The organism is Hymenobacter perfusus (genome assembly GCF_003944765.1).
GTDB lineage: Bacteria > Bacteroidota > Bacteroidia > Cytophagales > Hymenobacteraceae > Hymenobacter > Hymenobacter perfusus.
On record NZ_RWIU01000008.1, the window covers coordinates 57,672 to 171,097 of the forward strand.

At 59.5% G+C, this 113,426-nt stretch carries 104 protein-coding genes (1 of these 104 only partly in view); 39 read left to right on the top strand and 65 right to left on the bottom strand.

The window, feature by feature from the left end:
• A protein-coding gene (locus EI293_RS19055; RefSeq protein WP_125440147.1) for a hypothetical protein crosses the window boundary here: on the bottom strand, positions 1–309 show its beginning. It extends 909 nt beyond the left edge of the window; the window shows 309 of its 1,218 coding nt (coding positions 1–309); it begins with the start codon at positions 307–309; its stop codon lies off the left edge, out of view.
• 34 nt (positions 310–343) lie between these two features.
• Between EI293_RS19055 and EI293_RS19060 the strand changes: the two genes are divergently transcribed.
• From EI293_RS19060 to recO, 4 genes are all read left to right on the top strand, one after another.
• A complete protein-coding gene (locus EI293_RS19060; RefSeq protein ID WP_125440148.1) occupies positions 344–667 on the top strand; it encodes a 2Fe-2S iron-sulfur cluster-binding protein in 324 nt (107 codons plus the stop codon).
• Between the two features lie 149 nt (positions 668–816).
• Positions 817–1,443, top strand: a complete 627-nt coding sequence (locus EI293_RS19065; RefSeq protein WP_125440149.1) for a thymidine kinase — start codon at positions 817–819, stop codon at positions 1,441–1,443.
• A gap of 191 nt (positions 1,444–1,634) precedes the next feature.
• Positions 1,635–3,986, top strand: coding sequence for a type IX secretion system anionic LPS delivery protein PorZ (gene porZ / locus EI293_RS19070; RefSeq protein WP_125440150.1), 2,352 nt, complete (start codon positions 1,635–1,637; stop codon positions 3,984–3,986).
• 122 nt (positions 3,987–4,108) lie between these two features.
• On the top strand, positions 4,109–4,831 hold the full coding sequence (gene recO, locus EI293_RS19075; protein WP_125440151.1) for a DNA repair protein RecO: 723 nt from the start codon (positions 4,109–4,111) through the stop codon (positions 4,829–4,831).
• A gap of 67 nt (positions 4,832–4,898) precedes the next feature.
• On the opposite strand, the gene EI293_RS19080 is transcribed toward recO, so the two are convergent.
• From EI293_RS19080 to EI293_RS19110, 7 genes are all read right to left on the bottom strand, one after another.
• On the bottom strand, positions 4,899–5,867 hold the full coding sequence (locus EI293_RS19080; protein ID WP_125440152.1) for an FKBP-type peptidyl-prolyl cis-trans isomerase: 969 nt from the start codon (positions 5,865–5,867) through the stop codon (positions 4,899–4,901).
• A gap of 94 nt (positions 5,868–5,961) precedes the next feature.
• Positions 5,962–6,399, bottom strand: coding sequence for an FKBP-type peptidyl-prolyl cis-trans isomerase (locus tag EI293_RS19085; RefSeq protein WP_125440153.1), 438 nt, complete (start codon positions 6,397–6,399; stop codon positions 5,962–5,964).
• A gap of 58 nt (positions 6,400–6,457) precedes the next feature.
• Positions 6,458–7,000: an FKBP-type peptidyl-prolyl cis-trans isomerase gene (locus EI293_RS19090; protein ID WP_125440154.1), complete on the bottom strand. Its 543-nt coding sequence runs from the start codon at positions 6,998–7,000 to the stop codon at positions 6,458–6,460.
• Positions 7,001–7,037: 37 nt separating this feature from the next.
• Complete coding sequence (locus tag EI293_RS19095; RefSeq protein ID WP_125440155.1) at positions 7,038–7,526, bottom strand: FKBP-type peptidyl-prolyl cis-trans isomerase; 489 nt, start codon at positions 7,524–7,526, stop codon at positions 7,038–7,040.
• Positions 7,527–7,556: 30 nt separating this feature from the next.
• Entirely contained in the window at positions 7,557–8,078 is a 522-nt protein-coding gene (locus EI293_RS19100) for an FKBP-type peptidyl-prolyl cis-trans isomerase (RefSeq protein ID WP_125440156.1), read from the bottom strand.
• A gap of 109 nt (positions 8,079–8,187) precedes the next feature.
• Positions 8,188–9,249: an FKBP-type peptidyl-prolyl cis-trans isomerase gene (locus tag EI293_RS19105; protein WP_125440157.1), complete on the bottom strand. Its 1,062-nt coding sequence runs from the start codon at positions 9,247–9,249 to the stop codon at positions 8,188–8,190.
• Positions 9,250–9,299: 50 nt separating this feature from the next.
• Positions 9,300–10,343 (bottom strand): DHH family phosphoesterase, encoded by a 1,044-nt coding sequence (locus EI293_RS19110; RefSeq protein WP_125440158.1) that lies wholly within the window; start codon positions 10,341–10,343, stop codon positions 9,300–9,302.
• 492 nt (positions 10,344–10,835) lie between these two features.
• Between EI293_RS19110 and EI293_RS19115 the strand changes: the two genes are divergently transcribed.
• A complete protein-coding gene (locus EI293_RS19115) occupies positions 10,836–11,255 on the top strand; it encodes a nucleoside-diphosphate kinase (RefSeq protein ID WP_125440159.1) in 420 nt (139 codons plus the stop codon).
• A gap of 198 nt (positions 11,256–11,453) precedes the next feature.
• On the opposite strand, the gene EI293_RS19120 is transcribed toward EI293_RS19115, so the two are convergent.
• The 5 genes from EI293_RS19120 to EI293_RS19140 all read right to left on the bottom strand — a co-directional run bounded on the left by EI293_RS19120 (position 11,454) and on the right by EI293_RS19140 (position 15,399).
• Positions 11,454–12,746: a nucleoside permease gene (locus EI293_RS19120; RefSeq protein WP_125440160.1), complete on the bottom strand. Its 1,293-nt coding sequence runs from the start codon at positions 12,744–12,746 to the stop codon at positions 11,454–11,456.
• A 207-nt stretch (positions 12,747–12,953) separates the two neighbouring features.
• Positions 12,954–13,562 (bottom strand): superoxide dismutase, encoded by a 609-nt coding sequence (locus tag EI293_RS19125; RefSeq protein WP_125440161.1) that lies wholly within the window; start codon positions 13,560–13,562, stop codon positions 12,954–12,956.
• A gap of 116 nt (positions 13,563–13,678) precedes the next feature.
• Positions 13,679–14,125, bottom strand: coding sequence for a nucleoside deaminase (locus tag EI293_RS19130; protein WP_211339619.1), 447 nt, complete (start codon positions 14,123–14,125; stop codon positions 13,679–13,681).
• Positions 14,126–14,206: 81 nt separating this feature from the next.
• Positions 14,207–14,773: a hypothetical protein gene (locus tag EI293_RS19135; RefSeq protein WP_125440162.1), complete on the bottom strand. Its 567-nt coding sequence runs from the start codon at positions 14,771–14,773 to the stop codon at positions 14,207–14,209.
• A gap of 173 nt (positions 14,774–14,946) precedes the next feature.
• Entirely contained in the window at positions 14,947–15,399 is a 453-nt protein-coding gene (locus EI293_RS19140; RefSeq protein ID WP_125440163.1) for a hypothetical protein, read from the bottom strand.
• Positions 15,400–15,719: 320 nt separating this feature from the next.
• Between EI293_RS19140 and aspS the strand changes: the two genes are divergently transcribed.
• Both aspS and EI293_RS19150 read left to right on the top strand, forming a co-directional pair.
• Positions 15,720–17,486, top strand: coding sequence for an aspartate--tRNA ligase (gene aspS / locus EI293_RS19145; protein ID WP_125440164.1), 1,767 nt, complete (start codon positions 15,720–15,722; stop codon positions 17,484–17,486).
• A gap of 90 nt (positions 17,487–17,576) precedes the next feature.
• Positions 17,577–17,945 (top strand): hypothetical protein, encoded by a 369-nt coding sequence (locus tag EI293_RS19150; protein WP_170170444.1) that lies wholly within the window; start codon positions 17,577–17,579, stop codon positions 17,943–17,945.
• An 80-nt stretch (positions 17,946–18,025) separates the two neighbouring features.
• On the opposite strand, the gene EI293_RS19155 is transcribed toward EI293_RS19150, so the two are convergent.
• On the bottom strand, positions 18,026–18,952 hold the full coding sequence (locus tag EI293_RS19155; RefSeq protein WP_170170445.1) for a phytanoyl-CoA dioxygenase family protein: 927 nt from the start codon (positions 18,950–18,952) through the stop codon (positions 18,026–18,028).
• Positions 18,953–19,416: 464 nt separating this feature from the next.
• On the opposite strand from EI293_RS19155, the gene EI293_RS19160 reads away from it, so the two are divergent.
• The 4 genes from EI293_RS19160 to EI293_RS19175 all read left to right on the top strand — a co-directional run bounded on the left by EI293_RS19160 (position 19,417) and on the right by EI293_RS19175 (position 25,943).
• Positions 19,417–22,476 (top strand): sensor histidine kinase, encoded by a 3,060-nt coding sequence (locus EI293_RS19160; protein ID WP_125440167.1) that lies wholly within the window; start codon positions 19,417–19,419, stop codon positions 22,474–22,476.
• Positions 22,477–22,566: 90 nt separating this feature from the next.
• A complete protein-coding gene (locus EI293_RS19165) occupies positions 22,567–23,217 on the top strand; it encodes a response regulator (RefSeq protein WP_125440168.1) in 651 nt (216 codons plus the stop codon).
• 462 nt (positions 23,218–23,679) lie between these two features.
• Positions 23,680–24,468 (top strand): 3'-5' exonuclease, encoded by a 789-nt coding sequence (locus EI293_RS19170; protein ID WP_125440169.1) that lies wholly within the window; start codon positions 23,680–23,682, stop codon positions 24,466–24,468.
• Between the two features lie 164 nt (positions 24,469–24,632).
• Positions 24,633–25,943 carry an OmpA family protein gene (locus tag EI293_RS19175; protein WP_170170446.1) on the top strand — a complete coding sequence of 437 codons (1,311 nt, stop codon included), beginning with the start codon at positions 24,633–24,635 and terminating at the stop codon, positions 25,941–25,943.
• 9 nt (positions 25,944–25,952) lie between these two features.
• Here the strand turns inward: EI293_RS19175 and EI293_RS19180 are convergent, their stop codons facing one another.
• The 5 genes from EI293_RS19180 to nuoK form a co-directional block, all read right to left on the bottom strand.
• Positions 25,953–27,068: a S41 family peptidase gene (locus tag EI293_RS19180; RefSeq protein ID WP_125440171.1), complete on the bottom strand. Its 1,116-nt coding sequence runs from the start codon at positions 27,066–27,068 to the stop codon at positions 25,953–25,955.
• Between the two features lie 289 nt (positions 27,069–27,357).
• On the bottom strand, positions 27,358–28,770 hold the full coding sequence (locus EI293_RS19185) for an NADH-quinone oxidoreductase subunit N (RefSeq protein WP_125440172.1): 1,413 nt from the start codon (positions 28,768–28,770) through the stop codon (positions 27,358–27,360).
• Positions 28,771–28,900: 130 nt separating this feature from the next.
• Positions 28,901–30,370 (bottom strand): complex I subunit 4 family protein, encoded by a 1,470-nt coding sequence (locus EI293_RS19190; protein WP_125440173.1) that lies wholly within the window; start codon positions 30,368–30,370, stop codon positions 28,901–28,903.
• Positions 30,371–30,784: 414 nt separating this feature from the next.
• A complete protein-coding gene (nuoL, locus tag EI293_RS19195; protein WP_125440174.1) occupies positions 30,785–32,740 on the bottom strand; it encodes an NADH-quinone oxidoreductase subunit L in 1,956 nt (651 codons plus the stop codon).
• A gap of 159 nt (positions 32,741–32,899) precedes the next feature.
• The gene (gene nuoK, locus EI293_RS19200) at positions 32,900–33,232 is read right to left on the bottom strand and encodes an NADH-quinone oxidoreductase subunit NuoK (RefSeq protein WP_125440261.1); all 333 of its coding nucleotides are present in this window, start codon (positions 33,230–33,232) and stop codon (positions 32,900–32,902) included.
• A 246-nt stretch (positions 33,233–33,478) separates the two neighbouring features.
• Between nuoK and EI293_RS19205 the strand changes: the two genes are divergently transcribed.
• The 3 genes from EI293_RS19205 to EI293_RS19215 all read left to right on the top strand — a co-directional run bounded on the left by EI293_RS19205 (position 33,479) and on the right by EI293_RS19215 (position 35,279).
• Positions 33,479–33,940 carry a MaoC family dehydratase gene (locus EI293_RS19205; protein ID WP_044000921.1) on the top strand — a complete coding sequence of 154 codons (462 nt, stop codon included), beginning with the start codon at positions 33,479–33,481 and terminating at the stop codon, positions 33,938–33,940.
• 212 nt (positions 33,941–34,152) lie between these two features.
• Positions 34,153–34,758, top strand: coding sequence for an RNA polymerase sigma factor (locus tag EI293_RS19210; protein WP_246010738.1), 606 nt, complete (start codon positions 34,153–34,155; stop codon positions 34,756–34,758).
• Between the two features lie 155 nt (positions 34,759–34,913).
• On the top strand, positions 34,914–35,279 hold the full coding sequence (locus tag EI293_RS19215) for a hypothetical protein (RefSeq protein ID WP_125440175.1): 366 nt from the start codon (positions 34,914–34,916) through the stop codon (positions 35,277–35,279).
• Positions 35,280–35,336: 57 nt separating this feature from the next.
• On the opposite strand, the gene EI293_RS19220 is transcribed toward EI293_RS19215, so the two are convergent.
• From EI293_RS19220 to EI293_RS19270, 11 genes are all read right to left on the bottom strand, one after another.
• Complete coding sequence (locus EI293_RS19220) at positions 35,337–35,912, bottom strand: hypothetical protein (RefSeq protein ID WP_170170447.1); 576 nt, start codon at positions 35,910–35,912, stop codon at positions 35,337–35,339.
• 125 nt (positions 35,913–36,037) lie between these two features.
• Positions 36,038–36,550, bottom strand: coding sequence for an NADH-quinone oxidoreductase subunit J family protein (locus EI293_RS19225; RefSeq protein WP_125440177.1), 513 nt, complete (start codon positions 36,548–36,550; stop codon positions 36,038–36,040).
• A 101-nt stretch (positions 36,551–36,651) separates the two neighbouring features.
• Complete coding sequence (locus tag EI293_RS19230) at positions 36,652–37,215, bottom strand: NuoI/complex I 23 kDa subunit family protein (RefSeq protein WP_125440178.1); 564 nt, start codon at positions 37,213–37,215, stop codon at positions 36,652–36,654.
• Positions 37,216–37,355: 140 nt separating this feature from the next.
• The gene (nuoH, locus tag EI293_RS19235; RefSeq protein WP_125440179.1) at positions 37,356–38,435 is read right to left on the bottom strand and encodes an NADH-quinone oxidoreductase subunit NuoH; all 1,080 of its coding nucleotides are present in this window, start codon (positions 38,433–38,435) and stop codon (positions 37,356–37,358) included.
• A gap of 89 nt (positions 38,436–38,524) precedes the next feature.
• Positions 38,525–39,529, bottom strand: a complete 1,005-nt coding sequence (locus EI293_RS19240) for a 2Fe-2S iron-sulfur cluster-binding protein (RefSeq protein WP_125440180.1) — start codon at positions 39,527–39,529, stop codon at positions 38,525–38,527.
• Positions 39,530–39,672: 143 nt separating this feature from the next.
• Positions 39,673–41,013: an NADH-quinone oxidoreductase subunit NuoF gene (nuoF, locus tag EI293_RS19245; protein ID WP_125440181.1), complete on the bottom strand. Its 1,341-nt coding sequence runs from the start codon at positions 41,011–41,013 to the stop codon at positions 39,673–39,675.
• 20 nt (positions 41,014–41,033) lie between these two features.
• Positions 41,034–41,603 (bottom strand): NADH-quinone oxidoreductase subunit NuoE family protein, encoded by a 570-nt coding sequence (locus tag EI293_RS19250; protein ID WP_125440182.1) that lies wholly within the window; start codon positions 41,601–41,603, stop codon positions 41,034–41,036.
• Positions 41,604–41,625: 22 nt separating this feature from the next.
• Positions 41,626–42,894 (bottom strand): NADH dehydrogenase (quinone) subunit D, encoded by a 1,269-nt coding sequence (gene nuoD / locus EI293_RS19255; protein ID WP_125440183.1) that lies wholly within the window; start codon positions 42,892–42,894, stop codon positions 41,626–41,628.
• Between the two features lie 105 nt (positions 42,895–42,999).
• Complete coding sequence (locus EI293_RS19260) at positions 43,000–43,563, bottom strand: NADH-quinone oxidoreductase subunit C (protein WP_125440184.1); 564 nt, start codon at positions 43,561–43,563, stop codon at positions 43,000–43,002.
• An 89-nt stretch (positions 43,564–43,652) separates the two neighbouring features.
• Positions 43,653–44,207 (bottom strand): NADH-quinone oxidoreductase subunit B, encoded by a 555-nt coding sequence (locus EI293_RS19265; protein WP_044000931.1) that lies wholly within the window; start codon positions 44,205–44,207, stop codon positions 43,653–43,655.
• An 82-nt stretch (positions 44,208–44,289) separates the two neighbouring features.
• Complete coding sequence (locus EI293_RS19270; RefSeq protein ID WP_044014256.1) at positions 44,290–44,682, bottom strand: NADH-quinone oxidoreductase subunit A; 393 nt, start codon at positions 44,680–44,682, stop codon at positions 44,290–44,292.
• A gap of 131 nt (positions 44,683–44,813) precedes the next feature.
• Between EI293_RS19270 and EI293_RS19275 the strand changes: the two genes are divergently transcribed.
• Positions 44,814–45,437: a Uma2 family endonuclease gene (locus EI293_RS19275; RefSeq protein WP_125440185.1), complete on the top strand. Its 624-nt coding sequence runs from the start codon at positions 44,814–44,816 to the stop codon at positions 45,435–45,437.
• A 7-nt stretch (positions 45,438–45,444) separates the two neighbouring features.
• Entirely contained in the window at positions 45,445–45,987 is a 543-nt protein-coding gene (locus EI293_RS19280) for a hypothetical protein (RefSeq protein ID WP_125440186.1), read from the top strand.
• Positions 45,988–46,049: 62 nt separating this feature from the next.
• On the opposite strand, the gene pruA is transcribed toward EI293_RS19280, so the two are convergent.
• The 6 genes from pruA to EI293_RS19310 form a co-directional block, all read right to left on the bottom strand.
• Complete coding sequence (pruA, locus tag EI293_RS19285; RefSeq protein ID WP_125440187.1) at positions 46,050–47,714, bottom strand: L-glutamate gamma-semialdehyde dehydrogenase; 1,665 nt, start codon at positions 47,712–47,714, stop codon at positions 46,050–46,052.
• Positions 47,715–48,254: 540 nt separating this feature from the next.
• A complete protein-coding gene (locus EI293_RS19290; RefSeq protein WP_125440188.1) occupies positions 48,255–48,803 on the bottom strand; it encodes a nucleoside/nucleotide kinase family protein in 549 nt (182 codons plus the stop codon).
• A 102-nt stretch (positions 48,804–48,905) separates the two neighbouring features.
• Positions 48,906–49,601, bottom strand: coding sequence for a YjjG family noncanonical pyrimidine nucleotidase (locus EI293_RS19295; protein WP_125440189.1), 696 nt, complete (start codon positions 49,599–49,601; stop codon positions 48,906–48,908).
• Between the two features lie 10 nt (positions 49,602–49,611).
• Complete coding sequence (locus tag EI293_RS19300) at positions 49,612–50,307, bottom strand: hypothetical protein (protein ID WP_125440190.1); 696 nt, start codon at positions 50,305–50,307, stop codon at positions 49,612–49,614.
• Positions 50,300–50,626, bottom strand: coding sequence for a (2Fe-2S) ferredoxin domain-containing protein (locus tag EI293_RS19305; protein ID WP_125440191.1), 327 nt, complete (start codon positions 50,624–50,626; stop codon positions 50,300–50,302). Before EI293_RS19305 ends, EI293_RS19300 begins: the two co-directional genes overlap by 8 nt.
• Before the next feature lie 81 nt (positions 50,627–50,707).
• Positions 50,708–51,097, bottom strand: a complete 390-nt coding sequence (locus tag EI293_RS19310) for an ArsR/SmtB family transcription factor (RefSeq protein ID WP_125440192.1) — start codon at positions 51,095–51,097, stop codon at positions 50,708–50,710.
• A gap of 158 nt (positions 51,098–51,255) precedes the next feature.
• On the opposite strand from EI293_RS19310, the gene EI293_RS19315 reads away from it, so the two are divergent.
• From EI293_RS19315 to ureG, 8 genes are all read left to right on the top strand, one after another.
• On the top strand, positions 51,256–51,906 hold the full coding sequence (locus EI293_RS19315) for a carboxypeptidase-like regulatory domain-containing protein (RefSeq protein WP_125440193.1): 651 nt from the start codon (positions 51,256–51,258) through the stop codon (positions 51,904–51,906).
• A 289-nt stretch (positions 51,907–52,195) separates the two neighbouring features.
• A complete protein-coding gene (locus tag EI293_RS19320) occupies positions 52,196–53,578 on the top strand; it encodes an NAD(P)/FAD-dependent oxidoreductase (protein ID WP_125440194.1) in 1,383 nt (460 codons plus the stop codon).
• 143 nt (positions 53,579–53,721) lie between these two features.
• Entirely contained in the window at positions 53,722–54,321 is a 600-nt protein-coding gene (locus EI293_RS19325; RefSeq protein WP_125440195.1) for a sulfite exporter TauE/SafE family protein, read from the top strand.
• Positions 54,322–54,494: 173 nt separating this feature from the next.
• Entirely contained in the window at positions 54,495–55,193 is a 699-nt protein-coding gene (locus tag EI293_RS19330; protein ID WP_125440196.1) for an urease subunit beta, read from the top strand.
• 60 nt (positions 55,194–55,253) lie between these two features.
• Positions 55,254–55,661, top strand: coding sequence for a hypothetical protein (locus EI293_RS19335; protein WP_125440197.1), 408 nt, complete (start codon positions 55,254–55,256; stop codon positions 55,659–55,661).
• Between the two features lie 9 nt (positions 55,662–55,670).
• A complete protein-coding gene (ureC, locus tag EI293_RS19340; RefSeq protein WP_125440198.1) occupies positions 55,671–57,386 on the top strand; it encodes an urease subunit alpha in 1,716 nt (571 codons plus the stop codon).
• Between the two features lie 180 nt (positions 57,387–57,566).
• A complete protein-coding gene (locus EI293_RS19345; RefSeq protein WP_170170448.1) occupies positions 57,567–58,250 on the top strand; it encodes an urease accessory protein UreF in 684 nt (227 codons plus the stop codon).
• A 178-nt stretch (positions 58,251–58,428) separates the two neighbouring features.
• Complete coding sequence (ureG, locus tag EI293_RS19350; protein WP_125440200.1) at positions 58,429–59,181, top strand: urease accessory protein UreG; 753 nt, start codon at positions 58,429–58,431, stop codon at positions 59,179–59,181.
• A 160-nt stretch (positions 59,182–59,341) separates the two neighbouring features.
• On the opposite strand, the gene EI293_RS19355 is transcribed toward ureG, so the two are convergent.
• From EI293_RS19355 to EI293_RS19375, 5 genes are all read right to left on the bottom strand, one after another.
• Positions 59,342–60,202 (bottom strand): urease accessory protein UreD, encoded by an 861-nt coding sequence (locus EI293_RS19355; RefSeq protein ID WP_125440201.1) that lies wholly within the window; start codon positions 60,200–60,202, stop codon positions 59,342–59,344.
• Positions 60,203–60,347: 145 nt separating this feature from the next.
• Positions 60,348–60,998, bottom strand: coding sequence for a beta/alpha barrel domain-containing protein (locus tag EI293_RS19360; protein WP_125440202.1), 651 nt, complete (start codon positions 60,996–60,998; stop codon positions 60,348–60,350).
• A 96-nt stretch (positions 60,999–61,094) separates the two neighbouring features.
• Positions 61,095–61,469: a PH domain-containing protein gene (locus EI293_RS19365; protein ID WP_125440203.1), complete on the bottom strand. Its 375-nt coding sequence runs from the start codon at positions 61,467–61,469 to the stop codon at positions 61,095–61,097.
• 36 nt (positions 61,470–61,505) lie between these two features.
• Positions 61,506–62,015, bottom strand: coding sequence for a HEAT repeat domain-containing protein (locus tag EI293_RS19370; RefSeq protein ID WP_125440204.1), 510 nt, complete (start codon positions 62,013–62,015; stop codon positions 61,506–61,508).
• A 65-nt stretch (positions 62,016–62,080) separates the two neighbouring features.
• Complete coding sequence (locus EI293_RS19375) at positions 62,081–64,435, bottom strand: M1 family metallopeptidase (RefSeq protein ID WP_125440205.1); 2,355 nt, start codon at positions 64,433–64,435, stop codon at positions 62,081–62,083.
• A 493-nt stretch (positions 64,436–64,928) separates the two neighbouring features.
• Between EI293_RS19375 and EI293_RS19380 the strand changes: the two genes are divergently transcribed.
• A complete protein-coding gene (locus EI293_RS19380) occupies positions 64,929–66,029 on the top strand; it encodes a hypothetical protein (RefSeq protein ID WP_125440206.1) in 1,101 nt (366 codons plus the stop codon).
• Between the two features lie 102 nt (positions 66,030–66,131).
• Here EI293_RS19380 and EI293_RS19385 read toward each other — a convergent pair whose 3' ends face one another.
• The 3 genes from EI293_RS19385 to EI293_RS19395 all read right to left on the bottom strand — a co-directional run bounded on the left by EI293_RS19385 (position 66,132) and on the right by EI293_RS19395 (position 73,440).
• Positions 66,132–66,731, bottom strand: a complete 600-nt coding sequence (locus tag EI293_RS19385; RefSeq protein ID WP_125440207.1) for a HupE/UreJ family protein — start codon at positions 66,729–66,731, stop codon at positions 66,132–66,134.
• Positions 66,732–66,902: 171 nt separating this feature from the next.
• On the bottom strand, positions 66,903–71,546 hold the full coding sequence (locus tag EI293_RS19390; RefSeq protein WP_125440208.1) for a T9SS type A sorting domain-containing protein: 4,644 nt from the start codon (positions 71,544–71,546) through the stop codon (positions 66,903–66,905).
• A 922-nt stretch (positions 71,547–72,468) separates the two neighbouring features.
• On the bottom strand, positions 72,469–73,440 hold the full coding sequence (locus EI293_RS19395; protein WP_125440209.1) for a hypothetical protein: 972 nt from the start codon (positions 73,438–73,440) through the stop codon (positions 72,469–72,471).
• Between the two features lie 154 nt (positions 73,441–73,594).
• On the opposite strand from EI293_RS19395, the gene EI293_RS19400 reads away from it, so the two are divergent.
• Complete coding sequence (locus EI293_RS19400; protein ID WP_125440210.1) at positions 73,595–74,017, top strand: hypothetical protein; 423 nt, start codon at positions 73,595–73,597, stop codon at positions 74,015–74,017.
• Between the two features lie 59 nt (positions 74,018–74,076).
• Here the strand turns inward: EI293_RS19400 and clpB are convergent, their stop codons facing one another.
• Positions 74,077–76,695, bottom strand: a complete 2,619-nt coding sequence (gene clpB / locus EI293_RS19405; protein WP_125440211.1) for an ATP-dependent chaperone ClpB — start codon at positions 76,693–76,695, stop codon at positions 74,077–74,079.
• 231 nt (positions 76,696–76,926) lie between these two features.
• Here clpB and EI293_RS19410 point away from each other — a divergent pair, with 231 nt between their 5' ends.
• Positions 76,927–77,337, top strand: coding sequence for a DUF3010 family protein (locus EI293_RS19410; protein ID WP_125440212.1), 411 nt, complete (start codon positions 76,927–76,929; stop codon positions 77,335–77,337).
• A 23-nt stretch (positions 77,338–77,360) separates the two neighbouring features.
• A complete protein-coding gene (locus EI293_RS19415) occupies positions 77,361–78,434 on the top strand; it encodes a protein kinase domain-containing protein (protein WP_170170449.1) in 1,074 nt (357 codons plus the stop codon).
• Positions 78,435–78,699: 265 nt separating this feature from the next.
• Here the strand turns inward: EI293_RS19415 and EI293_RS19420 are convergent, their stop codons facing one another.
• The 4 genes from EI293_RS19420 to EI293_RS19435 form a co-directional block, all read right to left on the bottom strand.
• Positions 78,700–79,164 (bottom strand): hypothetical protein, encoded by a 465-nt coding sequence (locus EI293_RS19420; RefSeq protein WP_125440214.1) that lies wholly within the window; start codon positions 79,162–79,164, stop codon positions 78,700–78,702.
• A 44-nt stretch (positions 79,165–79,208) separates the two neighbouring features.
• Positions 79,209–79,784 carry a hypothetical protein gene (locus tag EI293_RS19425; protein WP_125440215.1) on the bottom strand — a complete coding sequence of 192 codons (576 nt, stop codon included), beginning with the start codon at positions 79,782–79,784 and terminating at the stop codon, positions 79,209–79,211.
• Positions 79,785–80,052: 268 nt separating this feature from the next.
• Complete coding sequence (locus EI293_RS19430) at positions 80,053–81,657, bottom strand: ATP-binding cassette domain-containing protein (protein ID WP_125440216.1); 1,605 nt, start codon at positions 81,655–81,657, stop codon at positions 80,053–80,055.
• A gap of 163 nt (positions 81,658–81,820) precedes the next feature.
• Positions 81,821–82,222, bottom strand: coding sequence for an NUDIX hydrolase (locus tag EI293_RS19435; protein ID WP_125440217.1), 402 nt, complete (start codon positions 82,220–82,222; stop codon positions 81,821–81,823).
• A gap of 478 nt (positions 82,223–82,700) precedes the next feature.
• Here EI293_RS19435 and EI293_RS19440 point away from each other — a divergent pair, with 478 nt between their 5' ends.
• Positions 82,701–84,320 (top strand): tetratricopeptide repeat protein, encoded by a 1,620-nt coding sequence (locus EI293_RS19440; RefSeq protein WP_246010740.1) that lies wholly within the window; start codon positions 82,701–82,703, stop codon positions 84,318–84,320.
• A 17-nt stretch (positions 84,321–84,337) separates the two neighbouring features.
• Here the strand turns inward: EI293_RS19440 and EI293_RS19445 are convergent, their stop codons facing one another.
• Positions 84,338–85,285: a 1-phosphofructokinase family hexose kinase gene (locus EI293_RS19445; protein WP_125440219.1), complete on the bottom strand. Its 948-nt coding sequence runs from the start codon at positions 85,283–85,285 to the stop codon at positions 84,338–84,340.
• Between the two features lie 177 nt (positions 85,286–85,462).
• On the opposite strand from EI293_RS19445, the gene EI293_RS19450 reads away from it, so the two are divergent.
• The 3 genes from EI293_RS19450 (at position 85,463) to EI293_RS19460 (ending at position 87,893) form a co-directional block, all read left to right on the top strand.
• Complete coding sequence (locus EI293_RS19450) at positions 85,463–86,626, top strand: extracellular catalytic domain type 1 short-chain-length polyhydroxyalkanoate depolymerase (RefSeq protein ID WP_125440220.1); 1,164 nt, start codon at positions 85,463–85,465, stop codon at positions 86,624–86,626.
• A gap of 111 nt (positions 86,627–86,737) precedes the next feature.
• Entirely contained in the window at positions 86,738–87,529 is a 792-nt protein-coding gene (locus EI293_RS19455) for a HipA family kinase (protein WP_125440221.1), read from the top strand.
• The gene (locus EI293_RS19460) at positions 87,507–87,893 is read left to right on the top strand and encodes a DUF3037 domain-containing protein (RefSeq protein ID WP_170170454.1); all 387 of its coding nucleotides are present in this window, start codon (positions 87,507–87,509) and stop codon (positions 87,891–87,893) included. Before EI293_RS19455 ends, EI293_RS19460 begins: the two co-directional genes overlap by 23 nt.
• Before the next feature lie 322 nt (positions 87,894–88,215).
• On the opposite strand, the gene EI293_RS19465 is transcribed toward EI293_RS19460, so the two are convergent.
• The 10 genes from EI293_RS19465 to EI293_RS19510 form a co-directional block, all read right to left on the bottom strand.
• Positions 88,216–88,887 (bottom strand): hypothetical protein, encoded by a 672-nt coding sequence (locus EI293_RS19465; protein WP_125440223.1) that lies wholly within the window; start codon positions 88,885–88,887, stop codon positions 88,216–88,218.
• A complete protein-coding gene (locus EI293_RS19470; protein ID WP_125440224.1) occupies positions 88,887–89,654 on the bottom strand; it encodes an LVIVD repeat-containing protein in 768 nt (255 codons plus the stop codon). The genes EI293_RS19465 and EI293_RS19470 overlap by 1 nt, the downstream gene beginning before the upstream one ends.
• A gap of 13 nt (positions 89,655–89,667) precedes the next feature.
• The gene (locus EI293_RS19475; protein WP_125440225.1) at positions 89,668–90,186 is read right to left on the bottom strand and encodes an LVIVD repeat-containing protein; all 519 of its coding nucleotides are present in this window, start codon (positions 90,184–90,186) and stop codon (positions 89,668–89,670) included.
• Positions 90,187–90,373: 187 nt separating this feature from the next.
• The gene (locus EI293_RS19480; RefSeq protein ID WP_125440226.1) at positions 90,374–91,306 is read right to left on the bottom strand and encodes an NAD(P)-dependent oxidoreductase; all 933 of its coding nucleotides are present in this window, start codon (positions 91,304–91,306) and stop codon (positions 90,374–90,376) included.
• Between the two features lie 408 nt (positions 91,307–91,714).
• Complete coding sequence (locus EI293_RS19485; RefSeq protein ID WP_211339620.1) at positions 91,715–92,008, bottom strand: YMGG-like glycine zipper-containing protein; 294 nt, start codon at positions 92,006–92,008, stop codon at positions 91,715–91,717.
• 205 nt (positions 92,009–92,213) lie between these two features.
• Entirely contained in the window at positions 92,214–94,658 is a 2,445-nt protein-coding gene (locus EI293_RS19490) for an alpha/beta hydrolase family protein (protein WP_125440227.1), read from the bottom strand.
• 197 nt (positions 94,659–94,855) lie between these two features.
• Positions 94,856–95,566, bottom strand: coding sequence for a pirin family protein (locus tag EI293_RS19495; protein ID WP_125440228.1), 711 nt, complete (start codon positions 95,564–95,566; stop codon positions 94,856–94,858).
• Positions 95,567–95,569: 3 nt separating this feature from the next.
• Positions 95,570–96,148, bottom strand: a complete 579-nt coding sequence (locus EI293_RS19500; protein ID WP_125440229.1) for a nitroreductase family protein — start codon at positions 96,146–96,148, stop codon at positions 95,570–95,572.
• Positions 96,149–96,342: 194 nt separating this feature from the next.
• Positions 96,343–97,056, bottom strand: a complete 714-nt coding sequence (locus tag EI293_RS19505; protein ID WP_125440230.1) for a pirin family protein — start codon at positions 97,054–97,056, stop codon at positions 96,343–96,345.
• 197 nt (positions 97,057–97,253) lie between these two features.
• Positions 97,254–98,582, bottom strand: coding sequence for a serine hydrolase (locus tag EI293_RS19510; RefSeq protein WP_125440231.1), 1,329 nt, complete (start codon positions 98,580–98,582; stop codon positions 97,254–97,256).
• 138 nt (positions 98,583–98,720) lie between these two features.
• Between EI293_RS19510 and EI293_RS19515 the strand changes: the two genes are divergently transcribed.
• From EI293_RS19515 to EI293_RS19525, 3 genes are all read left to right on the top strand, one after another.
• Positions 98,721–99,638, top strand: a complete 918-nt coding sequence (locus EI293_RS19515) for a glutamate--tRNA ligase family protein (RefSeq protein WP_125440232.1) — start codon at positions 98,721–98,723, stop codon at positions 99,636–99,638.
• Positions 99,639–99,984: 346 nt separating this feature from the next.
• On the top strand, positions 99,985–103,086 hold the full coding sequence (locus EI293_RS19520) for a SusC/RagA family TonB-linked outer membrane protein (protein WP_262706537.1): 3,102 nt from the start codon (positions 99,985–99,987) through the stop codon (positions 103,084–103,086).
• A gap of 12 nt (positions 103,087–103,098) precedes the next feature.
• The gene (locus EI293_RS19525; RefSeq protein WP_246010742.1) at positions 103,099–104,733 is read left to right on the top strand and encodes a RagB/SusD family nutrient uptake outer membrane protein; all 1,635 of its coding nucleotides are present in this window, start codon (positions 103,099–103,101) and stop codon (positions 104,731–104,733) included.
• Positions 104,734–104,949: 216 nt separating this feature from the next.
• Here the strand turns inward: EI293_RS19525 and nfi are convergent, their stop codons facing one another.
• Positions 104,950–105,636, bottom strand: coding sequence for a deoxyribonuclease V (nfi, locus tag EI293_RS19530; protein ID WP_125440234.1), 687 nt, complete (start codon positions 105,634–105,636; stop codon positions 104,950–104,952).
• A gap of 112 nt (positions 105,637–105,748) precedes the next feature.
• On the opposite strand from nfi, the gene EI293_RS19535 reads away from it, so the two are divergent.
• Positions 105,749–106,318 carry a DUF1990 family protein gene (locus EI293_RS19535; RefSeq protein ID WP_125440235.1) on the top strand — a complete coding sequence of 190 codons (570 nt, stop codon included), beginning with the start codon at positions 105,749–105,751 and terminating at the stop codon, positions 106,316–106,318.
• Complete coding sequence (locus tag EI293_RS19540; protein ID WP_125440236.1) at positions 106,311–107,036, top strand: DUF1990 domain-containing protein; 726 nt, start codon at positions 106,311–106,313, stop codon at positions 107,034–107,036. The genes EI293_RS19535 and EI293_RS19540 overlap by 8 nt, the downstream gene beginning before the upstream one ends.
• An 84-nt stretch (positions 107,037–107,120) precedes the next feature.
• On the opposite strand, the gene EI293_RS19545 is transcribed toward EI293_RS19540, so the two are convergent.
• The gene (locus EI293_RS19545; RefSeq protein ID WP_170170450.1) at positions 107,121–107,780 is read right to left on the bottom strand and encodes a cytochrome b/b6 domain-containing protein; all 660 of its coding nucleotides are present in this window, start codon (positions 107,778–107,780) and stop codon (positions 107,121–107,123) included.
• Positions 107,781–107,940: 160 nt separating this feature from the next.
• Between EI293_RS19545 and EI293_RS19550 the strand changes: the two genes are divergently transcribed.
• Entirely contained in the window at positions 107,941–108,981 is a 1,041-nt protein-coding gene (locus tag EI293_RS19550) for an NAD(P)-dependent alcohol dehydrogenase (protein ID WP_125440238.1), read from the top strand.
• Positions 108,982–109,054: 73 nt separating this feature from the next.
• Here the strand turns inward: EI293_RS19550 and EI293_RS19555 are convergent, their stop codons facing one another.
• The 3 genes from EI293_RS19555 to EI293_RS19565 form a co-directional block, all read right to left on the bottom strand.
• Positions 109,055–110,593 carry a serine hydrolase gene (locus EI293_RS19555; protein ID WP_125440239.1) on the bottom strand — a complete coding sequence of 513 codons (1,539 nt, stop codon included), beginning with the start codon at positions 110,591–110,593 and terminating at the stop codon, positions 109,055–109,057.
• Between the two features lie 206 nt (positions 110,594–110,799).
• Positions 110,800–111,288 (bottom strand): hypothetical protein, encoded by a 489-nt coding sequence (locus EI293_RS19560; protein WP_125440240.1) that lies wholly within the window; start codon positions 111,286–111,288, stop codon positions 110,800–110,802.
• Between the two features lie 196 nt (positions 111,289–111,484).
• Entirely contained in the window at positions 111,485–112,684 is a 1,200-nt protein-coding gene (locus EI293_RS19565) for a pyridoxal phosphate-dependent aminotransferase (protein WP_125440241.1), read from the bottom strand.
• A gap of 107 nt (positions 112,685–112,791) precedes the next feature.
• Between EI293_RS19565 and EI293_RS19570 the strand changes: the two genes are divergently transcribed.
• Complete coding sequence (locus EI293_RS19570) at positions 112,792–113,313, top strand: DinB family protein (protein WP_125440242.1); 522 nt, start codon at positions 112,792–112,794, stop codon at positions 113,311–113,313.
• Positions 113,314–113,426: the final 113 nt, after the last annotated feature.

Below are 113,426 nucleotides of genomic sequence, written 5' to 3' on the forward strand. Positions count from 1 at the left end.
CGGCTCGAAAGCCGGCCGGCTCAGCTTGATGCGCCGCGACAATACGTTCATGAACTGGGTGAGAGCCTGGCGCACGTCGGCATCCTCAAAATCGAAGTAGGGGCTGCGCAGCTGGGCCATTTCGGCGGTCCACTTGCCCAGCAGCTGTTGCAGCACGAATAAGTTGACCTGTCGAATAGGCGTGAAGCGCAGCACTGCCGGCCCATCGAGGGTAGCCGTGGGGCGGGCCCCGAAGTACTGGTCGCAGAGCAGCGCCGCCAGCAGGCGGCCGTATTGTTCACGCTTGGCGTGGCTATATTTGGTTTTCATCGAAAGCCTGATTCAAGCGGGCAAGTTAGGGAAAATGCCCACGCTGCTAATTGAAAATCTGCCCTCCGACGCCATTTTCGTGCCTTCGGGGAGCACCCTGCTGGCTGCCCTGCAAACAGCCGGCCACGACTGGCTGCACGCCTGCGGGGCCCGGGGCCGTTGCACTACCTGCCGGGTGCAGGTGCTGTGCGGGCTCGACCTCCTAACGCCCCTTACCCCCGCCGAGTTGCGCTACCGGGAAGCGGGCCGCCTCTTGCCCGACGAGCGCCTGACCTGCCAGGCCCGTTTGCCCGAGGGCACCATAACCGCCCATGTGCCCCGCGCTACGCAGCTGCCGCATGTGCAGTACACGCAGTGAATAGTTTATGCTTCTGATTGCCTGAGCTGTGCGCCCGAAGTGTGCTGGCAGATGCGGCCGGCCGGGGGTAAAGTTGTAACTTCGAGTACCGGTTGTGCCCGACTAAGTTGGTACCCGCTTCCAGTCTCTAATTCCCTAATTCACCGATTGTGTTCATTGAACCCCGCGTTAGTACGGGCTCGGGCATTGCTCGCCGGGGCTGGATTGAAGTCGTGTGCGGCTCCATGTTTTCGGGCAAAACCGAGGAGTTGATCCGGCGGCTGAACCGGGCTAAAATTGCCCGCCAGCGGGTCGAAATTTTCAAACCCGCCCTCGATACCCGCTACCACGCCGAGGATGTAGTGTCGCACAACCAGAACAGCATCCGCTCCACGCCCGTGCCGGTGGCCCAGGAAATGCTGCTGCTGGCCGCCGGCTGCGACGTAATCGGGGTGGATGAGGCTCAGTTCTTCGATGAGTCGCTGGTGGAGGTGTGCGTGCAGCTGGCCAACCGGGGTACCCGCGTAATTGTAGCGGGCCTCGATATGGACTTTCAGGGCCAGCCTTTCGGCCCCATGCCGGCCCTCATGGCCGTGGCTGAATTTGTAACCAAGGTGCACGCCATTTGTGTCTGCTGCGGCGAGCTGGCCTCGTACTCCTTCCGCGTCACGGCCTCCGAAGACAAGATTCTGCTGGGCGAAACCGACGCCTACGAGGCGCGTTGCCGCTCCTGCTTTCAGGAAGGTATGAAGGAGAAGCACCCGGAGTCGGTGGTCGAGAAAGTTGCCCGCAATTAGCAGCCGCGTAGTCCGTCGGTAGCATCCTGCATAACATACTGCTCCGGCCTGTAATTCGGATATTCCGCAAGTGACGAGCCGATTGCCAAGCCGTGGAATCCGACAAATCGGGCTAAATCCGTGATTCGCACTAAACCCCGCCCGGCGGCGTTATCTTGCCACTTCACCGCGTCTGCCGCCACTTCTTGCCGATGATTCCAGTGTTACGCTTGTTCCGGGGGGCCTGCCTCGCGGCTTTTCTGCTGACTGCCACCGGGGCTACGGCCCAGTCTACCGCCGGTTACGGCGACTGGCAGCTGCACCTGCCCACCACCCAGGCCAAAGCGCTGGCCGACGTCGGTGACCGGGTGTACGTGGCGGCTGAGGATGCCTTTTTCTACTTCGATAAGGAGCTGAACACTACGCAGCTATTATCGCGTCGAGACGGGCTCAACGACGTGGGCGTCAGCGCGCTGGCCTACGATTCGGTAACCCAGCAAGTGGTGGTGGCTTACCGCAGTGCCAACCTCGACCTGTTGCAGGCCGGCACGGGCAAAATCGTCAACCTCAACGATATTTCCCGCAAGGAAATCAACGGTGCCAAGACTATCAACAACATCCACATCAACAGCCGCCGGGCCTATCTGGCGTGCAGTTTCGGGGTTGTTGTGGTGGATCTGGCCCGGCTGGAAATCCGGGATTCGTACACCAACATCGGGCCGGGTGGTACGGTGGTGCAGGTATTTGCCACAGCCGTGGCAAACGGGGTGCTGTTCGCGGCAACCTCTAACGGCCTGATGCGGGCAAACCTCAGCGGCAACCCACTGGACTACCGTAACTGGACCACCGACCTGCCGGCCCGGGCCGGCAACCCCTACCGCACGCTGGCTGTGCAGGACGGCCGGGTGGTGGCCGGTATCAACGGCGAGCGAATGGTGGCCTACACGGCCGGTACGGGCTGGCAAACGGTAAGCGGAGCTCCCACGAATGTGCAGTTTCGCCAACTCACCCCTTCCCGGGCCGGTTTGCTCATTACCACCAACAACAACGTAGCTGTCCTGAACCTGACCACCGGCACCACCAGCCTGGTACTGCGGCCCGCCCTGCTAATCAATCCGCAGGCGGCTTTGCGGGCCAGAGGCGGCACGTATTTCCTGGCCGATTACGCCAACGGGCTGTTGAAAACCACCGACGGGGTGCAGGCTGAACAGTTTCTGACCAACGCGCCGGCCACGGCCCAGGCCTTCAGCGTGCTGGCTGATGGCCGCTCCGGCAAGGTGAACATTTTCACGGGCGGTTACGGCGAAAACTACCTGCAGCAGGATTTCTATCGGGGGTTCTTCGAGTATGTCGATGGCCGCTGGACCAACTTTACGCCCGCCACCCAGCCCAGTCCGGCGCAGTACCCTAATCCGAAAGACGTGGTGCGCGGCACCCGTACGCCAGATGGGACGCTGTATGTGGCCAGCTACGGCAACGGGCTGCTGGAGTGGAAAGGAGTAGGCGACTTCCGGTTATTCAATCCGACTACGAACCTGCCCAACCCGCTACGTAGTGCTATTGCCAACCCCACTTTTACCCGCGTAACCGACCTGACCACCGATGCAGCGGGAAAAGTATGGGTGATTAACCGCCACCAGATTGTCGGGCAGCCGGGCGTATTCATCTTCGACCCGGGGGCCAATAGCTGGCAGATCATCGACTACTTCAGTGGCAGTGAGAATCTGGAGCGCCTGGTGCTGGATAACGCGGGCAACATGTGGGCCGCCGGCAGCCGCCGAAGCGGAGTAAATATTGTGGCCTACAACCCGGAAACCAAAGCCACCCGCTATTACTCGCAGGCCTTTGGTCCCGATAATTCCTCCCTGAGCTTTGCGGATATCGTCAACGACGTGGTGAAAGACCGCACGGGGGATATCTGGGTGGCGACTAATAGGGGGCCGGTTGTATTCAACGACCCGCTCAGTGCGTTTGAAAGTACCCTGGACCTGACTTTTCGGGTGCCGTATGTGCGGCGCGGGGCCGGGGCCGGCTTCCCTACGCTGGTCAACGAGCGAATCCGGGCTATTGCCGTGGATGGCGGCAACCGCAAATGGTTTGGCACCGACCGAGGGTTGTGGCTTTTCAGTGCCGACGCTGACGAAGCTCTCCAGCACTTTACCACCGACAACAGCCCGTTGCCTTCCAACCAGATTGTGGACGTGGAAGTGAACGATAAAACCGGCGAAGTATTCGTAGTGACGGATGCCGGCGTGGTGGCGTACCGTGGCGACGCCACGATAACGGAAGGTAAGCCCAGCTGCGCCAAAGTATTCCCGAACCCCGTCCGGACTGACTTTACGGGCCAAGTGGGCATTGCCGGGCTGACCAACAATGCGCCCGTCAAAATAACGGACGTAACCGGCAAGCTCGTGTACCAGACCACTGCCAATGGCGGTACCGTTACCTGGAACCTGACCGACTACAACGGCCGCCGGGTGCAGTCGGGGGTATATTTGGTGATGTCTTCGGATGCTGACGGTAAGAATGGCTGTGTGAGCAAAGTTGCCGTAGTAGAACGGTAGAAGGAAAGCGAATTAAACGGCTGGATAGGCTGTTAAATAGCGGATTTCTTCCCGTAGCAGTACTGGGCTGCCGGTTGTATTAGCCGGGTTACTGCTTTCATTTCTGATTCAACTTACTTTCTATGCTGATCAAAACTCGGGGTATCGTGCTCAACTACATGCGCTACCGCGAAACCAGCATCATCGCCCGAATTTATACGGAGCGCCTGGGGCTGCAGAGTTACGTGGTGAATGGGGTGCGCAAAGCCAAGCCGCCCGGGCGCATTGCCCTGTTTCAGCCCTTTACGCTGCTGGATCTGGTGGCCTATACTTCCCGAAGCGGCGGACTGACCCGGCTCTCGGAATTCCGGTGCGCGGAGCCGTTCCGGACGTTGCCGTATGATGTGCGTAAGAGCAGCATTGCACTGTTTCTGTCGGAAGTAGTGGGGCGGGTGCTGCTGGAAGAGGAAGAAAACGAGCCCCTGTTTACCTTTCTGCACGATTCGGTACTGGCTTTTGACAGGCAGGAAGAAGGCTTCGAGAACTTCGCGTTGGAGTTTCTGCTGCGCCTGAGCCACTATCTCGGCTTCGGCCCCGAAACCGGTGAGCAGATAACCTCGCAAGTGGCTTTTGCTTCGGAAGCGCCCAACACGGCCGCCGGTCATAGTCCCACGGCCCTGCGGTTTCAGGAGTTTGAGCAGCATTTCGATGACCTGCTACATCGCCCCGCCGCCGCCGCCGTGCCCAACGGCCGGGTGCGGCGGGAACTACTGGGCGTACTAATCCGCTACTACCAGCTCCACGTTGAGCACCTCGGTGACATTCGCTCCCTGGCGGTGCTATCAGAAGTGTTGGCGGAGCTATAGGGTGAATAAGGAGGGATGAGTTGGCAGAACTCAGCTCATGCTGCCAACACTTCATCCCTCCGCATTGCTACTTCACGCCCACCAGCTCCACATTGAAGCGCAGGATGCTGTTGGCCGGAATGTCGGCCCCGGCTCCGCGAGGGCCGTAGGCCAGGGCGGAAGGAATCAGCAGAATGGCTTTTGAACCCTTGGGAAGCAGGGCAATGCCCTGGTCCCAGCCCGGAATTACCTGGCCCTGGCCCAGCGGAAACTCAATAGGCTTATTGCCGTTGCGCGACGAGGCATCAAACACTTTCCCGTTGAGCAGCATTCCCGTGTACAGTACCGATACCACCTGCCCGGTCTTAGGCTTGGCACCGGTACCCGCTTTCGTGATGACGTAGTGGACCCCGCCGGGGGCCTTTAAGCCTTTTAGGTTGTTCTGCTTGAGATAAGCCAGAATGCGGGCATCTTCTTTCAGCGCCAGGCCAGCTGCTTGCTTCTTGGCTTCGGCCTGAGCCTTCAGCTGGGCCTGTTGAACCTCCTGCATGGCTTCTTCCTGCGTCTGGATTTTATCGGCCTTGGCTAGCACGGTGAGCGTGGAGCCGGCCTTGCGGATGAAGGGAGGAACCGGTTGGCGAAACGACTTGAGAAAGACGGTATCCACGTTCAGGCGGAATACGCCGGAGTCGCCGGGCTGGAGCAGAGCCAGTGCTTCTTCCACCGTACCATGCTGCTGACGCCGGACGGTATCCAGCGGCACGCGTACGGGTTGGTTGCGGTTCTGGCGGCGGGAGTGCATCAGCACGGAATCCTGGGCCGTGCGGAACTGCATGTGCAGGCTCATGATTTTGCCGATCCGGGCGGCGTACGTAGCGTCGCCGCTGGCGGGCAGAGCGGGCCGCAGCACGTAGCGGCCGTTTTCCAGGTGATAAATCCGGTATTCCAGCCCGGAGTTGAGGCGGTTGAATGGCGTTGGGTCGCCCTGAAACGACATCAGGCCGGCAGCAGCCAGCAGGGCAGGTACGGCAAGCCGGAGGCGGGCAGCAGAAAGCATAAGCAGCGGTAGTTAAGGCTGACAAGATAAGCCGGTTTTCTGAGGCTGCCCACAAACAAATCTGCCCGCCGGCAAATGCCGACGGGCAGATTTGTTATTTTACTTTCAGCACTTCCAACTCAAATATCAGATCTGAGTTGGGAGGAATGAGGTAGCGCTTTTCCGTTTCATCATCGGGGTCGAGGCGGCCTTTGGCACCGTAGGCCAGGGCCGCCGGAATCCAGACGCGGGCCCGGCTTCCTTCGGGCAGCAGCAGCAACGCCTCATCGAACCCTTTGATAACCACGCCCCGACCAGCCTTCACCTTAAGTGGGCCGCCCTGCTGCACGGAGGTGTCAAAAATATGCCCGTCGGCAGCCAGAAAACCGGTGTAATGCACCACTACCCGGTCGCCGGCCTGGGGGCGCGCCCCGGTACCCGGCTGGCGCAGCGTGTAACGCAGGCCTGAGGCCGTGGTAGTGGCCCGAGGGAGGAGGCTGTCGGAGGCGGTGGGCACTACCGTGGTAAGTACGCGCTGCGCCTGGCTCGCCATTGGCAGGCCACTCAACGCTACCAGTAACTTCCAGACGGCCGTTGCTCTCACGTTGGGCTTACTCTACATTCAGGATTTCCATGTCAAACAGCAGCGGAGTGTTGGCTGGAATCGAGCCAAACCCGGATACGCCATAGGCCAGGTAAGAAGGAATAATAAGCAGCTTCCTGTCGCCCTTGCGCATTTGCAGCGTGGCCTGGCTCCAGCCGGGAATAATACCCGACTGACCATTGATAAATCCGAAACAGCCACAGGTCGTGTGGTTGTTGCTGGAAGCATCAAAAACCAACCCCTCGTTATTCGTCCCGATAAAGCGACCCACATAATTGGTGGTCACTTTCTGGCCGGCTTTAATCAGGGGGTTGACAGTAGGTCCGTCCGTAATAGGAATCAGGTAAATCCCCGACTCCAGGCGGCTGTAGTTGGTCAGGTTGTTGCGGGTGAGGTACGCCTGAATGGCTGTATCGTCCGCCTTTTTCTGCTCTTCTACTATTTTCTCTTGCTGCTCAAAAATAGTGTCGGAGCCATTACAGCCGGTAAGAGAAGACGCCCCAGTCAGCAGCAACGCCAACAGAAGCAGAACGGGAGGAAATTTCTTCATGATTACGGGAGCGGCCGGTTGCAGCAGCTAGGTAAAGTTACTTAATATCAACTACCTCCACATCGAAGCGCAGCACCGTGTTGGGGGAGATAATACCGCCACCCGTCTGTCCGTACGCCTGCCCCGAAGGAATCAGCAGAATGGCCTTTGCGCCTTTGTTCAGCCGGGTAAACGCTGCGTCCCAGCCCTTAATAACGCGTTCCTGCCCTAACAGAAACGGAAACCCAAGTGTGGTGAGGTTGCTGTCGAACACAGTTCCGTCGAGTAGCGTGCCAGTGTAGAGAACTTTCACTACCTGATTCTTCTTGGCTTTGGCACCGGTGCCGGGCTGCGTAACGGCAATATACACCCCCAACGTATCCTTCTGGAAGCCGGTCAGGCTTTTGTCTTTGATGTACTGCTGAATAGTGGCGTCGTCCTGCGCCGTATAGTCAGGCGTGGGCTCGGTATCATCTTTTTTGCAGGCTGCCAGCAGTGTAAGCAGACTCAGCAGCAGAAAAGAGAAAAGGGAAAAGCGGAATTTCATGGGGAAAAGCAAAAAGCGTGAGCCGTGGCGTTATTGAATGTCCTTCACTTCCACATCGAAGCGTAGCACGGAGGCCGAGGGAATGGGGCCGTTAGCCCGGCCTCCGTAGCCCAGAGCCGACGGAATCAGCAGGATGGCCTTCGAGCCCCGGCGCAGGCGGGAAAACCCAATGTCCCAGCCCGAAATTACTTGACCCCGGCCCACCACAAAAGTGAAGGGCTGGTCGCCCCGGCTGGTGGTGGAGTCGAATACGTTGCCGGATGCCACCAGGCTGCCAGTGTACAAGGCCGAAACCGCTTGGCCCAGGACCGGCAAGGCCCCGGTGCCGGGCTGGGTAACGATGATGACCATATTCAGTGTATCAATCCGGGTGCCCGTGAAGCTATTGGCCCGGATGTAGTCCTCAATAATCTGTTTGTCGCGGGCCGAGTAATCGGTATTGTCGATGGTGTCTTCCTCCATTTTCTGGCAGGAAGAGGCCAGCATGCTGCTTAGCACCAGCAACACCAGCGGCAGCCAGGCCGCCATTGAACGGAAACGATTCGTATGCATGAGGCAAAGGTAAGAAGGTAGTAGGGGAGAAGAGCCAAAAGCCCCCGGCCCGGTTGCACCGGACCGGGGGCTTTTATGTCGTTATTGGAAAACGAGCGGGCGTCGGCAATTATTTGCCCTGCTGCTGCCGCTGCATTTCCTCAATCTGGCGCTGGATATCCGCCGCGTCAGGCTGGCCAGGCTGGCCGGCGGGCTGCGGCGGCGCGTTCTTCACGTCCACCAGCTCCACGTCGAAGCGCAGGATGGCATCGGCCGGAATGTCGGCTCCGGCACCACGCTCCTTATAAGCCAAGGATGACGGAATCAGCAGCACGGCTTTTGAGCCCTTGTTGAGCAAAGGAATAGCTACATCCCAGCCCGGAATCACCTGGCCCACGCCAATCGGGAATTCGATGGGCTTGCCGCCGTTGCCTTTGGCCGAGGAGTCGAACTCTTTGCCGTTCTCCAGCAGGGTGCCTTTGTACTGCACGGCCACAATCTGGCCGGCCTTGGGCTTCGGGCCGGTACCGGCCGACGTCACCACGTAATACACGCCCGACGGGTCCTTCTGGGCCGTCAGGTTGTTTTTCTTGATGTACTCCTGCAGCTTCACGTCGTCGGCTTTCAACTGCTGATCGGCGTGCTCCTTCATCTTCTGCTGCTGCTCACCCTGCATTTTCTGCACGTCGGCCATGGCCTCGTCGCGGGTCTGCACCTTGGCCACCTTCACGTACATGGTCATGGTTTTGCCGGCCTTCTGCATGAACGGCGGCACCGGCTGACGGAACGACTTGGCGAAAATGGTGTCCACGTTGAAACGGAACACGGCTGAGTCGCCGGGCTGCAACAGGCTGATGGCTTCTTCCAGACCGCCTTTCTGCGCGGCCCGTACGGAATCAAGCGGCACCCGAACCGGGAAGCCCATCTGCTGCTTACGCGAGTTGAACAGGATGGAGTCTTTGCCGGTGCGATACTCTACGTGCAGGGCCATGATCTTGCCAATGCGTTCCTTGTAGGTCGCGTCGCCATCGGCGCTGATTTCGCGGGCATCGTAGCTCTTGCCGTTGCTCTTGAATACTTTGTATTCAATTCCCGATTTGGTCTTGCTGAATTCACCGCCTTTGTTGCAGGAGGCGAGGCCCAGAACGCCGGCTGCGAGGGCCAGGCTCAGAAGGTTGCGTTTAAGGAGCATGAAAGGGTTATCGTGAGTAGAAACAGAATGAGCGGCCAAGTTACACCGAATTATACCGATGGTACTACCGGTGCCAGCGGAGCCGTAACCAGCTGGGTCTGATAGGCCGGCAGCAGCCCTAGAAAGCGGTCTACGGTGCTGCTGAGGGAGTCGTAGCTGATGCCGCCGGCGGCGTTGTGGTGGCCGCCGCCGTTGAAGTTGCGGCGCGAAAACTCACTTACCGAGAAGTCACCCACCGAGCGGAAGGAAATCTTCACGGCCTGTACCCGGTCAATGAGAATAGCGGCAAACACAATGCCCTCAATGCTGAGTGCGAAGTTCACCAGGCCCTCGGTGTCGCCGGTTTTGGAGTTGTACTGGCGCAACTCGTCGGCCGTAATGGCGATATAGGCCGTGTTGTACTCGCGCAGCACCGTGAGCTTATCCTTGAGCACGAAGCCCAGGAAGCGCAGCCGCTCCTCGGAGTGCGAGTCGTAGATGCGGCGGTGCACATCGGAGAGGTTAATGCCGGCACTGAGCAGCTCGGCAATAATCAGGTGGACGTTGCGCGAGGTGCTGGGGTGGCGGAACGAGCCCGTATCCGTCATGATACCGGCGTAGAGGCACTCCCCGATACCGGTGTCAATCAGGTCCTGGTCGCCTAGGTCGCGGATTACCTCAAACACCAGTTCGGCCGTAGCGGCGGCCTTGGGGTTGGAGTAGTCCAGCTGCGCGAAGTCCTCGGGCTCCTGGTGGTGGTCGATAAGGACCTTGGTGCCTTTGGCTTCCCGCACGTAGTCGCCCAACTCATTGATGCGGCCCAGACAGCTGAAATCAAGGCAGAACAGCACCTCGGCCCGCGCAATGATGTCGCGCACCTGGGCGTCGTTGTGGCGGGGCTCGTACACCACTACCTCCTCGTTGCCGGGCATCCAGGCCAGGAAATTAGGGTAGTCGGAGGGTGTAACCACCGTCACACTGTGGCCCTTCTTGCGGAGGTAGCCGGCCAAGCCCAGGGACGAGCCCAGGGCGTCAGCATCGGGCTTGTGGTGGGTGGTAATGAAAATCTGTCGGGGGTGCGCAAGCAGCTCCTTCAGCTCAGATATTGTGGACATTGCCTACGGGGTAGGTGACTGAATTTCGGTCGGTTAGGCCGCGTACAAAGGCGGCAAAAGTCGGAAATATTCTGGGTTCCAACAACACACCTCTCGGAAAGGTGCGCGACCGTGAATGTGAGAAATGTGCTGAGTGTGGAAAATGTGGGACGGAAGAAAGAATGTGGAGGCTAATGTGGAAGGGAATGTGAAGAATGTGGCGGGAATATGCGGAATGTGAAAATATGTTCGGCTGTCATCCTTCACCTAGCATCCGTTTGTGAGGGGCCGTGTCACGCTGGCGTAAATACGGGTCTTACGCACCGTTCCGCTGGAGTAAGACCTGCCGCAGGCGGACGCCAGATGAAGGCGCACAGCGAAGCACATTCCAACACATTTTTCACATTCCGCACATTCCATCCGCATTCCCATCATATTCTCTCCGTACTTTTGCGGCCGCAAACGCGTAAGCGTTTTTTCATAGTACCCATTTCAACTAACCATACCCAGCCCATGGCCACGAACCGCACGTTCACGATGATTAAGCCCGATGCTACCCAGGAAAACCACGTTGGTGGCATCCTGAGCATGATTGAAGAAGGTGGCTTCCGCATCGTTGCCCTGAAAAAAGTTCTGCTGACCCCCGAGCGCGCCGGCCAGTTCTACGAAGTACACAAGGAGCGTCCTTTCTACCAGGATCTGGTGAAGTATATGTCGTCCGGCCCCATCGTGGCCGCTATCCTGGAGAAGGACAACGCCGTGGCGGATTTCCGCACCCTGATTGGCGCTACCAACCCCGCCCAGGCCGCTGAAGGCACCATCCGGAAGAAGTACGCCAAGAGCATCGAAGCCAACGCCGTACACGGCTCCGACTCCGATGAAAACGCCAAAATCGAAGGTGACTTCTACTTCACCGCCGACGAGCAATTCTAGGCTCACAGATTTTTTTGGATGAGGGCGGATTAGTCGGATTTTGTAGACGATTGATAAACTCCCTTTCCACTAAGGCAATAAAAAAAGCCTCGCACCAGTGCGAGGCTTTTTTTATTGCCTGGAATAAGGCTGGAATCTGAAAAGTGAATCTTCCACGAAATCCGATCAATCCGTCAAATCTGCTATAAGTCAGTGCGCCTAGGCGTTTTCCACGCTCAGGATGGGCTCTATGGGTTCGGCATCGGTTACCTCCTGGGTGGTGTGGTTGTGCTTGAACAGGAACACGAACAGCACGGCAATAACGAGGGCGTAGGCGGCAAACGTGAGCCAGATGCCCTGCCAGTCCTTGGTTACACCGTCGGCGGCGGTGAAGTATTTCTCGATGATAATGCCGCTGACGGAACTGCCCAGCACCGCGCCGAAGCCGTTGGTCATCATCATGAACAGGCCCTGGGCACTGGCCCGGATGCTGGAAGCCGTCTGGGTTTCCACGAACAGGGAGCCCGAGATGTTGAAGAAGTCGAAGGCCATGCCGTACACGATGCAGGACATAATCACCAGCGTGATACCGGGAAAATCGGGAGTGCCGAAGGCCAGCAGTCCGAACCGCAGCACCCAGGCAATCATGCTGAACAGCATTACCTGCTTGATGCCAAAGCGGCGCAGGAAGAACGGAATAGCCAGAATAAACAGCGTTTCCGACACCTGCGAAATGGACATGATGATGGCCGGATACTTCACGGCAAACGTATCCTTGTAGGCCGGTACTTTATCAAAATCGTGCAGGAAGGTGTCGCCGTAGGCGTTGGTGAGCTGCAAAGCGGCTCCCAGCAGCAGCGCGAACAGGAAGAAGGTGAGCATCTTGGTATCGCGCAGCAAAGCAAACGACTTCAGGCCCAGCACATCCACCAATGAGCGGCTGGGGGTGTCTTTAGAAGGCGGGGGGCAGGCCGGCAGCGTAAACGAGTAGATGCCCAGCGCAAAAGCGGCGGCGGCGGCCACGTAGAACTGGTTGGCCGATTTCTCGAAGCCCAGCAAACTCACCGTCCACATGGCCACAATGAAGCCAATGGTGCCCCACACCCGGATGGGCGGGTAGTCTTTCACCACATCCAGGCCCTGGCGCTTCAGCACCGAGTACGATACGGCAATGCTGAGGGCCAGCGTGGGCATGTAGAAAATCATGTTCAGCAGAATCACCCAGAAGAAGGTGCCGGGGTCCGTCACCATCGGCACTGTGCACAGCACCACCCCGCCCAGGATATGCAGGATGCCGTAAAGCTTCTCGGCATTCACATATTTATCGGCAATAATGCCCATGATGGAGGGCATAAAGATGGAGGCAATTCCCATCGTGGAGAAAATGGCCCCAAACTGCGCCCCCGACCACTGCTTGGTCTGAAACCAGTACGCCCCGATGGTTATCAGCCACGAGCCCCAGATGAAAAACTGTAAAAAGCTCAGAATAGTGAGACGCAGCTTGGTACTCATGCAACTACGGGTGAGGAAAGTGGGGGGGAACACAATTCGAAACCGAAAGATACAAGAATTCTGTGCGGTGAAAATTCGCCCGGGGAGGAAGCCGGCTGCCACCGAAGCCATAACGGCCGGCGGGTTGGTAAAGAGGCGGGTAAGCAAAAAGCCCCTCCGGCCGGGGCCAGAGGGGCTTTGTTCAGGTGGGTTGCACCTGCTTAGAGCTTATGCAGCCTCCGCGAAGCGCTTGTTCACCTCGTCCCAGTTGATGAGGTTGAAGAAAGCGGCAATGTAGTCGGGGCGACGGTTCTGGTACTTGAGGTAGTAGGCGTGCTCCCACACGTCGAGGCCCAGTACCGGGGTGCCTTTGCAGCCGGTGTCGGGCATGAGGGGATTGTCCTGGTTAGGTGTGGAGCAGATTTGCACCGAGCCATCGGCCTGCTTGCACAGCCACGCCCAGCCCGAGCCGAAGCGCGTGGTAGCGGCCTTGGCGAATTCCTCCTTGAACTTCTCGTAGCTACCGAAAGCCGCGTTAATGGCTTCGCCGACAGCGCCCGTGGGCTGGCCGCCACCGTTAGCAGACAAAATCTGCCAGAAGAAGCTGTGGTTCCAGTGGCCACCGCCGTTGTTGCGCACCGCTGCCGGAGCCGAAGCAATATTCTGCAGCAAATCTTCCAGGCTCTTGCCTTCCAGCTCAGTGCCGGCTACGGCATTGTTGAGGTTGGTCACGTAGGCCTGGTGGTGCTTGCTGTGGTGAATTTCCATGGTTTGCGCATCAATGTGCGGCTCCAGGGCGTCGTAGGCGTAGGGCAGTTGGGGCAGTTCGAAAGCCATAGTAAGGAGAGTTAGTTGGGTGAAGGAAAGATGAGCTGCTGTTGACCTTTGCAGGTACAGGCTGACACTAAAACCGCCGCAACCCACGTAGGGTTACGGCGGGGGCCAAAAGTAGCCTATTTCCGCTTTCGGGCGAAGAACTCCCGCATCAGGCTTTCACTTTCCTGCACCAGAATTCCGCTGACCACCTCGGCGCGCGGATGCAACAGCTGGCCGTGGCGGCGGTATCCGAATTTGGGTTCGGCGGCCCCGTACACCACCCGGCGCACCTGGGCCCAGGCTGTGGCCCCGGCGCACATCACGCAGGGCTCCACCGTGACGTAGAGGGTGCATTCCTGTAAATATTTGTTGCCGAGGTGGTTGGCGGCGGCCGTGAGAGCCAGCATTTCGGCGTGGGCCGTTACGTCCTGAAGCTTCTCCGTCTGGTTATAGGCCCGGGCAATGATGCGCTTATCCAGCACCACCACGGCCCCAATCGGAATTTCTTCCTCTTCAAAGGCATACCGTGCCTGCTTCAGCGCCTCCTGCATGTACTGCTCGTCGGAATACAGGGAAAGGGTCATTTTTTTAGGTAACGGGTTGATGATGAAACGTCATTCCGAGCTTGCCGAGGAATGACGTTCCATTCCGCACATTCATCCGCTCTATTTCATCACCACGCTGCTCATCACGGCCTGGGCGGTGGGTTGCCACTGGGCCTGCTCGTCGGCGGGGGCCGTGAAGGTGAATACGTAGAGCTGGTCGCCTTCAATGGCATACTGCACGAACTGGTACTTGCGCACAGGGGCAAGGTTACCGCCCCGGCGGTTGTCGGCTACAGTCGAGACGAATTCCAGTACCACGAAGTCGCGCTTGTTCACCGTGCGGATGTCCTCCTGCAGGAACTGCACCTTGCCGTACATATTCTGAATGCTGGCCTTATAGATTTTCAGCAGCAGGGCGTAATCCCGGTTGCTGAAGGTGCTGGGTTTCTGCTGCACGCTCAGATCGGTGCGGCCGCTGGGGTTGGTGAATACGGCCAGCGGCTTGCGGGGCGAGGGAAACTTGGCCGCAATGCCGTCGTCGGGCAGGGCCGCGAAGCCTTCGGGGACGCCCAGCGTGATGTTCTTACTGATAGTGGTTTTGCGGAGCTTGGGACCGGCAAAGGCGGCCAGCAGCAATACCGTCAGCACCAGCGGTACAATCCGGCGGAAATAAGAGAAGGTTTTCATAGGGGCAGAAAGGTAAGGCGGAACCCGCAACCGGGAGCCGCCGGAGGAAACGTAAAGCTCCGAAGCCGCTGACGACTCCGGAGCTTTACTAGGTGTCATTCCGATCGAAGGGAGGAATCTGAATCTTTCAACAAGAGGCAAATCCAGATTCCTCCCTTCGGTCGGAATGACAGTTAGCGGCGTTTTTTGGTGGTAGCCACCGTTGGGTATTTGATGCTTACCTTCTTCCAGTACACGTAGTTGCCGGTTTTGGCCTCAATAAGGTAAGTGCCGGCCGGAATGCGGCCCAGGTCCACGGGGGCACCGGTGTTGTTCTGCGGGTCCAGGTCCATCGTGTAGATGGGCTGCTTCTTGTAGTTAGTCATCACCAGCGTGCCGGGCTTGGTGAACTGCTGGGTGAAGCTGAGCATGATGCTCTGACCGCCCGAGGCCGGGAATACGTCGATGCCCGACAGCGTTTCCACCCGCTTGATAGGGCCGTTCAACGTCACGGGCTCTACATCCGACTTGGTTTTGATTTCTGTGCCATTGGCCGCCTTGGTTTTGGTTTTGACCTTGGTCTGCGCCTGCACGGCCGAGAAGGAGAGGAGTGTGGCGGCCAGGGCGAGCAGTACGGGGCGTTTCATATTGGGGGGTGAGAAGAGGTTGTGACGAAGGAGTATCGGTTCGGGATAGGCCGGTTGCATACTCCGTACCAACTTTTGCGCAAGCTTACGCAAAACCCCATCAACCCGCCGAAAACGCCTTTTTATAGCCTGCCGAAAGCCCGCCAGACCGAACGAAAACCCGGAAAATTTCCCTTCCTACTTATTTTTCCTGCCTACCTTCGCTGTAAGTAGTAGTGAGTATCGGGTACTGAGTACTGAGTCTGCAAAACACCCGAGAACCTCCGTTAGTAACCGGCAGCTGCTCAGTACTACCTACTCAATACTCAATACCAGACAACATGCTCCGGACGCACACCTGCGGCGAACTTCGCCCCGAACACATTGGCCAAACCGTCACGCTCTGCGGCTGGGTGCAGCGCACCCGCGACAAAGGCGGCATTCTGTGGGTGGATCTGCGCGACCGGTACGGCCTCACCCAGCTGGCTCTGGAAGAAGGCGTGGAAACCGCTGAAGTGCGCGAGCAGGCCCGCCAGCTGGGACGTGAGTTCGTGCTTTCGGTGACCGGCAAAGTGGCCGAGCGCCACTCCAAAAACGACAAAATGCCCACCGGCGGCATCGAAATCCGGGTGGAGCAACTCAACGTGCTCAACCCCGCCAAGCTGCCGCCCTTCCTGATTGAGGACGACACCGACGGCGGCGACGACCTGCGGATGAAGTACCGCTACCTGGATTTGCGCCGCGCCCCCGTCCGTCAGAACCTGATGCTGCGCCACCGCGTGGCCCAGGCCACCCGCCGCTTCCTCGACGGTCAGGAGTTTATTGAGGTGGAAACGCCGGTGCTCATCAAGAGCACGCCCGAAGGCGCCCGCGACTTCGTGGTGCCCTCCCGCATGAACCCCGGCGAGTTCTACGCCCTGCCTCAGAGCCCCCAAACCTTCAAGCAGCTGCTGATGGTATCGGGCTTCGACCGGTATTTCCAGATTGTGAAGTGCTTCCGCGACGAGGACCTGCGCGCCGACCGCCAGCCCGAGTTCACCCAGATTGACTGCGAAATGTCGTTTGTGGAGCAGGAGGATATCCTCAACACCTTCGAAGGACTGGTGCAGTATCTGTTCCGCGAGGTGAAGAACCTGGAAATCGGCCAGCTGCCGCGCATGACCTATCAGGACGCCATGCGCTACTACGGCAACGACAAGCCCGATACGCGCTTCGAAATGAAGTTCGTGGAGCTGAACGACGTAACCAAGGGCCACGGCTTCCCGGTATTTGAGGCCGCCGGGCTGGTGGTAGGCATCTGCGCCACCGGCGCGGCCAGCTACACCCGCAAGCAACTCGACGAGCTGACCGACTACGTGAAGCGCCCCCAGATTGGCGCTACCGGCCTGATTTACGTCCGCGTGGAAGCCGATGGCAGCGTAAAGTCGTCGGTGGATAAGTTCTACGGCCAGGAGCAGCTCCAGCAGTGGAAAGCCGCCTTCAACGCCCAGCCCGGCGACCTGCTGCTGATTCTGGCCGGCGAGCCGAACAAAACCCGTAAGGCCCTCTCGGAGCTGCGCCTGGAAATGGGCCAGCGCCTCGGCCTGCGCGACAAAGACACCTTCTCGGCGCTGTGGGTAGTGGATTTCCCCCTGCTCGAATACATCGAGGAGGAAGGCCGCTACTTCGCCATGCACCACCCCTTCACCTCGCCCAAGCCCGAGGACGTGGCCCTGCTCGACTCGCCCGAAACCATCGGCGAAGTGCGCGCTAACGCCTACGATATGGTGATTAACGGCGTGGAAGTGGGGGGAGGATCCATCCGTATCCACGACCGCGCGGTGCAGGCCCGCATGTTCGGGCTGCTCGGCTTCAGCCCCGAGGAAGCTCAGGCCCAGTTCGGCTTCCTGCTCGACGCTTTCGAGTACGGCGCGCCCCCGCACGGTGGCATTGCCTTCGGCTTCGACCGCCTCTGCAGCCTCTTCGGCGGCGCCGACTCCATCCGCGACTTCATTGCCTTCCCCAAAAACAACTCCGGCCGCGACGTGATGATTGACTCACCCTCGCAGATTTCGGGCGCGCAGCTGAAGGAGCTGAGCATTAAGACTGATGTGGTAGCGGGGAGGTAATCGATGAGTCCAAAGCCAAGGAAAGGAAAAGTTCAGGTCTTCGAGCACGAGATATACTACTCGCAGAGTAGCATCGTTGCCGATGGATTTTTGACTTTGCTTTTCCTTGGAATAGCCATTTGGATAGCGGTAATAGGTAATTACTGGGCTGCTTCGTTTTTCAGTGGTTTGGCGTTATTCATTGCAATTCGTGCGGTAAGACGGGCACGAGTTACTGGGCCAGCTCTAAAATTTGGCCGGGCAGGAATATGGACTGACAAGCTAGGTTTCAAAACCTGGCGTCAGGTTGTGGCAGTAATGAAAGTGCATATGACCTTCCGGGGTGGTACATCACTTTATCTATGTATTCTACAACGCGGCAGTAGTAGCCAATTAGAGCTGCATAGTATTCCCGCCAATGATCTGGTCGTAGATGCCCAAACACTGCAAGTGTGGTTAAAGAAATACACTGCTGGTTAATTTTGCTACCACTTTCTCAAGTAGTAAAAGTGGCTCCTGAATACTCAGGAGCCGCTTTCTGTTATGGGATATGAGGTTGCCTACCGCCACGCCATATTCTCTTTGAAATCCACGGGGTACATGTTCAGGTACTGCACGATGCGCGGATACGTGCCGCGGTTGGGGCTGCTGCCGTGGGGCAGAAAGTGGTGCCAGATGATAAAATCCCCGGCCTCGGCGGCAATGGGTACGGCCTGCGCATTTAGGTTTACCTGGCGCGGGTCGGTGCCAGCGGGGAGGTTAGCTAACCAGGTTTCCAGTGTGCGGTGGAAGCCGGGCACGCAGCAGAACGCGCCCTGCTCGGCGGGCGTATCGCAGAGATAAAGCAGGCCCTGCGTGCCGAAGCGGAATGGGGGCTCCAGTCTCATGTCCCAGTGCAGGTGCGGACCCTGGAAGGGCAGGTCGGCCGTTTCGGGCGGGTTGAAACTGGTGCGGTCAGTAGTCGTCCACAAATCAGGGGTTTGCCAGAGCTGGGCAAACGCCTTCCGAATGCGCGTGGATTGCCGGTTGGCCCGGAGGGTTGGGTGGTGATAGAAATCCATCATAATGCCCTTGCCGATAGGTTTCTGGTACCACGTAGCAGGCTCCTGTGGGTGCATGCCCAACGCTTCCCACACCGCTACCTCCGTGGCCCGCGCCTGTTCCCGGGCAATGGCTCCGCGTACAATCACGTAGCCATTTTTCTCCCAGAAAGCGAAGTCCTCGGCGCTGAGTACGTCGGGTTCCTGGTCAAGCTCCTGCAAACTCCGCAGTACGGCCGCCGGATAAGGTTGGCCGGAAAACAGACTATTAAGCCGGTCAACCTGCAGTGGATCAAGCTGCCCATTATGCTTGGCCAGTATCCACTGCTCAAACTCTAAAAAGCTGGGGGCCTGCTGCCCCACATATTGTATCGTTTCTTCGAGCGGCAACCCTAGTCCGTTCAACAGTAAATTATCGAAGCGCCAGTCCTTTTCGGTGGACTCCATGAAGATGCCATTGCGTCTGGCTAGCACTTGAGTCCAGAACCGCTTTAAGTACCGCACGCCAAGTAATCCGGTTTCTTCTGCGCCGACAAGTTGCTGTGGTAAAGCCATTACACGGGAGTAGTTGACAAATAAAAGACGGATGTATTCGTGGCTAGTTAGTCATAGCAAGGTAAATAACCGCCTCTTAACGTAACAGGTCCAACGGCAGCCACTTCAACCTGAGGCCTGGGCCAGGCTGCGGAGCGTAGCGGGTGTCGGATAGCCGGTTTGCTTAGTGCCAATCAATGGTTCAGTCCCGGCATGGGTTTCGGTGCAGAGCTGGAATGAGGTAAATGCATAGTGATTAAGTAAGGACAGGAATCCGGACCAGATGCTGCTGAAAAAAGAGCTGATAAGCCTGCGAAAATATTTTCTGTCTAGCTTACAACTGCCTCGAAGCCTGATGCTGCCAAAATATTTTCTCTATGGGGTACCGCTATTTTTTCTGTCTGCTGGTATTACTTCAACTGCCTGAGCTGTTGCGGGCGCAGCCAGCCGTAGTGCCGGTTTTTCACTCCATTACCACGCCCGAAGGTCTGGCTTCGGGCAGTGTGTTTACCGTGGCGCAGGACCGGCGGGGCTTCGTATGGCTGGGCACCCAGGATGGCCTCGTGCGCTACGACGGCGGCAGTGCCCGCACCTTTCGTAACGACCCGCAACGGCCCGGCAGCCTCAGCAGCAACTACATTCTGGCGCTTGCGGAAGACCCCGCCGGTAACCTGTGGATCGGTACCGGGGGCGGTGGGGTGTGCCGATATTCGCCGCTTAATGGGCAGTTTCAGATATTTCAGAAGACAGCCCCTGATACAACCGGCCTCACCGATGGGTTTGTGCGGGCTGTTCTGGCAGACGGGCAGGGAAAGGTGTGGGTGGGTACCGAGGGCGGATTGCACCGCTGGAATACCCATCGGCGTCGTTTTCAGCAGTATCCGGTGGTGGGTAGTCAGGGAGTGCGCAGTAATTCTATCCGGGCTATGGCCCAGACCACCGATGGCCGATTGTGGGTAGGTACCGGCAACGGGCAGCTGGCCTGGCTGGATACCCTGCGGCAGGAAGTAGTGCCTTTACCAGGCTTCCAGGCCGGCAGCCCGGTGTCTGCCTTGGCCGCTGCTCCCGATGGCACGCTGTGGGTAGGTACGGAGGCGCATGGCTTATACCGGCTGGGGGCTGCCGCGTCGGGCGGGGCCATCAGTGCCTATCAGGCCGGAGGGCTGACTTCCGGCAGTATTCGCGCCTTGTGCTGCACGGCACAAAACCAGCTGTGGATTGGTACTACGGCCGGCCTGAGCGCACTGGAACCCGCCACCGGCCGGCTTACCACCTACCGCCACCAGCCGTCCCAGCCCTGGAGTCTGCCTTCCGACGCCGTGCAAAGTATTTTTCAGGACAAAACGGGTCTGCTGTGGATTGCTACTGACAAAGGAGTAGTCCGGTTCGAGGGCCGGCCTTCTGCCTTCCGGATGCTGCCGCTGCCCGCCCCGCCCAGTGGCGTGTGGGCCGTGTTGGAAGCCCCCGATGGTGCCGTATGGGCGGGCACGGAAACGCAGGGCCTGGTGCGGGTCGGACCAGCGGCCGGGCAGCGGCGGCAGTTCCGGCATGAGCCGCGGCAGCCCGGTAGCCTCAGCCAGGATTACGTGCGCGCCCTGTGCCTTGACCGGGCCGGGCGGTTGTGGGTGGGTACTCAGAATCAGGGCCTGGAGTGTCTGGAGCCCGGAGCCGGCCGGTTTCGCCATTTCCGGCACCAGGCCCGCGACCCGGCTTCCCTCGGCGACGATTTTGTGCGGGCACTCTACGAAGATTCCCGGGGCCGGATCTGGGTAGGTACCGAAGGTGGCCTGAGTCAGTATACGCCCGCCACCGGCCGGTTCCGCACGTTCCGGCACGACCCGGCCAACGCGGCCAGCCTCAGCAACAACTTTGTGCGGGTAATGCTGCAGGACCGGCGGCGCGACGTACTGTGGATAGGAACCGGTGGGGGAGGTCTCAACTGCCTTGATCTGCGCACCGGCCGCTTCCGCAGCTACCAGGCAAATGCTCGTAACCCCCGCAGCCTCAGCAGCAACTTCGTCCGCTCGCTGCTGCAGGACCAGGCCGGTACGCTCTGGATTGGCACGGAGGGCGGCGGGCTGTGCCGGCTGGATGATGCCGCTACCGGCCGCTTCACCACCTACCGCGAGCCGCAGGGGCTCCCTAATGACGTAGTATATGGCCTGTTGCAGGACATGCAGGGCTACCTCTGGCTGTCTACCAACAGAGGCCTGGCCCGCTTTCAGCCCCGCACCCACGCGGTTATTACCTTCAACCAGCGCGACGGCCTGGGCCAGGACGAGTACAATGCCGGTGCGGCTTGCCAGGGGCGTAACGGGCAACTGTATTTTGGCGGAATAAACGGGCTGGTGGTTTTTCAGCCGGCCGGTATCCAACCCAATACCCAGGTGCCGCCGGTGGTCCTGACGGGCCTGCGCCGCCTTAACCAGCCGCTGGAGCTGCCCGATACCACCATCACCGAGCGGCGTACCTTGCGTCTTACTCCTCAGGATTACGTGTTTACGCTGGAATTCGCGGCCCTCAACTACCGGCAACCCGAGAAAAACCGGTACGCCTACCTGCTCGAAGGCTTCGACCCCGACTGGATACCGGCGGGCACGCGCCGGGAGGCAACCTATTCCAACCTCGACCCCGGTATGTACACTTTCCGGGTGCGCGCCACCAACAATGATGGCGTCTGGAACCCGGTGGGGGCCGCGTTGCGCATCATTGTGAACCCGCCCTGGTACCGCTCCTGGTGGTTCCGGATCGGGCTGAGTTGGGTGCTGTTTGCGGTATTGTTCCTGCTTTACCGGCTGCGGGTACGGCAGCTGCTGGCCCTTGAGCAGGTGCGGCACGGCATTGCCCGCGACCTGCACGACGATATGGGCTCCACGCTCAGCAGCATCTCCATTCTCAGCCAGGTAGCCCGCCACCATCAGCGCCAGAACCGGCCGGAACAGGCTGCTGCCGTGCTGGAGCAAATCGGCGACTCCTCCCGGCGCATGCTCGATGCCATGGACGACATCGTGTGGGCCATCAACCCCGCCCACGACGGCCTCGACGACGTAACGGCCCGTATGCGCCGGCTGGCTTCCGAAGTGCTGGAGTCGGCGGGCATTGAGTTTACCTTCCGGGCCGACGCCGCCCTGCAAAGCTTACGCTTCGATATGCGGGCGCGCCGGGAGTTTTTTCTGCTGTTCAAGGAAGCTATCAACAACCTGGCGAAATATGCCCGGTGCCGTCACGCCGCCATCACGCTGGAATACCGCCAGGGCCACCTGCTGCTCACGGTTCAGGATGATGGCGTGGGGTTCGATCAGCAGGCCCCGGCCCAGGGTGGCGGCAACGGCCTCACCAATATGCGCACCCGCGCGGCTGCTCTGCACGGTGAGCTCACTATCAGAACTGCCCCCGGCCAGGGTACAACGCTGCTCCTGAGCGTTCCGATGCACTGACAGCTTCCTCTCAGCTCACATCATTATGCAGTAGCGGTGAGGCGCAGAGGTGTGTATCTTGTCTGAATTACCCTCCGTTTGCGCTGTTGTATGGAAGCCGCTACCCGCGTTCTGATTTATGAGGATAACCCCGACCTGCGCGCCAGTCTGAGCCAGCTGCTCAGCAGTGCGCCCGCGCTGGAGCTGGCCGCTGCCGTGGGCAACTGCACCCGCGCCGAGGAGGACGTGGCGCGATTCCGGCCCGATGTGGTCCTGATGGATATCGACATGCCCGGCTGTACCGGGATTGATGGCCTGCGCCGCATCAAAGCCATTGCCCCGCAGATTCAGGTGGTCATGCTGACCGTTTTTGAGGAAAACGACCGGGTATTTGAGGCCGTGTGTGCCGGGGCCGATGGGTATCTGCTCAAGAAAACGCCGCCCGGCAAAATTCTGGAGGCTATTGGCGAAGTGCGTGCCGGCGGTGCCCCCATGACGCCCGCCATTGCCCGGCAGGTACTGCGGCTGTTTCCGCGCCCGGTGCCCCGCCAGCAGGCCGATGAAGCCAATGGTACGCTGAGTGCCCGCGAGCAGGAAATTCTGCGGCTGCTGGTGGAAGGCTACAGCTACAAAATGATTGCCGCCGACCGGGGCATCAGCATCGATACCGTGCGCTCCCACATCAAAAAAATCTATGAGAAGCTGCATGTGCGCTCCATGACGGAAGCCGTTAGCAAAGCCCTGCGCCAGGGCCTGACGTAATTGTTGGTTGACGGCTAGAATTCCGCTTCGGGCGTGTTGAGGCAGGGCGTTGCGCTCAATAGCCGATCAACTGATTCACATGATTATGCTATTGACCACGGTAAGAGAAAGGTGCAACTTTCTGAGGCCCAACGGCTCCGGTGAAGCTGCTTTTTGCGGCGAGGTATCCGGAGCCGGCTGGGCATCTCCCTCACACCTCCTCATTATGCGCAAACTACGTCGTGAACTACTGATGACCCTGCTGGGCCTGTGGCTTACCAACCGCCCCGCGTTGGCCTGACCACCACACCGGCCATGGTGGCCCTTGCCGGCTGATCTGCTTCCGCCCGTTTCCGCTGGTATTGACTACCAGCGGAAACGGGCATTTTCCTGAAATAATCTGCCAGCGCAAGCCGCCAAGGCACTAGTTGCACCCGAATCCTCTATCTTACCTTATTCGCTCCGCCCTATTCCTCTATTGCTATGCGCCTGCTCCGCGACCTGAAGCTCGATGAAGTATTCGTGCTCGACATCGAAACGGTACCCTGCGTGGGCAACCACGACGACCTGCACGAGATGCTCAAGGAGCTCTGGGAGCACAAATGTCATGCGCTGCGCCGCGAGAAGGGCTGGATTTCCCACCACGACCACATTGCCCCGCTGCCCGATACCCTGCACGCGTCCGCGCTGTTCGAGCAGGCCGGCATTTACGCCGAGTTTGGCCGCGTGGTGTGCATTTCGGTGGGCCGTTTCCGCACGGCGGCCGATGGCGGCGTGAGCTTCAGCGTGAAATCCTTTTATGGCCATGATGAGCGGGAGCTGTTACGGGAGTTCAATGCTGTTATCAGTCAGCGGCCCCACTTCCGGCTGTGCGGCCACAATGCCAAGGAGTTTGACCTGCCTTACCTCTCACGCCGCGTTCTTATCAACGGCCTGGAACTGCCGCCGCACCTGGATACGGCCGGCAAGAAGCCCTGGGAAGTCCCGCACCTTGATACGATGGAGCTGTGGAAGTTCGGCGACCGGAAATCCTTCACCTCTCTGAGCTTGCTGGCCGCCATGTTCGGGATTCCCACGCCCAAAGACGACATCCAAGGCAAGGACGTAGCCCGGGTATACTACGAGGAAAACGATCTGCCCCGCATTGCCCGCTACTGCCAGAAAGATATCATCACCACGGCCCGTCTGCTCCAGAAGTTCCGGGGCGAAGAGCCGTTTGCCGACGACGCTGTGGTGTATGCCAACGCTGAAACCGTTCTGCGGCGGGCCTGAAGCACAGTCTTCCTAGTGGGCTGCTCCGGCAGGGTTTCGAGCATATTCTTTCGGACAGCAAGAGCCTGCTTACAATCGGAGCAGGCTTTTTTTGTAAATTTTTAGTTAATATTTAAATAAAAAATGTAGTTTTATTGATGTTGGTACGAACGGGAGGAACTACTATGGAACAGTCACTAGCAAACGTCACCCAGGTGGCTTTCAGCGCGGAGATGCTGGAACAACTGGCCCACGAAACCCAGGAAAGCGCCGCCAGTCTGCGCACGGCCTTCCAACGAGCGGTGCCGGTAGTGGTGCAGGCCCTGGCCGGCCGCGTAAGCGGCCCCGATGGCCCGGAAGCTGTCTGGAAACTCAGCCGCGAAGCCTACGGGGCCAGCGTGCTGGAGCCGATGGCCACCGCCAACCACGAAAGCTGGGTTCAACGAGGCGAGTCGCTGATGCGCGGGCTGCTGGGCGAAACTTACCACTTCACGGCCCTGCGGCTGGCTACGGCCGCCGGCCTCAGCCAAGCGGCGGCGGAACGCGTGCTGAGCGCCGCCGCCGTGGCCACCTTGGGTGTAATCGGGGAGCACAGCCAGGAGCAGCACCTGACCCCGCCGACGCTGGCCGAGTGGCTGACCCGGGAGGGCAGTACCCTGCACGAATCCATGCTGACCGATACGGGCCAGCCGGTGCTCACTACCGCTGGTCAGGGCCCGCCGGCCGCTACCGGGCCGGTAACGGCCGGGCCCTGGGCCGCTGTGGGCGGCGGCCAGGCATATACGCCGGCCGCCGCGCCGCTTGCACCCAACCGGCCTTTAGTGCGCTGGCAATGGGGGGCGTTGCTACTGGCGGCGGTAGTATTGGGCTATCTGTTCGGAAACCGGCCCGGCAGCCTGTTTGGGCGGGGAGAGGTGTCTCTTGCCCCGCCTACGCCCGTCATTTCGGCGGCGGCGGCCAACGCAAACACGGCCGCCACTGGTGGCCGCTACGATGCCGCCAGTGGTAACTACATTTACGACACCGGCCAGCCCATCATCCTGCGCCTGGCCGATGGCACCACCCAGAAAGTCGGGGCCAATTCCACCGAAAACCGCCTGTTCACCTTCCTCGCTGACCCCGCCATTCAGGTAGATTCCGTAAACCGCACCAAAGGCTGGATCAACTTCGACCGGGTGTACTTCGAGCCCGGCGCCACCACGCTCACCGACGAGTCGTTCATGCAACTGCGCAACGTGGCCAGCATCCTCAAAACCTTCCCGACGGCCGTAGTGAAGCTGGGCGGCTACACCGACAGCACCGGCAACCCGCTCAAAAACTTCCAGCTCAGCGAAACACGCGCCCAGACGGCCATGCTGGCCATGGCGGGCATGGGCATCGATATGAACCGGATTCAGGCCAAAGGATACGGCGGCAAGTACTTCATCACGCCCAACGCCACGCCTGAGGGCCGGGCCCTCAACCGCCGCATCAGCATCCGCGTGATTAAGAAGTAGGGGCCGGGGCTACTTAGCGGGCTTGGTGCGGGTGACTTCGGCGCGAGCCAACTCCAGGGCTTTTTCCAGTACTGGGTCGCGCTGCTGCTGCAGGGCGGGCAGGGTGTTTTCTACCGCTACGTCGGGCGGCACGCCTGTGTCTTCCAGCAACTGTCCGGTTGGCGTGGTGTAGCGCTGGTGGGAGAGGGTCACATCGAGACCGTTGGGTAGGTGTACGCTGTACATGTCGGAGAGCATGCCTTTGGTGGTGGTGCCCACCTGCGTTACTTGGGGCAGCTGAGTGAGGGCAATGGTCAGGTCTTCGGCGGCGCTGGCGGTTTGGTCGGAGGTGAGCAGGATGACCGGGCCGGTGAAGCGCGGGCCGGCTGCGGGCGTCACGTACACGGGCTGCGGCTCCGTGAACCGGTCGTAGCCGCCCGGCTGGCGCAGAGCTTTGTAGCTGGTCAGGACCCGTTCAGAGGCAAAATGGCCCGCCAGCTCCATGCCGCTGTGCCCGCCGCCATCATCCCGGATGTCGAGCAGTAGCGCCTGGCAACCGCTCAGATGCAGCAGCGCCTGCGAAAACAGCTTCTCCAGCCGCTGCTGATCCTTTTTCTCCTGCGCATCGGTACCAATGGCCCCGCTGATGTCGGCGAAGTTACGGGTGAGGTGTAGGTAGCCCAGATTGCTGCTACGGCTGAAGTAGAGCGGCTGCTTGCCTTTGAAATCGGGTCCCAGCCCTTTCAAGGGACCGAAACCAGCGGCCTTAAGCTGCGCGCCGGCCACTCGCCAGAACTCGGGCTGCACCGCCTTAAAGGTCTGCTTGAACGAGTTGCGCTGGCTTTCCCCTTTGAACAGGATGGTTTCGCCCTTACTGATGGTGATGTGCCCATCGTGCAGCGGCGCCACCATCCGCTCGAACACCTGCACCAGCGAATCCTGCGGCGTCTGGGCCGTGATGCGGGGGCGGTAAGTGCGGTAGGTGGCGTCCCAGTCGACCTGTTTGAGCGGGAAGAAGGCGTAATGGTCGCGGAAGGCCTGCCAGAATTGCTCGAAGCTTTGCTCGGGCAAGCTTGGGGCCGTCGGCTGTTGGGCTGGGGCCGCAAATGGGAATAGCAGGTAAAACAGAAAGCCGGCGTGTTTCATAGGACAGATAAGGAGCGGCGAATATCGGCGTAAGTAAGGCAAGTTGTCGGTAACGGCTCATTTCGCAGTGCAGTGTGAAAACGATGTAGAGACGCAATATTTTGCGTCTCGTCGTTGAACGATGGGGAGTACACGGACGCAACAACATCAGCAATGACTAGACGCAAAATATTGCGTCTCTACATCTCACGGTAAAATTTATTCGTTGCGAAGATGGAGTAGGTTAAACAAAAAAGCGTCTCCGCCGGAGAGGCAGAGACGCTTTCGCAGCTTGTGGAAGCGTGGTGGTTTACAGTGCGCCGGCCACCAGACCGGGCAGCACGCCCAGCAGGACCGTGAGGGCGGCCAGTAGCAGCAGCGCGCCGGCCTGGAACGTAGTCACGGGTACGGCCTCGGCCGTATCGGCGTCGGTGTCGCGCATGTACATGCTGATGATGGGGCGCAGGTAGTAGTAGATGCTCACCATCGACATCACCACGGCAAACACCACGAGGCCGATGTAGCCATTCTCCACGGCCGCCGAGAAGATGAAGAACTTGCCGAAAAAGCCGCCCGTGAGCGGAATGCCGGCCAGACTCAGCATGGACACCGTGAGCGAGAAGGCCAGCAGCGGGTTGGTTTTCGCTAAGCCATTCAGGCCGTTGTAGTCCTCGCGCTGCCGGGCATCGGCCACCAGTTTCACCACCCCGAAAGCGGCGACGGTGGCTACCGAGTAGGCCAGCGAGTAGAACAGAATACCGTTGGCGGAAGCACCTTCCAACTGGCCGTTGTAGGCCACCAGCGCAATCAGCAGGTAGCCGGCGTGGGAGATGCTGGAGTAGGCCAGCATCCGCTTGATGCTGGTCTGGGCCACGGCGCCCACGTTGCCGATGAGCAGCGTGAGTACGCACATGGCGGTGAGCGTGGGCAGCCAGATGCCTTGGGCGTTGGCGGCCGGGAAGGCCTGCACCAGCAGCTTCAGGAAGGCGGCGAAACCGGCGGTTTTCACCACCGTGCTCATGAAGGCCGCGAAGAACGTCGGCGTGCCCTCGTACACATCGGGCGTCCAGAAGTGGAACGGCGCGGCCGACACCTTGAAGCCCATACCGATGAACATCAGCAGCATGCCAATGTAGAGCATCGGCTTCAGCGACTCGAAGCCGGGGGCGGGATTCTGCACCGCGAAGCTGATTTCGCTGAGCACGAACGTGCCGGTAGCGCCGTACACCAGCGCCATACCGAAGAGCAGGATGCCGGTGAAGAACGCGCCCATCAGGAAGTATTTGAGGGCGGCCTCGTTGGAGCGCAGGTTACGCTTATCAGAGCCGGCCAGTACGTACATGGCCACGCTCAGGATTTCGATGCCCAGGAACAGCATCAGCAGGTGGTTGTAGCTCACCAGCATGATGGCGCCCACCAGCGAAAACAGCAGCAGCGAGTAGTATTCGGCCAGATTGGCCTCGCCGTCGAGCACGTATTTCTGGGAGAAGGGAATCAGCACCAGCGCCGTGAGCAGCACGATGCCGGTGAAAGCCACCGAGAAGTTGTCGATGGTGAGCATGCCATTGAAGAACGACTCAGACGTGCCCCAGTCGAGGAAGTTCACGGTCAGCACCAAACCCAAGATGAGCATCATCACGGGCAGCAGCAGCCGGTTGGAGCGGCGGAACCCGAGGAACAGGTTGCCGAGGCCCAGAACGGAAAGGAGAATGATGGAATTCATATGGTCGGCTGGAGTTCCCAGGGCTGAAGCCCTGGGCTATGGAGCGTGTACAAATGCGGCCCGAATAGCCAGAAATAAGAAGCAGAACCGCTGCGTAGCCCAGGGCTTCAGCCCTGGGACGCGGGTGGGGCTACCGTTTTACTACCTCGTTCAGAATGCCCATCACGCTGCCTTCCGACAGGTGCAGGAACGTGTTCGGGAACAAGCCAATCCAGAACACCAGCACGATGAGCGGTACCAGCAGGGCCAGCTCCGAGCCAGTGAGGTCGGTGAATGTTTCGGTGAACGAGGAATCGGGGCCTAGCATCACGCGCTGGAACATGCGCAGCAAGTACACCGCGCCCAGAATGATGGTCACGCCGGCGACGGCGCCCATCCAGGCGTTGAACTGGTACACGCCGGCCAGCAGCAGGAACTCGCCCACGAAGCCGTTGGTGAGCGGCAGCGCCACCGTGCCCAGCAGCAGCACCAGGAAGCACACCGTCAGGACGGGCGCTTTGCGGGTGAGGCCACCGAGGTCGGCGATGTTGCGGGTGCCGGTGCGGCGCTCAATGGCGTCGGCGATGAAGAACATGCCTACCACGTTCACGCCGTGGGCCAGCATCTGAATGGCGGCGCCTTGCAAACCCATCTGGGTGAGTGAGAACACGCCGGCAATCATCAAACCCACGTGGGAAAGGGAGGAATAGGCAATCAGCCGCTTCACATCCTGCTGCCGGATGGCGATGATGGCGCCGTAGATGATGCCGATGATGGCCAGAATCAGGATCAGGTTTTGCCAGTAGTCCACGCCCATCGGCACCACCGGCAGCAGCCAGCGCATGCAGCCATAGATACCCATTTTCAGCATGATGCCCGAGAGCAGCATGGTGGCCGGGGCCGGAGCCTCGGTGTAGGTATCGGGCTGCCAAGTGTGGAAGGGGAAGATGGGCATCTTCACGGCGAAGGCCGCGAAAATCAACCAGAACAGCCAGACCTGCGTTTCGGCGGGCAGGTTGAGGGCGTAGAACGAGGGCAGCGCCGAGTTGTGCGCCGACAGGCCATCGGCGGCGGGGCCGGTCTGGAAGTAGAGGTACACGAAGCCGGCCAGCATGAATAGCGAGCCGATGATGGTATACAGGAAGAACTTGAACGTGACGCGGGCACGGTTTACGCCGCCCCACACGCCGGCCAGGAAGTAAATCGGAATCAGGGCCACTTCCCACATGAAGTAGAACAGGAAGGCATCCTGGGCCGTGAACACGCCCACCAGGCCGGTTTGCATGAACAGCACCAGCGCGTAAAACACCGACTCGTTCTCGAAGTTGCGGCGGAAGGCGCTCAGCAGAATCACGGGCACCAGCACGGCCGTCAGCAGCACCAGCAGCAGACTCAGCCCGTCCATACCCACCGCGAAGTGAATGCCGGCCGAGGGAATCCAGTTCAGGTTGAAGCTGAATTGGCCGACGTTGTTGGCGTTGAACGTGAGGGCCGCGTAGGCCGCCAGCGCAAATTCAACCAGGGCCGCGCCCAGCGCCGGAACCCGGGCCGCACGGCCTTTGAAGAAGTGCAGCAGCAGGGCGGCCGCCACGGGCCAGAGTAGAAGAAGGACAGTCAGCATGCTTTACTGTGAGGGTGCGGTGTCGTTGTAGAGGCTAATGGAATTCAGAAAGATCCTTTTTGTAAGAAAGAATAATAGGTCTATCTATTTTATGCTGATTACTATTTATCAAGACAAGCAAAGAGTCTTTTTTGACGGTAGGTTTAATCTTGTAGGTCAAGTCATAGGAAAAACAACCAATCATAAACTTGCTGACAAATGAGTTATTTTGATTCAGCAGGTAGTGTTTAGTAATATATTTTCCTCGGTGTGTAGTGCAGACTAAGCCAGAATCTGATTGGCTAATCCAAAGCGTGTCTTCAGTGTAAGGGGCATAAGGAGCCTTGGTATATATCCATTTGCCAACTAGTCCATCATCATCTGAGCATGATGACAAGCCAATTAGCGCAAGAAAAATGGCTCCATAACGCACAGTTAAAACTTCACGAAGTTCAGCGCCATCACCAGCACGATGCCCACCACCATCAGGATGAGGTAGGTTTCCACGGAGCCGGTTTGCACGTAGCGCAGGAGCTGGCTCCCGCCCATGGTCAGGCGGCCGAAGCCGTTCACGATGGGGTCGATGATGCCGTTCTCCACGTAGCGGAACAGGCCGCGCGAGAGCCACATGATGGGCCGCACGATCAGGGCGTTATACAGCTCGTCGATGTAGTACTTGTGGTAAATCAGGTTTTCGAGGAAGCCGCGCGACTCGCCGTCTTCCACCGGGCGCACCCCGCGGCTCACGTACTGCACGTAGGCCACTGCAATGCCCAGCAAGCCCGCACCCACCGAGAGGCCGATGAGCATAAGCTCGGTGGCGTGGTCGGCGTGTACGCCGAAGGCGGCCGGGTTCAGCTGCTTGGAGTAGGTGAACAGCGGCGCGAGGTAGTTGGCCAGGTAGGCGTTTTCCTCACCCAGGAAGAAGGGCGCGTTCATGAAACCACCCACGGCGGCCAGAACAGCCAGCACAACAAGCGGCAGCGTCATGGAAGCCGGCGACTCGTGCAGGTGGTGCTTCTGCTCCTCGGTCCCCCGGAACTCGCCAAAGAAGGTGAGGAACAGCAGGCGGAACATATAGAAGGCCGTCAGGAAAGCCGTGAACAAACCCACCGCGTACAGCACTTTGCTGTGCTCGAAAGCGTGCAGCAGGATTTCATCCTTAGAGAAGAAGCCCGAGAAGGGCGGGATGCCGGCAATGGCCAAACAGCCCACAAAGAAGGTGATGAACGTAATCGGCAGGGCTTTGCGTAGGCCGCCCATGCGGCGCATGTCCTGCTCGTTGCTCATGGCGTGAATCACGGAGCCCGCGCCCAGGAACATCAGGGCCTTGAAGAAGGCGTGGGTGAGGACGTGGAACAGGGAAGTGCTGTAGCCCATCACGCCCAGGGCCAGGAACATGTAGCCCAGCTGCGAAACGGTGGAGTAGGCCAGCACCTTCTTGATGTCGTTCTGAGCCAAACCAATGGTGGCGGCAAACAGCGCCGTAGCCGCGCCGATGATGGCAATGACTTCGAGGGTTTCGGGGGCCAGCGTGAACAGCACATTGGCGCGCAGAATCATGTAGATACCGGCTGTTACCATGGTCGCGGCGTGAATCAGGGCCGAAACCGGGGTGGGGCCGGCCATGGCGTCGGGCAGCCAAGTGTAGAGCGGCAGCTGGGCCGATTTACCAGTAGCGCCCACGAACAGCAGCATCGTAATAGGGACGACGATGGCTACCGTATACGGGCCAAAGTCCTGGTTGAAAGCCTTCTGGAACACCTCGGCGTACTGCACCGAGTCGAAGGTGAGGTAAATCAGGAAGATGCCGAGCAGGAAGCCCAGGTCGCCGACACGGTTGATGATGAAGGCTTTCTTGGCGGCGTTGTTGTAGGCCGTGTTCTTGTTCCAGAAGCCGATGAGCAGGTAGGAGCACAGCCCCACGCCTTCCCAACCAATGAACAGAATCACGAAGTTGGCGCCCAGCACCAACACCAGCATACTGAATACGAACAGGTTCAGGAAGCTAAAAAACTTGCCCACGTTCTCGTCGTGGTGCATGTAGCCGATGCTGTACACGTGAATCAGGAAACCCACGCCCGTCACGAGCAGCAGCATAATCAGGCTGAGCTGGTCGATCTGATAGCTGAAGGGAATCTGCATCGAGCCGACCGAAATCCAGTCGAACAGCGTGACGGTGTACTGGTACTGGAAGTTCAGGAACAGGAACACCGAAATGGCGAACGAGCCCAGCACCGCCAGGCTGCTGATGGCACCGGCCACCGTGCCCGAGAGCTTACGGTTCAGCAGCCCGTTGATCAGAAAGCCCAAAAACGGCAGCAGCGGAATAAGCACGTACAGAAACGTGGAGTACGGCGCGCCGGCAGCGGGGATTACAGTTTCTTGCATAAGCAGATGGGGGCCTCACCCCCTAGCCCCCTCTCCTGTAGAGAGGGGGGACTAGTTTTTTAGTTTTTAGATCTGAACAAGGAAGCATCAACAAAAACTAGCTCTAAAAGCTAGTTCCCCCTCTCCCCCCGGAGAGGGGGCTAGGGGGTGAGGCACTCGTTAGAACTTCAGGCGGTTGAGCAGATTAACGTCGGTGTTCTGCAGGTTGCGGTAGATCATCACGATGATAGCCAGCCCGACCGCCACTTCGGCGGCGGCCACGGCCATGATGAAGAACACGAATACCTGCCCGTTGGGGTCGGCGCGGTAGGCCGAGAAGGCGGTCAGCAGCACGTTCACGGCGTTCAGCATCAGCTCCACGCACATGAAAATGATGATGGCGTTGCGCCGCGTGAGTACGCCCAGCACCCCGATGGAAAACAAGGTGGCAGCGAAGAAAACGTAGTACTGAAGAGGAACCGTTTGGATAACCTGCGGTATGTTCTGGTCCATGCGGTAGCGTTGGCGGCGGAACGAAGCCCCATCGGCCGGGGCACGGCGGGGCAATTAGCTGGCAAAGGTATCCTGAAAATCGGAAAACGCCACCCTTTAAATTGGCCTGATTCGGGCGTTTTCAAGGCGAAGATTCGCTGGTGAACACGCCAGCGGAACCCCAGCCGGACCTTTTTCGCAGTAGGTATAGCCGCTCCCGTAGCCAAACCGTACTTTAGCACTTCCGCCACCGCAACTTATTGCCTCATGAGTATTACCATTGGCAGCTTAGCTGAGCTGCAACAGTACGAGGGCCAGGACCTCGGCATCACGCCCTGGCACACCATCACCCAGGAGCAAATCAACCAGTTCGCCGCCGCCACCCTGGATTTTCAGTGGATCCACACCGACCCTGAGCGCGCCGCCGCCGAGTCGCCGTTTGGGGGCACTATTGCCCATGGCTACCTCACGCTGTCGTTGCTGCCCTATTTCTGGAACCAGCTCGTGCAGGTGGAAAACCTGAAGATGCAGGTGAACTACGAAATCAGCGAGTTTCGCTTCAACCAGGCCGTGCTGGTGAATACGCCGGTGCGCCTGCATGCCAAGCTGCTGGCCGTAAAAGATTTGCGCGGCATAGCCAAAGCCAACATCGGCGTGACGATGGAAATCGAAGGCCAGAAGAAGCCCGCGTACACCGGCGTTATTACGTTCCTGTACCACTTTTTGTAGGAGGGATTTCGTAGAACGGTCATTCCGAACGAAGGCGGAGCCGCAGCCGAGGAATCTCGCCAGCGTAGTAATCAATCGTATTACAACGTCAGCACGCGAGATTCCTCGGCTGCGGCTCCGCCTTCGCTCGGAATGACCGTTTCAATGACTCTGAATAAAATTTCTGCTCCCCGATAAAGTATCTTCCAGTGTTCCACGTCTGTGTCAGCAGAATGGAACCTTTAGCTTTACCACTCGACGCTGCACGCATGACGGCCGGCCACCAGGACCTGCAGATACAGGAAGCCGTGCGCACCCAACGGAAGCGTCTGTTGGCGTTTATCCGCCGCCGCATCCCCAACGAGGCCGAGGCCGAAGACGTGCTTCAGGACGTATTCGCCGAGCTCGTGGAAAGCTACCGGCTGATGAAGCCCGTGGAGCAGGCCGCCGCCTGGCTGTTTCGGGTGGCCCGCAACAAAATCACCGACCTCTACCGCCGCAAAAAGCCCGTCTCGCTGGAAAACGAAATGGCCGCCTTTGCCGCCGACGGCGACGAAAACTCCCTACTGCTGGCCGACATTCTGCCCGCCACCGACGACGCGCCCGAAAACCGGCTGCTCCGCGAAACTCTCATGGAAGCACTCAGCGACGCCCTGGCCGAGCTGCCGGCCGCCCAGCGGCAGGTGTTCATCTGGCACGAGCTGGAAGACAAAACCTTCCGCGAAATGGAAGAGGAAACTGGCGTCCCGCTCAAAACCCTGATTTCGCGCAAGCATTATGCCGTACAGCACCTGCGCAAACGCCTCCGCACGCTATATACTGAGCTATTTACGGACTAACCAGTACGTCATGCTGAGCTTGTCGACGCATCTCGCGTGCTGACGCTGCAACGCTATTCCTACATCAGCACGCGAGATGCTTCGATTACGGCTGCGCACACTGGCTTGATGCGCCACATGCTCAGCATGACACGCTCTTTTAACACCCACTTCCCATGAACCGCTCCTTCCGCCTGTTACACGGCCTCAAAATACTACTGCTGATTACGTTGTTTCTGGCCGTGGCCGGCTACGTGACCATGCGCCTCTGGAACTGGCTGCTGCCTGACCTGTTCAACCTGCCCCTCATCAGCATCTGGCAGGCGCTGGGGCTGCTGGTGCTCTCCCGTATCCTGTTCGGGGGCTGGGGCGGCCGTGGCCACCGCGCCGGCTGGGCCCGCAAGCGCCGCCAGTGGAAACAGCAGATGGAAACCCGCCTGGAATGCCTCACGCCCGAGGAAAAGGAGAAATTCCGCCAGAAAATGGAGGGCGCCTGCACCGGCCCCGCTTGGATGCGCCGCCGCAGCGCGGAAGCGGAGTAGGCGGGTTCGAGTTTAGTAGAAATAAACAGCGGCACCTGAGGAATCAGGTGCCGCTGTTTATTTCAGGTAGTGTGCTGCTAGCAAAATAGCGTATAGCCAAGAAGTGTACACGACGGTGTAGGTAAGAGCATAACGCACGCTCAGTCCAAGCTTACCTCGGCACTCGCGCCCATGCCGCAACGCGAAACGTAGGGCCCTGAAGAAAACCCAATACAGAACGGCAGCGAGCACCAAAAACACCGCCCAGGCAACGGCGGCGAATACCCATAGCAACGCCACCGCGAGTACAGCGACCACCAGCCACGCCAGAATTCCCAGTATGAGCGCTCCGCAGCCTTCATCAGCGTCAAAACTCAGATCCAAGTCGCCGGTGCTTAGTTCCGGGAAATCGTCCGGGAAGGGTACGCGCTTGATGTGGTCTATCAACTTGCCGAAGTTGTCGTGCATCCAAACACCCTGAAACAAGCTTACGGTGAGGAAAGACGAGAAAGCCGCCGACAGAATGGTAAGAGAAATGAGGGAGTCTTTAAACAAACTCCAATCCTGCCGCAGCCCCAGAAACCATACTGCCAGAACGGTGGCAGTGGAAATAAGCACGGTATAAATGAATGGTTGGCGAGCCGGGAGCTTCATAGCGGTTGTTATAGCAGGCTCAATCTAACAGGTGCAGCCTAATACCTCCTATGCTACCATAAAAAAGCGCGGCGGCTGATGCATCAGCCGCCGCGCTTGGTTTCCACTGAAGCCAGCAGATAAGGCTAGAAATTCCGCTCGCCTACTTCGCGCTTGCCGAGCATTACGGCCCCCACCATGGCTACCAGGAACAGCACGGAGGCCAGCTCGAAGGGCAGCAGATAATCGGTGTAGAGCTTCATGCCCAGCTGGTCCACCATGCCGATTTGGGAGTTGAACACGGTGCCGGCCGGTACGCCGGTGGGCGTTACGTCTTTCAGGGCGGCCACGAGGATGAGCAGAAGGGAGCCACCAGCTACGGCTGCGGCAATTTTGGCCAGGGCCGGCTTGTGCGGCTCGGTGTCCACGTTCAGGTTCAGGAACATAATCACGAACAGGAACAGCACCATGATGGCCCCGGCGTACACGATGATGTTCACGGCCGCCAGAAACTGCGCGTTCAGCAGCAGGTAATGCCCCGACAGCGAGAAGAACGTCAGAATCAGGAACAGCACGCTGTGCACCGGGTTTTTGGCGAACACCACACCCAGTGCGCTCAGCAGCGCCACGAAAGTCAGAAAGAGGAAGATGGGAGACATGGAGTGAGTTGTCAGTTGTTGGTTGTCAGTTATCAGTTTGAAAAGTGGTTATCATTTATGCAGAGCAGGAGCCCTAACAACTGACAACCAGCAACTGACAACTAGCCAATGCGGGCCCGCAGCGTGGTGGCCTGGTCCGAGGTGAGCTGGATGCCGCGCACGGAACGCTCGTCCGGCGACACGGGCTCCACCAGGCGGTCCTTGCCGTAGATGAACTCGTCCCGCTCGTAGCGCGGCGGGGCCATCTTGTCGGGCTGGAGGTAAACGGCGGCTTTAGGGCAGGCTTCCTCGCAGAGGCCGCAGAAGATGCACCGCAGCATGTTGATTTCGTAGCTGATGGCGTACTTCTCCTCGCGGTAAAGGCCTTCCTCGCCCTTTTTCCGCTCGCCGGCCACCATCGTAATGGCTTCGGCGGGGCAGGCTACGGCGCAGAGGCCGCAGGCCGTGCACCGCTCCCGGCCCTGCTCGTCGCGCTTGAGCACGTGCAGGCCGCGGAACGTGTTGGAGAAGGGCCGCACTTCCTCGGGGTAGCGCACGGTGGCCTTCTTCATGAAGAAGTGGCGCATCGTGATGCTCAGGCCCTGGAAGATGGCCGGCAGGTACGCCCGCTCGGCCAACGTCATCGGCTTCTTTTCTAATACCTTGGCTCGGTTGGTGAGTTGCATATAATCAGTTTCGAAAACTGTCGATTGTCATGCTGAGCTTGCCGAAGCATCTCTACCGCAGTAGTAATCAGATTACTTTGGCGACGAAGCAGTAGAGATGCTTCGGCAAGCTCAGCATGACAAGGGGTATTGAAAGGTACTTAAATCACGCCGGCCAGGATGAGGCCACCGGTGAGGACGATGTTGAAGACGGCCAGCGGGATGAGGATGGTCCAGCCCAGGCGCATCAGCTGGTCGTAGCGGAAGCGCGGCAGGGTCCAGCGGATCCACATGAAGAAGAAGATGAAGGCGAAGATCTTCAGGAACAGGCCCACGGTGCCCAGCAGCGTAATCAGGTTCTGAGCCGAAGCCAGCTCCCAGCCCTGGCTGCTCACGAACCAGTCGCGCAGCTCGTACTGGAAGGGGAAGTTGAAGCCGCCGAAGTACAGCACGCTCATCACGGCCGACACCACGAAGATGTTCACGTACTCCGAGAACAGGTACAAGCCCAGCTTCATCGACGAATATTCGGTGTGGTAGCCGCCCACCAGCTCAGTTTCGCACTCGGGCAAGTCGAAGGGCGTACGGTTGGTTTCCGCGAAGGCGCACACCAGGAAGATGAGGAAGCCCAGCGGCTGTTTCACGATGTTCCACATGTACCACTCGCCGGGAGCCGACTGCTGCAGCGTGATTTCGCGCAGGCTCAGCGTGCCCGAAATCATCAGCACGGCAATCAGAGCCATGCCCATGGCCAGTTCGTAGCTGATGTTCTGCGACGCCGCGCGGATGGCGCCTAGCAATGAGAACTTGTTGTTGGAAGCCCAACCGCCAATCATCACGCCGTACACGCCCAGCGACACCACGCCGAACACCCACAGCATGCCGATGTTCACCTCAATGCCTTGCAGGAAGAACAGGTTGTTGCCGAAGTTCATGATGTTGCCGAACGGAATAACCGCCGACGACATTAGGGCCGTAATCATGGCCAGACAGGGACCGAACACGAACAGGGCCTTGTTGGCACCGCCGGGGAAGAATTCTTCCTTCGTGAACATCTTCACGGCATCGGCCAGCGGCTGCGCCAGGCCGTAGGGGCCGGCGCGGTCGGGGCCCACACGGTCCTGCAGGAATGCGGCAATTACGCGTTCCGCGTAGGTGCAATACGTCGCAATCAGCAGCGAAAGCGCGAATACGACGAAGATGACGATGGATTGCCAGCCTAGTGCGGGTAGTTCAATCATTGGGGTAGTTGTCAGTTGTTGGTTGTCAGTTGTTAGTGCAGGCTGCCTTCTTTATTCAAGACCGACAACCGACAACTAACCGCCAACAACTAGTTACCTAATTTCAACGGTGGGTTCTTTTCCAGTTCGCGCTGGGTGCTGGCGGGCAAGTCGGCGACTACGGATTGGTTGAGAACCGGCAGCTCGTAGTGGTTGGCCGAGATGACCGAAGAACGGTCGATATGGGCCGGGCCTTCGATGGTCCAGTCTGAAGTCTCCTTCTTCTCGAAGCGGCACTCGTTGCAGATCCACTCCTTCACCTCGCCGTACTGGTCCTTGCGGGCCGTGGTCCGGAGCACGTCGTTGCCCTTGTACCAGAGCACCACGTTGCCGGAGCACTTGGGGCAGTCGCGGTGGGCATTCACGGGCTTGGTGAACCACACCCGCGACTTGAAGCGGAACGTCTTGTCGGTGAGGGCGCCTACCGGGCACACGTCGATGACGTTGCCGGAGAAGTCGTCGTCGATGATGTTCTCGATGTAAGTGCCGATTTCGGCGGCGTCGCCGCGGCCCAGTACGCCGTGGTTCCGGTCGCCTTTCACAATCTGGTCGGCGGTGTACACGCAGCGGTAGCACAGAATGCACCGCGTCATGTGCAGCTGAATCAGCGGGCCAATGTCGATTTTCTCGAAGGTGCGGCGCTCTTCCTGGTAGCGGGTGGTGCTCACGCCATGCTCAAAGGCGAAGTTCTGCAGATCACACTCGCCGGCCTGGTCGCACACGGGGCAATCCAAGGGGTGGTTGATGAGCAGCATCTCCACGATGCCCTTGCGCACGTCCAGCACCTGCGGGTTGGTAGTGTTTTCTACAATCATCCCATCCTGCACTGGCGTCACGCACGAGGCTACCAGTTTGGGCATAGGGCGCGGGTCCTTGGCCGAGCCGGCCGCCACGCGAACGAGGCAGGCGCGGCACTTGCCGCCCGAGCCTTTCAGCGGGGTGTAGTAGCACATGGCCGGGGGCACGATGCTGCCGCCAATCTGGCGGGCCGCATTCAGGATGGTGGTTCCGTCCGGAACTTCCACCTCGATGCCGTCGAAAGTAATTTTAGCCATTGAAGTTATTTCGTCTTTAGGTCGTCATGCTGAGCGTAGCGCAGCGAAGTCGAAGCATCTCTACCGCAGTGGTAATTCAAATAACTCAACGAAGCGGTAGAGATGCTTCGGCAAGCGGACGCCAGATGAGGCACGACGTTCAGTTACACCAGCACACCGTTTGCCCGGTACACCGCGCCGGGTTGGGCGGCTTCCTTGGCGTGGGTCACGTGCCACTCAAACTCGTGGCGGAAGTGGCGCACGGCGGCGGCTACGGGCCAGGCGGCGGCTTCACCGAGGGGGCAAATGGTGTTGCCCTCGATTTGCTTGGCCACGCTTACCAGCAGGTCGATGTCCTCCATGTGGCCGTGGCCGTGCTCGAGGCGGTGCAGCACTTTCTCCATCCAGCCCGTACCCTCGCGGCAGGGCGAGCATTGCCCGCACGACTCGTGGTGGTAGAAGCGGCTGAAGTTCCAGGTGTTGCGCACGATGCAGGTTGTCTCGTCCATGGCAATGAAGCCACCGGAGCCCAGCATAGTACCCGTCACGAAGCCCCCGTCGCTGAGCGACTCGTAAGTCATCAGGCGGTTTTCGCCGGCGGCAGTTTTCAGAATCAGCTCCTTGGGCAGAATCGGCACCGACGAGCCGCCGGCTACTACGGCCTTCAGCTCGCGGCCTTTCCAGATGCCGCCGCAGTACTCATCGGAGTAGATGAATTCCTCGACGGGCAAACCCAACTCGATTTCGTAGATGCCGGGCTTGTTGAGGTGGCCGCAGGCCGAAATCAGCTTGGTGCCGGTGCTCCGACCCACCCCGATTTTGGCGTATTCGTCGCCGCCCTCGTTCACAATCACCGGCACGGCGGCAATGGATTCCACGTTGTTGACCACCGTGGGGCGGGCGTAGAGGCCCTGCACAGCCGGAAATGGCGGCTTGTTGCGCGGGTTGCCGCGCTTGCCTTCCAACGATTCCAGCAGGGCGGTTTCTTCGCCGCAGATGTAGGCGCCGCCGCCGGGATGCACGAACAGGTCCAGGTCGTAGCCCGAGCCCAGGATGTTCTTGCCCAGGAAACCGGCCGCGTAGGCTTCCGCAATGGCTTTTTCCAAGATGCGCAGCACGTACAACAACTCCCCGCGGATGTAGATGTACGAGGTGTTGGCACCCAGCGCGTACGAGCCCGTAATCATGCCCTCGATAAGCAAGTGGGGCAGCTTCGACATCAGCTGGCGGTCCTTGAAGGTGCCCGGCTCCGATTCGTCGGCGTTGCAGACGAGGTAGCGCGGCACACCCTCCGGCTTGGCCAGGAAGCTCCATTTCATACCCGTGGGGAAGCCTGCGCCGCCGCGGCCCCGTAGGCCCGACTTCTTCACTTCTTCCACCACCTCATCAGGCGTCATCGTTTTCAGGGCCTTCTCCACCGAGCGGTAACCGCCGTGCTTGCGGTACACCTCCAGGGTGTCGATGCCTTCAACGTTAATATGTTCGGTCAGCAGTTTGCGTCCCATAGGTTCAGAGCTGAAAGACGTTAGTTGTTGGCCACTGCGTTTGGCAGGCCGGTTTCTTCCCAGGGCAGGGCAGGGCGGTGCACCTGGTTGCGCAGCTCCGAGAGCATGGCGTCCACGGCTTCCGGGGTATCAAGCTGCTCGTAGTACTGCTCGCGTACCTGCACGATGGGGGCGAAGCCGCAGGCGGCCAAGCACTCCACTTCCTTGAGCGTGAATAGGCCGTCTTCGGAGGCCGGGCCGCCTACTTTGGCGCCGGTGATGCGCTCCAGCTGGGCCGTCAGCTCGTCGGAGCCGCGCAGCATGCAGGGGCCCGTGCGGCAGATTTCCAGCACGTGCTTGCCGACGGGCTTGAGGTTGAACATGGTGTAGAACGACGACACCTCGTACACCTCAATGGGCTTCACGCCCAGTACTTCGGCCACCAGATCCTGCACTTCGGGGCTTACCCAGCCGCCAAATTCGGCCTGGGCAATGTGCAGCACCGGCAGCATGGCCGATTTGCGGCGCTCCTCCGGGTATTGCTTGCAGATGCGCGCAATTTCAGCCTGGGCGGCTTCAGAGAATTGCGGCTTGGTAGCAGTCGATTCCATATCAGTTGTATTCAGCAAAAAACTACGCGTCGAGCTCCCCGGCAATTACATTCATCGACGACAGCGTCACGATGGCGTCGGAGAGGGTCTGGCCCACCACCATTTCGGTGTAGGCCTGGTAGTAGATGAAGCAGGGCCGGCGGAAGTGCAGGCGGTAGGGCGTACGGCCGCCGTCGGACACGAGGTAGAAACCCAGCTCGCCGTTGCCGCCTTCCACCGAGTGGTAGACCTCGCCCACGGGAGCGTCAATCTCGCCCATCACAATTTTGAAGTGATAAATGAGGGCCTCCATGTTCTGGTACACGGCCTGCTTGGGCGGCAGGTAGAAGTGCGGCGCATCGGCGTGGTAGGGGCCCTGGGGCAGGTTTTCCAGTGCTTGGTTGATAATGCGCAGGCTCTGCCAGATTTCCTCGTTGCGCACCATGAACCGGTCGTAGGTGTCGCCCTTGGTGCCCACCGGAATTTCGAAGTCGAAATCCTGGTAGCTGGAGTAGGGGTTCATCACCCGCACGTCGTAGTCGACGCCGGCGGCGCGCAGGTTGGGGCCGGTGAAGCCGTAGTTGAGGGCGCGCTCGGCCGAAATAGCCCCCACGTCCACAATCCGGTCCATGAAGATGCGGTTGCGGTTGAACATGGCCTCGAACTCGCGCATCACGGCCGGGAAGCTTTTCAGCCAGGCCCGCAGCTTGGCAATAGCTACGTCGGAAAGGTCGCGCTCCATGCCACCAACGCGGCCCATGTTGGTGGTCAGGCGGGCGCCGCACAATTCTTCGTAAATCTCGTACACCTTTTCCCGCTCATCCATCAGGTAGAGGAAGCCGGTGAAAGCGCCCGTGTCCACGCCCAAAATGCCGTTGCAGATCAGGTGGTCGGTGATGCGGGCCAGCTCCATCATAATCACCCGGATGTACTGGGCGCGCTTGGGCACCTCCACGCCGAGCAGCTTCTCCACCGTCATGTGCCACCCAAAGTTGTTGATGGGCGACGAACAGTAGTTCATCCGGTCGGTGAGGGTGGTAATCTGGTAGAAGGGCCGGCGCTCGGCAATCTTCTCGAAGGCCCGGTGGATGTAGCCGATGGTGGGCACGCCGGAAATGATCCGCTCCCCGTCCATCTGCAGAATATTCTGGAAGATGCCGTGGGTAGCGGGGTGCGTGGGGCCCAGGTTCAGGGTGGTGAGCTCCTGGTTGAAGTCGTTGACCGTGGGGGCCAGCGGATTCAGGTTGGGCTGCTGCTCCCGCGCCGACTCGATGATCTTATGGGTGCTTTCCAGCGTGTCGTTTACTGCCATTTTTTCAGAGCTTAGGGCCTAGAACTTAGAGCTTAGAAGTTGGAGAAAGAGGTCTGAAAACAAGAACAGTCTACGTTCTAAGCTCTCATTTCTAAGTTCTAAGAATTATCGTCCAAAGAACAGGTCGGTTTTGTCTTCGCGGGTGCCGTCTTCCAGGGCGTACTCCTTGCGCATGGGGTGGTAGTCCATGTCCTCCACGTTGAGGATGCGCATGAGGTTGGGGTGGCCGGGGAAGATGATGCCGTAGAAGTCGAAGGCCTCGCGCTCCATCCAGTTGGCGCAAGAGTAGAGGTCCGTGAGAGTCGGGGCAACCGGGTCGGCAATCGGGAAGAAGATCTTCAGGCGCAGCCGGATGTTTTGCGTCAGGCTATGCAGGTGATACACGATGCCCAGCTCCTGGTCCTTTTTTTCGGGCCAGTGCATGCCGCACATGGTGGTCAGGAAATGGAGTTGAATCTCCTCATCCTTCTGCAACCCTTCGATGATGCCGTGAATCTGCTCCCGGGTGGTGGTAGCCGTTAGCAGGCCGTAGGGCTCCTCCACGTCGGTGAAGGCATCGGCCCCAAAGAGGCGGTGCAGCAGGGCCAGCAGCTGCGCGTTTTTCTGCGCGGCCGGGTCCTGGGCGGCGGCCTGTTCCTGCGCCGGGATGGATTCGTTCTGGTCAGCCATTTCTGAGTACTTAGTATTGAGTATCTGGTATTGAGTATTGAGCTGCCGACGGTTAAAAGTCTAGCTACTCAATACCCAATACTCACTACTTACTTAATGTTGTACGACGCCAGTAGGGCCTGATACTCGGGCGAGTTGCGGCGGCGGAAGGATTCGTTTTTGGCCAGGTCCTGGATGCGCATCAGGCCGTCGAGCACCTGCTCGGGGCGGGGCGGGCAGCCGGGCACGTACACGTCCACCGGAATGATCCGGTCGATGCCCTGGAGCACGGAGTATGTATCGAAAATGCCGCCCGAGGAGGCGCAGGCACCCATAGCCAGCACCCAGCGGGGCTCGGCCATCTGCTCGTACACCTGCTTCACGATGGGGGCCATCTTCTTGGCGATGGTGCCCATCACCATCAGCAAATCGGCCTGCCGTGGCGAGAAGCTGGGACGCTCCGAGCCGAAGCGGGAGATGTCGTAGCGGGAGCCCATGGTGGCCATGAACTCGATGCCGCAGCAGGAGGTAGCAAAAGGCAAAGGCCAGAGCGAGTTGGCGCGGGCAATGCCCACCACTTTTTCCAGGGAAGTAGCGAAGAAGCCGGCGCCTTCGAGGCCGTCGGGCGCGTCTACCGTTTTGATTTCAGGAACTCGAGTATCCATGGGAGCAAGTCAGGTTAACAGAAGCGGCTACGCTTCAGAAAGGCAACATCCGGCCGGGGCCAAAGGTTGCCGCTGCGCCGTCTTAACGGGCTTCGTTCCAGCGCAGAACGCCTTTTTTGATGACGTAGGCGAAGCCGGCCATTAGCAGAGCCAGGAACACCAGCATCTGGTAGAAGCCGGTGGTGCCCAGTTGGCGGAAGTTCACGGCCCAGGGGTACATGAAGATAACTTCCACATCGAAGAGCACGAACAGGATGGCCGTGAGGAAGTATTTCACCGAAATCGGGGTGCGGGCGTTGCCCACCGACTCGATGCCGCACTCGAAGGCTTCATCCTTCACCACGCTCTTGCGGCGCGGGCCCAGCAAATGGGACGTAATCATGGCGAAGGCCACGAAGGCCACGGCCAGCACAAACTGCACCACGATGGGCAGGAAATCCTGGGGCTGATATTGGGTCGGAACGGCGAGAAGCATAGGCTGCGACAAATAAACGCCGCGTAGAAACGGCATGGGAGGCAAAGGTAGGACCTAGCCGGTTGGGAACAAAGGTGAAATAGGAGGGTAGGGGAAAGGCGTATATGCAGCCTATCCGCTAGATTCAATCGATGAAACCATTCTACGAGCCATTCGTGCCTGGGCAACTGTATTCGGTAGCCGAGTTCCTGGCGCTGGAACAGCAAGCCGAAGACCGGCACGAATTCTACGACGGGCAGGTCTGGCCTTTTCCGGCTGATACGCTGCGGCACAACCTGCTGGTGCAGAACTGCTCATTGCCCCTATTTGCTCGCCGCAAGCAGGTTGGCCTTGATGTGTTCAGCAATGGGATGCTGCTTGAAGTCATTCCCGGCGGCTATTACACTTACCCCGATGTGGTAATTCGGGACTTCGTGCCATGCTCAGGTCTGGAATATGTAGTGCAGTGCCCGAAGGTTATAGTTGAAGTGCTGGACCCACTATGGGCGGAGCGGGACCGGACGTGGAAGTGCGTCCACTACCGTCGCCTCGAATCACTTCAGCAGTATGTCCTCGTTTCGCAGACGCAGCAGTTTGTGGAATCCTACTGGCGCACGGCGGCCGGAGAGTGGCGTTACGAGGCGTTTATGAAACCGGATGATGTGTTGGATATTGCTGATACTGGTTTGCAGCTGATGTTGCGGGAAATTTATGATGAGGTGGCAGTGCCGCTGTTGCAGCTGCAGTTTCCGGATATTCGCGAAACAATAAAATAACAGCCTAATGAGCGACCATAGCATTGCAATTGTACCACAGGTATCCAGTTACCCTAATAGAGTGGCGAAGGCAAAGGAAGTGCTAAACTGGCTGGTTGAAGATGATATAGTTAAGCCTACGCTTACATCCTGTGTTTTAGGATTTGATGGGGGGTACGCAATATCGGGTGGTGCTAAGAAAGTAATTGAGTCGGCCAATAGACATATTTTTAGTTTGGATGTAATTGGACTTAAGATTATCACTGAAAGACACATCTTCGATACTGGTGGTAATGGAATAGAAGAAATATACTGTCCGGCCTGTCAACAAAATCTGGCAGAAGAGGACTTGGGTTTTCTTGAGAACTGGTATGAGGGCAACCTAAATGAGGTAGTTTGTCCAGTCTGCGACACTACGAATAGCATCCATCAGTTTTGGTTTACGCCGCAGTGGGGCTTTAGTGACTTGGGCTTCAAATTCTGGAACTGGCCTGACTTGACCGAAGATTTTTTAAGCAGGTTTCAGCAGAAGTTGGGTGTCAATGTCTCTGTCATTTATCAACGTGTATGAAATAAAAAGGCCGCCCCGGAATCCCGGAGCGGCCTTCTCTTTTATCAAAACCGAACAGCGGCCTACAGCCCCTTGTCCCGGTTCAGATCCTCGGCCGGAGCCGAGCCCAGGAAGGGGTAGCGGTAATCCGTGACGGGTACAAAGGTTTCCTTGATGGCGCGCGGCGACACCCAGCGGAGCAGGTTCAGCATGGAGCCGGCCTTGTCGTTGGTGCCGGAGGCGCGGGCCCCGCCGAAGGGCTGCTGGCCAACTACCGCGCCGGTGGGCTTGTCGTTGATATAGAAGTTGCCGGCGGCGTGCACCAGCTTCTTCGAGGCGTGGTCGATGGCGTAGCGGTCCTGCGAGAAGATGGCGCCGGTGAGGGCGTAGGGTGAGGTGGTGTCCACCAGCTCCAGCACCTCGTCGAACTTGTCGGCGTCGTAGATGTGCACGGTGAGCACGGGGCCGAACAGCTCCTCGCACATGGTCACGTACTTCGGGTCCTTGGTCACGATGACGGTAGGCTCGATGAAGTAGCCCTTCGACTTGTCGTAGCCGCCGCCGGCCACGATTTCGGCGTTCGGGTCGGCCTTGGCACCGTCGATGTACTTGGCCAGCTTATCGAAGGATTTCTCGTCGATAACGGCGTTGATGAAGTTGGAGAAGTCCTCCACGTCGCCCATCCGGAACGAGGCCAGGTCTTCTTTCACGTAGCCCAGAATTTCGTCGGCGAGGTTGGAGGGCAGGTACACGCGCGAGGCGGCCGAGCACTTCTGGCCCTGGTACTCAAACGCGCCCCGGCTCATGCCCACGGCCACGGCCTTGGCGTGCGCCGACGGGTGGGCCAGGATAAAGTCCTTGCCGCCGGTTTCGCCCACGATGCGCGGGTAGCTCTTGTAGTTGCTGATATTCTCGCCGATGGTCTTCCAGATGTGCTGGAACACGCCGGTGGAGCCGGTGAAGTGGATGCCGGCAAAGTCGCGGTGCTTGAAAATCACGTTGCCGGCGGTGGGGCCGTCCACGTACACCAGGTTGATGACGCCGTCGGGCACGCCGGCTTCCTTGAACAGCTCCATCAGCACCTGGGCCGAGTAGATCTGGGTGTTGGCGGGCTTCCACACCACCACGTTGCCCATCATGGCCACCGAGGCGGGCAGGTTGGCGGCAATGGACGTGAAGTTGAAGGGCGTGAGGGCAAACACGAAGCCTTCCAGCGGGCGGTGCTCCAGGCGGTTCCACATACCGGGCAGGCTTTCGGGCTGCTGCTGGTAGATCTGCTGCATGAAATGCACGTTGAACCGGAAGAAGTCGATCAGCTCGCAGGCGGCGTCGATTTCCGCCTGGAAGCAGTTCTTGCTCTGGCCCAGCATAGTGGCCGCGTTGATGCGTGCCCGGTAGGGGCCGGCCAGCAGGTCGGCGGCTTTCAGGAAGATGGCGGCGCGGTGCTCCCAGGGCATTTCGGCCCACAGCGGGCGGGCGGCCAGGGCGGCGTCAATAGCCTGCGCTACGTGCGAGGCGTCGCCTTCGTGGAACTGGCCCAGCACGTACTGGTGGTCGTGGGGCGGGGTGATATTCTGCTTCTTGCCGGTGCGGATTTCCTGGCCGCCGATGTGCATCGGAATGTCGCGCTGCTGCTGCTTGAGCTCCTTGAGGGTCTTGAGCAGCTCCACCCGCTCGGGCGAGTTGGGCGCGTAGCCTTTTACGGGCTCGTTAATCGGGGTCGGGACGTTGAAAAAACCGTTGGCCATAAGGAAGTGCTGGTTTGGGGTGATGGGTGGTGGGGAAGGGCAAAGGTAGAGAGGAAAGCGCGGTTGTTACTTGGCGGGCTATCTAATGCAATGCTCTCGACGCCACTGCCGGTGAGCTGATATTCCATCAGCAAAGACCATCACGCAAACTATAGAAAACAGCAATAGCTTACCGCTAAAGCTTCATTCTGAAGTTAAAAGAACGTTTTGAGGCGCATTTTCAGCGTAGCTAACTTGTACTATAGTTCCTGGGATGAGTTCTGTATGTGTAAACTGATTAGTTTCTAACTGAGCATATCGTGCACCTTGTTGGCTTTGCTGGTACCGTACCATTGCATGATATACTCCACTGCTGCCAGAGCCCTCCTTGCCGAGTTGGGTGCTCACAATAGCTGTGGCCTGCGTGCCGTGCAAAACCTTCCACCGCTGTGCTACCTGCCAACCAAATATCAATAACCCAACGGCCGATAAGGGCAGGAGAATCCAAGCCTTAAACCAGATGGTTAATGCCTTTTTTTGTGCCATTCGTGCAGTATTGAACTACAACCGCTGCAGCAGCGCCCGCACCTGCCACTCCAAGTCCTGGACGGAGCCGGTATTGTGGAGGGTGAGGTCGAAGTGGGGGTAGTGGTCGAGGGCAGTTTCGCTGGGGTGGTCGTCGTCGCGGGTGCCGTCGCCGCGCTGGTGGAGCGGGTCGCCTTCCACGCGCACCATCAGGCCGCCGCTGCTGCGAATGAGGTCTGCCTCGTTGGGGAAGCGCACGTCCGGAATGAGGGTGTGCTGGTTGGTGGGCAGCTGCGAGAAAAACGCCTGCACCCAGATATCAGGCTCCCAGAGGCGGAGAGCCAGGCCCACCTGCTGGAGCATCTCGCCCCGGGTGCGGCCGAAGGCGGGCAGTTTCTCGGTTTTGCCCTGCTGCGAGAAGTATGGGGCGGTGCCCTCGCCGGCCAGGGCCGCGCATACGGCCTTAATAGGCTCCCCGACGGAGCGAATGTGCCATTTGCTGTCGGGCTGCATCCGCTGAATCAGGCGGGCAATGGTGTCTTTGCCGCTGCCCCGGCGGCCCGAGAAACCGATTAGTCGTGTCATTGGGGCAAAGGTAGCTACTTGTCATTCCGACGCAGAAGGAATCTCAGTTGAGGTATTGAAGCAAGCCCACTCAGATTCCTCCTGTGTCGGAATGACAGGCGGTTACAGAATCTCCTTCAGCTCGCTCAGACAGCTGATTTCGTAGGTAATCTGGTTGAAGTGGCGGCGCTTGGCGGGGTTGAAGTACACTTGGTCGAGACCTGCGTTGTAGGCGCCCAGCACGTCGCACTCCAGGTTGTCGCCAATCATGAGGCTTTCCGGGGCGGTGGCGCCGGTGCGCTCCAGCGCGTGCTCGAAAATGCGGGTATCGGGCTTGAGGTGCCCGCAGCACTCGGAAGTTACGATTTCCTCGAAATACTTTGTGAGCCGGGACGCATCGAGCTTGATGTACTGGATGTCGCGGAAGCCGTTGGTGATGAGGTGTAGGCGGTAGCCCTTGTCGCGCAGGTAGTCGAGCACCTCGTAGGTGTAGGGAAACACGGCTTTTTTGTGGGGCAGAATGTCGGTGAACTGTTCCGAGATGCCCGCCGGCGAATCCTCCTCCCGCAGCCCCAACTGCGCGAAAGTGCGCGGGAAACGGGTGGCACGCAGCTGCTGCTGATTGATCTTTCCGCCCTGGTACAGCCGCCACAGGCCGTGGTTGATATCGGAATACTCCTTGATAAACTTCTCTACCGACACCCCGTGCCGGCTGATGTTGTGCTCCGCGAACAGGTGGCGCAGGGTTTCATCGGCGTTGGTTTCAAAGTCCCACAGCGTATGGTCGAGGTCGAAGAACAGGTGACGGTAGTTTTTCATATAGTGTTGTTCAAAATTCTGGACCGAAAAGCTTGGTTTTGAATGGCAGCCAAACGGCTGGCTCGTCGGCAATGGTGTCGGTATGGGCAGCTACCCGTTGGCAGTCTGAAACAGTAGTAAACAATCCGTACTCATTCAGCACTACACCAAATGCCTCCTGATATTCCTGTTCTAATACGTGATAGGAAAACGGCTCGTAGCCACCGTAATCCAAAAGGCCCAATAAGTCAAAGCCAATTGTCAGACCGGCTTCAGGCTCGGGAACCCACTGTTGTAGGAGTGTCGCCAGATTCGGCCAGTCAGGGCCAGTATGTGGCTCGACTTCCGCATTAGCAGTTGAGCAGTGAGATTCATGTAGAAAAATACCTAACAGCTCTACCTGTGGAAGTGCTTGCAGAAATCTGCTTTTAAATTCTACGGCTTTTTCGCGGGTAGGGAAGAAGCCAGGCCACGCGTACTGTCCCTGCGCAAATGCCTCTCCGATCCAGGCATGCAAGGCTGTCAGCTCTTGGTCAGTGGGGGTGAAATTTTTAGGCAACTGACGTCTGCTGTACTTCCAGTCGAAGCCCCAAATTCCTGGGTAAACGTGACTGATGTATGTGCTCACTGACCAGGTGCGGGCCCGAAAGCGGTGGCCGTTAACTGTGCTCCACTCGTGTTTAGGAATGATCAGATAATAGCCTGCTGAGTAGTGCATATCAATCAAGCCGCAGCCGTTCTACAACCCGGCCTTCGCCCAAGTGTTCGTGCACGATGTCGGCGGCGTCTTTGGGGCGGACGTTGCCGTAGGTGGTGCCTTCGGGGTAGACAATGAGGGCGGCGCCGGGGCCTTTCTTGCACTGCTTACACAGGTCGAGGCAGTTGCAGGTTTGCACCCGCACTTTGCGCTTTTCGCCGCCGGTCAGCAGCTTTTTCAGGCCCTGCTTCTTAAGCTCGGATTTCAGGGCTTTCACGACGTCTTTGCCCACTTCATCTTTCTGGGCAGTGCAAACAAACAGGCGGGTAACGGGCGCAACAGATTTCACAGGCAACAAGCATACAAAAAGAGAACTACCGAACGTCCCGGTGAAAAATCAGCGTAAACAACGTAAAGAAATATGCGCCCATCAGTGATTCCCGGTCCAGCGGCGGTTTTGCAGCTTATACGCGGCCAGCTCCCGGTTCGACCAGAGCGTTTGGTAAATCTTCTGGTCGTGTTGCAGCTGCGGGTCGCGTTCCATGTAGCCGAGCAGCTGCTGCAGGAAGTCCAGGGCTTCGTCCTTGATGAAGTAGAACACCCAGTTATCGAGGCGGCGAAAATTTATCAGCCCCGCATTTTTGAGGTACGCTAATTGCCGGGAGGTTTTGGTCTGGCTGAAATCAAGTACCTGTTCCAGGTCGGAAATGCACATTTCCTGATTGCGCCAGAGCAAATGCAGGATGCGCACCCGCGAATCGTCGCCGAGGGCCTTGAATAGTTGCTGGCCGAATGCAACGGTAAAGTGTTTGAGACGCATCTTTAGGCAAACGCAAAATGGGGAGGGGCTGAACGAAGTCAGCCGGGCCCGAATTTAGCCTAAACCCGCCAGCGGCCCCCGAAAGTGCCGTATCTTTATTGCTCGTAATGCCTTGTATGTCTGTTGTGGCCCGAATTCGTCTTTCTTTTCTGCCCGCTTTGCTGGGTTTCTTACTGGTGGCCCTGGTGCTGACGGCCGGCAGTGCGCGGGCCCAGGGTCAGCGCCGGGTAGTGCAGTTTACTGGTATCGTAGCCTCCGGCGACTCGCTGCTGGGCGTGCCGGGCGCGGCTATTTTCGTGCCCAAGGCCGGCCGGGGTACGGCCTCCAACCCCTATGGCTACTTCTCGCTGCCCGTGCTGGCCGGTGATAGTATCGTGATTCGGAGCCTGGGTTACCGCAATCAGTACGTTATCATCCCCGAAAACTACCCGCGTCAGAGCTATTCCGTGATTGTGCAGCTGAAGGAGGATGCCACGGTGCTGCCGGAGGTACGCATCTTCCCCTACGCTACCGAAAAGGCGTTTAAGGAAGCTTTTCTGGCCATGAAACCGCCATCCGAGGAGGACCGCACGCCGGCCGATAAGCTCAACGAGCAGGTGATGCGCCGGATGTTCAACACGCTGCCCGTTACCAGCATGGGCAATTACCGTCAAACCATGCAGGCCCAGCAGAACGACCAGATGCGCCGCATGGGCCTCGGGGCCACCCCCGCCACCAACAACCCCCTGCTCAACCCCTTTAGCTGGCTCCAACTCATCAATCAAGTGAAAAGCGGTGAGTTCAAGAAGAAGGAAGGCGTGGATTATTGAGGTGGACGGTTGAATGGACAGATGGTTAAACTGTCATTGCGAGCAGCGCGAAGCAATCCGTTCTTCATACAGTCTGAATCCCTGACCTACTCAAAAGCCCCTGACGCCAGTACGGACGTCAGGGGCTTTTTGCTTCTTCGGGGTGTGGCGCTCTGTGAAGGACGGATTGCTTCGCGCTGCTCGCAATGACAGTTTAACCATCCAGCCATCCGCTCATTCAGCCATTCACTCTTCCAACCATTCCCCCCTATATTCAGTACAGCCACTGTTTGACCTTCGACTTCGCCCTATGGATACCAATCTGCCGCGTACCTCGCAGCCCCGCATCGTGATTATTGGCTGTGGATTTGCCGGCCTGCGCCTGGCCAAAGACCTGGCCGACGCGCCGGTGCAGGTGGTGGTTATCGACCGCAACAACTACCACAACTTCCAGCCCCTGCTCTACCAGGTAGCCACCGGCGCGCTGGAAGCCGACAGCATCGCCTACCCGATCCGCAAGATTTTCGCCGGCCAGCAGAACTTCTTCTACCGCATGGCCGACGTGCAGCACCTCGATGCGGCCACCAATACGCTCACCACCAACATCGGCGACATCCGCTACGACCATCTGGTCATTGCTACCGGCTCGCTCACCAACTTCTTCGGGCTCACCAGCATCGAGCAGAATGCCATGCAGATCAAGAGTGTGCCCAACGCCCTGAACCTGCGCAGCTACCTGTTTCAGAACTTCGAGAAGGCTATTCTCACCGAAGACCCCGCCCAGCGCCAGGCTCTGATGAACGTGGTGGTGGTGGGCGGCGGCCCTACAGGCGTGGAAATCTGCGGCTCGCTGGCCGAGATGCGCAAGGACGTGCTGCCCAAGGACTACCCCGAGCTCGACCTCAAGCAGATGGAAATCTACCTCGTGGAATCGGGGGCGGAGGTGCTGGGGCCGATGAGCAAGGACTCGCAGGTGCAGGCCAAGGGCTACCTGGAGGAAATGGGCATCCACGTGCGCCTCAACACCCAGGCCAAGCACTTCGAGGACGGCAAGCTGTACTGTTCCGACACCGAGTTTATCCGGACTGAAAACCTGATCTGGGCGGCCGGGGTGAACGGCGCAGCCCTGGAGGGCCTGCCCGAAGCCGCCGTGGCCCGCAACAAGCGCGTGAACGTGGACACGGTGAACCGCGTGCTGGGCTTCCAAAACGTGTACGCCATCGGCGACGTGGCCAACATGGTCACCGATGAAATGCCGCGCGGCTACCCCATGCTGGCCCCTGTCGCCATTCAGCAGGCCGAGCAGCTGGCCGACAACTTCAAGCGGCTGCTGCGCGGCGAAACCCTCAAGCCGTTCCAATACACCAACAAGGGCAGCATGGCCATTGTGGGCCGCAACCGCGCCGTGGTAGACCTGCCCGGCGACAAGCACTTCGGCGGCTTCTTCGGGTGGCTGACCTGGCTGTTTGTGCATTTGATGACGCTGGTGGGCTTCCGTAACAAAGTGGTCACGCTGGTAGGCTGGGCCATCAGTTACTTCAGCTCCGACAAGGCCCTGCGCCTCATCATCCGCCCCTATAAGCGCAACGATTTCAAGTCCGATAAAGGCCTAGCCACCGCCATCCACAACGCCGCCACGCCCGAGTACAACCCTTCCGTGCCGGCCCCCAACGCCCCGGTAGTGGGTGGGTAGCATCCGGAGGGTGTTTTACTGAAAACGGATAACCCTGCTCTGGTAGCAGGGTTATTTTTTTAGGGGTGATGGGAGAAAAGCGTGTTAAGTATCCGGAGTTCGACTTAGATTAACACCCTCAAACCCTTGATACGCCTGTTTTCATGCAAGAGGCCCTGCCGCTTTCCTTCGCTTTGCTGGCCGGCACCGGACACGCCTTCGAGGCCGACCACCTCATTGCCGTGAGCACCCTGGTGGCCCGCCACGACCACCGCCGCGACGCCGTGCGCGAAGGGCTATTCTGGGGCCTGGGCCACACCACCACGCTGGTGGTGTTCGGGGGCGCGCTGCTGCTGAGCCGTTCCATCATCACCCACACCAACTACTTCGAGGCCGCCGTGGGCGTGCTGCTGCTGGTGCTGGGCCTGAGCCGCCTCACTGATAAAAGCTACTACCAGACTGCGCCCCCGCGCTACCGCCGGGGTACGGCCTACGCCGTGGGCCTCGTGCACGGGCTGGCCGGCAGCGGGGCGCTGGTGCTGCTGCTGATGGGTAGTCTGCGCTCCGCGTGGCTGGGTGTGGCCTACCTGGCGCTGTTCGGGCTGGGCTCGGTGGTGGGCATGCTGGGTGCCACCGGCCTGATGAGCGTGCCCTTCACCCAACGGATGCGCTTCAGCCGCAACCTGCGCGCCGGCTTGGTCATTGTCTCGGCTTTGCTCAGCATCGGGTACGGCGGGTGGATGATCTATGGGAATCTGCGATGATGACTTTACTGCGCCTTACGTTCGCCTCACCCCTAGCCCCTCTCCGGAAAGGAGAGGGGGACTAGTCCTAGCTCTAGCGTTACCTTGTCAGTCTAAGATTTAAAACTACAACTAGTTCCCCTCTCCTTTTTGGAGAGGGGCTAGGGGTGAGGCGACCATAAGAACGAAATTCCATGCATTTAAGCCCCAAAGACCTTGATAAGCTGGTGCTGCACCAGGCCGGCGTGGTGGCCCAGAAGCGCTACGCCCGGGGCTTGCTGCTCAACTACCCCGAGGCCGTGGCCCTGCTGGCGACCCAACTGCTGGAGTTTATCCGCGACGGTGAATCGGTGGCGGTGCTGATGGATAAGGGCAAGCAGATTCTGGGGCTGCAGGACGTGCTGCCGGGCGTTGCCGCGCTGGTGGCCGAGGTGCAGGTGGAAGGCACCTTCCCCGACGGCACCAAGCTCGTGACCGTGCATCACCCCATCTGCCGCGAAACCGGTTCCGCCGAGCTGGTCCTCTACGGCTCCGGCCTCGTGCGCGCCCCGCGCCCCGCCGTCGCCCCGCCCGAAACCACCCCGCCCGCGCCCGGCGAGTACCAGCTGGCCGCCGCTGACCTGCTCCTCAACGCAGGCCGCGAAACCCTGACCCTCGACGTGCTCAACCGCGGCGACCGGCCCATCCAGGTCGGCTCGCACTACCCGTTCTTCGAAACCAACGCCGCCCTCGACTTCGACCGCGCCGCCGCCCGGGGCTTCCGCCTCCACATCCCCGCCGGCACGGCCGTCCGCTTCGAGCCCGGCGAGCGGAAAAGCGTGACGCTAGTGGCGCTGGCCGGGGAAAGAATCGTGTACGGCGGCAATGCGCGGATTAATGGGAAGGTGGATTGAGTGAAATAAGTAAGCATTACTGTAGGGGTTTTAAAATCAACTTCACAACGAGTATAATTTATGAAACTAGTTAATTGTTTACTCATCTGTGCTTTGTCAAGTATATTGGTTTCTTGCGAATACTGGGATAGTCGATTGACTATAATAAATAAGACAGGTCGAAAAATAGCAACTGAAACATACACAGATACGGTGCCTGAATACCCTAGTGTGAACCAAAGGGAATTTTATCTGCGTCAAGCATTTGCACCAGATAGTAGCACTACAATGTTGAAAGAGGGGAAAGAAGGCTGGCCGAACTATCTGGAGAGTAGTAAAAATAGCAAGCTAAATCTTGTGATTTTTGACTTTGAAGATGTGGAGCAATGCAAATCAATTGATAGTTTAATAACTCATAAAAAATACAGAATAATCACAATGGATAAAACTGAATTGATCAAAAATAATTGGCAGGTTGTAATCAAATAAAATCATCCCATGTCCCTTTCCATCTCACGGCGCGCGTACGCCGATATGTACGGCCCTACCACCGGCGACCGGGTGCGGCTCGGTGATACCGACCTCGTGATTGAGGTGGAAAAGGACTTCTGCGTCTATGGCGAGGAGTGCAAGTTCGGGGGCGGCAAGGTGCTGCGCGACGGCATGGGCCAGGCCGCCGGCATCCCGCCGGCCGAGGCCCTGGATTTGCTCATCACCAATGCCCTCGTGCTCGACTACACCGGCATCTACAAGGCCGATGTCGGGGTGAAGAACGGGCGCATTGCGGGCATCGGCAAGGCCGGCAACCCGCACATTATGCCGGGCGTGACGCCGGGCATGACGGTGGGCGTCACCACCGAAGTCATAGCGGGGGAGGGGCTCATCCTCACGGCCGGCGGCATCGACTGCCACATTCACTTCATCTGTCCCCAGCAGATTGATGAGGCCCTGGCCGCCGGGCTCACCACCATGCTGGGCGGCGGCACGGGGCCGTCGGCGGGCACCAGCGCTACTACCTGCACGCCGGGTGCGTTCTACATCGAGATGATGCTGAAGGCCACTGATGCGTTTCCGCTCAACTTCGGCTTCCTGGGCAAGGGCAACACCTCCCGCCCCGAGGGCCTGCGCGAGCAGCTGGAGGCCGGGGCCCTGGGCTTCAAGCTCCACGAGGACTGGGGCACCACGCCCGCCGCCATCGATACCTGCCTGCAGGTGGCCGAGGAGTACGACGTGCAGGTGTGCATCCACACCGATACTCTCAACGAAAGCGGCTTCGTGGAAAACTCGGTGGGCGCGTTCAAAGGCCGCACCATTCACGCCTACCACACCGAAGGCGCGGGCGGCGGCCACGCCCCCGACATCATCAAAATCTGCGGCGAGCCGAACGTCATTCCCTCGTCCACGAACCCCACCCGGCCCTTCACCAAAAACACCATCGACGAGCACCTCGACATGCTCATGGTCTGCCACCACCTCGACCGCAACATCCCCGAGGACGTGGCCTTCGCCGAAAGCCGCATCCGGGGCGAAACCATTGCCGCCGAAGATATCCTCCACGATTTGGGCGCGCTCAGCATCATCAGCTCCGACTCGCAGGCCATGGGACGCATCGGCGAAGTAGTCACGCGCACCTGGCAGACGGCCCACAAGATGCGCCAGCAGCGCGGCCTGCTCCCCGAAGACGCCGCCCGTGGCTGTGACAACTTCCGGGCCCGGCGCTACGTGGCCAAGTACACCATCAACCCCGCCCGCGCCCACGGCTTCGCGGCGCACATCGGCTCCGTCGAAATCGGCAAGCTGGCCGACCTGGTGCTCTGGAAACCCGCTTTCTTCGGCTCCCGGCCCGAAATGGTCATCAAAGGCGGCGTCATCGTGCGCAGCCAGATGGGCGACGCAAACGCCTCCATTCCCACGCCCCAACCCTCGTTCTCGCGGCCCATGTTCGGGGCTTTCGGCGGGGCCGTTGGGCCGACTTCGCTGGCCTTCGTCTCGGGCGCCTCGGTAGAGCACGTGCGTACTTCGTACGGCCTGAAGAAGCAGGTGGTGGCCGTGCAGGGCTGCCGCACGGTGCAGAAAAAGGACATGGCCCTCAACGACTACCTGCCCAACATCGAAGTAGACCCCGAAACCTACCGCGTCACCGTCGACGGCGTCCACCTCACCTGCGAACCTGTGGACACGCTGCCGCTGGCGCAGCTGTATAACCTGTTTTAGGGTTAGAATTAGAGCTAGTTCCCCTCCTTGGAAAGGAGGGGTTAGGGGTGGTTGATTCGTTGAACGACCCGCTAGCTTCTAGTTCTAGTATCGTTCATATGTCGTCAACCACCCCCAACCCCTCCTTTCCAAGGAGGGGAGCTAGTTGCTAACCCCTAGCGCTTAATCTCCAATACCGACTTGTCTACCCGCCTCGCCCGTTTGCTCCACCTCGCCGATTCGGCTCTGCCGACGGGCGGGTTTGCGTATTCGTATGGGCTGGAGAGCAGCCGCACGTTTGGGTTGCTGCACTCTGAAAGCGGGCTGCGCAACTACCTGTACTCGTTTTTGCAGCAGGCCGTGGGGCTGGAGGTACCGTTTCTGAACGCCTGCTACCGGGCCGCTTTGCCCGCCGGGGCCGAGGTGCTGCGCACCATCGTGCAGGAGTACGACGCCCAGTTGCTGGTGCCGGCCCTGCACCGGGGCAGCCTCACCCAGGGCAAAACCTGGCTGCGGCTGCTGCACTCCTTCTACCCGGCCGCCGACCTGCCCGCGCTGGGCGAGTGGCTGGCTGCCGAAGAGCTGCCGCTGCATTTCGTGCCCCTGCTGGCCCTGAGCCTGCGCCGTCTCGAGTACGCGCTGCCCGAAATCCACACGCTCTACCTGCACCTGGCCCTGCGCGACCAAATCAGCGCGGCCATCCGGCTGGGCTGCCTGGGCCCCATGGAAGGCCACCGCCTTCAGCACGAGTTCTACGCCATTTTCGACGACCTGCTGGCCGGCGCCGACGACCTCGACCACCGCCACGCCACCCGCTCCGCCGTCCTGCTCGACGCCGCCCAGATGCTGCACGAGCAGGTGTACTCCCGCCTGTTTCAGAACTGAGGCCGGGAGACAGAACGGTGAGAAACCAGAACGTCATGCTGAGCTTGCCGAAGCATCTCTACCGCTTCGTTGGGCTAGCATTGCAACGAAGCGGTAGAGATGCTTCGGCAAGCTCAGCATGACGTTCTGAGGAACGTGCTTCTGGTAACTGATAACTGCCAACTAGCAACTACCCAATATGCCCTTCATCGATAAACTGGCCCTGCTGCTCCACGGCCACACCCACGAACAGTACGACTCGCCCGGTGACTTTGCCCGGCGCGAAACGCGGCGGCTGCCGTCGCACCGCAACTTCCGGCAGCGGGCCTTCACGGTGGGCATCGGCGGGCCGGTGGGAACGGGCAAAACGGCCCTGCTGAAGGCCCTGTGCGAGCGGCTGCGCCACGAGTTCGAGCTGGGTGTGGTCACCAACGACATCTTCACCAGCGAGGATGCCGAGTTCCTCATCCGCCACAGCGCCCTGAGCGAGGATCGGATTGTGGGTGTGGAAACCGGCGGCTGCCCCCACGCGGCCATTCGGGAGGATATTTCCCTGAACATGGACGCGCTGGAAGGCCTGATGAAGCGCTTCGACAACCGCCTGGATTACCTGTTCGTGGAAAGCGGCGGCGACAACCTGGCCGCCCATTTCAGCCGCGAGCTGGTGGACTACTCCATCTACGTCATCGACGTTTCGGGCGGCGACAAAGTGCCGCGCAAAGGCGGCCCCGGCATTACCCAGTCGGACCTGCTGGTCATCAACAAAACCGACCTCGCCGAGCTGGTCCGCGCCGACCTGGGCGTAATGGACCGGGACGCCCGTCGTATGCGCGGGGAAGGCCCCTTTCTGTTCGCCCGCGCCCTGCACGGCGTCGGCTTGGAGGAAATCATTGCGCACATCCACGCAGCCAAAGCGCGGGCGTTTGAAGCCGTAGGGGCGGAACGGCGGTGAAGTAGCAGCACAGCCGAACGTTGGAGGTAGAGACGCAATATCTTGCGTCTCGTCGTTGCTGATGTTGTTTGGCCGTGCCTTACGGTATTGTTCAACGACGAAACTCCAACTATTGCGTCTCTACATCGTTCCGCCGGATTTTGATGGCAGACCAGAAAGCCTAATACTTCCGCTGCCCGGCGTGAAAGTCCAGCAGCTCCGGGGCGGCGAGGGCGGCGTGCAGTGCGTCATAGATAGGTTGCAGGGCGGTGCGGCCGTGGCCCACGGCGCGGAGCAGGTGCAGGCCGGGGCGGGCTTCGGTGAAGGCCACCACGACGGGCTGTTGGGAGAGGTCAGGCGTCAGCTCGTGGCGGGAGTGGGGCTGTTGGGCCGCCAGCACGGCGGAAAGCTGCCGGAACCGCGCATCCTCCGGCGGCCCGGCCAAGTACACCGACAACGTGGTCTGGTGCGGGCCGAAGTGCGCGGGCGAGGTAGCAATGTGCTCCTGGGGCCGGAATGTAAACCGGTCCAGGGCCAGCAGGCGGCCCCCGTAGGTCAGCCGGATGTCTGATTCGTATCTGTGGAATTCGAACTGCTCCCCGCTGTCCATGCGGCCCGAGTGGAGCCAGTCGGCCAGCAGCAATACCGCGCCGGGTTGCAGGTGCCAGTGCTGGTGTTGGCGGAAACGCGCCTGGGCCTGGAGTACCAACGGGTCGGGAAGCACGGCCGTGAGGCTGCCGGCGGCTAGGTGGGCCTCCAAGTGCTGCTCGGCACTGGCGGCCCCGCTGTCGGAGCGGTACACGCGGGTGTTGGCTTGGGTACTCAGCAGCAGCCGGGCATCGGCCTGAACCGTGAGGCGCAGCCGCACCACGTCGCCGGCCAGAAAGCCGCCCCCGTAGCTGGACATGACTACGTGGCAGCCGGCCCCGTGGGTGCGCGGGTTTAGCAGCTTCAGCGGCTGCACGCTGCAGCTGCGCGTCAGCACCGATTGGCCGCGCACGGCCGTGGCTTCCAGTTCACTCCACGCGGATTCTTCGGGCATATTTGCGCTGTATATTAAGCGTAAATATGGCGTAAAACCGCTGTAGAGACGCGGTACTTCGCGTCTGATTGCCCAGAATAACTGGTCTGCTTCGCTTAGTAACCTCAGTAACCTCAGCCACGACGAGACGCGAAGGGTCGCGCCGCTACATCGTGGGCCGCAGCACCGCCAGCAGCTCCCGCACCTGGGCCGTGAGGCGGGCAGGCTCGTCGGTGTCGAGCAGGCGGGCGTCGAGGCCGACGCAGGTGGCGCCGGCGGCTTGCCATTCCGTGAGGCTTTCGATGGTGGGCTGGATGCCGCCCGTAACCATCAGCGGCACCTGGGGCAGCGGGCCGCGCAGGATGCCGAGATATTCCGGCGTGAGGTAGGCTGAGGGGAACAGCTTCACCAGCGTCGCGCCCAGGCGGTGGGCCTCGTACACCTCGTTCAGCGTTTGGGCACCGGGCAGCCAGGCCAAGTCGTAGCTGCGGCACACGGCGGCCACGTCGGGGCTCGTAACGGGCTGAATGATGAAGTCGGCCCCGGCTTCAATGAAGCGGCCGGCTTCCTCGGCCGTGAAGATGGTGCCCGCGCCCAGCAGCAAATCCGGAAAATCGGCCTCCACGAAACGCTGCAGCCGCTCGAAGATTTCCGGCGCTTGGGGGCCACGGTTGGTAAACTCAAACAGCCGCACGCCGGCCGCGTGGCAGGCCGCCAGCACCCGGCGGGCATACTCTTCCTGAGCGTGGTAAAATACCGGAATCAGCGGGTGCTGGCGGGCTTGCGTGAGGGCGTGGGCGGCAGTAAAGCGGGGCATGGGCGGTGAGGTGGTGAAATGGTGAGTTTACGTTCTGCTGGCGCAAACGGTGTAACCAGAACGTAAACTCACCACCTCACCATTTCACTATCTCACCTACACGGCAAACTCGCTCAGGGCGCGGTACACGTCGTACACGTTTTTGTCGCCGCGGAAGGTTTTGCTGATGGGCTCGGTCTGGCCGCGCACCCAGATTTTCAGCTCGGCATCGAGGTCGAAGTGGCCGGAGGTTTCCATGGAAAACCGCTCGATGCTGCGGTAGGGCAGGCTCAGGTATTCGCGCTTTTTGCCCGTCATGCCCTGTTTGTCAATCAGAATAAGGCGTTTGGTGGTGAACACCATCAGGTCGCGCAGCACGGCGTAGGCGTTGCGCACCTGCTCGCCGGGGGAAAGGAGTTGCTGCAGCTCCAACTGCATATCCTGCGCGTCGGTTTCGGAAGCATTGCCCAGCAGGCCGTCGAGAAGTCCCATCGTAAGTGGTTGAATTGGTGGAAAGGAGGCGAGAAGCTACAATTCTTCCACCAGTTCCCCGATGTTTTCTATACCTAATTCCAGCAGAGAGGTGCTCGGTGCTAACTGCGCTACGGCCCATTGTTGCTGAATGATAGCCACATCTTCGAGAGAATACTCGAAATCCTGCGCCTCAATGGCCATCAGCGCCATCAGCTGCGCTTCGTAGCCTTGCTGAAAGACCATCTGGAAGAGTTCCTTTAATAAGTGCCGACAATCGAACTGCGTGAGAGCATACACCATCGTGCCGTTGGAGCCGCGGTTTTCCGGCCGCTGAATGGCGCGCAGCAGCGGCGCAACGGCCCGCTCATCGCCCAGGTACGCTAGGCCCATAGCGGCCCGGTTGCGCCACCCGCGCTCCGCCGTCTCCAGCAGGCCCAGATAGAACTGCACTACTTCCTCAGTGCCAATGGCCGTTAAGGCCTCAAAGGCTTCGTAAGCCGCCTCCGGATTGGGGCCGAGTGCTTGGTTCCTGAGTGATTCCAGATTAGAGGATGCGTTGGGCATGGCTATAAAAAAGCAGCCGACCCCACCGGGGCCGGCTGCTGAAAGCTACTACAAAATGGCAGTGCTTAGTTGGTGCCGCCGGTGCTGGTGCCGGTCGGTTTCTTCTCCTGCTGCTGCAAAGCCGACTGCTGCATGGGGTTGGGCTGGGCGCGCTGCTGATACTCGAACAACTCGAAGCGCGAGGGCGCGGCTTTCTGGGGCCAGCTGTTGTTCGAGAGGTCGGTGTCGGCGGTTTGCTGCAAGGGGTCCAGCACGAAGCTCACCACCGGCTTTTCGGTGATGAACACCTTGGTTACCTCGGCGTTGTTCTTGCGCCAGATTTCGGCCGGAATGTTCATCATTTCCTGTTTGCCGTCTTCGTAGGTCATCTGCACAATCACCGGCATGGTGAGGCCGCCTTTGTTTTTCAGGCTCACTTCGTAGAAGTGCAGGCCGCTGTTGAGGCGCTGCTGCTGCTCGGGGCTCAGGCCCTTCACCATCTGCTGGTAGCGCTGCTTATCGGCCTCGGTGGTGGCCAGCGGGTCGTACTGGTTGTAGAAATCCTTGAGCTCGGGCTTATCGTCCACCAGGGTTTTCTTGATATCCTGCAGGTTGCGCTGCTGCGAAATGCTCTGGGGCGCCTTGTTGATCATTTCCCGCTTGCGGGCGTTTTCAATTTCGGGGTTCTTCGAGTCCACCGTGTACCACTTCACGCCGTCGATGGCAATGTCGGTTTTATCCACGCTGTAGAACCAGCCGCGCCAGAACCAGTCCAGGTCCACGCCCGAGGCGTCTTCCATGGTGCGGAAGAAGTCGGCGGGGGTGGGGTGCTTGTAGGCCCAGCGGGTGGCGTACTCCTTGAAGGCGTAGTCGAACAGCTCGCGGCCCATGATGGTCTCGCGCAGAATGTTGAGGCCGGTAGCGGGCTTGCCGTAGGCGTTGTTGCCAAACTGCAGCACCGACTCCGAGTTGGTCATAATCGGAGTCTGCAGGCTCTTATCTGACTGCATGTAGGCCACAATATTGGCCGGCTCGCCGCGGCGCGACGGGTAGTTCCGCTCCCACTCCTGCTCCGCCAGGTACTGCACGAAGGTGTTCAGGCCCTCGTCCATCCACGTCCACTGGCGCTCATCGGAGTTCACAATCATGGGGAAGAAGTTGTGGCCCACCTCGTGAATAATCACCGAAATCATGCCGTATTTCCGGTCGGCCGAGTAGGTGCCGTCCTTCTCGGGGCGGCCACCGTTGAAGCTCAGCATCGGGTACTCCATGCCGCCCACCGGCCCGTGGACCGAAATGGCCACCGGGTAGGCGTAGGGAATGGTGAATTTCGAGTAGGTTTTGATGGTGTGCGCAATAACCTCCGTCGAGTACTTGCCCCACAGCGGGTTGCCCTCCTTGGGGTAGAAGCTCATGCACATCACCGGCACGCCGTTCTGCTTCACGCCCATGGCGTCCCAGATGAACTTGCGCGAGGAAGCCCAGGCGAAGTCGCGCACATTTTTGGCGGCAAACGTCCAGGTTTTGGTGTCCTTGGCGCGCGTCAACTCGGCCCGCTCCGCCTCCAGCGGCGACACAATCAGCACCGGCTTGTTGGAATTCTTGGCCTGGTCGAGGCGCTGGCGCTGGGCCGAAGACAACACTTCCGAAGCGTTCTGCAAGGTGCCGGTAGCGCCCACCACGTGGTCGGCGGGGGCCGTGATGCTCACGCGGTAGTCGCCGAAGGGCAGGGCAAACTCGCCGTTGCCCAGGAACTGCTTGTGCTGCCAGCCTTGGTTGTCGGAGTACACCGCCATGCGGGGGTAGAACTGGGCAATTTCGTAGAGGTAGTTCTTATCCTCCGGGAAAAACTCGTAGCCCGAGCGCTGGCTGATTTTGGTCTGGTCGTTGATGTTGTAGCTCCACTTGATGCTGAACGTCACGGCCTGCTTGGGCCGCAGCGGCGTGGGCAGATCCACGCGCATCATGGTGTGGTTAATCACGTAGGGCAGCGCTTTGCCACCTTTCATTTTCACCTCCGCAATCTTGAAGCCCCCATCAAACTCGCTTTTCTGCAGATAATCCAGCGCCTGGAACGGCATGCGCGGCTGAATCTGGCCTACCTCGGTGGCGGTGGTGATGGAGTTCTTGTCCATCACGTTCTGGTCGAGCTGCACCCACAGGTAAGTCAGCACGTCGGGCGAGAGGTTGGTGTAGGTGATGTCCTCGTCACCGCTGATGGCCTGCCGGGTATCATCCAGCTTCACCCGGATGTTGTAGTCGGCGCGCTGCTGCCAGTAGTCGGTACCGGGCGCGCCGGAGGCGGTGCGGTAGGAGTTGGGCGTGGGCAGCATCGTTTCGAGCTGCGCGAATTTGTCGGTACCGGAGTTGGTGTTCTGCGCCGCCGTCGGCAGGGCCAGCAGCGCCGCCAGCCCGGCGGCCAGCAGAGTAGGTTTCAACATAAGGGTAAAGAAGGGGAGAAAAAGACGTGGCAACAAGCGGTAACTGCGGCCCGGCATAATCAGGCTGCGCCGCGTGCGGCGAAAGACACAGGGGGGGAAGGGGGGTTGCACATTCCTGTAGGTTCCATCAGCTACTGCCAAGCGGAGCTTGGCTACCTCATAAAAAACAGCAGCCAGCCCATATATTCTGCTTGTGGTATGTCACAAACGGCAGCTGTGCAGGCGGATGTTGACTGTAGTATAGCCGCATAGTTAGATAGTTCATGAAAATACTACTGTGGATATCTGTAAGAATCAGTATGTCAATGGATTTTGATTGAATAGTATTAGCTGGGCCACTAGTAGTGAGAGTCACTTATACCGTGGTACTGTCCTCGACTAGAAGCCACAGGCACAGTAGGTTTGGTTATTCCTTTTCTCACCAACCTTCTACACAATCATGGGTGCACATCGAGTAATACAGTTTGCTTTTTTAACAACTTTAGGGCTCGGGTTGGCCGCTTGTGAGCGGCCTGAAGTAAATCCGGCCAAGGGTTCCGCAACTACTTCTGCATCGGCAAACGCAGAAGGGGAAGTAGCCCCGACGGAAGACCGTAACCAGCTGGCACAACTGCTGGCCGTGGAGCTGGGTACGAACGAGAAACTGCGCGACTTTCTGCGGGAGCACGCACTCAGCCAGTTTGATGGGGACTACGACGTCCTGTATCAGCGCGTGGCCGGCGAGAGGATCGGGGATGAAACGCTGGAGGATATCTTCACCCGGCAGTACGTGAGCCAGGCCGAAAAACGGGGCCAGGACGTTTCCAGCGACCAGGCCCGGACGTGGGTGCAACGCACTATTGCCGGTATTCCGCTGTGCCAGTTCTCGGTGCCGGTAAACTGCGAGAAGTGGGATGCTTCCTACGCTCCTTTGGTCATTGCGCTGCCCACCGATTTCGACGATATGAAAGTTGAATCGATTCTTGCCTTCAACCAGGATGGCAAGGAGGAAGTGCTCAATGGCACTGCAGAGCCGGAACTGCCGGTAGTTGTTATCGGCACCAATGAGCGGGTGAATGAGAAAGGCGAAGTAGAAGCGGGCTACGCTACGGCTGAACGCTACAACGGAGCCATGGAACGGCTGGAGCGGTATAAAATCCGGGACATTGGAGCCATTGAGAATTGGCTATTGGGCGGTCCTGAGCTGCAGATGCAACATTGGGTTGCGCCGATGCCCAACTATGGCGGCTTACCGCCATATCAGCCCGCTACGGCTCCTTATCAGATGGGGACCTGGTCGCAGAATCCCAGCCGCAACTCAGTAAAGAACGGCCAGTGGATTAATGCGCAGAGCCTGCTCTACTACTGGAATGTGAATTACTACGGTCAAACGTTCCGCGACATCTGGGTGGAGCGCGATTCGGGACCAAACATTCGCCTCAACCTGACGGTGACGCTGCCCAAAGGGGTAGTAATAACCTTCAACCCCACTATCGGCTCCAATGATGAGCGTATGGGTGAGCAGTTTGTGAATTACAGCGACCCGCACTGGCCCCAGAACCAGCAGAACCCCTACGGGCCGGGCGAAGTGTATTACTTCCGGGGGAGCTACTAACGCGTAGCACTTCCTCACTGGCAAGGCCGAGCAATGCACCCGCATTGTTCGGCCTTTTGCTGTGTATTCAGGAAGCAGAGTGAACCCGGTTCGGTAGGTCCATTAGCCTAGCAAAAGCGTCAGGGCAATGCCCAGGGCCGCCCCGGTGGTTACCAGCAGCCAGTCGCGGCGCGCCACCCGGAGGCCCCGCAGCAGCCCGAAGCCCAGCAGCAGAATCAGGCCCACGATAAGCAGCTGGCCCAGCTCCACGCCCACGTTGAAGCTCAGCAGCTCCAGCATCGGCCGGCTCTGGCGGCCCAGCAGCTCGCGCAGGTAGCTGGAAAAGCCCAGCCCGTGAATCAGCCCGAATATGGCCGCCAGCAGGTTCGGGAGCGTAAGCAGAATCGGTTCCGGCGTGCGGCTTTCAGATGGGCGGGTTTCCGGCCGGCCGGCGCGCACCAGGTTCAGCAGGCAGGTCAGCACAATGGTCACCGGAATCAGCACCTCAATCAGCTGGGGCGAGTACTGTACCACGTCCAGCGTAGCCAGAGCCAGTGTAACCGAATGGCCTACCGTAAAGCTCGTTACCAGGGCTACTACCCGCCGCCAGTCCCGCAGCACGTAGGGCGCGCACAACGCCAGCAGAAACACCAGATGGTCGTAGGCGCGCAGGTTGAAAATGTGGTGAAAGCCGAGCTGAAGGTAGGTGCTGAAAACAGACATGCAGAAAATCAGGGACTGAAAGGAAGCCCAAATATCACAAACCCGAGCTGTTTTGTGGGGGCGCTTGCCATCTGACATGGGAAGAACACCACAGGGCGTCAGGCAGAGCGCACAAAAAAACTCCCTGCCGACAAAGCCGGCAGGGAGTTGCAAAAGCGCAGGAAGTAGTTGCTATTCCTTTACAATGCGACGAACATCAAGGCCGCCTTCGGTGCGGGCGCGCAGCATGTACACGCCGCTGGGCAGCTGCGTCAGGTCGAGGGGTTGGTCGAGGCGGCCGGCGGGCACCGTGAGGATGCGCACCTGCTGCCCGATGGCGTTATACACCGTCAGCTCCACCGCTTTATTGTAACCGGCCAGCTTTACCGTCAGCATACCGTCGGTGGTGGGGTTAGGGAACAGCGTGAGGGAAGTGCCGGCCAGCGGCTTCACGCCGGACGTTACAACCTGCGTAGCCGAAGGCACCGAAGCGCAACCGGCCGCGTTGGTCACCACTACCGTGTAGGTGCCGTACTGCGCAGCCGAATTCACTACGTAATCCTGACCTGTGGCTCCGGGGATAAGCGTGCCATTGAGGTACCACTGGTTGCCGGTGGCCGCGCTGCTGGTGAGCGTGGTAACCGGACCGTTGTAGCGCACCGCAACCGTAGGCTGGGCCGGCGTGGCGTTGATGGTTACCGTAGTGGTAGCCGTTACAACCGCACAGCCACCCGAAGCAGCTACTGTATTAGTTACGGTGTAGGTGCCGGGCGCACTGGTAGCAATATTGATGGCACCCGTAGTGGCATTAAGTACCAGACCCGTCGTGCTGCTGAACGTGCCGGCCGTGGCACCGGTTGCCAGCGTTACCGTGGCCGGAGCCGCGCCTACGCAGTAGGCGGCATTGGCATAGCTAAAGCCAGCCGTGGCCGGAGCCGTGATGGTTACCGTGGTGGTAGCCGTTACTGCCGAGCAGCCACCGGAGGCAGCCACCGTGTTGGTGACGGTATACGTGCCCGGCGTGGAGGTGCCGGGGGAAATAGCACCCGTAGCCGCGTTAACGGACAAGCCCGTGGTGGAGCTGAACGTACCGGCCGTGGCACCGTTGGCCAGGGTAGCGGCCACCGTGCCGCTGGCACTGGTGCAGTAGCTGGTAGCAGTATAGCTGAAACCGGCCGTGGCAGGGGCCGTGATGGTTACCGTGGCGGTAGCCGTTACGGCCGAGCAGGGGCCACTGGCGGCCACAGTATTCGTTACCGTGTAAGTACCGGGCGTGGAGGTGCCGGGGGTGATGACGCCGGTAGTGGCATTAATAGTCAGCCCCGTAGTTGAGCTGAATGTACCGGCCGTAGCCCCGCTCGTTAGTACCGGCGTTACGGTGCCGGTAGCCGAGGCGCAGTAGCTGGCAGCCGCATAGCTAAAACCGGCCATGGCAGGGGCCGTGATGGTCACGGTAGCCGTGGCCGTAGCCGCCGCGCAGCCACCCGAAGCCGCTACCGTATTGGTGACGGTGTAGGTGCCGGGGGTAGAGGTGCCGGGCGTGATGGCGCCGGTGGCCGCATCAAGCGTCAGGCCCGCAATTGAGCTGAACGTACCGCTGGCCGCGCCCGCCGACAGCGTAGGCGTTACAGCACCGCTGGCACTCGTGCAGTAGCTGGCAGAAGCATAGCTGAAACCGGCTGTCAGGGCGTTGCTGATAGTAACCGCAGCCGTGGCCGACGAAGGGCAGGTGCCCCCCACGCTGTACGTCACGATGTACGTGCCCGACGTGCTGGCCGCCAGGTTGATGATTCCCGTGGCAGCATCCAGGCTCAGGCCCGTAGTGCTGCTGAAGGTACCGCCGGCCGTACCCGTAACGGTAGGAGCGGGATTGGTGCCGCTCTGGCAGAAGCTGCTGTTGGCGTACGCAAACGTAGCGGTGGTAGCGGGGTTTACCGTTACCGATACCGTGGCCGATGTAGCCGAGCAGCTACCCGTCGTCACCACCACCGAGTACACGCCGCTGGCCGTAACCGTGGCGGTATACGTGGCTGCGGTGGCCCCGCTGATGGGCTGGCCGTCCAACAGGAACTGGTAGGTGGCACCCGTCACGGGCGTAGCATTAAGTGTGAGGGTGCCCGAGCCGCAGAAGGTAGTGGCCGTAGCCGCCGCCAGCGTGGCCGTGGGGGCCGCCGTTACCGTCACCGTCACCGGCGAAGAATAGATAACGCGGTTGTCTGCCGTCTGAATAACGGCCCGGAAAGTGGTGGTGGTCGTCAGGTTGCTGAAGGCCAGGGTCGCGCCGGTGTTGGTGCCGGGTACGGCCACGAAGCCGCTGCCGGTGTTGGCCTCGTAGCCCGTGATGGTGCCCGTGAAGCCGGTGAGCGTGAGCGTACCCGAGTTGGTGCCGCTGCACACGCTGGCTACCGACGAAGTCAGCACTCCACCTTCGGTAGTGGCCAGTACAAAGAAATCATTGCCGGGCGTGATGGGCAGCGTCGATACCAGCCCGGTAGTAGGTGCCGAAGCAGCGGTGCCACCAATGCTGGCGTACGTTCCGCTGGCCGTAGCCGCCTGCGCTACCACGGCGGTGGCAGAGCCGCCGATAAGGTCATCGGCGCCGTAGCTGAGCTGCACCGTGGCCGAAGCCGGCAAGGCCGCCGTGTTCTGCAACTGCACGTAGCGCGTGGGATTCAGGGCCGAAAGCCCGCCCGACAGCGTACCGCCGGTAGCCCCGCTGATAACGGTAGCCGTAAACGTCTGGGGACCCGAAGTGGTAATGCCCCCCACCACTACCGGCCGCCAGCCCGGGCCGTCGCCAATGGCGAAAGTGCGGCTCACGGCCGTGGCACTGTTGACGGTGATGGCCAAGGGGCCACGCACGTAGCTGGTAGCCGAGCCGGTAGGCGGAGCGCCCACGGTTTCAGCCAGGATAAGTGTGTTAGCCACCGAAGTGGCCAGCACTCCGCTGGTCAGAAACAACGACTGGGTAGCATCGCCGCGCACGGTAAGGTTGCCGCCAGCCAGCGTTACGCCATTCGGGTTGGCAATGGTGAGGTAATCAACAATCCGGGAAGCCGGCACCTCGAAGCCTGTGGTATGGCCAATTGACTCGGGGGCGTATACCAGCTGCAAGGCACCGGTACCGATGTTAAAGGTCGGGGCCACATCGAAGGTAGCTGCTGGGCTGGCAGAGCCGGTGGCTCCCGCCTGAACAACATTCAATACGGCCGTGCCGTCGCCAATCGTGAGGTTACCGGAGTTCAGCACACTACCCGAGAACAGGTTCACCCGCGACACTACCAGCGGAACCGCCAGCGTTACGCCGCCGCCAATGTTGTCAATGGATAGCGTCCGGATTGTCTGGAAGGTGCCCGAGCCGTTCAGCGTCTGAGGCACGGCCCCCGCGAAGTACAAGGTGCTGCTGGTGGTAGTGCCCGTAAGCGTGCCATTGTTGGTAACGGCCGGCCCCAATAGTAGCAACAGGTTGCCGTTCAAATTCAACGTTCCGCCCAGGTTAACCAGCACCGTGCTGTAGGCGTTGGTCTGGCCCACCAGCAGCACGCTTTTGCCGCTGCCGATGCTCACATTCGGAACGTTGCCCCGAATGCGGAAGTCGAAATTGGTGGCCGTAGCGGCCGTGCCTGGGTTCAGGGTGCCGCCCGTGGTGTTGTAGGTGCCTGCTACGTAGTAATCGAGCGGGGTAGTAGCGGTGCTGCGTTGCACCAGGTTGATGCTGCCGCCCGAAACGGTACTGGTCCCGTTCACGCCAAACGAAGGCGTGCCGCTGGCATTGGCCACATTGGCTACGTTGATGGTACCCGCACTAAGTGTAAACGTCATGGCCGCGGCGGCGGTGGCACTGGTAAACGACCCGAACCGGCCGGCCGACGTAAGTGTGCCCCCTTCCATCGTATAGATTGAGCCCGAACCGAATACCAGCGAGTTGCCGCTGCCCGTGCCCACGTTGTAGGTGCCCGCGCTGATGCGCAGCAGGCCGTTTACGGTACCGGAGCCCGTCTGGCCCAGCACGGTAAAGTTGGGATTGTTGAGCCAGAAGCCGCCGGTAGCCGGAACAACATACGAGGCGGAGTTGCCAAACACCCGGTTACTGACCGTATTCGAGCCCGAAATCTTCAGGGTGCCGGTCATGTCATCCACCGGCGTGGTGCCAGTGGTGCGGGTCAGCAGAAAGCCGTCGGGAGTTGCCGCCGCACCTTTCACTGTGAGGGTGCTCAGGTTCATTTCCACCACATCGGCCCGCACTGCTTTGGCCAGGGTCATGGTCTGCAGATCGGTGGTGCCGGTACCGCTGAAGCTGGCGTTGCCCGCGCCGGTAAAGCGCAGCTCCGAGCCCAGGGTAGTACTGAAGCTCAAATCCAGGGTGCCGTTGTTGGTGACATTGCCGGCCACCTGCAGCTGGTAAGCCGTGGTTGTGGAGGTCAGCAGTGAGCCGGTGCTGGCCACGTTCAGCGAGGCGCAGCTGGCTGCCACGTCCAGCGTCACGGTAGCCCCGCCCACAATGGTTATGTCATCGGCGGCGGTGGGTACCACGCCGCCTGCCCAGGTAGCCGGGCTGCTCCAGTTGCCGCCCGTGGCAGTGGAGCTGATGCTGGCCTGCACCTTGCGCACCTTCCATACGGGGGCCGGGGCACTGGCGCGGGTGGCCGTGCCAGCAGCGTCGGTCAGGGCCGGAATGGCCGCCGGTACGCGGGCCGCCGCCGCGCCCGGCCGCTGCTGGGCCTGGGTAAGCGGACTTACCAGCAGGCTGCAGACGGTAGCCAGCAAAGGCAGCCAGCCGCGGGATGTTCCGCCCGACGTTCGTCTGGCTGGAGAATTCTGTACTGTTGGAATCATGCAAAAAAAGGTAAGAGTGGGAAAATGGACAAAACAGACCGCCTGCAAAAACTTGCGGCCGGCAGAGGGAAGTAGAAAAACGGCTGAAAAACGCCCGCAACGGCCGGGTAAACGGGTACAGCAAAGCCGCGTGTTAGTCGTTAGTACACAAGGAATATTGTCTGGCAATAAGAGGGTAAGATAGAGTAAATATTCTGTTTGTTCGCCTGATAATATAAATGCCTGTATGGGCCTGGTCAGTAGCCTTGCGAACCTATTTCATCAAGCCAATTAATATGAAAAAACGAGTACTGCTACTGGCAATGGCCGCCCTGTCGAGCATCGGTGCCGGCCACGCCCAAACCACCATGCCGCTGCCCCGTGCGCTGGCCGAAGCCGCCCTCACCCGCGCCAATACGGCCCGGGCGGTGCATGAGCTGTTCAAGAGCCGGCGGGGGGGGGGGGCGGCGGCCTGGCTGGGGCTTGGAGTAGCCAACTTGGCGGCGTCCATTCTGCCGGCCCAGCAGTCTGCCAGCGCCGGGGTCTGGACGTCTGGGGTGGTGGCCGGCACCGCTTTCCTTGGAGTCGGGCTGAATAAGGGCATCGGGTTCTGGTGGAGCAAGGAGCAGCGTGTGCTGCGCGAGCTGGGCGCTACCGGCCACCTGCCGGCGGCTATCAGTCGCCGACTAAAAGGTCGGTTTCTGCCTCTGCACGGCACCGCTTCCGAAGAAAATACTTTGCTGGCGCATGGAGTAGGGGGCATTGGTTCGGCTGCTACCGGCGCTGCTACCCCGGCCCAAGTGCTGGCCGATGCCCGGCAGGATACACTTGATGCCGTAATGTACTGCAGCACACAAAAAAGCCTCGCTGGTGCATTATCGGTGAGGCTTTTTGTGTGGGTTGATGAGGTATTGCTTGCTGTTACCTGCGTCGGGCAGGCGGCCTACTTCACCACGCCAAACTGCCGGCGCTTGAAATCCAGTACCACCGTGTTGTTGATGAAAAAGACGTTGCCCGTCAGCGCGTCAATCTGTTCCGCTTTGTTGAAGGTCGTCAGGCGCGGATTGCGGTTATACCACGCCACTGATTTGGGGAGCTTCAGTGTGCCCAGGTATGCGTCCTGCGGCATCGGCGCGCCGTAGAACCACACCATTTCGCCCCAGGACGGCAGCCGCATGCTGTCGGTTACGGCGGTGGTGCCCGTCAGGCTTTGCCAGGTAGCATAGTCGGTGTTCAGGGGGAAGATGCTGGCGCCGGTGTCGAACAGTGTCCAATAGGTGCGCGGGCCCACCGTAACAGGAATGTGCATCCGGCCGTTTTTCAGCCGACTGGCCACAAACGTGGTCCGGCCGCGCCAGTACGCATCCACCGAGTCCAGCACGCACATGCGGCGCTGCGGATAGTCGATGATGAGCACCTTGCCCGCCAGAAAATCGGATCCGATGGAGCCGATGAGCTTTTCCGAGGAAGTGTAGAGCGAGTCCGGCGGTACCGCGTCGCCGTGCCCGACCATCAGCCGCGGGTGCGGAATGGTCGCGCCGCCCATGGTCACGGGCAGGCCGGTCGTACCAAAATTGACCACCCCGTTATCGTTTATGCCCCGCTGGGTGGTATCCACCAGGGCGTACAGCTGCCTGCGGCCGGGGAAATAGCTTCTGAGGGCATTCTCGTACAGCAGCGTGGCATCACTGCCCAGGTCAAACTGCGTGGTGAAATTGCCCCGGAGGTCGTTGATTTTGACCGGAACCATGAGGGCTACCTTATCAAACTTCCGGCCCTCCACCGTGGCGGTAGCCCAGGTGAAGGAAAACCACGGATAGGAGGGAAGAGTGGTAGAAAGCGCCTGTTTCTGCGCGGTGCAGCCGCCAAGGGCTACCGTAGCCGCCAGCAGCAGCTTCCGAAAGGTGAGTAGCATGAATAGGGATGGATACGTTGGCTAACTGTCAGTGTCAGGGCAAGCTAGGCATAATTTCATTTTCTGGCGGGGAGTAAAATGCCTGCTCCGCATCCACAATAGTTTGCGCCGGAAGCAGTTTATCGTTGGCTAATTCATCCATACTATAAACGCCATGAAAAGGATTATTCCCGTTGTGCTACTGCTTGGTGCCGGAAACACCAGCTTCGCCCAAACCTCCAGCCCCGCTCCGGTGGCCTCTGATGTCGCCGCCGTTGCCGCCCCGGCCCGCCCTTTATCGGACAGCACGCGGCAGGCGGTGCATAAGCTGTTCAAGTGGGGCCGTATCTACGGGCTCATCTCCACGGTGAGCGGCGGCCTGGTGCTGGGCAGCAGCACCGGCTACGCCATCGGCGGCGACACGAACTGGAAAAACATAGGGAGCATAGCCATGGGCGGCACGGCCGTTGCCTTAGGCACAACCAGCCTGGTGCGCTTCAGCCGCCGCCGCGAGCGGGCAGTACTGGCCGCCCTGGAGCGCGGCGAAACCCTGCCGCCCTACGTGATGCTCATGTCGCCCTTTCTGCCCAAAAAGTAGCACGCAAAAAAGCCCCGCCGACACAGTGCCGACGGGGCTTTTCATTTACTCTAATCAGGTTACCCCACAGCGGGCATCTCCACGTTGTTGAAGCGGATGCCGCCGTCTTCCAGCACGGCTTCCACCACGGCATCCTTGCTCACGCGTCCCGAGAGGATGTCTTTCGACAGCTCGTTGAGCACCAGGCGCTGGATGACGCGTTTGAGCGGCCGGGCCCCGAAGGTGGGGTCGAAGCCCTGCTCGCCGAGGAAGTCGAGCACCTCATCGGAGGCGGCCAGGCGGATGCCGGCTTCTTCCAGGCGCTGCTGAATCTGGCGGAACTGGATGTCCACGATCTTGCGGATTTCCTTGCGTTTGAGTGGCTGGAACATCACGATTTCGTCGATGCGGTTCAGGAACTCGGGGCGCATGTGCTGCTTGAGGCGCTCCACCACTTCCTCGCGGGTGCGGTCCACCACCTCGTCATGGTTGTACTCGTTCAGCTCCTTGAAATTGTGCTGAATGATGTCGGCCCCCGTGTTCGAGGTCATGATGATGATGGTGTTCTTGAAGTTCGCCACCCGGCCCTTGTTGTCGGTAAGGCGGCCGTCGTCGAGCACTTGCAGCAGGATGTTGAACACATCGGGATGGGCTTTCTCGATTTCGTCGAGCAGCACCACCGAGTACGGCTTGCGACGCACGGCCTCGGTGAGCTGCCCCCCTTCGTCGTAGCCCACGTAGCCAGGAGGCGCCCCAATCAGGCGCGACACGGCATGGCGCTCCTGAAACTCGCTCATGTCGATGCGTACCATGGCGTTTTCATCGTTGAACAGGTATTCGGCCAGGGCCTTGGCCAGTTCGGTTTTGCCCACGCCGGTCGTGCCCAGGAAAATGAACGAGCCGATGGGCCGCTTGGGGTCCTGCAAGCCCGCACGGGAGCGGCGCACGGCGTCCGAAATGGCCGCAATGGCCTCCGACTGGCCGGCCACGCGCTTGCCCAGCTCGGCCTCCAGGTTCAGCAGCTTCTCGCGGTCCGACTGCAACATTTTGCTCACCGGAATACCGGTCCACTTGGCCACCACATCGGCAATATCCTCCTGGGTCACCACTTCTTGCAGCATCGAGCCGCTTTCCTTGCCCTTGTCGGCTTCGGCTTGGGTTTGCAACTCTTTCAGCTTGGTTTCAGCTTCCTGAATCTTGCCGTAGCGCAACTCAGCCACCCGGCCGTAGTCGCCCTGACGCTCGGCTTGGTCGGCTTCTAGTTTGTAGCGCTCAATGTTCTCCTTCTCGGTCTGGATGCTGGTGAGGGCCGATTTCTCGTTTTCCCACTGCGCTTTCAGGTCGTCTCGGCGGGAGGAGAGGTCGGCAATGTCCTTGTTGAGCACGGCTTCCCGGTCGTGGTTTTCCTCGCGCCGGATGGCTTCGCGCTCAATTTCCAGCTGCATAATGCGGCGCTGCACCTCATCCAGTTCCACGGGCATGGAGTTCAGCTCGATGCGGAGCTTGGCAGCGGCCTCGTCCATCAGGTCAATGGCCTTGTCGGGCAGGAAACGGTCGGTGATGTAGCGGCTGCTCAACTCCACGGCGGCAATAACGGCGTCGTCGGTGATGCGCACGCCGTGGTGCAGCTCGTACTTCTCCTTGATGCCGCGCATGATGCTGATGGCGTCCTCCACGGTGGGCTCGTCCACCATTACGGCCTGGAAGCGGCGCTCCAGGGCCTTGTCCTTCTCAATGTACTTCTGGTACTCCTTGAGCGTGGTGGCCCCGATGGCGTGCAGCTCGCCGCGGGCCAGCGCCGGCTTGAGTAGGTTGGCCGCGTCCATGGCGCCCTCGCCGCCCGCGCCGGCCCCGATGAGCGTGTGCATCTCGTCAATGAACAGGATAATCTGCCCGTCCGAGTCGGTTACTTCCTTGATAACGGCCTTGAGGCGCTCCTCAAACTCGCCCTTGTACTTGGCCCCGGCAATGAGCAAACCCATATCCAGGCTCATAATCACCTTGTCGCGCAGGTTTTCGGGCACATCGCCGGCCACAATGCGCTGGGCCAGGCCCTCCACAATGGCGGTTTTGCCCACGCCTGGTTCGCCCAGCAGCACGGGGTTGTTCTTGGTGCGCCGACTCAGTATTTGCAGCACCCGGCGGATTTCCTCGTCGCGGCCGATTACCGGGTCCATCTTGCCGGTGCGCACCTGCTCGTTGAGGTTGCGGGAATAGCGGTTGAGGCTCTGGTACTGGTCCTCGGCCGACTGCGACGTGACCTTGCGGCCCCCGCGCAGCTCCAGAATGGCCGCTTTCAGGTCTTTCTCGTTGAAGCCGGCGTCCTTCATCAGGGTAGCTACGGCGTCCTTGCCACCTAGCAGCCCCAGCAGCAGGTGCTCCACCGACACATATTCATCGTCGAACTCCTTCAGAAAGCCGGTAGCACGTTGCAGCGCGGCGGCGGCTTCGTTGGAGAGGTAGGGCGAGCCCCCGTTTACTCTGGGATAGGCGGCCACGATGGCATCGAGGCGGGGTGTGAGGATGTTCAGGTTCACGCCCAGCTTCTTGGCCAGAAACGACAACACATTCTCGTCGCTTTGGAACAGGCCCTTCAGCAGGTGGCCGGTTTCAATGGCCTGCTGCTGGTTGGCGCCGGCAATTTCGGTGGCCTTCTGCACGGCCTCCTGCGCCTTGATGGTATAGTTATTAAAGTTCATGGTTTGCTTTCGTCGTAGAGTGAGACTTCGCAGTGAAAGATTCTACGAGGGGACTAGCAAACAGGGTGCGAGAGGGGTTTTGCTGACTTTTTGGCGGGAAAATTATTTAATAGGAATGCTAAACCCGACAAAATTTCACATTGAAACATTGTGAGTATTACAGCATAATTCCCTTTTGATAGGGGAAGGATAGTATATTGCCACAAAAATTCAGCAAATCACAAAGCTTAAATGCGAGTACTTGGAATTGACATAAGTGGTAAGTCCGCAATTTTCTGTGGGATAGAAAAATCAGGTGATGATTTTTTAGATATTACCGGAAGTCTTAAAAAACTGGATTTGAAGAATGATGAAGATTGTACAGAGGTGCGCGAATTCGCAGAAATTGTTCGTTCTTATTTTGATGAATCACATTTTAATTCAGTTGCAATTCTTAAAAGAAGTAAAAATGGTCAATTTGCTTCCTCACCTATTTCATTCAAAATTGAAGGTTTAATTCAAATTAATAGCAGCATGAATGTAGTTTTCATTGCTCCGGCTACTCTTACAGCATTTTACAAGAAATACACATTAGGCTTCTCTGCTCAATTTGCCTATCAATCAAAAGCAGCAAATCTCGCATTTTACTTGGCTGCCAAATGATACTAGACTCCTTACAGGATAGCATGGTTGACACTCCTGTAAAGGATTTTGTCAGAGCTCAAACTGATGTTATTATAGACGGATACTCGGCCACTGGAGCTAACGGAGACGTATATTTTGGCACACGAAAAATATTGTCAGATAGAGTTGCTCTTAAATTTTATTATTACAATCCTATAGCGCCAATACATCAGGAGCCTGTTCTATTGAAAGAAATAAAGCACAAAAATATAATTGAAATTTACGATGCTAGAGTTATTGACAATAAATATGCATATTTTCTAACTCCAGAGATAAGTGGAGGCGACTTGCAAAGTTATTTAGACAGCAACGCTCTGTCAATACAATCTGCCATTAGTATAACAAGGGGCATCTTACAAGGGCTAGCTGAATTGCACAAGCACCCTAACAATCTTTTGCACAGAGATTTAAAGCCTGATAATATATTAATCAACAAGCATAACCTTGAACCATGTATAGCTGACTTCGGCTCAATTATTAGACTGCCTGATTCATCGGCGCATGCTTCCGTTTCAAAAAATAACTTCTTCTACCAACCTTGCGAAGCCGTCAAGGACAAAATATACACTAAACAATCAGACCTTTATCAAGTTGGTATTATTCTATTTAGGATGCTTGGAGGCCACTTTCCCATGTTCCCCCAGGCATGGCTAAATAAAGTGGAGCAAAAAGAGTACGATAGTATTCAAGGCGGATACGAAAAATGGACTTTTATAGAAAGAGTTATTGAGAAAAAGATTGTAACGGGCAAACTACTCAGTTATGACAGCTTACCTTTCTACGTAGATGACAAGCTAAAGAAAATCGTAAAAAAGGCCACACATATTGATTATAAGAAAAGATATGCAACATGTGTAGAATTCCAAAAAGCCTTATTCGACTATGGGAAAGATGCCATCGACTGGGTAAACAACAGCGGAATTGTTCATGCAAAGAGAAAAGACGGCACCGAATTCAAGATTTCACCAGATGGCACGAGTTTCAAGCTAGAAACTCTCAAAGGCACGAGCCCTTGGAGAAGGAATAATCAACATGACGGAAAATTAAAATCAATTATAGCACTGATAAATAAATAGCCACAACTTTAGCAACATCATTGTTCGCGAGCCATACAGAAGCTCCCGTTTCTTCAGCGGTGGGGGCAGCGGGCGGGGAAACTATCCAACCCGAATCCGCAGAACCCCAGCCGCAGCGTGTCGCTGAGGGCATTCAAAACTAGCGGAGTATAAGACGGTTCCCAACGGTGGTTTTTGCTGATGCTTCACAACCGAGGAAGCATACAGAAACGCCCCGAAACCAGAGTGGCTTCGGGGCGTTTCTATTACGTTCAACCAAGCTTTGCTACCCAACCGGCTGGCTCAAATCTACACTAGCCCCCGCCGCCCGCCGAAACAACAGCCCTGCCGCAACCCAGAGGCCGGCAAAGACCGTGTTGAGCACAATCACCCAGAGCACGCCCATATTCAGCTCGGGCCGCTTGATGAGTAGCGCCACGAACGGCACGGCAAACTGCGTAAGCGCTGCTCCGAACATGGCTTTGGCCATTCCTTGCGGCTGGAGTTTCGCCACCACGGCCCCAACGAAGCCCACGGCCAGTACCGCGCCGTACAGGAGGTTCATGGGGTTGTCTTCGCTGCCGATAAAGCCCACGGCCAGATTGCCCCACACCAGCAGGAGGGAAGCCGCCACCGCTATACCAGCGGCCAGTTTGTACGCGCCGCTGCGGTTCCGGCTGGCTACTAGCAGATACAACAGGCCCATGATCAGCAGCAGGATGCCGGCCATCACAAATTTCGATACAGTCATACTGGGTGCTGAGTAGAGTCTGGGAATGAGAGGGAATAGACCTGTTAAGCCAGCTGCCGATTCGGAGTTGTGCCGGCAGCATCGGCGCGGCGAAACAGCCAGCCCGAAACGGCCCAGATAGCGGCGAAAACAGCGTTGAATGCCGCTACCGTGGCTAGGTGTACCGAGGGCTCGGCGGCGGCACCCGTAGGCTTCCACACAAACAGCCCGATCAAGGTAACTGCCACGTAGGTCAGCGACGCCGCGAACATGGCGTTAGACATGCCCCGCGGCCGAAACCGAGCGACGATGGCTCCGATAAGCGCCACCAGCAGCACGGTGCCGTACAGTAGGTTCACCGGGTTGTCCTCACTCCCCACCAGACCGACGGCCGCGTTGGCCCACACCAGCATCAGGCCGGCCACTACGCCCACCCCAACGCCCAGCTTGTAGGCAGTGCTGTTCCACTTCCGCGCAAGCAGGACGTACGTGGCACCCGTCCCGAAAAGCAACACGCCCGCAAACACAAAATCAGAGAACGTCCAGTTTACTTCCCGGGTAAACTGCATGGCCACCAGGGGAATGAGCAGGAGCAGGCCGGTAACCAGCGCAACGATAGAAAGGCTTTTGGAGAGTGACATGACCGAAGTTTTGTGAGGAATGAAAAGAGAATATTTTCAGAGAGGAATGTTTCGTGGGCAGCGTGTGTGAAGCGTGCCAGCAGTAACCACCTGAATAATGAAACAGCGTCAAAAAGCAAGGCTCCGGTACGGGTTGGTGGCGCTGATACAGAGCCCGCAAAAGGCGACATGTTGTAGCGTGATACAAAGGATGTAAAAGAACTTTGTATTTCAAAGTATAGAACCGGCATTTTGTTATAGATGAAATAAATTACTCATTGAATGGGCCTTACAAGGCTGGGCGCTGATGTAGATGGATTGTTCGCTCCACGCCAAGCCGCTGCAGAAACGCTTCATCGTGCGACACGACCAGCAGGGTGCCGCGGTAGTCGTGGAGGGCGGCGGCCAGGATTTCCAGGTTCTGCAGGTCGAGGTTGTTGGTGGGTTCGTCCAGGATAATGAGGTCGGGGGCGTGGTGGCTGAGGTGCAGGCAGCACAGGAGCAGGCGCATCTTCTCGCCGCCGCTGAGCGTGCTGCAGGGCTTGTCCCAGTAGGGGGCCGTAAACAGGAACCGCGTGAGCCAGATTTTTACCGCATGCTCCTGCAGCCCCGCCGTGTTGAACTGCTGAGCCTGCGCGTACACAGAAAGCCGGGGGTGCAGCAGCGAATACTCCTGATCAATGAACACGGCCTTGCTGGCCGCCCGCAGCAGGGTGCCGCGGGTGGGTTCCAGCTCGCCAAGCAGCAGCCGCAGCAGCGTGGTTTTGCCGGAACCATTCAGGCCCCGCAACGCCAGCCGCTCGCCGCTCAGGATCTGGAAGCTCAAGTCTTCGGGCCACAGCAAGCCAGCTGCATAGCCGTAGTTGAGGCCGTGGGCCGCGAACAGGGTTTTGCCCCGGTGCAGGCCCGAGTCATCGAAACCGAACTTCATCTTGTCGAGGTCGGGCAACTCCTGCCGTAGCTCCTGCAACTCCTGCGCCAGGGCCCCCACCTTTTCGGCATGGATGCCCTTGAGGCGGGAGGAGCTGTTTTCGGCGCTATTGCGCATCATGTTGAGCACAATGGTGGGCAGGCCGGCTTTGGCCTGGTGCTTCCGGCCCCGGGCATCGAGCTTGTGCTTGCGCTCCAGCGCCTCCCGCTCGGTTTCGCGAGCTTTGCGCAGGGCCGACGTGCGACTCTGCACGTCCTGCTGTAAGGCGTTGCTTTCCGCCTGCTTCTGCTCCAGGTAGAACTCGTACGTGCCGCCGTACAGCGTCAGGCCACGCTTGCTCAGCTCACACACCGCGTCGAGCAAAAGCAGTAGCTGCCGGTCGTGGCTGACGACCAGCAAGGCGCTGGCGGTGGTCCGGATGAAATGATAGAGCTGCTGCCGGCCGGCCGTGTCGAGGTGGTTGCTGGGCTCGTCGAGTAGCACCAGCGCAGGCTGGTGCAGGCTGAGGCCGGCCAGGAAGACCTTGGTTTTCTGCCCGCCGCTGAGGCCCGCCAGGGGTTGGGTAAGTGGCACCCCAGCCAACCCCCAGTGGTGGAGGGCGTCATGGGCGCGCTCTTCCAGCGTCCAGTCGTCGTCGAGTGTGGTGAGGTTGGCTTCCGTGGCCTGGCCATCGAGAATTTCGTGCAGGGCCGTCAGCTGGGCATCAATGCGCAGTGCCTGGGCCACCGTCCAGGTATCAAACTGCCCGAAATGCTGGGGCACATAATACGGCGCGGAATCGGCGTGCACGAGCCCGGTGGTGGGTGTCAGCTCACCGGCTATCAGTTGCACTAAAGTGGATTTGCCGACGCCGTTGTTGCCGATGAGGGCGACTTTCTGGTGGGCTCCAACGGTCAGGTTCAGACCGTCGAAGAGCACGTCTTTGTTGGGGTGCGCGTACCCGAGATGTTGTAATACCAGCATGAGTTCTTTCGCAAAAAGCAGCACAATACAGCCAACTCGCCGGGAGTTGGCCATTCGGTTCCGGAAAGAAATCAGCTATTACATACGCTGGGGGGAGAGGAGGTGAGCAGGCAAAAATAGGCGTTAACGCGCAATGCGTCACCGGATACGGTTTGCAGGCTCGCTATTCGGCCAACTCCCTGTTCTTATGCAGCCAGTCGAAGATCAGCTGGTCTACGGCCGACACTTGCGGGCGGTGGCGGTAAGTGAGCCAGACCACTTCCTCGATTTCGGCGGCAGGCTGCAGCTGGCCGGTGTAGGTGGCAGCGTAGAGTGTCATCTGCACCAGCACGCCATCGGGGTGGCCGTGTGCGGGGGCCGTGAACACGCCGCGCAACTGCAGGCTGGCCGGGTCCAGCGTCACGGTCAGCTCCTCCCGGATTTCGCGCAGCAGCGTGTCGGCGTTGGTTTCGCCCGGCTCGCGCTTGCCGCCGGGCAGGTAGTACCGGTCTTTGCCCCGGCTGCGGGTGCTGAGGAGGCGGCCCTCGTACAGGTGCAGCCAGGCAATTTTGTCGATGAGGGACATGGGGCAACGAAGAATAAGCAGCGGAAATCTACGCCGAAGCCGTTGATTCAGCTACTAGTCAGCTCCCCAGTAACCCCCACTGCTATGACTGTCAATTACCTCCTCGGTACCCTGAAGGACGTTACCCGCCGCGAAATAGGCGGCCGGAGGTGGCCTTGTGCGTTTATGCGGCAAAGGCAAAAGCAGCGGGACTTTTCATTGTTATTTTTGAATATTTTATGTACTATATATTAGGCGGCCGGTTGAGGCGCGAAAACCGTGGCGGGCGGCCCCGAAGAGGCTGCCGGCTCGCGGAGAGGCCTCCATTTGGGCTGTGCGCAGGAGGGTTGCCCGGATAGTTGGCGAGCCATAATATAGATGGAGTATGAAACACGCAGGGTACTGTTGGTTGCTGGCAGCCGTGCTGGCGGGGTGCTCGGTACGGCAGGAGCCCACGAGCCGGATAGCGGCAGCGGGGCGGCAGCCTGCTTCCGTAACTATGTGCGCCGTTCCGGTACTGGCCGATACCACCTGGTATAAGGCCGGGCAAAAAGCGCCTTTGCTGCCGGGGCTGGAAGGAGTTACGCTGAAAATAACCAGCCACAGTGCTGCGGCACAGGCGTATTTTGCGCAGGGCCTGATGCTGGCCTACGGCTTCAACCACGCCGAAGCGGCCCGGTCGTTTTTCGAGGTGACGCGCCAGGATTCCACCTGCGCCATGGGCTACTGGGGCTACAGCTACGTGCTGGGGCCCAACTACAACGCCGGCATGGAGCCCGACAACTTCAGCCGCGCCTACCGGGCCGTGCGCCAGGCCCAGCGGCTAGCCGGCCTAGCCTCGCCAAAAGAGCAGGCCCTGATTGCGGCGCTGGCCACCCGCTACCCGCCCCGGCCGGTGGCCGACCGCACCGCCTACGACCGCGCCTACGCCGAGGCGCTGCAAGCCGTGTACCAGCGCTACCCCACCGACCCCGACGTGGGCGCACTCTACGCCGAAGCCCTCATGAACCTGCATCCCTGGGACATCTGGCAGCAAAACGGGCAGCCCCAGTCCTGGACTGCTGACATCATGCGCACGCTGGAGCAAGTGTTGCAGCGCAGCCCCCGGCACGCGGGAGCCAACCATTTCTACATTCATGCTACGGAGGCTTCGGGCCACCCTGAGAAGGCCACGGGCAGCGCCCGGCTGCTGACGACGCTGGTGCCCGGCGCAGGCCATCTGCTGCATATGCCCTCGCACACCTACATCCGGACGGGACAGTACCACCTGGGCACGCTGGCCAACCTGCGCGCCCTGCAGGCCGACAGCTCGTACCTGGCAGCCTGCCATGCGCAGGGAGCCTATCCGCTGGCCTATCATCCGCACAACTACCACTTCCTGACGGCCACGGCTACCCTGGAAGGCAACCAGCGGCTGGCTATGCTAAGCGCGCAGAAGCTGGCGGCCAGTGTCAGTCATCAGCTCATGCGCAACGCACTGCTGGGGCCGTCCAGCCAGCACATCTACACCATTCCCTACAATGTGGCCGTGAAATTTGGGCGCTGGGACCAAGTGCTGACTATGACCAACTTCGACACAACCCTGGTGTATCCGGAGATTATCCGGCACTATGCCAGAGGCCGTGCCTGGGTTGCCCGGCGCAACCTGCCCGCCGCCCGCCGGGAGCTAACCCGAATGCGGATGCTGTGTCAGGATACGGCCGCCCTGCAGGGAATCCTGTTCGGTATCAACTCCATGCAGGCCGTAACGGAAATAGCCTGGCGGGAGCTGGAAGGGGCTGTGCTGCAGCAGGAAGGCAAGCTGCCCCAGAGCATTAGCCTGTTGCGCGAGGCCGTGCGCCTGGAAGACCAGCTCCGCTACAACGAGCCACCCGACTGGTTTCTCTCGGTGCGGCACCAGCTGGGCGCGGTGCTTTTAGCGGCTGGGCAGTATCCCGAAGCCATCGTCGTGTATGAGCAGGACCTGGCGCGACTGCCGCACAATGGCTGGGCACTTTCCGGCCTGCACCAGGCCTGCGCCGCCGCCGGCAATACCGCCAGAGCCACCGCCGTCCGGCAGGAGATGGCCGAGGCGTGGCAGTGGGCCGATACGCGGCTGACGGCTTCCATCGTGCCCTGATGCCCTCTAAATCAGAGCTAAGCGCCCTGCGGCAGGCGCTGCAACAGGCCCTGATAGAGCCGGTCTACGTCCTGCTTGCGAAACAGCTCGGTGCCGGGGTTCATGGTGGCCGCCGAGCCGCAGGCCACGCCCAGGCGGGCCGTTTCGCGCAGGCTCAGGCCGGTGCTGAGGCCGTACACCAGGCCGGCCACCATACTGTCGCCGGCGCCCACGGTGCTGCGGCGCTTCACGGAAGGGGCCGGCACATGGTCCACGGTGTCCTGGGTAACCACGCAGGCGCCCTGCGGCCCCAACGACACCACCACAATTTCGGCCTGGCCTTCACGCACCAGCTTCTGAGCAGCGGCCGCCACGGCATCGTCGTCGAGCTCCTCCACGCCGGCCATTTTGCTCAGCTCGCCCACGTTGGGCTTGATCAGGTGCACGCCTTCCTGCAAAATGCGCTGCAAAGCCGGGCCGGAGGTATCGGCAATGATGCGGGTGCCGGCCTGCTTGGCCCACCGGGCTACTTCGGCCAGAAACTCCGGCTCCACGCCGGGCGGCAGGCTGCCGCTGATGACCAGAAACTCGGGCACTTCGGGCAGGTTGCGGAGGGCCGCCAGCACCTGCTGCTGCTCGGTGGTGGTCAGCTCGGTGCCGGGCATCCCGAAGCGGTACTGCTGGCCGCTGGAAGCATCCACCACGATGAAGTTTTCGCGCGTGCGGCTGGCCGTGGCTACGGCCAACTGCTGCACCTGCTCTTCAGTAAGCAGCTCCTGGAGCAGCTGCCCTGTGGGGCCGCCCGCCGGAAACACCGCCACCGACTCGGAGCCCAGCCGCCGCAGCGCCCGGCTCACGTTGATGCCACCGCCGCCGGGCTCGAACTTGGGGGCGGCGCAGCGCAGCTTCTGGTCGGGGATGATGTGGTCGGCGGTGGTGCTTTTATCAACGGTCGGGTTCAGCGTGAGCGTGACGATGCGCGGCATAAGCAGGTCAAAAAAAAACGGGTGAAGTAGCGTGTACTGCCGGGGCGGCCGGAGGTTGCGTGGGCGCCGGGCCGGGTTTGGGGCGAAAAGTAAACATCCGCCGGGGTTTCCCGTCTTAGCAGAGCGGCAGCGCGGTGCACGCGGCCAGCCTTCTTTCCCTTTTCTCTTATCCTCTTTATGCTGAATCGTCTACTTTTTCTGCTGACCGTGGCCCTGACGCCGGTCCTGGTTTCGGCCCAGACGACCGTCACGGGTACCATTCGCTTCGGGAGCACCGTGCGCGACTACCGCCTCTACGTGCCCCGCGCCTACACCGGCGCGCAGCCCGTGCCGCTGCTGCTGAACCTGCACGGCTACGGCTCCAACAACGTGGAGCAAGAGCAGTACGGCGACTTCCGCGCCATTGCCGATACGGCCAACTTTCTGGTGCTGCACCCCAACGGCACCGTGGATGCGGCCGGCAACCGGTTCTGGAACAACTTCGTGCCTCCCGGCAGCGGCGGCCCCGATGACGTGGCCTTTCTGGCGGCCCTGATTGATTCGGTGAGTGCGCGCTACCGGGTGGAGCCCAGCCGGGTGTACAGCACCGGCATGAGCAACGGCGGCTTCATGAGCTACGACCTGGCCTGTCAGCTAAGCCCGCGCATTGCCGCTATTGCCTCCGTTACGGGCACTATGGTAGCCAGCCGCTTGGACGCCTGCGCGCCCGTGCGGCCCGTGCCGGTGCTCCAGATTCACGGGACGGAAGATGGCCTGGTGCCGTACCTGGGAAACGGGGTTTTCTTGCCAATTCCAACCGTAATCAATAGTTGGGTCCAGCGCAACGGCTGCAACCCCACGCCCATCATCACGCTGGTGCCCGACATCAATACCACCGACGGCAGCACGGCGGAACGGCAGCTGTATACCGGTGGCCGCAACGGCAGCGTGGTGGAGCTGTACCGCATTATCGGGGGCGGGCACACCTGGCCGGACGCGCCCATCAACACCGGCGTCACGAACCGCGACATTAACGCCAGCCGGGAAATCTGGCGGTTTTTGCGGCCCTACCGGCTATCGGGGCTGGTGACGACGGCCCGGGAGGCGCTGGAACAGCAGTTCTCGGTAGCTCCCAACCCTGCCCGCGACCAGGTAACACTACGCTTCGGAACCAACGGGCTGCAACCCGCCCAGGTGCAGGTGACGGATGCCGTGGGCCGCGTGGTTGCCGCCCGAAGCCAGCGCGCCAATGATGGCGGCCTGCGCCTCAACACCGAAAACTGGGCTCCCGGCGTGTACTGGGTGCGCGCGGTAGTTGGGGGCCAGCCCTTGTACCGGAAGGTGCTGAAAGTGGCGGAGTAGCTCCGCCGGTTCGGGCCTGATAGGCTGCGGGCCGAAGTCCTTGTGTTCATTCGTGTTACAAACCGACGGATTTGCCCTTCCTTTGTGCCCGCCGATTTTTTTCTGTTGTCTATGCCAGCTCCTGCGCTTGCCCTCCGAACCGTCGATGTGACGCGCTACATCATTCCGCTGCGCGAGGGAGGGTCGTTGCCCGCGTTGGTGGAAGCCAGTGACGGGTTTATGTACGTGGTGAAGTTCAGGGGCGCGGGCCAGGGGCTCAAGGCCCTGATTGCCGAGTTGATTGTGGGCGAACTAGCCCGGGCACTGGGCCTGCGGATGCCCGAGTTGGTGTTCATCAACCTGAGCGAAGCCTTCGGGCGCACCGAGCCCGACGAGGAAATTCAGGACCTGCTGCGCTTCAGCACCGGCCTGAACCTGGCCCTGCACTTCCTGGCCGGCGCCGTCACCTTCGACCCCCTCATCAACGACGTGGAGCCGCGTTTGGCCTCGCTGGTGGTGTGGCTCGACTGCCTGACGCTGAACGTAGACCGCACCGCCCGTAATACCAACATGCTGATGTGGCACCGGGAGCTGTGGCTCATCGACCACGGGGCGGCGCTGTACCTGCACCACAGCGGCGCGGGCTGGGCCGCCAAAGCCACCCGCCCGTTCCCGCAGCTCAAGGACCACGTGCTGCTTCCCCGCGCCACCGAGCTGGAGGCCGTGGATGCCGAGGCCCACGCCCGCCTCTCGCCGGAAGTGTTGGCGGCCATCGTGAACCTGGTGCCCGATGAGTGGCTCCAGGAACCCGACCTCAGCCCCGCTGAGCAGCGCGCCCAGTACGTGGAGTTCCTCACGACCCGGCTGGCGGCCTCGCATACCTATGTTCAGGAAGCTTTAACTGCCCGCAATGCACTTGTTTGAGTATGCCGTGCTGCGCGTGGTGCCCCGCGTGGAGCGCGAAGAGTTTCTGAACGTGGGCGTGATTCTGTACTGTTCGGCCCAGGGCTTTCTGCAAACCCGCTGCCACCTGCCCGAAGCCCGCCTGCAGGCCCTGGCCGGCCCAGGTCTGGATCTGGATGATCTGCGGGCACGGTTGCAGGCCTTTGAGCGCATTTGTGGGGGCCGGCGCGAGGGTGGGCCTATCGGGCAGCTGGCCGTGGCCTCGCGCTTCCGCTGGCTTACGGCCATGCGCAGCACTATTGTGCAGACTTCGCCGGTGCATCCCGGCCTCTGCGAAGATGCCGCTGCTATGCTCGATAGGCTATATGAGCAGTTAGTGGTCTGATAATGAGCTTGCTTTGTGCGTAGTTTTGGTTATCTTCCGATAGTCAACTCACACTAAACCAAGCAGGTTATGGAAGTGCGTAGCAATTGGCCCGTTCAGCGCGGGCTGCATATTAACCGGTTGCCATGGTGGGCCTACGCCCTGTTCATTCCGGGCGTGTACCTGTTTGGCTGGGTGCTGCACCTTACCGGTATAATCCCTGGCTGATACGGATATCCTGGCTCCACCAAATGCTTACGGCCCGGCCCCGGAGCTACCTGAACAGGTAGCTCCGGGGCCGGGCCGTAAGCATTTGGTGGAGCTTCCAGGCAGGTGTGCGTTTTCACAAGGCTACCCCCAGCCGAAAGCCTACCGGAATATACAGGCCCTCGTGCCCGTAGTCGCTCATGCTGGCGGCGTAGTAATTGCCCGGGATAACAGCACGGGAGGTGGCTTTGCGGAGCCCTATCCCAAGGTAAGCGTCGAAGAACACGGGCGTATTCGGGAACAGCACCTGCCGGCCTACGACTGCTGAAGCGCTGTAGCGGTCAATGGTTTCCATCTGGTCGCGCAGGCGGTATTGGTAGTAATACAGGCCATCGGGACCCGGTTCAGCCAGCCAGCCCGGGGCCTGGAACTGCATCCGGAAATGCTGATACGAAACCCCATAACTGACATAAAACCCATCAGAAGGAGCTTGTTGCGGACCGAGGTAAATGCAATGCTGCACGTCCAGACCGTAGCCGCGCACCCGGTCTGCACCGTTTTGGTGCAAGTCAGAAGTCAGGTCGTTCACCCGGCCCCGGTACCACTGTGGTGTCAGCACCGCGCTGTGGCGGGAGCCGGGCCGCCACGGCTTTTCCAGGCTCAAGTGGTAGCCACTGGCCAGCAGCGGAAGAGTCCCCACCGAAACCGCGCCAAGCCGGGGTTTCGGTGGGGCAATGGGGAATGTTCCGGGCGTTTGGGCCGGCAGTCGTACAGGCAGCAAAAGTGCCAGCAGAAGCAACCGGCGCATTAGCGGGTAGGGCTGATGGCCATCTTGCTCAGTGGGGTGAGGCTGCCGTTGCGGTAGCGGTACTGGTACAGGCCATCGAGGCCAATGGCCAGCAGCAGCCCCCGGTGCGGAATGACATCCGATACGTTAACCGGGAAAACCTGCGGTGTGGGTAGCACCGGAGCCTGCCGGGTATCATACACCTTGAGCTGGTCCTTGTCGCACACGAACAGCAGGGTACTGTCAATCCCCAGGCCCAGCGGGTGCTGCATGGGGTAGCTCTGGGCCAGGCGCGGGGTGCGCAGATTTGTGAGGTCAATTACCTGCAACTGATTCGGGCCGCCGCCGCAGGTCCGCCCGTCGCGCAGCGTTACGTAGGCGTACCGTTCGTCCACCACCACCGGGTCGCAGCTCATCACGTGCTCGTAATAGGCTACCTGCTGCGGCTGACCGGGCACGGTGGCATCAAAAATAAACATGCCGCGCTGCGTACCCAGAAACAGATAAGGCGGCCTCGGGTAAATGGTTTCGATACCCAGGCCCAGCGGAACAACCGCGCCTCTGGCCGGCGCGGCCGGGTTAGCCAGACTGAAGGACCGCAGGCTCTCATTATCCACCACGTAGAGCGTGTTATCGAGGACGGTAAAGCGGGCCAGGGAACCGCCTTTGCCGTTGTCGGCAGTGGCGTCGGCACTGTTGGGGCTGGCGTCGCTGTTGGTGCTGCAGGAGGTGAGCGGTAGGCTACCGAGCAGGCCAGCCAGGAGCAGAAGAGTAGAAAATTGCTTCATAAAAATCGGGGGCTTATAGTTTCTGCCAGCCAATGACCACGGCATCGGCCGGGCGGTTTTGGGGCTGATATTCGGCGGGGATTTCGCCGGTTTCGGGCATGGGAAGCTCCGGCACAGCCTCGCGGACCCGGTGCAGCAGCCGGGCCGCCTGCACATTGCTTATATCAAAGGTGAGCAGGTCGGAACCACTGTCGGCATAGAGTAAAGTGCCTTTCATGGCCACGTCCACATTGCCGGGAATGCGCAGAAAAGCTACCGGCTGCGGGTGCTCGGGGTCCTGGTTATTGATAATGTGGACGCCTTCGTACTGCTCATTGATGAAAATGTACGGGTCGCGCAGATAGATTTTTCCCGTATTGTGCAGTTCCCGGGGCGGCAGAACGGCCACCGCCTGCTCCAGCTGCGCGCGGGCCATCAGCAGCGGCTTGTACTGTGGCAGGGGTGCCCGGTCTGCCGGATCGATAAGGCCGGGGCAGGCGGTCAGGCTCATAAGCAGGCCGCCTCCGAGAAGAATAGCGTACAGTTTTTGCATAGCAGCTTGGGTAGTATGGGTTGCGGGTAGGAGCCTGAAAGCCAGGGGTATGGTTGCATCCTGGGAGTACTGCGCCTGACTTTCTTTTAGAGAACGGGCACCCCGGCTACATAAGTCAGGGTGCCCGTTTTCTTCCTGCCGGAGTCTGTCTGCTGCCGGCGCAAACCAGAGTTCGGAACGGACCTGCTCAATACCCCCGGTGCAGCTGTACTGCGTTTTCCAGGGGCTGATGTTGCTGCAGAAGCTGGAGGTTGCGCAGGAACAACGTCACCTTGCCTTCGTCTTCGCCGGGCTGGCCGCCGCCACTGTGCTGGGTAAGCAGGACGCGCGGAATAGTCCAGAGCGGGCTGTCGGTGGGCAGGGGCTCCTGGGCGGTTACATCGAGTACGGCCCCACCCAGACGGCCGGCGCTGAGGGCTGCAACAAGAGCCGGCTCATCGGTGGTATTGCCCCGGCCCACGCTGGCATACAGAGCATGTGCCGGCAGCGCGGCAATCAGGTCGGCGGAGAAGAACCCATCGGCACTGCCCGGCAGGCAGTTCACCACAATATCCGTGTGGGGCAGGGCGGCCCGGAGCTGCTCCCGGGAGTGGAGTTGAGCACTGGGGTCGGTGCGGGCTAGGAACTGTATCTGACAGCCAAAGCCCGTCAGTTGCAGTGCCACGGCCTTCCCGATTGCGCCGCTGCCCAGAATAACCACGCGCTGGTGGCGCAGCAGCCGCATCAGGGGCCGTACGGGGGCTCCTACCCAGCGTTTTTCGGTCTGCCATACCGCCAGTTCCGGCACGTAGCGCACCAGCCCCAGCAGGCCAGCCACCATGGTTTCGGCGCAGGGCCAGGCAAAAAAGTCGCCCATATTCGCAACCGGGAAGGTAGGGTCCAATTGTTTATACCGGTCTATGCCGGCGGAGTCAATCTGCCAGAAGCGCAGGGCGGGCGGCATCGGGGCAAACCACTCCGGCGGTGGGTTGCCCAGCAGCAATTCAGCGGCTTGAAAAGCTGTCGGCTGCTCAGCGGCGGGTAGGCCAGTGCGGAAAACCGGGCGAACAACGGCTGGCAGCTGGCGCAGCAGCTCGGCGCGGGCCGAATCGGAGAGGGCGGAGTAAACAAACAGATTCATCAGGGGCATACTACCCAACCCGCGCCGGAGGTTGCACCGGTCCGCAGAAGACCGGGGCGGGCCACAACCGCTCAGCTGCCGGTTGGGTACTTTATAGCCCTGGCTACCGTGGTAGGCCACCACCCTGAAATACACCCAGTATGCAAACTCAATAACGGGTACGTTAGTATGCGGTAACCTGGCAACTATGGTCAATAAAGCCCACTACGGTCAATACTTCCGGGTGCTGGGCGACAAGGACGGTCATTTCGGACTGTTCAGCAGCGGGCCGCCGTCAGCCACCGGTCAGCCGGAAAACACAGCTACTGCCGGAGGCAGCAGTTGTTGGGTTCTTTGGTTGAGTTACAACAAAAAGCCCCGTACCGGTCAGGTGCGAGGCTTTTTGCCGGGTGGAGCAAAGCAAAGGAACTAGTCCTTGCGCGAATACTGGTCGTAGCGTACGGGGTCTTTCTTCTTGTCTTTTTTGCGGCCGATTACTCCGCCTGCCGCGGCTCCGGCCACAGTGCCGATTACCGCGCCTTTACCGCCGCCAACTACTGCCCCGGTCACTGCGCCGGCACCGCCCCCAATGGCGGCGCCTTTGGCTTTTTTACTCCAGGATTTCCTGGGCTTGGTCTGAGCAGAAGCGTCCGAAGCTATTACCGTGCTTTCCAGAACAAACAGGGCCGAAAGCATAGCCGCATATATTTTGATGGTTTTCATGGCGTAAGTCGTTAACACGAAGGAAAATGTGTTTAGAGCGTTTAACGCGGCTGTATTCGTGAGGTTTCTACAGAGGCAAAATTTTACACCGCAAAGCCTTGTTAGATAGGTGAAATTTAATATTATTAAATGCTCACAGAAAAGCCCCTGACTTTAGGGAGTCAAGGGCTTTGTACTGCACTGTTAAAATGTAATTCGCCAGCTGCTAGCGGGCGTCGGCTTTGGTTGTTTCGGGGGTGGTACCGGCCTTTTTCACGTAAGTGTCGAGCCAAGTGTTCATCTCCCACAGCATGTGCATGATGGACTCGCGGGCGGTGTAGCCGTGCGATTCGGCGGGCAGCACCACGTAGCGCACTGTTGCCCCGTTGCCTTTCAGCGCGTTGTAGAAGCGTTCCGTCTGGATAGGGAAAGTGCCCGAGTTGTTATCCGCCTCGCCATGAATCAGCAGAATCGGCGTTTTGATTTTGTTGGCGTAGTTGAAGGGCGACATGGCGTTGTACACCTCCGGAGCCTCCCAGTAGGTGCGTTCTTCGCCCTGGAAGCCAAACGGCGTGAGGGTACGGTTGTAGGCACCGCTACGGGCAATGCCGGCCTTAAACAGATTGCTGTGCGCCAGTAGGTTGGCCGTCATGAACGCGCCGTAGCTGTGACCCATTACGGCTACCCGGTTGGGGTCCACTACACCCAGCCGCTTTCCTTCATCAATAGCTGCCTTAGCCGAAGAAGTGAGCTGCTCCACGTAAGTATCGTTGGGCTGCTTGGTACCTTCGCCCACAATTGGAATACTGGCACCCTGTAGTACGGCGTAACCCTGCGTTACCCAGAATACGGGAGAACCCCAGCTCAGGCGCGTGAAAGTGTAAGGCGAACCTTTCACCTGGCCGGCGTCCTTCTTGTCCTTGAACTCTACGGGATAGGCCTCCATGAGCGTCGGCAGCGGCCCGTCTTCCTTCTTGTAATTTGGAGGCAGGTAGAGGTTGGCCGTCAACTCCACGCCATCGGCCCGCTTGTACTTAAGCACCTGCTTCTGCAAGTTGCCCAGAGTGGCGTACGGGTTGGTGAACTTGGTGAGCGGTACTGCCTTGATGCTGGGAGCATCACGCAGGAAATAATTGGGGGCCTCCTGCGGCGACTCACGGCGCGTCACGAAAACGTGCTTGCCGGCATCCAGAATGGTTACGGGCATCTCGTAGTACGGGGCCTCAGAGCGCCACCAGCGGGTGCTTTTCTTCGTGCGTACGTTCAACTCATCCACAAACGGCCGGTCACCCTCCGGTGAGGCCCCGGTACCAATCATGTACACCACGTCGGCGTTAGCATCGGTAGTCAGCACGCGGCGGCCCTGCTCGTTGCGGCGTTGGAAAGGTGTGCCGGGGTCCGTGTAGGTATCCTGCGACGACCGCTCAAACAGGGGAGTGAGGGAGGTTTTGGTTGCCAGATCGAGACTCCAGAGCGTTTCCTTGCGGTCAGCCCACCGGTACCCTTCAACCAGGGCCAGCTTATCGGAGCCGCTCCAGTAAATGTTGTTGAAGCGCAGGGGTAAGGAAGCCAGCTCCTGCGGCTGTCCGTCGAACGGTGCGCCCAGCGCGAAGAGTTTGTCACGCACCGGAGCGTCCTTTTTAGGGTCGCCACCGTCCTGCGCTTCTACCCAGAATAGCGTGTTGGGCGCATCCTCCCGCCAGCTGATTTCGCGAGGGCCGGTCGGTACAGCATCGAAGCTGGTTGGTACGTTGTCGGCCAGGGGCAGGTTTATCAGCTCTTTTACTACCAAGCCTTCCATGTTCAGCACATCGATGCGCTGGGGGAAGCTGGATACCGGCAGTGTGTAGGAGTAAGGGCGGTGGCGCGTACGCACCAGCACATATTTGCCACTGGGAGAAGGTAACGCCTGCTGAATAATGCCCGGCTGACCCAGCGGAGCCATACGGCCATCCATCCCCACCTTCACTACCTGTGTGAGGGCGTAAAAGTCAAACATGCGCTCATCTACCGGGTTTTTCAACAAATCCTGGTAAGTCCGTGCGGCGGCCGTGCGGCCTACGTTCTGCTGAATGGCCGGGCCGGTGGGAGCCGCCGTCGGGCTAGGGGCTTCACCCCGGCCACCCACCACGGCGCGGGCAATAATGGTTTTGCTATCGAAAACCCATTCGTAGGGCATTCCAAATACTCCGTTCAGGAACAGGTTGGGTACCAGTTTGGCCGTGGCCGAAGCTACATCCACCAGCCACAGCTCTACGTGGCTATTGGTGGTGTGGGTGAAGGCAATTTTGGTGTTATCCGGCGACCATTGTACGTCGCTGATGCGGGCGTTGGCAGGGAGGCCCTGTACCAACAGCTCTTTGCCTTCGGGCAGCCGCTGCAGGCGTAGGGTAGAAGCGTAGCTGACGCGGCTGGCGCCGTTGGTGCGCGGGTTAATGCGCAGGCCGGCCAGGCGTGCTTCGGGCTGGCTCACATCGGCAATGCTGGGCATGTCACGCACGTCCATCAGCAGCATCCACTGGCCGTTAGAGGCAAAGCTGACGCGGGGCGTCGGCGCGGCATCGGCCAAGGCGGCAATGGCACGGGGCGGTGTCTGGTAGGGCAGATCCTGCGCCGAAGCCAGGCTAAGCGTACCCGCGCACAAAGCCAGCGTGAGTCGAAGTATTTTCATAGAAAAAGGCTAAGCAAAAGATTACTACCTACAAAAGACGGTACAATCCGGCAAATTCGCTACTATTCTGCGTAACATGTTCACCGATAGTTGCGTAGCGTTGCGCTTGCTGGTGACCCACCCTCATGAAAAAAGCCCCGCCGGGTAGCAGGGCTTTTCAATTAAAAATTGAAAAAGTATAACTCCTGAACAACCTGTTAATGGTTGATGGGTACCTCAATCAGAATGAACTGTGCTTCGGTTTCGCACTGAACCTGCACCGCCTCAGTCTCCCAGATTCCTATGCTTTCCCGCTGGTTTACCTGTGTGCCGCCGACTAGGAGGCTGCCTTCCAGCACAAACAGAAATACGCACTTGTTCAGCGGATTCAGGCGGTATTCCACCGTTTGGCCGGCATCGAACAGACCCAGGCTGAGGCGGGCGTTTTGGTTGATCCAGCAGTGGGCCGTGCCCTCCTCGTTGCTGACGATGGTGGTAAGTTGGTTGCGGCGCTTTTCGCGCGGAAAGTGGCGACGCTGGTAGCGGGGTGTCACGTTCTGTAACTTAGGCTCCACCCAGATCTGCAGGAAGTTCACCGGCTCGTCGCCAATGTTGTACTCCTCGTGGCGCAGGCCACTGCCCGCACTCATAATCTGCACCCAATCCTGCGTCACTTCCTCCGAGTAGCCCAAGGAGTCTTTGTGGTTCATGCGCCCGGCCAGCATCACCGAAATGATTTCCATGTTGGCGTGAGCATGCAGGCCAAAACCGCCACCCGCCTGCACAAAATCATCATTGAACACCCTGAGCAGCCCGAAACCGGCGCGCTCAGGATTCGCGTACGGGCCGAAGCTCAGGGAAAAATGGCTTTGCAGCCAACCAATATCTTTCAGGCCCCGGGCGGCGGCGGTGGTGTGGCGGGTAAGCATAGACTACGCGGGAAGTTGCTGGTGGAAAGTGAAATCGGCTAGGGCTTTGCGCTGGCGCGGAGCTTTTTCGCGGCTCAGAAATGGCTCTTCCAGCTGAGCGGCATCCCCGATGTAGCCCAGGGCAATCATTACTACGGGCTGCAGATCATCGGGTAGCTGGAAGGTAGCCTGGGCTTTGGATCGGTCGAAGCCACCCATGAAATGGCCGTGCAGTCCCAGGGCCGTGGCCTCCAGAATGAGGTTAGCATTGGCCATGCCCAGATCGTGCATAGCCGCTCCGTTGGGGGTGCCATTGTCGAATTGGGTTTTGGCCAGGGCCAGGATGAGCACGGGCGCGTGCTGAGCCCAGGGCTGGTTGCCAGGTAGCAGGCAGTCTACCATTTTGGCAAAGGCCTCCTGATCGGCATGGTGAGCGTAGATGTAGCGCCAGGGTTGCTCATTCATGGCACTTGGGGCCCAGGAGGCCGCTTCAAACGCCTGCTGCAGCGTTTCGGGCGCTACGGGGTAGCTGGCAAAAGCGCGGGGGCTCCAGCGTTTGCGAATCGTTTCCTGAACCGGAAAGGAAGTGGGGGCGTGTTTCATAGAAGCATATAAACCATACTTCCCACCACTGGTTTGCCGAAGCGGGACAAGTGGCGGGAAGCAGGCACGCAAACAGGTGTGTGTAAACGAAAGTAGAAACCGGCGCTGTTGCGTCAATCGGAAATTCGGTGGAAGCTACCTGGCAACCGGCCAACGGACCGCAAGCCCGCATAACGGCCGCCTCGACCGGAAGCCTACAGACTCATGGGAACTTCCATGAGCAGCAAGCGGGCGTTGGCCGACGCCTGCACGCTGAAGCTACCGGTTTCCCAGACGCCCAGCCCGTCGCGCTGCTTCAGGGGCTGGCCAGCCACGGTAACCTCGCCTTCCAGCACAAACACATACACGCCGTTGCCAGCTTTCTTCACCTGATAATCGGCGGCGAAGCCCGCATCGAAATCGGCCAGGTGAAACCAGGCATCCTGATGAATCCAGACGCCGGCATCGTCGGGGCTAGGTGACAGTACCTGCTGAAACTGGTTGTGTCGGTCTGCGGCCCGGAAAGTCTGCTGATCATAGCGGGGCGTCACGTTGCGCTTGTTGGGAAATACCCAGATCTGCAGAAACTTCACGGGCTCGGAAGAACTGTGGTTTTTCTCGCTGTGGGCAATGCCCGTACCGGCACTCATCACCTGCACGTCGCTGCTGCCGATGATGCCGTGGTTGCCCGCATTGTCTTTGTGTTCCAGCGTGCCACTAAGCGGAATGCTGATGATTTCCATGTTGTCGTGCGGATGCGCGCCGAAGCCTTTGCCCCCGGCCACGGTATCATCATTAAGCACGCGCAGCACCCCAAAGTGCATTCGCTCGGGGTTGGAATAGCCGGCGAAGCTGAAGGTATGGTAAGAGTTGAGCCAGCCGTGGTTGGCATGGCCCCGGGAATCGGCAGTATGAAGGACGGTTTGCATGGTAGTCAGAGGAAATATAATCGTTGGTGATGCAAATATATGTACATACATCAATTGGCCAAGGAAAAATTCCCACTGTTCTATGTTTCCTTGCACAAACCGGCCTGGCAGGCTGAAATCACACAAAATAAATCGTAAACCCTACCTGTTACGGGTAGCTGAAATCAGCGTTTGCGGCATCAGGCTACCGGCCCGGACTACTGAACTACGAGCCGCCGGCTACCGCCGATTTTGCCGTCGGGCATTTGCCACTGCAGGCGGTACAAACCCGCTGGCAGCTCCTGCAGGGTAATCTGCGGGGCTACCGGCAGCTGGCGAACCACCTGGCCCAGCGCATTGAGCAGGTGCAAAGAGCCCTGGGCCGCTGCCGGGAACTGCACGCGTACAGTACCACTGGCGGGGTTCGGAAAAACCTGAAAAGCTGCCGCTGCCGACGGAGGAGCCGTGGCCAATGGCCTGCACTGCATGGCCGCCATCAGGTAGCGCCACAGCTCGGTATCAAAAGAGGAAACGGCCAGTCGGGGGCTGTCGGCTGAGTTGCCCTGGCGCACCACTACCAGGCCCCGGCTGGGTACCACGTAGATCTTCTGGTCGTTTTTGCCCAGGGCCGCGAACATATCGGCGGGGGCAGAGGGAGTAATGGCCCCGGGCAGCACCGTTTGCAAAGGCCCGGGCAGCATGTAGGAGCTCTGTCCGTTGAGCCACCACAGGTAGCCGTAGCTGCGGTTGAAGCTTTGGGAAGGGGTAATCATCTGCCGGAAGTAGGCCGTATCCGAAAGAATAGCCGTTCCGTTCCAATTGCCCCGGGCCAAAGCCAGCAGGCCGAACCGCGCCATGTCACGGGCCCGGCTGTAATACACATCCTGTACCCACAGGCCCTGCATGCCGATGCGGGTACCTAGTCGTTGGTTGGTATACTGATTGAGCGAGAGGTTACTGGCCCGCGTCAGGACGGTTTGCAGCTGCCGGTAGGCCCCCGTGTGGTAAGCCCAGCGCGTGCCGGCATCGGTGCGGTAAAACAGGCACGCGGCGGTGCTGCTCTCATTGTCACAAGGAGCAGGCGGCGTATCGTCGAGGCCGGAGGTCATGGTCAGCAGGTGTCGCAGGGTAACCAGCCGCTCCTTACTGGCCGGGGCCGCTGACCAGCCGCGCCCCAAAAACCGGTTGACGCTGTCCTGGAGGGTGAGCAGGCCATCCTGACGGGCCACCCCCGCCAGTACCGCCGTGAGCGACTTTCCCGCCGAAGCCCAATACCAGATGGAATCCTGGGTGAACGTGCCGTAATACCGCTCCACTACCAGCCGCCCGTCCTGTAGCACAAGGAATGATTTGGTACGCTTGCGACCCAGAAAATTCAGTAAGGAATCAAGCTGCGGCTGGCACCAGCCCAGGCTTTGGGGCGAAGCAGTAGCCCACGCGCCCGCTGAGGCCGGAACCGGGGGGAAGTACAGCGGGTTTTGCTGGGCCCGCGCTGGAGCCGCGGAGAACAGTAAAAGCAGAAGAAAAAGGCGTAGTAGGTGTTTCATGAGCAAAAAGCGTAGGTAGTCTGCTTCGACAGGATGTAGCCGGCCGGGTTTACTGCCGGGTTGCCAGATATTTGCAGAGTCATTGGCTGGCCGCTTATCCCGTATCTGCTGGAGGCAGCATCATTCCCCCCCTATTGTATGCTAAATTTTCCGGCGGCCCCCGTTGTTTCGCGTCTGGCCCCCACACCCAGCGGTTTCCTGCATCTGGGCAACGCCGTCAATTTTACGCTTACGTGGCTGCTCACGCGCCAGGCCGGTGGCCTGCTGCACCTGCGGATAGATGATCTGGACCGCGCCCGGTTTCGACCGGTGTACCTGGAAAACATCTTCCGCACCCTCGACTGGCTGGGCCTCGACTACGACCATGGCCCCAGCGGCCCCGATGATTTCGAGCGGAATTTCTCCCAGCAGCATCGCCTACCCGAGTACGAAGCTGTGCTGCAAGCCGCCCGGGCGGTCCATCCGGAATTGTTTTATGCCTGCCGTTGCTCCCGCGCTGAGTTGGCCCGGCAGGTGCTGCCCGATGGCCGTTACCCTGGTACGTGCCGGCAGGGCGGGCTACCGTTTGCTGCTGCGGATACTGTCTGGCGGGCCGCTGTACCAGTTGAAGCCAGCGTATGCTTCCACGATTTAGCCCGGGGTGATATACAGATATGGCCAGCGCAGAATCCGGGAGACTTTGTAGTGCGCAAAAGGGACGGAGTAGCCGCGTATCAGGTGGCCTCCGTGGCGGATGATGTGCGGCTGGGGGTGAACCTCGTTGTGCGGGGGCACGATCTGCTGGACAGTACCGCCGCTCAGCTTTGGCTGGCCCCGTATCTGCCGAAACAGGGGGGCTTTACCAAGACCCGGTTTCTGCATCATGGCCTGCTGCGGGATGCAGCCGGGCATAAGCTTTCCAAGTCAACCCAGGCTGGAACGCGACGCGGTATCCTGGAGGAAGCTACCACGCCGCAGGTAGTATATCGGGCCGTCGCGCGGCTGCTGGAGCTGCCACCGGTAGCGGGGGAGTCGTTGGGGGCGTTAGCGGAAGATGTGCAAAGAGCCGACCATTGAGAAAGAACATGAGAGGAGACAAGACGAACCTTTTCCAAGGTGTTTAGACAGTACGCTAAAGGGCCGCCATGTATAGCTCATCATAAAGCATGCTTATGTGAAGACGATAGAGGGCATCTATCACACATCATAGCATGGAATATGAGCCAAAAAGGAAAGGTAATTGCACCTTTAATACCCTTTTAATTTGCTCCTAGTAAAGATAATGTAGTTTTGACACGCTAATATTGGGAATCTGATGATTCAGAATGCCAGTGGTTTCTAATCTTTTCATTTTTCAGCTCTTTTCATGAAAAAAAGCTTACTCGCTATATTGCCGGTAGTAGCTCTTTCAGCAACTCAGGTAATGGCTCAAACCCGTGCAATTTCTGGCCGGGTGACTGACCGCGCTTCCGGAGAAGGGCTTCCAGGTGTAACGGTACTGGTTAAAGGAACTACGACGGGTGTTTCCACGAATTCCGATGGCTCTTTTTCCATCAATGCCCCCGCCTCAGCAACTACTCTTTCGTTCAGCTCAGTTGGCTTCATCAGCCTGGAGCGCCCCATCACTGATGGAGCAATTAGCGTTGCCCTGGCCCCCGATAATAAGCAACTCAGCGAAGTTGTGGTTACCGGCTACGGTACGCAGGAACGCCGCGATGTAACCGGCTCGATTTCGTCTGTTAAGGGCGAAACCATTGCCAACCTGGCAACCCCCAGCTTCGACCAGCAATTAGCAGGCCGCGCCGCCGGGGTACAGGTAACCACGCCTTCCGGTATTCTGGGCCAGGCCCCCCGCATCCGGATTCGGGGTACTAACTCCATTTCGTCGGGTGCATCCCCTTTGATTGTTATCGATGGTGTACCGGTTATTACGGGTAACCAAAGCGGCGTTACGCCGAACAACCCTCTGGGCGATATCAACCCGGCTGACATTGAGTCCTACGAAGTACTGAAAGATGGCTCCTCAACGGCCATCTACGGTTCGCGGGCTGCCAACGGGGTGATTTTGATTACCACCAAAAAGGGCCGTCTGGGCAAAGCCACTGTCAGCTATGACAACTGGTTTGGTGTGGCGGAAACGACCAAGCGTTATGATGTCCTGAACGCAAACGAGTTCATTGCCATCAACAACGAGAAGTTTGCTAATGCTGGACTGGCTCCGCAGGCTTTCCCGTACGCGGAAAATGGTCAGACGCTGAATACCGATACTGATTGGCAGGATGAGATATTCCGCAAGGGCTTCCAGCAGAACCACGTTATATCGGTATCGGGGGCCACTGAGAAAACGAATTACTACTTCTCCGCCGGCTACACCGACCAGAACGCAGTAATTCTGGGAAACTCCCTGAAGCGGGCTACTTTCCGCTCCAACCTCAACCAGGAGGTAACCAAGTGGCTGAACATTGGCATGAGCCTGGGACTGACCCGGAGCGAAAACGTGGGCCTCAACACTGGTCGGAACGGTTTGTCTGGCAACGTGACCAACGCTCTGTCAGTTTTCCCGAACATTCCGGCTCGCAACGCCGATGGCTCCCCGTACATCAGCACGACCAGCCCGGCCCTGATCGGACGGGGTAGCAACTTGTTGAACATTGCGTTCAACTACCCGAACGTTCTGTTTGCCATCGACAACAACAAGTACGAGGCAACCAACTACCGGATTCTGGGTAACATTTTCGCGGAAGTTTCGCCGGTTGAGGGTGTGCGCTTGCGTACCCAGTATGGCACCGACCTGTTCCTGAACGATGACTTCCAGTTTCTGGACCCTCGCCACGGTGACGGTTTAGGTAATGGTGGTCTGGTATTCCAGCAGTTTGCACCTACGATGCGCTGGAACTGGTCCAACACCGCCTCCTTCGACAAAACGTTTGGTGATATTCACAAAATCTCGGCGGTAATCGGGGTAGAATACCAGAAGACGCGTCAACAGTTCTACTCTGCCACGGGTACTGCCCTGGCAGCTGGCTTGTTTGGCACGGAGAACATTATCAGCGGCACTGTAGGCACTCCAACCATTGGTGGGGGATATGCTGAGAGCGGCTTCGACTCCTACTTCGGGCGGATTAACTATTCGCTTAAGGATCGGTACCTGTTCAGTGCCACCGTGCGTAATGATGCTATTTCATCCCTGCCGAAGGATAATCGTCGGGGCTACTTCCCAGGCGGCTCTATTGGCTGGCGCGTTTCGCAGGAGCCGTTCTTCAAGGAGTCTAGCATTGGCTCCATCGTTTCCGATCTGAAAATCCGGGCCAGCTACGCGGAGGTTGGTAACGTAGAAATCGGAAACTACCCCTATCAGAATACATTCGGTCCTGCCAAATACGGTTCTCAGAACGGTCTTGGCTACAATGCTAATGGTCAATTAGGCAATTCAGACCTGCGTTGGGAGTCCTCCAACAAGAAGGATATTGGTCTTGACCTCGGTTTCCTGGATAACCGGTTCACCGTTACGGCCGACTATTATCGGAACGACATCAACGACCTGATTCTGGCAGTGCGGACGCCGGTATCCCTGGGGATTCCGAACAACCGGTACTTTGCCAACATCGGCTCGATGCGCAACGAAGGTTTCGAGTTTGGCATCAACACCCAAAACGTGACCACCGAGGACTTCACTTGGTCGACCAACATTAACTTCTCTACCAACAAGAACGAGGTTCTGACCTTGAACAACGGAGAAGATATTCTTTTCCCCTACAACATCACGCGGGAAGGCGAAACCATCGGGGCTTTGTACGGCTACGATTATCAGGGCGTTAACTCGGCCAACGGTAACCCAATCTACCGTCGGCGCGACGGGTCGCTGGTGCAGGGTAACGTAGATAACAGCCAGTACTACGCTTACGACCCCAATAACCCAAGTAGCCCCATCGTATTCGGCAATGCAAATGCCGCATTGAATACTCCTACCACCACGTTGCAGGCTGACCGCGACCGAGTGATTCTGGGCAATTCAAACCCAACCTGGTTTGGTGGTGTGAACAACACCTTCACGTTCAAAGGATTCGACCTGTCTGCTTTCTTCCGGTTCTCGGGTGGCAACAGCATCATGAACGTGACCCGTCAGCAACTGCTGCGTCAGGAATTCCTGAACAATGGCACGGAAATCCTGGACCGTTGGACTACGCCCGGTCAGCAAACGGACGTTCCTCGTCTGCGCTACCTGAGTTCGGACTTCGTGAATCAGAATAACTCCGCTTCGTCGCGCTTTGTGGAGAAGGGTGATTTCCTGCGCCTGCAGAATGTTACATTAGGCTACTCATTGCCAAAAACAATGGCTGGACTTGGTTTCATTAGCCGCCTGCGGATATATGGCCAAGTACAAAATGCCTTCACTGTAACCAACTACAGTGGTGTTGACCCGGAGGTAAACTCCAACGGAAATGCTAACTCTGAGGCTGGTGTTGACTTCAACAGTAACCCGCAGCAACGCGTGTATACGGCTGGTCTCAACGTAACTTTCTAACTCTGCTTTCTCATGAATATCATTGCTAAATCATTCCTTCCGCACAAAACCCGTTTACTCGCCCTGACTGCTTTCCTGTCATTGGGTATGGCAGGTTGTGAGGTAACGGATCTGCAGCCGAAAGACGCCCTTCCTGAGGGCGATGCTTTCTCCTCACCGGCTAATATTGCGCTGGCCGTGACAGGGGTATACGACGCTGCACAGTCTGGTTTCTACGACCCATTGAACGGTACGGCCCTTGGCGTACGAGGCTATCCATTTGGAGCTGCTGCTACCGAGCTGGACGATATCCGGGGCGAAGACGTGGTAGATATTGCCGGCTTCTTTGGTATCGTCTATTCCAACCAGATTACGCCTTCCAGTCCTAATATTGTGAATATGTGGTCAACGCTCTACGCGTTGATCAATCAGGCGAACATCACAATTGAAGGTGTGCGTACCGCTACTGCCAACGGAGTAATTCCCATTGCAACGGCTAATGCTTACGAAGGAGAAGCTCGTTTCCTGCGGGCTCTCTCGTATCACCAGTTGCTGATGAACTTCGCTAGGCCTTACGCCGACGGCCAGGGTAGCAGCCCGGGAGTTCCTTACCGGGAAACGGCACTGAATTCCATTACCAAGATTGAAGCGGCGAAGGCTCAGGGCCGTAACACGGTTGCCGAGGTATACACCAAAATGCTGGAGGATCTTCAGTTTGCGGAGGACAACTTACCCGCCACCCGCCTAGGCGGTGCGAAAGTTACCAGAGCTACCAAAGGAGCTGCCATTGCCCTGAAACAGCGCATTCGGCTGCACCAAGGCAACTACCCGGCAGCTGTTACGGAAGGAAATAAGCTTATTTCTGCTGCTGCTCCCTTCACCAGCTCTAGTGCATTTGGCTCTTTCGCGCTTGCAGAAACGCCGCAGGCTGCTTTCCCCGGTGGTGTTAATACTACGGCAGAAAACGTCTTCTCTATTGAGAACAGCTCCGACGATAATGCCAGCGTCAATGGTGCATTGCCATCTATGTTTGGCTCCGATGCTCCGGTACCTGTTGGAATTGCCGCTCGGGGGTTGATTTCCATTAGCCCCATTCTTTACAATGCGTCTTTCTGGACGTGTAATGACCTGCGTCGGACGGAGCTTACCCAATCGAACGGGACGCGCTATTTCACCCGTAAATACCGGGACGCGCTGACCAGATCTGACTTTGCACCCATTATTCGCTACGCAGAAGTTCTGTTGAACCAGGCAGAGGCAGAAGCGCGAAGCGGTAATACAAGCCGGGCATTGCTGCTGCTGAACGCCGTTCGGAACCGGGCAGTTGTTAATCCGGCTGAACGGTACACGGCGGCTTCTTTCGCCACTCCCAATGCGCTGATTGGAGCTATCCTCAATGAACGCCGGATTGAACTGGTAGGCGAGGGATTCCGGTGGGATGATATCCACCGCCTGTCCGTTGATCCTGTGTTCAAGACGGATGGTATTCCGCGCAAATATGCCAACTCGCAAGCAGTGCTTGCTAACTACAATTGCCAGGCTGCTACCAGCGTAGCTGGTGCAACTGCGCCTGTTGGCTACACCAATACGCGCTTCCTGTGGCCTATTCCTTCGCTTGAGGTTGCTAACAACCCAACGTTGGCCTCACAGCAAAACCCTGGTTACTAACGTATAGGGGAAAGAATTTTTTGGCAAAAAAAGGGCCCGCCTGCTTTGGACGGGCTCTTTTTTTGTTGCGGCGTAATGTAATATTTAAGCTGTTGGCTGGCATCTGCCTCAAAGCATCAAGCATGTGAGTTAGTTATGGTTATTAGGCCGTTTTTAGGCTAATGACTACCTGGTGCTGGTGTTCAGAAACGGATATTACCCTCACGAATACTCCAGTTATCTCAACTCCTTCTTGAATTCCTCCGCCCAATGATCGGCCAGACGGGTAGGTTCCGGTAGCTTATAGCCGCGCAGGCAGGCCAAGGTGAGACGGGTGGCGGTGGCTTGGTCGCAGCGGTGGCCAGGGCTCACGAACAGCGGATTCACCTTATCCTTGCTGCGGATGACCTCGCCCAATAGCTCACCCTGCTTATCGGTGAGCGGTGTGATGCTGCCTTTGGTGAGGGCCGGCTCCTGAAACGTACCCGTCAGCTTCTGCTTGGCCACGCCGAAAGTGGGTACATCCAGTTCCACGCCCAGATGCGCGGCAATACCCATGCGGCGCGGATGCGCAATGCCGTGGCCATCCACCATGATAATGTCCGGCTTCTGGCGGAGCTTCTCGTAGGCCAGCAACAGGTTGGGTGCCTCGCGGAAGGCCAGCAGACCCGGTATGTAGGGCAGCGTAACGGGGCTGACGTGGTATACTTTCTCTACCAGCTCCAGAGACGGAAAACGCAGCAGCACGAATACCGACAACACCGTTTCGGGGGTAGGGAAGGATGAGTCGCAGCCAGCAATGAGGTGGGGCTCGCGGGACAGTGGCTCCAGCCGGATGCGGGTGCGCAGTTCGTCTTGCAGGCGGGTCAGGTCACGAACTACGATGGGGTCGGGGGCCGGGCCGGGGGGGCGGTAGTAAGCCATGAGTTGGGAGATGAGTGGAACCCAGGTGTACTACGGCCGGGCCGGCGGGGTTGTAGAACCCGGGGCCGCCGGGCACGTTAGCCATATATCAATATCAACTGCTGTACAACTGATGGCCAAGTCTGAACAACCAGCCCACACTGGCAGCGGCGCGTTCTTTGAGCGGCGCTATTGGGTTGACGTGCAGCGGCCCCGCCAAACGGCCGCCGAACTGCTGGATCATATTAAGTGCCACCTGCCCGACTACTCGCCTGACCTGCTGGCAGACTTCGAAAAGACCAAAGGTCAGAGCCACTGTCTAGCTGAAGGCGACGAATTTGCCGTGAAGATTCTGGGTCCCTGGAACGGTGACGTGCGCGTAACGGAGGTAATGGCCGATGGATTTGAGTTGGCTACCCTGGAAAGTCACCCCGAAGCGGGGCATATCTGCTTTTCCCTGCGCCCGCACGCCACGCTGCCCGATACGCTGCGGTTCGAGATTCGCTCCCGCGCCCGCTCCCGCGACGGATTGGTGGCCTTTACCTACGACACGCTGGGCCTGGGCAAACGGGTGCAGCAGCAAACCTGGGAAACCTTTTGCCAGCGCGTGGCGGAGCGGAGCGGCGGGCTGCTGCTGGCACCGGTTCAGGTAGAAACTATCCGGCAGGACGATGCCGGAACTGAAGTAACCCACAATGCCTAAGCAACCACCGCTCTACGAGCTGCAGAAACGCCGCCTTGATTCTTATGCCCAGGCTGGCTATAATTTCGACCCCGACCAGGCCGACGATTACACCGCTGCCAACGGTTGGCGGGTTGACGACTACGAAACCGAGCTGCCCGCTGAAACTCCCGGTCCGGCCGAAGCGCACGGCTCCTGGGCCGCCGCCCGTGAGGTCCTGCGCAATTACACCTTCCCGCCACCCGGCCTCATCACGGGCATCTTTCTGCCCGACCAACCCTTGGATAAGCGCGTGATGGTGCTGCGGGGGCAATTCCTGCTATTCACGTTCTGGTTCGGCGTGCGTATCGGCGGCGTGACGGACGAAATCCGTACGCTGCCCGATGGCTCCCGGGAGCAGGTGTGGGGCTATAACTACCGCACACTGGAAGGTCATTTCGAGCGGGGCCAGATCGAGTTCATGGTCCACAAAAACCTCACGACGGGGCGGGTGTGGTTCCATATTCATGCCTACTCCCAGACGGGCCGCATCAGCAACCCGTTCTATTGGCTGGGCTTTAAGCTGTTCGGCCGGATGCTGCAGAAACGGTTCTCCAACGAATCGGTGCGGCGGCTGCGGGAACAGGTGGAGGAAATGCTGCGCAAAGGCTGGGCAACCCCCGACGCCGAGCAGGCTCCGCCGGTGCAAGCCGTATCGGCCGCCGCCGGCGCGCGGGAACAGTTGGACGAAGCAGCCTAACGCTGCACATATCCAAGTGAAAGCCCCCGGCCAACATCCTGCGCAGGATGTTGGCCGGGGGCTTTCACTTGGATATGTGCAGCGTTAGGCTGCTTCGTCCGATACGGGCGCACCGCCATGAATCATGTCGGAGGTGATACCGGGCTCGTGGGTTACTTCGGCCCGGAACACGCCCACAATGTGCGCCACCACGAAGGCCAGCACCACGTACATCGACACCTCGTGGATTTCCTTGCACAGGTGCTCAATGGAGCGGAAATAATCTTCAAAGACTAGGATCAGCCCCGTAACGACCATCACGGCCAGCACTACATAAAAGCCCCGGTACATGTAGCGCACGAAAACACCTTTGCGGGCCTCATCGTCGCCTTGGGCGGCGCGGGCGTGCAAACGGGCCAGCTTGGCAGCCGTGCGCTGTCCGCCGCGCTGCCGGAAACTCACGAATACCCGGTAGGCCAGCAATACCGAAATCAGAATGCCTGCCCAAATGTGCCAGTCCCAGATGCGGTGGGCTACAATGCGGGTCAGGCCGCGCAGCTGGTCGGGGGCCATCGTAATGCCCTTTTCGGCCAGCACTTTGCTGAACTCGGGAGCCAGCGACTTCACTTTGACCACCACGAACAGAAACAGAATGGTCATGAGCTGGAACAGCACCAGCCCGGAGTTGGCCCAGTGCCAGATGCGCAGCCCCAGCGAGTTGCGCTTAGGACCAGTGGCGGGAGAAGAAGGAAGGGGAGTAGCCATAGGGGCAATAGGAGGGGAGGAGAAAATGACGACGGTAAGGTACGGGACCCGTGCAGGATTTCCGAACCGCGCTACGGCTACCGTAAACAATCGGCCGCTGCCAGCGTTGTATAAGTTCGTTCTGAATAGTTCAGTCCTTCTCTCTCTACAACCAACTCTCATGACTGCAGCCAAAGGCTACGCCGCTCAGACGGTAAATGCTCCCCTCGCTCCCTTTGATTTTGAGCGCCGCGACGTCGGCCCGCACGATGTGCGCATTGAAATTCTGTTCTGTGGCGTGTGCCACTCCGACGTGCACCAGGTGCGCGACGAGTGGGGCGGCTCGATCTTCCCCATGGTACCCGGCCACGAAATTGTGGGCCGTGTAACCGAAGTGGGCGCCCACGTAAAAGGCTTCAAAGCCGGCGACCTGGCCGGTGTAGGCTGCATGGTGGACTCCTGCCAGCACTGCGCCGAGTGCAACGAAGGCCTGGAGCAGTACTGCGACAATGGCTTCGTGGGTACTTATAATGCCAAAGACAAGGACGGCTCCGTAACCTACGGCGGCTACTCCAACAGCATCGTGGTGACGGAGAAATTCGTGCTGCACGTGTCGGAGAAGCTGGATCTGGCCCGCGTGGCGCCGCTGCTGTGCGCCGGTATCACCACCTGGTCGCCGCTGCGCCAGTGGAACGCCAAGAAAGGCGACCGGGTAGCCGTGATGGGCTTGGGTGGCCTCGGCCACATGGCCGTGAAATTCGCCGCTGCTATGGGTTGCGAAGTAACCGTGCTCAGCACCTCGCCCTCCAAGGAAGAGGATGCCAAAGCCCTGGGTGCCCACAAATTCGTGGTGACCAAGGACCCTGAAGCCATGAAAGGCATCAGCAACTACTTCGACCTGATCATCAACACCGTGTCGGCCCCGATGGACCTGACGCCCTATGTGGCCAGCCTGCGCCTCGATGGCACGATGGTGCTGCTGGGCGTGCCGCCGGAAGCACCGCAGCTGCATGCTTTCAACCTGATTGCCAAGCGCCGCCGCATTGCCGGCTCGCTGATTGGCGGCATCCAGGAAACCCAGGAAATGCTGGATTTCTGCGCTGAGCACAACGTAATGAGCGACGTGGAAATCATCCGCATGGACTACATCAACGAAGCCTACGAGCGGATGATGAAGTCTGACGTGAAGTACCGCTTCGTGCTGGACTTGGCCACTATCTAGGCTCTAGCAGCACTGAAAAGCTCGTCGTTCTGAGTCAGGACGGCGGGCTTTTTTGTTTCAGGTGGGTCGGCGGCTACTTGCGGGTAAACACATACGGATCCTCTTCCACGTAGTCGTTCACGCGCAGCTCCACGGTTTTTACGGTGCCTCCGTCCACGACGAACTTGGCGGGCATCACCCCGAATACCAGGTCGGAGTAGGTGGCGCGGAATTCCTGGCCGTCCATGTAGTCGAGGGTGGCGGTGAGGCCGGGGTGGTTGGGGATAGTGACGAGCAACTGCTTGCCTTTCTGGCTGATCTGGATAAGGCCGAACAGCGGGTTCTGGTACTCGCCCACGTAGGCGCTGAGCGGCAGCGGGGCTTTTGCTTTCCTGCTCACGCGGGCAGCCAGGGCGGCCGTGGGGTCGGGGGCGGTGCTTTGGTTGGCTTTGCGGCGGGCCAGGGCTTGGGCGCTGCGGTCTACGTAGGGCATGCCCAGGTAGCTGTCGAGCAGCTGGTAGCGCAGGGCTTCGAAGAAGCTTTGGTTGTCGTTGTTGGTGAGTACGGCAATGCCCAGGCCGGCTTCCGGCACGAAGCACACGTTGCTGACTTCGCCCGAGGCCCCGCCGGTGTGCCAGAACATTTGCCGGCCGTTGTAGTCGGCGGCCTCCACGCCAAGGCCATAGGTGACGAAGTGCATGGGGTACACGGCCGATTTGCGGCTGCTGATGATGGTGTTGGCGTCGCGGGTTTTGCGCAGCGCGGCCCAGGGCAGCACCTGCCGGCCCTCGTAGCGGCCACTATCCAGTTGAAAGCGCAGCCACTTGCCCAAGTCCGTGACGTTGGATACCATGCTGGCGCAGGGCGCCATGTTGTCCCAGTTATCAAACGGCACCCGCGCCAGCGGCCCGAAGGTGTTGGAGTAGGCGTAGGCAATGTTGGGCCGCTGCCCAAACCCGGCTGACGACACGAAGGTGCTGGTCATGCCCAGCGGCTGCAGCAGATTCTGCTGCACGTAGGTTTCCCAGCTGGTGCCGCCGGTGGCGGCCGGTATTACCTCGCCCGCCGCCACAAAGGCCGAGTTGGAGTAGCCGTAGTCTTTGCGGAACTGGCGGGTGGGCTGCATCAGGCGCATGCGGCGCACAATCTCGGCCCGCTCCAGGTTGGATTTGAAGAAGGTGAAGTCGCCCTGAAACGTTTTGAAGCCCAGGTGGTGGCTCATCAGGTCGCGCACCGTTACCAGGCGCGAGGCGGTGGAATCGTAGAGGCGGAAGTCGGGCAGATACTTCGTTACCCGCTCGTCGAGGTTAATTTTCTTCTCCCCATCGAGCTTGGCCAGGGCCGTGCCGGTGAACAGCTTGGTGTTGGAGGCAATCATGAACAGCGTGTTGGCGTCCACGGGCTCGGGCTTGCCCACCTGCCGCACGCCGTAGCCTTTCTGCACCACCACCTGGCCATCTTTCACGACCACCACGGCCAGCCCCGGCACGTCCCACTTCTGCATGCCGCGCCGGATGTAGCTGTCGAGGCTGTCGGTGATGAAGCGGTTGGGCGGGGTGGTTTGGGCCTGGGCAACGGTACTCACGGCCAGGCCGGCGGCCAGCAGGCAGGGGCGGAGGGAGGAAAATGGCATGGACAGGAACAGAAAAGCAGGTAAATGATGGATGATAGGCAGCGGCAAGTAGCGCGAACTTTGCGGTTCGCGTCGCCGCACCGTCTGGATGGTTGTAGCGGCGCGGCGACGCGAACTACAAAGTTCGCGCTACATCCCTACCACTTCCGCAACCAGGGCACTGCGTACCGGCAGCAAATAAGGCAGCAAGATGCGCTGAAAGGGCGTTACTCCTTCTCCACCGGGTACTGAAACTCGCCTTCCAGCACGAAGCGGCGGCCACCCCGGCCGGCCTCGCACACTTGGCAGCGGTAGGTGCCGCGCAGCCAGTGCCGCGTGGCATCCACGCCCGTAACTACCAAGGTGCCGGTGTTCTGCCCGCACGATTTGGAGTATGCCGCAACCTTGCCGAAGCGGTACGACGCATCCCGGTTGCGGCCACTCAGAATCTCCTGAAAGCTGTAGCTGCCCGCCTGGATGGGAAACCGGTCGATGATGATGGTGAGGCCCTCGCCGTCGGGGTCGTCGGCGCGCACCACGTTCAGGCGCAAAGCGCGGTCCTCGCTTAGGAAAAACCGGGAGCTGATGGTATCGGCCTTCACGGCCTCGCCGTTGATGCGCAACGTGAGCTGCCGGGTTGATTCAGGTGAGGCAGCGGGCCGTTTCGGGGCCAGGCTGAGCAGGGGCAGCAGCAGTAGTGGGAGCAGACGGTTCATGGGCGGGGCAGGGCAAGAATCAGCCCAGAAGATAAGTAGAACATTGCTCCCCGCCACCAGAACGTCATTCCGAGCGGAGCGAGGAATCTCGCGTGCTGCCGTCGGGATTACTACTGCAACATCAGCAAGCGAGATTCCTCGCTCCGCTCGGAATGGCGTTCAGATGAAATGACGTTCCTTATTCGCACTGGTCAGCTTACGCCAGCGTGCGGCCCGGGTACTGTTCCAGCGCGGCGGCTAGGCAGTCCATGGCCTGGCCGATGACTTCCTGATTGACCACATAAGCCAGGCGCACCTGCTGGCGGCCCAGGCCGGGCGTGGCGTAAAAGCCGGAGGCCGGCGAAATCATCAGCGTTTGGCCGTGGTGGCTGAAGCTTTCCAGCAGCCACTGCGCAAAGTGGTCGGCATCGTCTACGGGCAGGTGGGCAATGACGTAAAAGGCGCCGCTGGGCGTAGGTACCCGTACACCGGGCATCTCACGCAGGCGGCGCAGCATCAGGTCGCGGCGGGCCAGGTACTCGGCTTTGGTGTGGTCGAAGTAGGTGTCGGGCAAGTCGGCGGCGGCTTCGGCCAGCAGCTGGCCCAGGCCCGGCGGGCTCACCCGCAGCTGGGCCAGCTTGAAGAATACGTCGCGCAGGGCGCGGTTCTTCGTGACAATGGCCCCAATGCGCGCCCCGCAGGCACTGTAGCGCTTCGAGATGGTATCGAGCAGTACGATGTGGTCGTCGGCATCCTGCAGGTGTAAAGCGCTGGTGTACTCGGCGTCGTAGCAGAACTCGCGGTAGGCTTCGTCGGAAAGCAGGTAGAGGTTGTGGCGCAGACACAGGTCCTTGAGCTGCTCCATTTCTGCCCGGCTGTACACGTAGCCGGTGGGGTTGTTGGGGCTGCAGATCAGGATGGCTTTAGTGCGGGGCGTGATGCGGCGCTCAAAGTCCTCGATGGGCGGCAGCGCGAAGTTGTCTTCCAGGCGCGCCGTCACGGCTACCACATGGGTGCCCGTAGCTACCGCAAAAGCCGTGTAAGGGCCGTAGAATGGCTCCGGCACGATGAACTCGTCGCCGGGGTCGAGGCAGCCCAGCAAGGCAAATGAAATGGCCTCGCTGCCGCCGGTGGTCACCAGAACATCGTCGGCTACTACGGGCAAACCCAGGCGCTGGTAGTAGTCGGCCAGCTTGTGGCGGTAGCTGAGGTAGCCGGCCGTGGGACTGTATTCCAGCACCCCGATGCTGGCCTGCTGCACCGCCGCCAGCATGGCCGGGGGCGTTTCGATGTCGGGCTGGCCGATGTTGAGCGGATGCACCACGAGGCCACGCTGGCGGGCGGCATCGGCGTAGGGTGTGAGTTTGCGGTACGGAGAAGCGGGCAGAGCCACGCCGCGCTGAGAAAGCTGGAGCATGGGTTTAAAGATAGGCCGGCGACTGTAGAAACCTAGTATAAAACCCTGAAAAGCGGCTTTGAATGCACTGTGGACAACCTCCAGGGCAGCCTGCTGGTTACACTCGTATGCTAACTCCCGACCAACCCGAAGTGTGGCTGCGTGGCCCGTTGCCGGCTCTGTCACCATTGCTGCAGCCGCTGGCCCACGCGCTGCTGCAGGCGCGAGAGGAGCTGACGGCCGCACTGCACAACTTCCCCGATGAGCTGTTGGCCGTTCGCCCGGCCGGGGTGGCTTACGTAGGCTTTCACCTGCGCCACCTGAGCGGGGTGCTGGATCGGATGCAGACCTATGCCCGCCACGAGCCGCTCACGGAAGCGCAATTTCAGTACCTGGCCGCTGAAAAAGAAGGTCTCACGCCGCCGGAAAGCACCTCGTTTCTGCTCCGGCAGTTCTCTCAGGCCGTAGATGCCATGCTCCAAACCCTGCGCGCCACGCCCGAAGCCATGCTGCCGGAGTTCCGGCCGGTAGGGCGGGCAGGGCTGCCCAGTACCGTAATGAGCCTGCTGACGCATGCCGCCGAGCATACTACGCGCCACACCGGCCAGCTTCTGGTAACGGCCCGGGTAGTGCAGGCCGGCATCCGGTAAATACAGCCATATTACCGATTGGAAGTGGGCTTCGGCGGGGCTTTCTGATTATTTTTCTTCTTTAGATATAAAAAAATAATATAATAAACCGAATATTGCTCCTCCTATCCCAA

Excerpts from the sequence above, each read along its gene's own strand:
- EI293_RS19325 (WP_125440195.1), top strand. The coding sequence starts at position 53,722 with ATGCAAGAGGCCCTGCCGCTTTCCTTCGCTTTGCTGGCCGGCACCGGA.
- EI293_RS19335 (WP_125440197.1), top strand. The coding sequence starts at position 55,254 with ATGAAACTAGTTAATTGTTTACTCATCTGTGCTTTGTCAAGTATATTG.
- EI293_RS19180 (WP_125440171.1), bottom strand. The coding sequence starts at position 27,068 with ATGAAACACGCCGGCTTTCTGTTTTACCTGCTATTCCCATTTGCGGCC.
- EI293_RS19155 (WP_170170445.1), bottom strand. The coding sequence starts at position 18,952 with ATGGAGTCCACCGAAAAGGACTGGCGCTTCGATAATTTACTGTTGAAC.
- EI293_RS19120 (WP_125440160.1), bottom strand. The coding sequence starts at position 12,746 with ATGAGTACCAAGCTGCGTCTCACTATTCTGAGCTTTTTACAGTTTTTC.
- EI293_RS19360 (WP_125440202.1), bottom strand. The coding sequence starts at position 60,998 with ATGCCCCGCTTTACTGCCGCCCACGCCCTCACGCAAGCCCGCCAGCAC.
- EI293_RS19160 (WP_125440167.1), top strand. The coding sequence starts at position 19,417 with ATGGGGTACCGCTATTTTTTCTGTCTGCTGGTATTACTTCAACTGCCT.
- EI293_RS19240 (WP_125440180.1), bottom strand. The coding sequence starts at position 39,529 with ATGGCTAAAATTACTTTCGACGGCATCGAGGTGGAAGTTCCGGACGGA.
- EI293_RS19385 (WP_125440207.1), bottom strand. The coding sequence starts at position 66,731 with ATGTCTGTTTTCAGCACCTACCTTCAGCTCGGCTTTCACCACATTTTC.
- EI293_RS19225 (WP_125440177.1), bottom strand. The coding sequence starts at position 36,550 with ATGTCTCCCATCTTCCTCTTTCTGACTTTCGTGGCGCTGCTGAGCGCA.
- EI293_RS19320 (WP_125440194.1), top strand. The coding sequence starts at position 52,196 with ATGGATACCAATCTGCCGCGTACCTCGCAGCCCCGCATCGTGATTATT.
- EI293_RS19470 (WP_125440224.1), bottom strand. The coding sequence starts at position 89,654 with ATGAAGCAATTTTCTACTCTTCTGCTCCTGGCTGGCCTGCTCGGTAGC.
- EI293_RS19095 (WP_125440155.1), bottom strand. The coding sequence starts at position 7,526 with ATGAAATTCCGCTTTTCCCTTTTCTCTTTTCTGCTGCTGAGTCTGCTT.
- EI293_RS19520 (WP_262706537.1), top strand. The coding sequence starts at position 99,985 with ATGGCTCAAACCCGTGCAATTTCTGGCCGGGTGACTGACCGCGCTTCC.
- aspS (WP_125440164.1), top strand. The coding sequence starts at position 15,720 with ATGCTCCGGACGCACACCTGCGGCGAACTTCGCCCCGAACACATTGGC.
- EI293_RS19355 (WP_125440201.1), bottom strand. The coding sequence starts at position 60,202 with ATGCCCGAAGAATCCGCGTGGAGTGAACTGGAAGCCACGGCCGTGCGC.
- EI293_RS19130 (WP_211339619.1), bottom strand. The coding sequence starts at position 14,125 with ATGACCCTTTCCCTGTATTCCGACGAGCAGTACATGCAGGAGGCGCTG.
- EI293_RS19465 (WP_125440223.1), bottom strand. The coding sequence starts at position 88,887 with ATGCGCCGGTTGCTTCTGCTGGCACTTTTGCTGCCTGTACGACTGCCG.
- EI293_RS19205 (WP_044000921.1), top strand. The coding sequence starts at position 33,479 with ATGAGTATTACCATTGGCAGCTTAGCTGAGCTGCAACAGTACGAGGGC.
- EI293_RS19175 (WP_170170446.1), top strand. The coding sequence starts at position 24,633 with ATGGAACAGTCACTAGCAAACGTCACCCAGGTGGCTTTCAGCGCGGAG.
- EI293_RS19060 (WP_125440148.1), top strand. The coding sequence starts at position 344 with ATGCCCACGCTGCTAATTGAAAATCTGCCCTCCGACGCCATTTTCGTG.
- EI293_RS19135 (WP_125440162.1), bottom strand. The coding sequence starts at position 14,773 with ATGAAAACCTTCTCTTATTTCCGCCGGATTGTACCGCTGGTGCTGACG.
- EI293_RS19310 (WP_125440192.1), bottom strand. The coding sequence starts at position 51,097 with ATGCGTCTCAAACACTTTACCGTTGCATTCGGCCAGCAACTATTCAAG.
- EI293_RS19270 (WP_044014256.1), bottom strand. The coding sequence starts at position 44,682 with ATGCTTCTCGCCGTTCCGACCCAATATCAGCCCCAGGATTTCCTGCCC.
- EI293_RS19100 (WP_125440156.1), bottom strand. The coding sequence starts at position 8,078 with ATGCATACGAATCGTTTCCGTTCAATGGCGGCCTGGCTGCCGCTGGTG.
- EI293_RS19275 (WP_125440185.1), top strand. The coding sequence starts at position 44,814 with ATGAAACCATTCTACGAGCCATTCGTGCCTGGGCAACTGTATTCGGTA.
- nuoH (WP_125440179.1), bottom strand. The coding sequence starts at position 38,435 with ATGATTGAACTACCCGCACTAGGCTGGCAATCCATCGTCATCTTCGTC.
- EI293_RS19210 (WP_246010738.1), top strand. The coding sequence starts at position 34,153 with ATGGAACCTTTAGCTTTACCACTCGACGCTGCACGCATGACGGCCGGC.
- EI293_RS19115 (WP_125440159.1), top strand. The coding sequence starts at position 10,836 with ATGGCCACGAACCGCACGTTCACGATGATTAAGCCCGATGCTACCCAG.
- EI293_RS19250 (WP_125440182.1), bottom strand. The coding sequence starts at position 41,603 with ATGGAATCGACTGCTACCAAGCCGCAATTCTCTGAAGCCGCCCAGGCT.
- EI293_RS19280 (WP_125440186.1), top strand. The coding sequence starts at position 45,445 with ATGAGCGACCATAGCATTGCAATTGTACCACAGGTATCCAGTTACCCT.
- EI293_RS19080 (WP_125440152.1), bottom strand. The coding sequence starts at position 5,867 with ATGCTTTCTGCTGCCCGCCTCCGGCTTGCCGTACCTGCCCTGCTGGCT.
- EI293_RS19125 (WP_125440161.1), bottom strand. The coding sequence starts at position 13,562 with ATGGCTTTCGAACTGCCCCAACTGCCCTACGCCTACGACGCCCTGGAG.
- EI293_RS19505 (WP_125440230.1), bottom strand. The coding sequence starts at position 97,056 with ATGCAAACCGTCCTTCATACTGCCGATTCCCGGGGCCATGCCAACCAC.
- nuoF (WP_125440181.1), bottom strand. The coding sequence starts at position 41,013 with ATGGGACGCAAACTGCTGACCGAACATATTAACGTTGAAGGCATCGAC.
- EI293_RS19490 (WP_125440227.1), bottom strand. The coding sequence starts at position 94,658 with ATGAAAATACTTCGACTCACGCTGGCTTTGTGCGCGGGTACGCTTAGC.
- EI293_RS19550 (WP_125440238.1), top strand. The coding sequence starts at position 107,941 with ATGACTGCAGCCAAAGGCTACGCCGCTCAGACGGTAAATGCTCCCCTC.
- EI293_RS19500 (WP_125440229.1), bottom strand. The coding sequence starts at position 96,148 with ATGAAACACGCCCCCACTTCCTTTCCGGTTCAGGAAACGATTCGCAAA.
- EI293_RS19230 (WP_125440178.1), bottom strand. The coding sequence starts at position 37,215 with ATGCAACTCACCAACCGAGCCAAGGTATTAGAAAAGAAGCCGATGACG.
- EI293_RS19330 (WP_125440196.1), top strand. The coding sequence starts at position 54,495 with ATGCATTTAAGCCCCAAAGACCTTGATAAGCTGGTGCTGCACCAGGCC.
- EI293_RS19140 (WP_125440163.1), bottom strand. The coding sequence starts at position 15,399 with ATGAAACGCCCCGTACTGCTCGCCCTGGCCGCCACACTCCTCTCCTTC.
- EI293_RS19420 (WP_125440214.1), bottom strand. The coding sequence starts at position 79,164 with ATGACTGTATCGAAATTTGTGATGGCCGGCATCCTGCTGCTGATCATG.
- EI293_RS19085 (WP_125440153.1), bottom strand. The coding sequence starts at position 6,399 with ATGGCGAGCCAGGCGCAGCGCGTACTTACCACGGTAGTGCCCACCGCC.
- EI293_RS19545 (WP_170170450.1), bottom strand. The coding sequence starts at position 107,780 with ATGGCTACTCCCCTTCCTTCTTCTCCCGCCACTGGTCCTAAGCGCAAC.
- nuoK (WP_125440261.1), bottom strand. The coding sequence starts at position 33,232 with ATGGACCAGAACATACCGCAGGTTATCCAAACGGTTCCTCTTCAGTAC.
- EI293_RS19170 (WP_125440169.1), top strand. The coding sequence starts at position 23,680 with ATGCGCCTGCTCCGCGACCTGAAGCTCGATGAAGTATTCGTGCTCGAC.
- EI293_RS19290 (WP_125440188.1), bottom strand. The coding sequence starts at position 48,803 with ATGACACGACTAATCGGTTTCTCGGGCCGCCGGGGCAGCGGCAAAGAC.
- EI293_RS19450 (WP_125440220.1), top strand. The coding sequence starts at position 85,463 with ATGCTGAATCGTCTACTTTTTCTGCTGACCGTGGCCCTGACGCCGGTC.
- EI293_RS19480 (WP_125440226.1), bottom strand. The coding sequence starts at position 91,306 with ATGAATCTGTTTGTTTACTCCGCCCTCTCCGATTCGGCCCGCGCCGAG.
- EI293_RS19425 (WP_125440215.1), bottom strand. The coding sequence starts at position 79,784 with ATGTCACTCTCCAAAAGCCTTTCTATCGTTGCGCTGGTTACCGGCCTG.
- EI293_RS19485 (WP_211339620.1), bottom strand. The coding sequence starts at position 92,008 with ATGAAAACCATCAAAATATATGCGGCTATGCTTTCGGCCCTGTTTGTT.
- EI293_RS19400 (WP_125440210.1), top strand. The coding sequence starts at position 73,595 with ATGAAAAGGATTATTCCCGTTGTGCTACTGCTTGGTGCCGGAAACACC.
- pruA (WP_125440187.1), bottom strand. The coding sequence starts at position 47,714 with ATGGCCAACGGTTTTTTCAACGTCCCGACCCCGATTAACGAGCCCGTA.
- EI293_RS19185 (WP_125440172.1), bottom strand. The coding sequence starts at position 28,770 with ATGAATTCCATCATTCTCCTTTCCGTTCTGGGCCTCGGCAACCTGTTC.
- ureC (WP_125440198.1), top strand. The coding sequence starts at position 55,671 with ATGTCCCTTTCCATCTCACGGCGCGCGTACGCCGATATGTACGGCCCT.
- EI293_RS19455 (WP_125440221.1), top strand. The coding sequence starts at position 86,738 with ATGCCAGCTCCTGCGCTTGCCCTCCGAACCGTCGATGTGACGCGCTAC.
- EI293_RS19265 (WP_044000931.1), bottom strand. The coding sequence starts at position 44,207 with ATGGATACTCGAGTTCCTGAAATCAAAACGGTAGACGCGCCCGACGGC.
- porZ (WP_125440150.1), top strand. The coding sequence starts at position 1,635 with ATGATTCCAGTGTTACGCTTGTTCCGGGGGGCCTGCCTCGCGGCTTTT.
- nfi (WP_125440234.1), bottom strand. The coding sequence starts at position 105,636 with ATGGCTTACTACCGCCCCCCCGGCCCGGCCCCCGACCCCATCGTAGTT.
- EI293_RS19570 (WP_125440242.1), top strand. The coding sequence starts at position 112,792 with ATGCTAACTCCCGACCAACCCGAAGTGTGGCTGCGTGGCCCGTTGCCG.
- EI293_RS19220 (WP_170170447.1), bottom strand. The coding sequence starts at position 35,912 with ATGAAGCTCCCGGCTCGCCAACCATTCATTTATACCGTGCTTATTTCC.
- EI293_RS19395 (WP_125440209.1), bottom strand. The coding sequence starts at position 73,440 with ATGCTACTCACCTTTCGGAAGCTGCTGCTGGCGGCTACGGTAGCCCTT.
- clpB (WP_125440211.1), bottom strand. The coding sequence starts at position 76,695 with ATGAACTTTAATAACTATACCATCAAGGCGCAGGAGGCCGTGCAGAAG.
- EI293_RS19565 (WP_125440241.1), bottom strand. The coding sequence starts at position 112,684 with ATGCTCCAGCTTTCTCAGCGCGGCGTGGCTCTGCCCGCTTCTCCGTAC.
- EI293_RS19560 (WP_125440240.1), bottom strand. The coding sequence starts at position 111,288 with ATGAACCGTCTGCTCCCACTACTGCTGCTGCCCCTGCTCAGCCTGGCC.
- EI293_RS19375 (WP_125440205.1), bottom strand. The coding sequence starts at position 64,435 with ATGTTGAAACCTACTCTGCTGGCCGCCGGGCTGGCGGCGCTGCTGGCC.
- nuoL (WP_125440174.1), bottom strand. The coding sequence starts at position 32,740 with ATGCAAGAAACTGTAATCCCCGCTGCCGGCGCGCCGTACTCCACGTTT.
- EI293_RS19515 (WP_125440232.1), top strand. The coding sequence starts at position 98,721 with ATGCTAAATTTTCCGGCGGCCCCCGTTGTTTCGCGTCTGGCCCCCACA.
- ureG (WP_125440200.1), top strand. The coding sequence starts at position 58,429 with ATGCCCTTCATCGATAAACTGGCCCTGCTGCTCCACGGCCACACCCAC.
- EI293_RS19390 (WP_125440208.1), bottom strand. The coding sequence starts at position 71,546 with ATGATTCCAACAGTACAGAATTCTCCAGCCAGACGAACGTCGGGCGGA.
- recO (WP_125440151.1), top strand. The coding sequence starts at position 4,109 with ATGCTGATCAAAACTCGGGGTATCGTGCTCAACTACATGCGCTACCGC.
- EI293_RS19510 (WP_125440231.1), bottom strand. The coding sequence starts at position 98,582 with ATGAAACACCTACTACGCCTTTTTCTTCTGCTTTTACTGTTCTCCGCG.
- EI293_RS19525 (WP_246010742.1), top strand. The coding sequence starts at position 103,099 with ATGAATATCATTGCTAAATCATTCCTTCCGCACAAAACCCGTTTACTC.
- EI293_RS19370 (WP_125440204.1), bottom strand. The coding sequence starts at position 62,015 with ATGCCCAACGCATCCTCTAATCTGGAATCACTCAGGAACCAAGCACTC.
- EI293_RS19410 (WP_125440212.1), top strand. The coding sequence starts at position 76,927 with ATGCGAGTACTTGGAATTGACATAAGTGGTAAGTCCGCAATTTTCTGT.
- EI293_RS19260 (WP_125440184.1), bottom strand. The coding sequence starts at position 43,563 with ATGGCTGACCAGAACGAATCCATCCCGGCGCAGGAACAGGCCGCCGCC.
- EI293_RS19215 (WP_125440175.1), top strand. The coding sequence starts at position 34,914 with ATGAACCGCTCCTTCCGCCTGTTACACGGCCTCAAAATACTACTGCTG.
- EI293_RS19110 (WP_125440158.1), bottom strand. The coding sequence starts at position 10,343 with ATGTCCACAATATCTGAGCTGAAGGAGCTGCTTGCGCACCCCCGACAG.
- EI293_RS19190 (WP_125440173.1), bottom strand. The coding sequence starts at position 30,370 with ATGCTGACTGTCCTTCTTCTACTCTGGCCCGTGGCGGCCGCCCTGCTG.
- EI293_RS19165 (WP_125440168.1), top strand. The coding sequence starts at position 22,567 with ATGGAAGCCGCTACCCGCGTTCTGATTTATGAGGATAACCCCGACCTG.
- EI293_RS19475 (WP_125440225.1), bottom strand. The coding sequence starts at position 90,186 with ATGCAAAAACTGTACGCTATTCTTCTCGGAGGCGGCCTGCTTATGAGC.
- EI293_RS19415 (WP_170170449.1), top strand. The coding sequence starts at position 77,361 with ATGGTTGACACTCCTGTAAAGGATTTTGTCAGAGCTCAAACTGATGTT.
- nuoD (WP_125440183.1), bottom strand. The coding sequence starts at position 42,894 with ATGGCAGTAAACGACACGCTGGAAAGCACCCATAAGATCATCGAGTCG.
- EI293_RS19365 (WP_125440203.1), bottom strand. The coding sequence starts at position 61,469 with ATGGGACTTCTCGACGGCCTGCTGGGCAATGCTTCCGAAACCGACGCG.
- EI293_RS19535 (WP_125440235.1), top strand. The coding sequence starts at position 105,749 with ATGGCCAAGTCTGAACAACCAGCCCACACTGGCAGCGGCGCGTTCTTT.
- EI293_RS19090 (WP_125440154.1), bottom strand. The coding sequence starts at position 7,000 with ATGAAGAAATTTCCTCCCGTTCTGCTTCTGTTGGCGTTGCTGCTGACT.
- EI293_RS19540 (WP_125440236.1), top strand. The coding sequence starts at position 106,311 with ATGCCTAAGCAACCACCGCTCTACGAGCTGCAGAAACGCCGCCTTGAT.
- EI293_RS19295 (WP_125440189.1), bottom strand. The coding sequence starts at position 49,601 with ATGAAAAACTACCGTCACCTGTTCTTCGACCTCGACCATACGCTGTGG.
- EI293_RS19430 (WP_125440216.1), bottom strand. The coding sequence starts at position 81,657 with ATGCTGGTATTACAACATCTCGGGTACGCGCACCCCAACAAAGACGTG.
- EI293_RS19445 (WP_125440219.1), bottom strand. The coding sequence starts at position 85,285 with ATGCCGCGCATCGTCACGCTCACGCTGAACCCGACCGTTGATAAAAGC.
- EI293_RS19105 (WP_125440157.1), bottom strand. The coding sequence starts at position 9,249 with ATGCTCCTTAAACGCAACCTTCTGAGCCTGGCCCTCGCAGCCGGCGTT.
- EI293_RS19440 (WP_246010740.1), top strand. The coding sequence starts at position 82,701 with ATGTGCGCCGTTCCGGTACTGGCCGATACCACCTGGTATAAGGCCGGG.
- EI293_RS19555 (WP_125440239.1), bottom strand. The coding sequence starts at position 110,593 with ATGCCATTTTCCTCCCTCCGCCCCTGCCTGCTGGCCGCCGGCCTGGCC.
- EI293_RS19435 (WP_125440217.1), bottom strand. The coding sequence starts at position 82,222 with ATGTCCCTCATCGACAAAATTGCCTGGCTGCACCTGTACGAGGGCCGC.
- EI293_RS19495 (WP_125440228.1), bottom strand. The coding sequence starts at position 95,566 with ATGCTTACCCGCCACACCACCGCCGCCGCCCGGGGCCTGAAAGATATT.